The organism is Nocardia sp. NPDC058633 (assembly GCF_042717045.1).
Taxonomy (GTDB): Bacteria; Actinomycetota; Actinomycetes; order Mycobacteriales; family Mycobacteriaceae; genus Nocardia.
Genome location: NZ_JBHXRA010000004.1, coordinates 1 through 115,343 on the forward strand (window position 1 = coordinate 1; position 115,343 = coordinate 115,343).

Below are 115,343 nucleotides of genomic sequence, written 5' to 3' on the forward strand. Positions count from 1 at the left end.
TGGTGCCCGCGCTTTTGCCCCGCCGTGAGCGCACACAACCCCCCGTATCGTTCGATTTTCCGACTGGACCGGCGGGTTTGTGTGCGCTCAGCGCGCCCTGCCCACACCGGACCGGGTGTCCTCTCGCACCGACACCCGATTACGGTCGAGGCATGAGGATCGCGGTCGTCGGTGGCGGAATCAGCGGGCTCGTCGCGGCCTATCGGTTGCGGCAGCGACTGGGGGACAGCGCCGACATCGTCGTGCTCGAGCAGGGCGGACGAGTCGGTGGAGTGCTGCACACCCGCGAATTGGCCGGGGAGCCAGTCGATCTCGGGGCCGAGGCGTTCGTGGGGCGCAGGCCCGAGGTGATCGAGTTGATGAGCGAACTCGGCCTGGACGACCAGCTGGTGCGGCCCGCGGGAAAGCGCCCGCTGATCTGGGCGCGAGGATCGGCGCATCCGCTACCGGGCCGCACCCTGATGGGCATCCCGTCCGATGCCGAGTCGCTGCGCGGACTGGTCGACGACGCGACGCTGGATCGGGTCGCGACCGAGCCGCGGCGCCCGCTGCGGTGGGAGCCGGGCTCCGATGTCGACGTACAGACCCTGGTGGGTGACCGTTTCGGCACGCAGGTCGTGGAGCGGAGCGTCGATCCCTTGCTGGGAGGGGTGTACGCGGGGGTCAGCGCGTCCATCGGCATCCGCGCCGCGCTACCCACTCTTGCCGAAGCGCTCGACAACGGGGCGGCGAGCCTGACCGAGGCGATCCGTGCGGCGATGCCCGCCCCCAGCTCGGCCCCGGTATTCGGTGGACTGCGCGACGGCTACGGCGCCCTGCTCGCCGCGCTGACCGCGGCTTCGCGAGCCCGTCTGGTGACGACCACAGCCGCGACGCGGATAGCGCACGCACCCGGTGGCTGGGTGGTCGACCCACTCGGGGCCGTCGACGCCGTTGTCGTCGCGACGCCCGCCCCCGTCGCCGCCCGCCTCCTGCACTACGTGGCGCCCGCGGCGGCGCGGGCGGCCGCCGGGATCGAGCTGTCCTCCTCGGCGCTCGTCGCCATGGCACTCCCGCGCGAGACCGCATTGCCGGACAACTCGGGCATCCTCGTCGCCACCGGAGAACCCTTGCGCGCCAAGGCCTTCACGCTGTCCAGTCGCAAATGGCCCCACCTGGCCGCGCGCGAGGTCGCCCTCGTCCGCGCCTCCTTCGGCCGCCTCGGCGACGACACACCGCTCTCCTGGACCGACGACGACCTCATCGCGGCCGCGGTCGCCGACCTGGCCACCGTCACCGGCATCCCGATCACCCCACTCGAAGCCGTCGTCCAGCGCTGGCCCGGCGGCCTCCCGCAATACGCCCCCGGCCACACCGAACGCATCGCCACCCTCGAATCCGCCGTCGCCTCGCTCGACGGACTCGCGGTGGCGGGCGCCTACCTACACGGCGTCGGCGTGCCCGCCTGCGTTGCCTCGGGCACCGCGGCGGCAGGCCGGATCTCGGCGGACCTGGCGTCGGCCGACCACGGGTAACGGCGGTCCGGTCTCCTTCCGTCCGGGCGGCGTGTCACCGCCGCCAGTCGATAGCGATGTTGCATGATCGCCCGCTGTGACCACCACCGATGCGCAGCACACTGCACCGACATTGATCCTCGATCCCGATCTCGGGCCGGTCGAACTTCACCACGGTGAGGCGAGGACGGTGACGTCGATGTTCGGGAGCGAGGAATCGTCGCCGTGGCGGGCGAGCAGGCCGGTGGTGGACCCAGCCCCGGCGGTGGGTGAAAACCCCGCAGTGGCACCATAGATCCATGGCGCGACTCGACTACCAGGCTCTCAACTCCTCCATTCGCTACCTGATGTTCTCGGTGTTCCAGGTACAGCCGGGCGTGCTCGGTGAGGATCGGGCCGAGGCGATCAAGCAAGCCCAAGCTTTCTTCGACGGCTTGGCCGACAAGGGTGTGGTGCTGCGCGGGATCTACGACGTGGCGGGGCTGCGGGCCGACGCCGACTTCATGCTGTGGACCCACGCCGAGCGGGTCGAGGATCTGCAGGCCGCGTACGCCGATTTCCGCCGGACGACCGACCTCGGCCGCGCGAGTGCTCCGGTCTGGAGCAACGTCGCGGTGCACCGCCCCGCGGAGTTCAACAAGAGCCACATTCCGGCGTTTCTGGCGGGGGAGGACGCGGGGAACTACATCTGCGTCTACCCGTTCGTGCGGTCCTACGAGTGGTACCTGCTCCCCGACGAGGAGCGGCGCAAGATGCTCGCCGACCACGGCAAGGCCGCGCGCGGGTACCCGGATGTGCGGGCCAACACCGTGAGCTCGATGGCGCTGGGCGACTACGAGTGGATTCTCGCGTTCGAGGCGCCCGAACTGCACCGGATCGTGGATCTGATGCGTGACCTGCGGGCGACCGAGGCGCGGCGCCACGTCCGCGAGGAAGTGCCGTTCTTCACCGGGCCGCGTGTCGAGGTCGAACAGCTGGTCAGCGCACTGCCGTAGCGGTCGAGTCCCACACTGCCGTCGAGGCCCGGTCGACAGACCGGGCCTCGCGCGTTATTCGGCTGCGGGCTTCAGGCGCAGCGAGATCGAGTTGATGCAGTAGCGCTGGTCGGTGGGTGTCGGGTACCCCTCGCCCTCGAAGACGTGTCCGAGGTGGCTGTGGCAGTTGGCGCACACCACCTCGACCCGGCGCATGCCCATCGTGTCGTCGGGCTTGAGGATCACCGCGTCGGAATCGGCGGGATCGAAGAACGACGGCCACCCGCAGTGGGACTCGAATTTCTCTGTGCTGCGGAACAATTCGGCGTCACAGGCCCGGCAGGTGTAGACACCTTCGGTCTTGGTGTCGGTGTATTCGCCGATGAACGGGCGCTCGGTGGCGGCCTCGCGCAGGACGGCGTATTCCTCGGGATCCAGTTTCGCCCGCCATTGCTGCGGCGTCAGCTGGATGCGCGGCGTGGGCAACGAAGTATCGGAACTCATGGCTCCACGCTAATGGTTTCGGCCGGTGCGCGCCGTGAGCGGTGCGTCACCGGCCGAGAACTACTTGAGTACGGGTTCGCGATCGTCGACCGGCGCCACCGGATCATCGCGGTGCGGATCGGTGGCCGGGGCGGCGGTCGCGGATTTCCCGCCGTGACGCGAATCGGGTGCGCTCGCCATCCACGTCGGATCGATCCCGAACTGCAGCCTGCCCTCACGACGCGCGGCCAGGTACCGGTCGCCGAGCACGCAGAACACGACGATGAGCAGCAGCCCCCAGCCGAAGGTCACCCGCAGGTACTCGAGGTTGCGGCCGACGCCCTGCCAGCGATCCGAGAGCCACTTGTCGTAGGTCATGAACCCGAAGATCGCCAGCCACGCCGGCCAGTTGCGCAGCACGGAATTGCGCAGCACCACCGTCATCAGGAACGGGAACAGCATCATCGAGTAGTACATCTGGCCCAGTGAGGGCAGCAGGAACGACGCGGTGAGCAGCACCCCGGAGAACGTGGTGACGAAGAACAGTTCGTCGTGGCGGTAGTAGCGCCACAGCAGCCACAGCGATACCGCGACCACACCGGCCATCGCGACCTGGATCAGCAGGATCAGCCAGTGCGGCAGCCCGTAGTAGGCTCCGTTGCCGCCCACCGAGCTGTTGAAGTAGTCACGCGTCTGCGCCAGATACGGCAGGACACGGGTGAAGAACTTTTGCGGGTCCACCGACAACGGCCACGCGATCGCGGTGAGCGCCAACGGCACACCACACGCGGTGATGAAGACCTTCCACTGCCCACGCACGGCCGCGACCAGCAGCAACGGTGCCAGTGTCGGTTTCACGGCGATGCTCAGACCGAGGATCGCGCCGGCCCAGAGATCCCGGCGCGCCAGCAGCAGGTGGATGAACAGCAGTTCGGCCAGCAGCAGGCAGCCGTTGACATTGGTGAAGACCAGCGTGTTGATGACGGTCTCGGAACTGAACATGGCCAGCAGCAGGGCGGGCGCGGCGACAGAGCCGATGCCGAATTTGAACAGGCGAAGCAGCAGGTACCAGGCGATGAGGATCGCGACCGCGTTGAGCGCGATGAACAGCCACCGCGACAGTTCGTAATCGATGATCGCGACCGGTGCGATGATCAACGTGCCGCTCGGCGGATACAGGTAGTGCGGGTCCACCGACGAGAAGTCGGCGGTGTACACGGGCCTGCGGTTCAGGAACTCGAACGAGGCGTTGTACACAGGCCGGTAGTCGTCGGTGATGAAACCGTTGATCGCCTTGATGAAGACGCGGTTCAGCACCATCATGACCGCGAAGGGCCAGAGCGCGAACTTGATCACCTCGGCGGAGGTGCGAGCGGTACGGGGCTCGAGCTGTCGGAACAACACTGGGGCACGGTACACCGAATCGGGTAGCGATGGTGTCGCCGGACCCGGGGGACGCGCCGGAACCGGGCTGTTGCCCCGACCGGATCAGGCCGGGCAGGCACCACCGTCGGCGGGGAGTTGCGCCTGCGCGAGGTAGTCGGTGACGGCCTTCTGCGCGCACCCGGAGTGGGGGACGACCGGATGCCCCCAGCCCTGCCAGGTCATGGTGGCGTGCCGGGCGCCCGCCGAGCCGAGCGCGCCGGTCACCGAGGCGGCGGTCCCGCCGACGATCGGGTCGGCGGCACCGGCGAACACCAGCACCGGCAGTTCGAGTTCGGTCGGCAGCGGCGCCGCGGTGGAGACCGGCCAGGCCGAGCAGATCATCAGGCCGATGGCGGCGTTGCGCCCGAATACCGGATATTTGCTCGCCCAGGTGTCGGCGAGTTCCCGGGCCTTGTCCGCGGTCGGGGGCTGCTGGCTGTCGGTGCACCGGTTGACGAACTCGCCGTCGGAAGTGGTCGCGGCGGCCTCGCGCACGATCATCGCCGACAGTGGTCCCCGATCGCCACGATCGGCGGCGGCCAGGACGTCGGCCAGTGCGGTGACCCGGTCGGCCTGGTCACCGCGCGGACTGGACAGGAAACCGAGGAGCGCGGTGGACAGGTCCGCGGCCGAGATGTCGCCGAGTTCGCCGCTGCTCGCCTTGTTCATCAGCGCGGCGACCGCCGCTCGCGGATCGGCTCCGAGTGCGCAGTCGGCGGCCTTGCAGCGCTGCGCGAACGCGGTGAGGGCCGCTTCGGCGCCGGTGACGCGCGCCTCGGCCATGGTGGTGGCGTCGGCGCCGACCGGCTCGGGCGCGTCGAGCACGAGTCGGGCCAGGTGGTCGCCGTAGCGGCGGGCGTAGCTCAGGGCCACCTTGGCACCGTTACCCGCGCCGAGCAGGTTGATCTTGTCGACCTGCCACTGCTTGCGCAGTTGTTCGATGTCGTCGGCGGCGTGCGGTGCGTCGAAGGTGCCCTCGTAGGGCTGCAGGAAATCGCGGCAGGCGATGGTGGCGTCCTGGCTGAAGCCCGCCACCGCGCCGACCTGGTCGGCGCTGCCGACACCGGTCTGGCCGAGATCGGTCATCACCGCGCGCAGCTGCGGGGGAATGCAGTCGATGGGCTGTGAGGCGCCGATGCCACGCCGATCCACCGCGACGATCGGGTGCGCGGCCAGCAACGCGCTGTTGGGCCCGATCGCCAGCCCGGCCAGCGTCGAGGCCGACGAACGGTCCGACCCGGAGGTGAGCACCAGCGGGGCCGCGTCGGCGGGCGTCTGCGGCAGCCGGGCGCGCAGGGCCCCCGCACGGAAGGTGCCGATCACGGTGCCCGCGGTGTCGATCGGGGTGGAGAACTCGGCGCAGTCGAGAACCAGCCCCGCGGGGGCGGCGCCGAAGTCGAGCGAACTCAGTGTGGCCGCGGTGCAATCACGCCAGGCGAGATCGGTTTCGGGCACCTCGGCCTTCGCCAGCTCCTGCGTCGTCGGCGTTTCGGTCTGGGCGCCACCGCCGCCCGGCCGCTCGACGGCGACGACAGGCCGATCCGACGGTCCGGCCCCACAGCCCGCGAGCATGATCGACAGTGTCGCGGCCGTCGCCGCGGCCCGAGTCCAACGCATGCGCTACACACTGCCAGGTTCGGCGCCAGGTTTCATCGACGGGCCCAGCGGGCCAGGACGGTGCCGTCTTCGGCGAGCACCAGCTGTTTGCGCGCCATCGGCAGGTCGAATGTGCTCGCCGACAGTGATATTCGTCCGCCCGCACCGCCGACCAGCATCGGGGCGGTGGTCAGGCACAGCTCGTCGACCAGGCCCGCCTCGGCCAGCTGTCCGAACAGGTGCGGTCCGCCTTCACACAGCACCCGGTGCAGGCCCCGCTCGGCGAACACGCGCAGCAGCGCGGCAGGCATGATCGCGGCCTCTCCGGCGACCACCACCTGGGCGCCCGCGTCCTCGAGTGCGCTGACCTGCGCCGCGGCCGCGTGCCGGGTGGTGATGATCAGCGGTGGTACCTCGGCGTCGGTGAAGAACTTCGCCCCGGGATCGAGCTTCGCGGTGGCGGTGACCACCGCGATCGGTGGTGCGGTGCCGTCGGGATGACCGCCGATTCCGTGCCGGTGGTGCGCGATGCGCCGCTGCGGGTCGGTGTGCGCGCCGCCGTAGTTCTCCGCGCGCACGGTGCCCGCGCCGACGACGACCACGTCGGCCAGTTCGCGCAGGAGCGTGAACACTGTTTTGTCCGCCTCGGTGCCCAATCCTTCGGACACGCCGTCGACGGTGAACGCACCGTCGATGCTGTTGACGAAGTTGGCTCGCACCCAGGGCTGGTCCAGATGCCGCGGGTAGGCATAGCACCTGGCCAGTGCGTCGGGGTCGAGGTCTGCGAGCTGGGTCACATTGTGGATACGCTGCATAGGGAACGATGCAACCACGTCCGTACCATTTGGACATGCAAGAACGCCTTGTCGATCGCCATCCGGAGGTCCCAGCCGACCAACTCGTCGCGCAGATGGTGCCCCCGCCCATGTTCGACGAGGTCAGCTTCGCCTCCTACATCCCCGACCCCACAGAGCCCAGCCAAGCGGCCGCGGTCGCCAAGGCCGAGGAATTCGCAGCTCAGGTGGCCAAGATTCACAAGGCCGCTTCGAAGAAGAGCCTCTTCGGCAAGAAGAAGCCCGTCACCGGCGCGGGCTTGTACCTCGACGGCGGCTTCGGTGTGGGCAAGACCCACCTGCTCGCCTCGATCTTCCACAGCTCGCCGGCGCCCAAGTCGTTCGGCACCTTCGGCGAGGTCACCAACCTGGTCGGCGCGCTGGGCTTCAACAACGCCGTCGAGCGGCTCTCGGCCAACAGCGTGCTGTGCATCGACGAGTTCGAACTCGACGATCCGGGCGACACGATGCTGGTCTCGCGACTGCTCACCGAGCTGTCGGCCCGCGGCGTGTCCATCGTGGCAACGTCGAACACGCTGCCCGGTCAGCTGGGCGAAGGCCGTTTCGCGGCATCGGATTTCCTGCGCGAGATCAAGAAGCTCGGCTCGATCTTCGATCCGGTGCGGGTCGACGGGCCCGACTACCGTCACCGCGATCTGCCGCCCGCCCCGGAACCCACCTCCACCGAGCTGCTCGTCGAGCGCGCGGCGGCCACTCCCGGTTCCACACTCGACGAATTCGATGTGCTGCTGAAGCATCTGAGCACACTGCACCCGTCCAAGTACGGTGCCCTGATCCACGGCGTGGCATCGGTGTTCGTCTCCGATGTGCACACCGTGACCGATCAGGCCGTCGCGCTGCGCGTGGTCGTGCTGGCCGACCGTCTCTACGACGCGAGCATCCCGGTGACGGTCTCGGGCGTCAAGCTCGACGAGATCTTCTCGAAGGAGATGCTCGACGGCGGCTACCGCAAGAAGTACCTGCGCGCGATCTCGCGTCTACTGGCGCTGTCGCGCTTCGAGGCGGCTGTGTAATTGGCGGCTGGTGCCGCGGTTCTCGGCCCTGTTCCCCGCCTCTTCCCTCCCTCCGGGTACTCCTTCGTCGCACCCTCCACTCAGTCCAGAGTCGGGCGGGCCGAGAACGTCGTGGCGGGCCGAGAACGTCGTGGCCGGGCCGAGAACGTCGTCGCGGGCTCTAGAGCGCGCGTTCGAAGACGTAATCGGCGTGCAGTTGGTTGCCGACCGTGAAGGTCTTGGTCCCCACCTGTCGAAAACCGTGCTTGGCGTAGAACTTCTGCGCGCGCTCGTTGGCCTGGTTGACCCCGAGCCACAGCGTGTCGGCGCCCGCGGTGCGCGCGGTATCGACGACGGCCTCCATCAGCGCCGTGGCGACCCCGCTGCCGTGATGGCCGGGCAGCACGTACATCTTGCTCAGTTCGATCACCTCGCCCGCGCTCAGCCGCGCGGCGACCTCGGGGTCGCTGGGCCTGCCCGCGATGAGCATGGCGTAACCGACGATCTCGTCGCCCTCGACGGCCTTGAGCACGGTTCTGGCCGGGTCGGACAGGTATTCGCCGAAGCGTTCGCCCGAGAGCACCTGCTCGAGGAAGATCTCGATGTCGCTCGCGGTGGCCTCGGGCGGGCAGGCCAGCGGGAAAGTCGCGGCGGCCACATCGCTGAGCGCCTCGGCGTCCCAGAGTCCGGCCCGGTCGACGACGACAGAACTGTTGGTCATCCTTCCAGTACAGCACGGGTCGGTCCGGCCGCGGCGCGACTGCGCGCGACGACAGCGTGGCGGGCCGAGCACATTCCAGTGGAGTGTGGGCCGGTCGGCGCTGTGGCGCTGTGGCCGCCGGTCCGAGTGATCTCCTGTCGCTGAGAGCCTTCACTGCGCGGTGGCACCAGACCTCTCTGTCCGAGTAGTCTCCGTCGCATGACGAGCGGTAGCCGCATCGGGATCGTCGGTGCGGGAGTGGCGGGTTTGGCCTGCGCGAAGGTATTGAGTCAGGCGGGGTTCCCGGTCGAAGTCTTCGACCGGGCCCCCGACGTCGGCGGTGTGTGGAGTGCCACCCGCCGGTATCCGGGACTTCGCGCGCAGAACAGCAAGTCCACGTACGCCTTCAGCGATCACCCGATGCCAGAGGATTTCCCCCGCTGGCCCGACGGCCAGCAGATGCAGGCCTACCTGGCCGGATACGTGCAGGAGTTCGGCCTCGGCCAGCACCTGCGCCTCGGCACCGAGGTGGTGGCGGCCGACCCGGTCGACAGCGGCTGGTTGCTCGAGATCCGCGACCGGATGGGCGTGCACCGCACCACCTGCGATCACCTGATCGTCGCCAACGGTGTCTACAGCGACCCGGTCGTGCCCGACCTGCCGGGAGCCGCGGCATTCCGGGCCGCGGGCGGACGACTGTGCCATGTCTCGCAATTCCACGACGTCGAGCAGGCGCGTGATCAGTCGGTGGTCGTGCTCGGCTACGGCAAGTCCGCGTGTGATGTCGCCGAGGCCGTCAGCCATATCGCCGACGAGACCACCATGGTGGCGCGCAGACTCACCTGGAAGATGCCGCGCACACTCGGCTTCGGCGCCGATTACGAGCGCCTGCTGCTCACCCGCGCGGGCGAGGCGCACTTCCCCTCCCGCTTCCCGCACCGCGCCGAACGACTGCTCGACCGCCTCGCGCTGCGCCAGTCGAACATGGACCTGCTGCAGGAGCGGGTCACGCGCAAGCTGCGCCTGCGTGAGCTCGACCTGGTGCCGACGGGCCCGATCTCCGAGATCGGCACCAGCAGCGCGAGCCTGGCCACCGAAGGCTTCGCCGAGCAGGTCGAGGCGGGCCGGATCAGCGTGCATCGCGACACCGAGATCACCGAACTGATCGGTGGGTCACACGGACCCGCGGTGCGCCTGGCCGACGGCAGTCTGAAACTGGCCGACGTCGTTGTGTGCGCGACCGGATACCGGCAGGAGGTGCCCTTCCTCACCCCGTTCGTCCGGCGCGCCCTCACCGACGAAATGGGCGATTTCCGGCTCTACCGCCACATCCTGCCGGTGGAGATCCCCAACCTGAGCTTCGCCGGCTACAACAGCTCCAACGTGAGCACCCTGAGCGCCGAAGTAGGCGCGCACTGGATCGCCGGGTTGCTCACGGGCAGGTTCGTGCCACCGATGGCCGAGCTGATGAACAACGAGATCGATGCGCGCCTGGAGTGGTCGCGGGAACGCAGCGGCGGCAGTCACGCGCACGGCGCCTCGGTGCTCCCGTTCTCGCTGGCCAATATCGACGAGATGCTCGAAGATCTCGGCACGCCGCTGCCGGTGATGTCGCGGCTGGCACAGTGGGTGCGACCCGTGCGACCCGCGTCCTACCGGGGCCTGCTGCGCAACCGCGCGGTGGCCGCACCCGTGGCGCCCACCCCGGCGCCCGTAGCGGAGCGGTAGCCGACACGCCGGATCGCCGTCGGCAACGCCGACGGCGCTCGGTGCGTTGGTGATAATCCTCGCGTGGATGCGCTGGATCTGAACCTGCTGCTCGCTCTCGACGCGCTGCTCGACACCAACAGCGTGACCGAGGCGGCCCGGCGGCTGCACACCTCGACCTCGGCGATGAGTCGCACTCTCACCCGGCTGCGCGAGGTGCTCGGCGATCCGCTGCTCGTTCGCTCCGGCAGACAGATGGTGCCGACGCCGCGGGCGCTGGAACTGCGCCACGACGTGGCGAGCCTGGTCGACCAGGGACGGTCGCTGCTCACCGCCCGCGACGGCCACGGGCCCGGCAGGCATCGCGATTTCGTTGTCCGTGTCGGTGATTCGGTGGGCGCACGGCTGTCGGGTCCACTGCTGGCCGCCGTCCACGCCCAGCTACCCGGGGTGACGGTACGACTGCTCGCCGCCGACGCCGCCGACGGCGCGGTCGCGTTGCGCGACGGCCGAGTCGACGTCGAAGTCGGCATGATCGGGCAGACCGATCCGGAAACGGTGGTCAAGCGCCTGTTCACCGACCGCTGGATCGGCGTCGCCGCCTCCGATCACCCGTTCGCCACCGACCGTCCCACCGTCGCCGCCTACGCCTCGGCCCGGCATCTGGAAGTGTCGCCCACCGGACGCACCCGGGGCCCGATCGACGACCGCCTCGCCCTGCACGGCCGCACTCGCCGGGTGGTCGCCACCGTCCCCGACCTGCCCACCGCGCTGCTCACTCTCGCGTCGACCGAAATGATCTGCCCCGCACCGGAACTGCTGTCCCGTGCCGCTCGTGCCGCGCTCGGCCTGGCGATGTTCGAGATCCCGCTGCCGCTGCCCGCCCCTGTCGTCGCCATGGCGTGGCATCCTCGCAACACCGCCGACGCCGGTCACCGCGCGCTGCGTGACCTCATCGGTACTGTGCTGCACGAACCCCCCGAAGCCGGATGTCGACCCGGGCTTCGTCCCGCTGGCGACGCCCGCCTGACCGACGCGGCGCTCGCGCGGGGCGAAGAAGACGCAGGTGCTGCCTAGCCGAGTTCCGGGGTCGGTGGCCCGAACACGTCGCGGCGCCCCGGCGGCAGTCCCGCCGAGCGCTTCAGCTCGTCGAGCATCGCCTGCAGTTTGTCGACGTGGGCGCGTTCGATGTCGAAGGCGCGGTAGGTGCCGGTGACGGTGATTCCGGCCGAGTCGGTGGCAGTGGGTGGAACCGGGTCGGAGACAGGGCGTTCGAGGGGGTCGGGCGTACTCGTCGGCAGGCCACGGCCGGTCGGCAAGCCCATGGTCGGGGCACCGGAGCCGCCGAAGTCGTCGGCCCGGTGATCATGGTCGGTGAGCGCTGTGTGGTGGGTGAGCGGCGCGTGCACCGACCGGCTGTTGGTGTCGGGCAGTTCGCCGGTGTTCGCCGGCAGGCGCGGGGGCGCCGGGCTGTCGCCGAATTCGGCTGCGCCGTCGACATGCGATGAGCCGCTCAGGCGGGTCGGATCCGCCGGGGCGTGGTTCGGCTGGGCGGTGAGTCCGCTCGGTGGGGTGAGCCGTGCCGGCGGGGCGGTCGGCGGCTCCGGAGTTTCGCCGGTGGTCAGGCGCTCACGGGGGGTGAAATCGTCGAACAGGGACTCGGCGCGTTGCATGGAGTCGGTGGTGAAGCCGTTGCGGGCGTGCCCGTTTCGTTCCGGGGGCGCCGGATCCTCGGAGAACGACCAGTGGATGCCGTTGGTGGTATTCGTCGATGTGTCGGACCGGGCGGGGAATGCGGGGGAGTGCGGGTCGAATCCGTTGAGCGGCTGACCGTTCGGGACCGAAAGGGATCGGTCGTTGGTCGTGAAGCCCGAGGCGGGGTGGTCATGGGCGGAGTCGGACCGTACGACACCGTTGTTGGACAGCACATCCGGCGACGGTGTCCCGAGTCCGACACCTGCGGCGGCAGCGTCCTCCGTCGGCTTCTTGGCCGGGCGGGCCCGCTCGATTCCGGCATCCGGGCCGGTTCCCGCCGTCGATAGACCTTCGGCCCCCCGCTCGGGCGGCACCGACCGGCCTTCGTCCGGGGAACGCGAAACATGTCGCATCGCGTCGGTACCGGGCGCGAACCCGTTGACGCCCGCGATCGGCACGTCTCCGTCGCGCACGACGGTGCTCACGTCCGCACTCCCCGGTAAGGCTGCGCTCGCGACGGCTTCCGATGCCGACACCGCGTCACTGTCCGTGCCATGGTGACCTGATGTGGGCGTGCGGTTCTCCGATAGCGACGCGCCGTTCGTCGTCGTCGGCGCACTCTTCTCCGACCGCGGGTCGAGCGCGGGCGCCGTCAACACCGTTCCGATCACCGCGGGCACCGGAGTGCCGTTTCGCGGGGCCGTGGTGTCACCGGCCACACCACGCGCGGTGCCGTTGATCGCCGCGCTCCCGTTCGTCGAGGCCGTGGACGGCGAAACCCCGTTGCCTGCCGCAGCGGCGGCGTTGCCGGTCGATGCGGCCCCACTGAGTCGCGCGGGCGCGGGCCGCCGACCCGGTGTCGGCGGTTCGCCACTGCCACCGGCGACGAACGCGTCGCTGTCGAAGGCGATCGGTTGGCCGAAGGGCGCCGCCGCTTCGGTCGGCGCGGTGCGCGGAATCGGCGTCGCGGCCAGGGCGGTGGGGTCGCCGAGATGGTCGGTGGTCGGGCGGGCCGGGGAGTTGCGGCGTTCGAGCGGGGGCCGGGAGCCCTCGGCATCGCGGTTCCGGTGGGACGGTAAGGGATCGGCAGTCGGTTGACGGTCATCTAGTCCGTCGGCGGCCCGTTCGGCGGCCTCCGCGGCTTCGCGGACCTCGCGGCGGCTTCGCGTGCCCCGCGCCGGACGGTCGGAATCGGGCTCACCGTCGTGGTCGAGAGCGTCCAGGCGCGAACTCAGGCGTGAAATATCCTGTGACGCGTGGAATGCCCAGGATTCCAGCTGCCTGATCCTGGTGTGGTCGGGCAGATCCTCGTCGACGGGGAAGGTGGGCACGTCGAACTGGACCCGCGCGGCGACGATATCGAGCTTGTCGCTGACTTCACGCAGCGCCGCGGCGATACTCGCCAGCATCGACCCGATGGATTCGTCGTGCTCAGCGTGGTTCATGGACACCCTACTTCCCGTGGTCGCCCGAGCCTGCCCGCCTCGGCCGCAGCGATCATATCCACCGGGGCAACAGCACGTGTTGTCGTGACTGCCTACGCGACGCGCCGAACCGATTCGCAATCAGGATGAAATGGACACGTTACAGGGCTGGTCTGTGTATCGAAATGATCAAGATCTGGGCGTCTTCGTGCGACGTTGGCGCAACGAAATGGCTTGATATACAAGCGGAGTCGCGGTTGTGATGTCGATCACCGGATGGTGACGCACCCGAACGCGGGTCAAGGGGGCTGGCGCCGTTTCGGTGGCTGCGGGAACCTGATGTTCAGGACGTGGGCGTGAGCGTACGGCAGGTCCCTTGGTGAGGGAGTGATGGTGAGGACGACGCGGCTGAGCGAGACCCAGGTGGCGTGTGGACGACGAGCGCTGCTCGACGAACTGGGTATTTCCGAGGGCAGCCGCCGCGCCGTCACCGAGCGGACCGGGTACGGCTGCGGATGCCCCGAATGCGCGGCGACACAATGGAATACGCAGCGCCTCGAACATTGGATCTGCGGCAGGCTCACGGCCGCGGGCGCCGACGAGGCGCAGGTCGACGCACGGGTGGGCGACATTCCCGTCGATATCTACTGGCGCCGCGGCGATCGGCGCTGCGTGGTCGAGGTGCACAGCGGCCCGCTCGATATCACCGCGGCACGCGCACATCGGAAACGACTGCAGGCGGCCGGAATCGACGATGTGCTGTGGGTGTGCCCGCAGGGTTTCTGGGTGCCGCTGGTGCCCGCGGTGGGCATCGCCGATTTCGCGCCGGCGGCCGCCGACTACCGCATCGACCAGGGCATGCTCACCGCCGATGACACGGGTTTCGCCGCTCCGGTTCGCGGCAGTACGCAGATGCGCGACTTCCTCGAGGGCTGGGTGTCCGGTGACATCGACTGGGCGCACGCGGATCTCACGACAGGAGGGTGGGCCGAAGTGGGCACCTGGGAACGGCATACCGCGGCACAGGCCGCGATGATCGAGCGCCAGCGCACGGAGTTGCGTGACCAGCGGGTGCAGCTGGCGGTCTCGCGCCAGCGGGTGCGCGACAAGCAGCGGCTGGTCGGCCGGCTGCACAACCGGATCGAGCGGGCCGGTGTGAACGCCGACGCCGAAGCCATCACGATGGCGGGGCTGCGCAGCGAGCTCGTCGCCCAGCAGCGCGTCGCGGCGAGCCTGCGCGCGAGTATCGGGCGGATGGATCGCACCCTGGATCAGTGGCAGTGGCTCACCTGCTGCGCGATGCTGTTGGTCCTCACCGTGCTGGTCGGCGCGATCGTGATGCGCTGAGCCGCATCGGCACCCGGTCCCACTGCCACTCGTTGCGCAGCACGAGTCCGGCCAGGTCGAGCAGATCCAGGCCGGTCTCCGCGCTGACCGTGGCCAGGGCCTGCCGGTCGTAGGGCCCCTGCTCGAGGTCGGCGGCGAGGCGTTGCTCGATCGAGGGGGCGACCGGGCGGGCCTCGAGTTGGGTCGTTCCGAGCGCGCTGCCGGTCCAGGCGAGCCAGCCCCAGCCGTGCTCGCGCGCGTAGGCGCGGCCGAGTTCGCTCTGGATCCGGTTGTGGTGGAAGGCGATGCGGCCCAACGGGACCACATCGACGAGCACCGTGCGGCCGTCGGTGAGTTGCGCGGCGACCGCCGGATAGTGCACCCGGTCCTCGTCGGCGAAGCGGTAGGTCAGCGCGGTCGGTTCCTCCTGAAACGCCGCGACTGCCGGATCGGCGTCGAGCGTTCGGAGCAATCGGGCCGCCATCGCCGAGTCGTAGGCGACGTCGCGGCCTGCCTTCGCCAGGTAGAACCGCCCGCGTCCGTCGTCGTCACCGTCGGCCACGCGCGCCGACTCGGTGGGTAGCGGGGTGGCTCGGCCGGTCGACCACTCGACCTCACCCCACAGCGCCCGCAGATCGTCGGCTCCGTCCTCGGGCACATGCAGCTTGGCCAGGATGCTGGCAGTCTTCTTCTGCCAGCCCAGGATCCGCTGCATCACATAGCCCGCCACCCGCTTGGCGTCGCCCTGTTCGTGTCCGGCCAGCCGCAGCTTCAGATACGACCATTCCATGGCCACCAGGTCGGTGTCGGTCGCGTAGGTCTCGGCCAGCAGCATGCGAACCAGGCGCAGATCGCCCGCCTCGACCGGATAGCGGTGGGCGAACACCCGCGCCGACCGGTGTCCCGAGCGCGCGGCTTCGCGCACGATGCGCCCGACCGCTTTGGTGTAGAGCTGGCGGACGCGGTCGCGGGCCAGGTCGTAGCGGGCACCGATGCGCGTCAGGGTTTCCGGGCGCTGTCCTCCGATCCCCAGCCGCAATGCGACGATCCGCGCATCGCGAGCCGCGCGTTCGGCATATTCGGTGAGCAGCTCGCCGACCAGTTCGTCGAGTTCCTCGAGCTCGAACGAGACGTCGGCGGCGATATCGTGATCGGGCGGCGTGACGATCTCGGTACTCACAGCGGCGACCTCCCTGGCTCGGTCGGGTCAGCGTAGCCGCAGGCCCCGACAACTAGAGCGAGGTCAGGTATTCGCTGTAGAACAGGCACAGTCCCGTCGCCGACGCGATCCCGGCCAGCACCCAGAACCGGATGATCACCGCGGTCTCGGGCCAGTTGTTCAGTTCGAAGTGGTGATGGAACGGCGCCATCCGGAACAGCCGGGTATGGGTCGTGCGAAACACCACGATCTGCAGCACCACCGACATGACCTCGGCGACGAACAGTGCCCCGATCACCACCGCGAGCAGTTCGGTGCGGCTGGTGATCGACAGGCCCGCCAGCAGTCCACCCAGGCCGAGCGAGCCGGTATCGCCCATGAAGATCTTGGCCGGGGCCGCGTTCCACCACAGGAAACCGATGCACGCCGCCGCGCCCGCCGCGCTGACCATCGCCAGGTCGAGGGGGTCACGCACCGTGTAGCAACCGCGGCCCGGGGTGATCTCGCACGAGTTGTCGTACTGCCACAGCGTGATCACCACGTACGCGCCGAGCGTGAGACTCATCGACCCCGCCGCCAGCCCGTCGAGCCCGTCGGTGATGTTCACCGCGTTGGACCAGGCGACCACCAGCAGCACGATGAACGCGATGAAGAACAGTGAGGCGAAGGTGATGGTGCTGATGTCGCGAACAAAGGACAGGTTGCGCCCGGCGGGCGTCAGGCCCGTGGCGCCCGGGAAGCGCAGCACCAGCACGGCGAACACCACCGCCGCGCCGATCTGCCCGATGTACTTGCCCGCCGCGGTCAACCCGAGATTGCGATGCTTGCGCAGCTTGATCGAGTCGTCGAGGAACCCCACCATGCCCAGCGCCGAGGCCAGCAGCAGCACCAGAATCCCCGACGCGCTCGGCCCCGGCGCGTCCCACAGCATCCCGATCAGGTGCGACCCCAGATAGCCGGCCCACACCCCCGCGCCGATCGCCAAACCGCCCATCGTCGGTGTCCCGCGCTTGGCCTGATGGCTGGCGGGCCCATCGATCCGGATCTCCTGGCCGAACCCGCGCCGCGCGAAGACCCGGATCAATCCCGGCGTGAGCGTGATGGTGACGATCAGGGCGATCCCCGCCGACAACAGGATCTGCCTCACTCGATTGCCCCTCCATGCTGCCGGTTCCGCACCGGACCCGCCCGGCGACGCCGTGTGCAGATACTAGGGGAGCTCACTGGAAAACCGTGCCCAGAGTGATCTGGGTTACATGGCCGGTGTGACCACAACGCAAACAAGTCAGGCCCCCTCGAAAGGGGGCCTGACTCGGTACGGTGGTGCGCGATACTGGGATTGAACCAGTGACCTCTTCCGTGTCAGGGAAGCGCTCTCCCGCTGAGCTAATCGCGCGAGGTGGAGACGGGAATCGAACCCGTGTGCACGGCTTTGCAGGCCGTTGCCTCACCACTCGGCCACTCCACCGTACAAAGGAGGATGGGGCTAGTGCCTTACCTACCTCTCGAGCGGATGACGAGATTCGAACTCGCGACCCTCACCTTGGCAAGGTGATGCGCTACCACTGCGCCACATCCGCATTTACTTCACACTTAGGGGAGCGGCTCGGCCTGTCGGCTCTGCTGCTCTCTGCGGTGCGATGAGAACATTAGCCGACGTTCGACGCAGACTACAAATCGCCTGGTTAACAGGCCAAAATACGAATTACACGCATGTCATCCACGCCCACTTGTCGAACCGCGAACCACTTCCTACATCATGAAACGTAGACATGCGCATCTATCTATGGACCTGACCAGGCTAGCCGGTTCGGAGTTTCGATCCCCCGTGCGCCCACCCGCGCGCAAGCGCGAGCGTCGACCGCGGTGAGCTCGTCTCCGAAACCACTCTTCACAAGCCGATTTGGTGTCATCCCGGCCCACCGTGCTAATGTTCCATCTCGTTCGAGCGGCTCAAAACCCGCCCGAACGCAGTGCTAGGTCCCATAGCTCAGCGGGAGAGCGTCCGCCTCACACGCGGAAGGTCGCTGGTTCGAAACCAGCTGGGACCACCATGAAAGTGCAGGTCAGAGCCTTTCTGGTGACGGCCTGCACTTTTCGTGCAATATACGTGCAATAGAGTTCAGTGTTCGGGAGTTGGACGCTGCCGGGCGGGGGTACCGGGTGTGCTCGACATTCTCCGCTGATGCGTGATGTCCGTCACAATCGCTATCGACTGCCCGCTCCTCGCGGTGCATCGATGCTGGGCAACTTCAGCCGACGAACTGGCGTAATCAGCGCGACCGAGTGACAAACTCCGTTGTGTCCCAACATATCCGGCGGATCGGCCACATCGCTGCGTTAATGTCTTCGATTGCGATCCGGATCTGCTCTCAGAACCTTCCGTTGTGCGTCGGCACCCCGACTCAACGTGCTGGCCGCGGGCCCTCCTGGGGTCTGCTGGCTTGAAACCAGCTGGGACCACCGGAAAGCGCAGGTCAGAGCCTTTTTGGTGATGACCGTGCAATATGCGTGCAATAGCGTCGGCGTTTAGACGCTGACGTGCGGGGCCCGGAGAGCGCTTGACGGCCCGGTGATGTGTGGTGCTCGTCACAATAGCTGCCGGCTGCCCGCTCCTGGTGGTGTGTCGATGGTGGGCAACTTCAGCCGACGAACGGCGCAGCTCAGCGCGAGTGAGTGACGAATTATATTGTGTCCCAATATATTTCGTCGGATCTGCCACATTGCTGCGTTGATGTCTTCGATTGCTATGCGGATCTGTTGTCGGAATCCTGCGTCAGGTGTCGGCGAGCTGCCTCGACGTGCTGGCCGCAAGCCGTCGTGGGCTCTGCTGGCTTGAAACCAGCTGGGACCATGTGTCATGGCTGGTTGGGCACGTCTTTCGTGTTGGCCAGCCGATTTCGTGCAATACGAGCAGGATCGTCGCCCGCGGACCGGCGGTCTCCAGGATTTGGTAGGCGATATGGAACCGCACGGTATGTGATTGCGGTCAAGCCAGCTTGGTGTCTGATCTGCGGTGTCGTCGAGCGGAGTGAGGTAGATCGAACGGGCCATCAGCACGCGGTGACATTCCGGCTCCCCAGGAGCGACGGCCACCGACCATTTCCCTGGTCGCCGCAACTAATTTTCCCGGAGAACTCTGCTCTAGCAGTCGTTTTTAAACCTATGTGTCCGATAGCTGAGTACCAAGATCTACCTTGCCGTCGACGGCCGTGGCCTACTGATGCGAGTGGTACTCACCCCCGTGCAAGCCGGTGACAACCCGAAGATCGCCTGCCGTTGCTCGACGGGATCAGCGGTGCCCGCACCGGACCCGGCAGGCCACGGACACGGCCGCAGGCCGTGCTGCAGGCAAAGCGTATGCACATCGATCGACCCGGCCATCGCTGCGCCGACGGCGAATCGGGTTCGTCAGCCAACGAGACGACCAGATCGCCCGCCCCCACCCTCGCGTAGCGTGAACAGGATGGCAGGGACACCCAAGTACACCGGGTCATCAGCGGAGGCCCGGCAGCTGGCGGTCGAATGTCGAGCTGAAGTGCCTGCACTGACCCGGCGGCTGATGTCGGCGATCTTCACCGATATTCCCGAGTGGACCGATTACTCGCCGGTGAGTCGGAACGACTTGCGCGCTGGATGTCGCAGCTATCTGGCCAGAGTGCTCGACCTGCTGGCCGGTGACGTGGTCGCGGCGGATCGTGATGATGTCGCCACCGCGATCGGTCGCACTCGCGCGGCCCAGGGCGTGCCTTTGGAAGTCATGTCGCGGACTTTCCGGCTCGGGGGCCAGGTTGTCTGGGAGGCACTCCTGGACCGGGCCGGCGAACTGACTTCTGCCGAGGTTCGGACAATCGGTGCAGCGATGTGGGCGGCGATCGACGGAATGTCGTCGGCGCTGGTCTCCTCTTATCGGAGCGCCGAACTGGAGCAGGTGCGGCGCGACGAGCGGCGTCGTCACGGGTTGATCGAAGAACTGCTTGTGGGCCGTGCGCACGACGCGAACGTCGCCGCGCGGGCGGCACGTGAGCTGAACCTGCCTACCCACGGTGGCTATGTGGCGGTCGCGGTGCGTGGCGAACGGCCGAACATCGAGCTGGGCACCGAGACGGCGTTGGCCGCATTGGGCATTCGTTCGGCATGGCACGATCGGGTCGACGTCATGGTCGGACTCGTTTCGTTGGAGCAGCGCGAGAGTTCGGTGGTGCTCGATCAGGTCAGGAAGATGATTCGGGGTCTGGCTGCGGCCTCGCCCGTCGTTGCCGGGCTGTCTCAGATCGGTACCGCGCATGCGCTGGCAGTCCTTGCGCTGGAGACCCTGCCCACCTCAGCGCGGGGCCTGGTTTCGCTGGAAGATCGTTTTCCGGAGGCGCTGCTACTGCGTTCCCCTGATGTGACCGAGTTGATGATCACTCGCACGCTCGGTCCGGTTCTCGAACTGCACTCCAAGGAACGCGAGATCCTGTTGTCCACACTGGCTATCTGGCTGGCGGAGAACTGCTCGGCGGCCCACGCCGCCCCGCGATTGCATTGCCATCGAAACACGGTGATCAATCGGTTGCAGCGGATCTCCTCTTTGTTGGGGCGACGGTTGGAGGGGCAGCGGTCCTACCTGGAGCTTTCGCTGGCCTTGGCGGCGTTGGAGATGGGCTCCAGCACCTCTGACTGAACGCCGATCACGGTTCCCGAATTGGGCTCTGCGCCCACTCTCAGGCCATGAAGTCTGGGCTGGCTGTCCGTTGATTGGGCAATCCTGGACCGTAAGACTCGACGAACAGCCCGCACTGCGACCGCGGATGGGGTTGATCCTTCGAGCTGAGGAGCACCACGAGTGCTGGAATTCGACCTACTGGTCATCGGTGGTGGACCGGGCGGATACGTGGCCGCCGTCCGGGCCGCGCAACGCGGCCTGCAGGTCTGCGTTGTGGAAAAGGAGCGCCCCGGCGGCGTGTGCCTGAACTGGGGCTGCATTCCCACCAAAGCGATGCTGCGCTCCGCGGAAGTATTCCACACCCTCACCACCGCGGCCGAATTCGGAGTCATCGCCGACAACGTGCGCTTCGACTTCGCCGCGGTGCGGCAACGTAGGGACGCCATCGTCAAAGAGCTGACCAACGGTGTCGGGGGCCTGCTGAAGGTCAACGGGGTCACGCTGATCGAGGGTCATGCCCGGTTCGTCGAGCCGACCGTAGTCGAGGTCCATGAGGTCGGCGCCTCACCGATCTTCGACGGCGGGCCCCGCTATGCCGCCGCCGCTGGTCCGGCGGTGCGCCAGGTGCGCGCGCGTGACGTGATCGTCGCGACCGGTTCGGTGCCCGCGGGGCTGCAGGTCCCGGGCGCGGGACTGCCCGGTGTCGTCACCTCTGATGGCGCGTTCGGGTTGACCGAGGTGCCGCGCCGGTTGGTGATCATCGGCGGCAGCGCGGTCGGTGCCGAATGGGCCAGCCTGTTCGCCACGTTCGGCAGCCAGGTCACGGTCGTCGAGATGCAAGACCGCCTGGTTCCGTTGGAGGACAAGGAGATCGGTGACGCACTCGGCCGATCGTTCCGCGAACGCGGCATCACCGTCCTCGCCGGCGCCACCGTCACGGCGATCACCGAGGGCGACCCGCTGCGAGTGACGGTCGGCGGTCCGGCGGCACAGGAACTCGACGCCGATGTCGTACTCGTCGGAGTCGGCCGACGCCCCAACACTGCGGAACTCGGTCTCGACGTGGCCGGAATCGCCACGGACGCACGTGGTTTCATCGACGTCGATGATCGACTGCGGACCGGGGTCGCGCACGTGTACGCCATCGGCGACGTGACCGGGCGGGCGTTGCTCGCCCACGTCGCCTCACACCAGGGCATCACCGCGGCCGAGGTGATCGCCGGGCACGACGCCCACATCGATTACTCGGTCATCCCGGCCGCGACGTTCACCCACCCAGAGATCGCGAGCGTCGGTCTCACCGAAGATGCCGCCCGCGCAGCCGGTCACGAGGTGATCACCGCCAAGTTCCCGTTCGCGGCACTCGGCCGGGCCAAGACCTTCGGCGAGACCGAGGGATTCGTCAAGATCATTGCCGGCCGAGTGCATCAGGAAGTGCTCGGCGTGCACATCATCGGTCCGTCCGCCAGCGATCTGATTGCCGAGGGCGCACTCGCGATGTCGCTGGAGGCCACGCTCGACGAGCTGGCCGACACCATCCACGCCCACCCCACACTCGGCGAAATCGGCATGGAGGCGGCCATGGCCGGTCTCGGACTGCCGGTACACATCGCGCCACGCAAGAAGCGTTGAGGAGCCCGACATGACCACGACCACCGCGCGGCGAAAGCCTGTCCGCAAGCCGGCGAAAACCGATTCAGCGCCTGCTGTCCTGTCAGGCCTCGAAGCCGCTGTCGCGGCGGAAGACCCGGAGACCCTGTGCGGGCTCTACCGCGACATGCTGTTCATCCGCCGCTTCGAGGAGCGCACCGCGCAGAGCTACCAGCAGGCCAAGATCGGCGGCTACTGCCACCTCAATCTCGGCGAAGAAGCCACCGTCGTCGGCCTCGGTGCCGCGATGCGCCCCACCGACTACCTGTTCACCAACTATCGCGAACACGGCTACGCGCTCGCCAAGGGCATCGAACCGGGGCGGGTGATGGCTGAGCTCTACGGTCGCTCGACTGGTACGTCCAAAGGCTGGGGCGGCTCGATGCACATGTACGACACCGCGACCCGGCTGCTCGGCGGCTACGCCATCGTCGGCGGACAGGTTCCCCTGGCGATCGGTGCGGCGCTGGCGATCGACTACCGCGACGGTGACGACGTCGTGGTGTGCCAGATGGGGGAGGGCACCACCAATATCGGCGCCTTCCACGAGTCGCTCAACATCGCGGCGCTGTGGCGACTGCCTGTGGTGTTCCTGGTGATCAACAACCAAACCGGCATGGGCACCACGGTCGAAAAGTCTTCTAGCGAACCCGACCTGTGGAAACGCGCCGCCGCCTATCGAATGCGTGGCGAAAGGGTCGACGGCACCGATGTGCTGGCTGTGCGCGACATGGCCAGCGAGCTCATCGAAGACGCTCGTCGCGACGGCAAACCCGCACTGCTCGAAGCGGTGAGCTACCGGCTCAAGGGTCACTCGGTGGTCGACCCGGCCAAGTACCGCAGCACCGAAACAGTGGCAACGGCTCGTGAGCACGATCCGATCGTGCTGTGGCAGCAGCGATTGCGCGACGCCGGGGTGCTGAACGACCAGGCGCTGGCCGATCTCGACCGCGAGGTGGCCGAGGGTGTCGCCGCCGCTGTCGAATTCGCCGACGCGAGCCCGCACCCGGAGCCGTCGAGCCTGTTCGACTACACCTACGCCACCCCCGTGCCCGGCGACTCCCGCCGTTTGCCCGCCGATCCGCTCTTCACCCACTGAGGACTCCACTGTGCCTGTCATGACCTATCGCGAAGCGCTGCGCGAAACCCTGCGCGAAGAGATGCGACGCAACGACGACGTCTTCTTGATCGGTGAGGAGATCGGCGTCTTCGAAGGCTCCTACAAGATCACCGCGGGTCTGCTCGAGGAGTTCGGCGAGAAACGGGTACGCGACACTCCTATCGCCGAGGAGGGTTTCGTCGGTGCGGCGATCGGTGCCGCGATGCTCGGTTTGCGCCCGGTCGTGGAGATCATGACGATCAACTTCTCGCTGCTGGCACTGGACCAGATCGTCAACCACGCCGCGAAGATCTACGGCATGTTCGGCGGTCAGACCAGCGTGCCCATCGTCATCCGGACGCCCGGTGGCGGCGGCCAGCAACTCGGGGCGACGCATTCGCAGAATATCGAGCTGTACTACGCGTTCGTGCCCGGCCTGAAAGTCGTGGCGCCGAGCACGCCCGCCGACGCGCGAGCACTGCTCGAGGCCGCGATCTCCGACGACGATCCGGTGCTGTTCCTGGAGAACCTGTCGCTCTACAACACCAAAGGTGAAGTGCCGGATGACCTTCCGCCAGCCCGAATCGGCAAAGCCGCGGTCACTCGGGAAGGCACGGACATCACCCTGATCGGCTACTCCCGCATGGCCACCGTCGCCACCCAGGTCGCCGAACAGCTTGCCGGTGAAGGAATTTCGGTCGAGGTGATCGACTTGCGGAGTCTGCGTCCGCTGGACCGAGACACCATTATCGCCTCCGTGCGCAAGACCGGCTGCGCGGTCATCGGTGAGGACGACTGGCTCACCTACGGTATCGGCGCGGAAATCGCGGCATCGATCTCCGACGGCGCGTTCGACTATCTCGACGCACCGGTTCGCCGCGTCGCGATGGCGGAAGTCCCGCTGCCATATGCCAAACCGCTGGAGAAGCTCGCCCTGCCGTCCTCGGAATCGCTCTACACCGCGGTGAAGGAAACCCTCGCCGCCGTCGGTAAGGACACACGCAATGCCTGACATCATCATGCCCCGTTTGTCGGACACCATGGAAGACGGCGTCGTCGCGGCTTGGCTCAAAAGCGTGGGCGACCAGATCACCCGTGGCGAGATCGTCGCCGAAATCGAGACCGACAAGGCCCTGATGGAACTCGAGGCCTATGACGACGGCGTCCTGGAAAAGATTCTCGCCGAGCCCGGCGCACGGGTACCGATCGGCGAGCCGATCGCAATCGTCGGGGATGGCACCGGCACGAGCGGACATTCCGCTGGACACTCCGCCATGGCGACCCCATCGAACGATGCGTCGTCAGACGAAGGATCGGCGGTCGTCGGTGCTGCGCCACAGTGTATTTCAGGCAGTGCTCCTGTTTCGACCCGGACCGATGTCGTCAAGTCTTCGCCGCTCGCTCGCAAGATCGCGCGCGAGTTGCGGGTCGACATGGACGCTGTTGTGGGGACCGGCCCGGGTGGGCGGGTGACCAAGCGCGACGTGGAGGCTGCCCACAACGCTGCCGCGCCCACTGCCGTCCCGGCCCCTGCTGACGTGAAAGCAGCTGCTGTGCAGGAGCTTCCGGCGTCAGGGCTGTTCGACGAGGTCGCGCTGAGCGTTGTTCAGCGCGTCTCCGCGGCCAGGCTCACCGAGAGCAAGCAGCAGGCTCCGCACTTCTACCTGACCAGTGCGATCGACGTGACCGAGTTGTTCGCCTTCCGTGCGCGGATCAACGCGGTGCAGGACGCGGCGGGTGACAGCAAGGTCAGTGTGAACGACTTGCTCGTCAAGGCGGTGGCTGTCGCCCTGCGCGTGGACAGCTCGGTCAACGTCAGTTATGCGGGGGACAAGCTGCTGCGGCACAAAGGTGTCCACATCGGCATCGCCGTCGCGACGCCGGCGGGGCTGCTCGTTCCGGTCATCCGTGACGCGGACCGCAAGCGTGTGTCCGAGATCGCCGTCGAGAGTCGTGTCCAGGCGGTCCGCGCCCGCGACCGCAAGCTTCGCGCGGAAGAGATGACGGGGGGCACCTTCACGGTCTCCAACCTCGGGATGTTCGGCATCGAGCAATTCACCGCGGTCATCAACGCACCGGAGTCCGCCATCCTCGCAGTCGGGGCGGCCGCCGACGAATTGCGCCTCGAGAACGACGAAGTGGTTGCCCGCAAGATCCTTCGGGTGACCCTGTCGGCAGACCATCGAGCCATAGACGGCGCGGTCGCGGCGCAGTTCATGGCGACCCTCGCGGCACTGATCGAAAACCCACTGCGGATCGTCACCTGACTGCCGCAGTCAATCCACGGACTCTCCGCGATCCCGCGTCGCGACGCCGCTCCTGCCTCGAGAGGTTAACGATGCCAACAAGTTCGAGAGCGATCGCACCGAGTGGTGTGCGAGTCGACAGCAGCGCCGAGGTCGACTCGACACGCTGGTACCTGCGCCAGATCGGCCGTGTGGCATTGCTGACCGCCGAGCAAGAAGTGGATCTGGCGATCCGGGTGGAAGCCGGGTTGATCGCTGCCGCGAAGTTGCAGGAGATTTCAGACGGCGTGGAGCGTCGCAGTGCCGGCCGGCGACGAGACCTGATGTGGATCGCCCGAGACGGTCGCAAGGCCAAAGCTCACCTACTCGAGGCGAACTTACGGCTGGTTGTTTCGATCGCCAAGAAGTACAGCGGGCGTGGCCTCGACTTCCTCGACCTTGTGCAGGAAGGAAACCTCGGTCTCGTCCGTGCGATCGAGAAGTTCGACTACAAGAAGGGCTTCAAGCTCTCGACGTACGCGACGTGGTGGATACGCCAGGCCATCAGCCGTGCGATTGCCGACCAAGCTCGCATGATCCGCATCCCGGTGCACGGAGTAGAAGCGATCAACCGCGTCGGTAGCGTGCAACGCGCTCTTGTCGTGGAACTGGGTCGCGCGCCGACGGCACAAGAAGTCGCTGCGGTGATGGGTATCGAGTCTGCCAAAGTCGACGAACTCCGGAGATTGGCGGTCGAGCCGATCTCGTTGGACCAATCCGTCGGTGACGACGGCGACGCGCGTCTGGGCGATCTGGTGGAGGACTCCGAAGGTGTTGTCGCGGTCGAGGCCGCGTCGTTCGCTCTCATGCGGCGGCAGGTGATGTCGATACTTGATTCTCTGACCGAGCGAGAGGCCGCCGTCATCAGAATGCGATTCGGGCTGAACGACGGTAATGCGCGAACTCTGCACGAGGTCGGGCACGTGTTCGGTCTGACGGGTGAACGGATTCGGCAGATCGAGGCGAAGACGATGTCGAAACTGTGTCATCCGGCACGTTCGTATCCGCTGCTCGGTTACCTCGACTGAACTCTTCGGTGAAGTCCTGTGCTGCAGGACGTTGTTACCGGAACTCGGGACACATACGGAGATTTGTCCATCGGGTGTGCGCACCGTCGCCGCATCTCTTTCGAGAACCGACGACTTCTATGATCACGCTGAACGACCTTGACCCCCGAACCCCATTCATGGGGCAACTCGCCGAAGAAGGGGGTCAGCCGGTGATGATTGTCAATACGTTTGTCGCGCCACCCGACGGCGTCGATGCGATGATCGATGTGTGGCGCAGGGATTCGGACGTAATGAAGGCGCACTCCGGGTTTGTTTCCGCGCAACTCTATCGGGGTACCGGTGGGAGTCGAGTGCTGACGAATGTCGCGGTGTGGGAATCGGCGGAACACCTCCGACATGCCTTCGGTAGTAAGGAATTCCAGCAGCTTCTTCCGGAATATCCGAGTGGGTCCGCCTCGTATCCGCAGCTGGTTCGGCCGGTTGCCGTGTCGGGAGTCTGTGCGGGTGCGCCGTGGGGGTATTCGTTCGATGCGGCGACCGAATTCGCTGCCGCCGGTGAGCCGACGATCGATTTCTTCGAACTCTGTGCGGAAGCAACGTTCGAATCGCAACTCGAGGCAACCACGGGGCCGTTCACGCTGCTCGATATCGTTGTCACCCCGGAAGACGGCGTTGACACCGCCATCGCCGCGTGGCGCGAGACCACGCAGTTCATGCGCCAGCGCGCTGGGCTGCTCCGTGCCGACCTCTACCGCGGCACCCGCGACAGCACTGTGTTGATCAATCTGGCGGTGTGGGAGTCTGCCGCCGCTCTGCTCGAGGCGGTGCAGGATCCTGGGTTCGCCGAGGTGACAGGTGGCTATCCGGCGGGGTGCACCTGCACTCGCCAGGCGATGAAACCTGTGGCCGTAGCCGGAGTCTGCGTGTCCTGACATCTGTGATGGGCGGCCAACGGGGCACATCGGTCGCGTGCCGAGTTGGCCGCCCTTCGGATGCGTCGAATGTCAACGCGCGCGGCGCATTACCGCGTTGTAATCCTGCGAGCCGGTGATCTCGCGTCCGTCTTCGCTGAATTCGAGGAGAACGCGCCACAGCATGCGGACCTGATGATCGGCCCACAGCGCTTTGGTCGGTGTGATGCGGTAAAAGACCTGTTGGCCCTGGTCGGGCAGTTGATGTTGTTGTACATCGACGTGTCGGCGAGCCAGGGGAACTGGGCGAAGCTCAATCGCACGGCATGCTGGATCTCGTCGGCATCGGTCACCAATGTCGCGTGGCCCTGCATTTGCACCGAGCGGGTCAGGCGGCGCCCCGCGTACCTGTCGTCGGGCAAGTCGTTCACGACGTAGCTGACATTCGGATCGGCCTGCAAGGAGGCGTGCTTATTGTTGTATTGAAAGGTGTGAATGTAGGCGATGAGCCCGTCACCGGCGATGTGCATGGCCGCGGCCGAGGGGAATCCGTCGGTGTCGATCGTGGCCAGGGTGGTGAGCTCCTCCGTGCGCAGCAGCTCGGCGATCGAGTCCCGGATCTGTTCGAGGGTCGGTCCGGCTTTCATACGACGAGAACTCCCGCCGCGTCGGGACAGGACAGCCGGCCCCCGTGGTCGAATTCGTGCAACGCAATCATCCAGGTCTCCTCTTCGATGGGCTGACTGATGCGCCTATCGTAGAAATCACTTCCTGGATATCGGTACGTAGTTCCTGATATTCAGGAGTCGCGAAGTTCGAGCTGGCGTGAGATCTCTGCAGCCGCGCTCTTCACCGCGGTCTCCACATCGCGCAGCCGACTGCGGGGGACCCGGGGGGCGAGGGCGGCGACGCTGACAGCGGCGCAGACCGAACCCGCGGCATTTCGTACCGGTCCGGCCACGCCGAGGATGTGGGGGTCGAGTTCGCCCTGCGACACCGCGATTCCGGCTTTGCGGATACGAGACAACCGCGTGCGCAGCGCAACGGGATCGGTGAGGGTCTTGGGGGTGAACCGTTCGAGCGGGGCATGTTCCAGTATCGAGGTGACCTCGTCGGGGTCGGCCCAGGCCAGTAGGACTTCGGCTGCCGCGCCCGCGTTGATCGGCAGCACCTGGCCGCGCTCGTAGGACAGCCGAACAGCGTGCTTGGCTTCGACGAGATCGAGGCAGACCACCGAGCGGCCGGAGCGGCGGGTCAGCAGCACCGTTTCGTCGACGTGCGCGGCCAGCGTTCGCATCACCGGCAGGGCGGCCTCGGAAAGTCCGAGGCCGACACGGGCGAGGCGCGCGAGTTGAAATATCCGGGGCCCCAGTCGAAATCCGCCCGGAGTCTCCTCGATGAACCCGTTGCTGGACAGGCTCTGCAGGTATCGGTAGCCGGTCGAGCGGGCGACACCGAGCCCGGCGGCGACCTCGGTGCCGGTCCACACCGGCTTGTCGGCGGAGAACAACAGCAGGATGTCGAGGGCGCGATCGGCTGTGGAGTTGCGTTCCCGGTAGGTGCTCGGCGCGGCGTTCCGTTCGGTCATACGCACACGCTAATCACCAGCTGAGGTCCTGTAAAGCAGGATGCATGTGCTGTTATATAGGATTCTGTGCGCCGAGCACTTCGGCCAGCGCGCGCAGATCCGGCAGGGCCGCCGCGATGCGGGCCCGGGACTGCTCGCTCAGCGTCGCCAACGCGTCGGAAACTCCGGCGTCGAGGCGGTCGGCGAGTTCTGTGCTCGCGGCGCGCATCTTGGCGGTGGGATGGAGTTGGATCACCCGGCCGTCGGTCGGGTCGGCGCGCCGGTCGAGAAATCCGTCCTTGGTCAGGTGCGAGACCAGCGTGCTGACATTGTTGGGCTGCATGCGCAGCGCCTCGGCGATCTCGCGGACGGTGATGCCTGGGCGGCTGTCGACGAGTTTGAGGACCTCCACCTGGGCTAACGGTCGTGGATTCTCGCCACGGGGCGTTCCCTGGCTCTGTCGGAGCGCTCGATGCAGCGTCCAACTGGTTCGGGTGATCTCGGCCGGCAGGTCGCCGTGGTCGGTGGGAGGCACGCCTCAGTTTAGCTCTAGCGGTAGATCTTCTTGGGATGCTGTGTGTCCTGGATTACAGGATGGTGCTTTTGTAATGCAGGACACAATCGTAGCGTGGCGGTTATGCCGATCGATTCCCTCGCCGCTGTGGCCCGTGCGGCCGCGGACAACTTCTCCTGGGAGAACGTCATCCTCGACGACCCCGGCCCGGGCGAGGTGCTGGTCCGCCTGGTCGCCGCCGGGGTCTGCCACACCGATCTCTCGGTCCTCGCAGGCCGGTTGCCGACGCCACTGCCCGCCGTTCTCGGACACGAAGGCGCCGGTGTGGTCGAAGCGGTGGGCGCTGGTGTCACCACCGCGGCGGTCGGTGACCGTGTGGTGTTGTCGTTCGCATCCTGCGGCGCGTGCGCGCGCTGTCGGACCGGGCGTCCCACTCAGTGCCCCACCTACTTTCCGCTCAATTTCGGAGCCCGCAGGCCTGATGGGACGACGCCGCTGCGGGATCGGTCGGGGCAGCCGATCGGCGGATTGTTCTTCGGTCAGTCGTCGCTGGCGCAGTACGCGGTGGCGGCACAGCACAGTGTCGTGCCGGTGGTCGTCGAGGACGACAACGAACTGGCGATGCTCGCCCCGATCGGATGCGGAATCCAAACGGGTGCGGGCGCAGTGCTCAATCTCCTTCGCCCGCAGCCGGGGTCGCGTGTCGCTGTAGTCGGGGCCGGGGCGGTCGGCCTGTCGGCGGTGATGGCCGCGCGGCTGTGCGGTGCGAGCGAGATCGTGGCCGTGGACCGGATTCCCGTGCGGCTCGGCCTGGCGCGCGAGCTCGGCGCCACCGCGACGACGACGGACGCGGGTGAACTGCGCGACTTCGACTTCATCATCGAGACAACCGGGGTCGCGAGCTTGCTCGAAGGAGCGCTCGAACAGATCCGGGCGGGCGGCACTGTCGCCATCATCGGCGCGCCCGCGGCGGGAACTCGCATCGCTGTCGACGTCAACGCCATGATCGACGGCCGGACCCTGCTCGGTGTCACCGAGGGCGGCAGCGATCGGATCACCTTCATCCCGGCACTGATCGCGCTGTATCGGGGCGGACGGCTGCCGCTGGATCGGCTCGTGCGCTTCTACCCACCGACCGAACTGCAACGCGCTGTCGAGGACACGCGCTCCGGTATCACCGTCAAACCCGTCATCCGATTCGAGGCCCCATGACACTCCCACACGCCCGCAACCTCATCGACGGCCAATGGCGCGACGGCCACGCCGTCGGCACCAGCCTCGACCCGGCCACCGGCCGGGCGTTGGGCACCTTCGCCGACGCGGGTGCGGTCACCGCCCGGGCGGCGATCGACGCCGCCCGGCGGGTATTCGACACCACGACGTGGTCGCAGGACCGGCACGCCCGGGCGACGGCGCTGTTCGCGCTCGCCGACGCGATGACGCTTCGCCGCGACGAACTCGTCGAGCTGCTGTCGCGGGAGAACGGGAAGAAGCTCGCCGATGCCGCCATGGAGGTCGACGCCACCATCCCCAAGCTGCGCTACAACGCCGCCCTCGCCCTGACCGACAGCGGCAGGGCCGTGCAGCTGGCGCCGGGGATGTATTCGATGGCACTGCCCCAGCCCATCGGTGTCGCCGCGGTGATCGTGCCGTGGAATTCGCCGATCATCCTGGCGGTGCGCTCGTTCGCGCCCGCGCTGGCCGCGGGGTGCACCGTGGCGATGAAGATGCCCGCGCAGACGGCACTGACCAACGGGCTGTTCTACGAACTCATCGCCGAGGCGCTGCCGCCCGGTGTCGTCAACGCGTTCACCGAGTCGGGCAATACCGGTGCGCCGGTACTGGTTTCGGACCCGAACTCCGATGTGATCAGCTACACCGGCTCCACCGTGGTGGGGCGCGCCATCATGGCCGCCGCGGCGCCCGGCCTCAAACCGGTCTCCCTCGAACTCGGTGGCAAGTCGCCGATGATCGTGTTCGACGACGCCGACCTCGCAGTGGTCGTGCCGACGCTGACCGCCGCGATCACCACCTTCAGCGGCCAATTCTGTATGGCCGGTAGCCGAATTCTGGCGCAGCGCGGGATCGCCGACGAACTGCGTGAGTTGATGGCCGAGGCGTTGACCCTGGTGAGAGTCGGTCCCGGCACCGATCCCGAGACCGACATGGGTCCGCTGGTCGACCGGGCCGCCGCCGAGCGCGTGGACCGGCTGGTCGACGAGGCCGCCGGATACGCGAAGGTGCTGGTCCGTGGCGGACTGGTCGAGCCGACCGGAGCGAGCGCCTTCCTTCGCCCCGCCCTGATCGAAGTAGTCGACGTGACTTCGCCGGTGGTGCAGGACGAGATCTTCGGCCCCGTAGCGACTTTCGAGATCTTCGATACCGAACTCGACGCGATCGAGCGCGCGAACGCCACCCAATACGGGCTGGCCGCCTCGATCTGGACGCGGGATGTCGACCGCCCCCTGCGGGTCGGACGCCGGATCGACGCGGGCACCGTGTGGACCAATACCTGGGGTGTCGTCCACGACCAGATGGAGGAAGGCGGCTTCAAGCACAGCGGTGTGGGCAGGCTCAACGGCCGCCGTGCGATCGAGGAGTTCCAAGAGATCAAACACCTTGTCCACCAGGGCAACTGAGAATCATTCAAGCGAGGAAAAATGCGCAATCCAGATCACGACGTGGTGATCGTCGGCGCGGGACCGGTCGGGCTGGCCACCGCGCGCATGCTCGGGCTCCGCGGCCATGATGTGGTCGTCGTAGAGCGCTGGCCGCAACCGTATCCGCTGCCACGCGCCGTGCACTTCGACGACGAGATCGGCCGGGCATTCGGATCGATGGAGCTGGCCCGGCAGATCCGGGCCATTTCCGACCCGGTGCCCGACCATTACGAATGGCGTAACGCAGCCGGTCAGGCCTTGCTGCGCATCGACTGGTCGGGCACCGGACCCAACGGGTGGCCCACGGCCAACTTCTTCTCGCAGCCCCAACTCGAACAGGTGTTGGCCAACGCCGTCGAGGCGATGCCCACCGTCACGCTGATCCGGGGAACCGAGGTCCGCACCGTCGACGAGCAGCTCGGCCACGTGGTGGTCGGCGTGGCCGACACCGTGCATGCCGCGCCCGCCTCGACCGTCGACCGGACCATGACCGCCCGCTATGTCATCGGCTGCGACGGAGCCAACAGCCTCGTACGCCAACGGATGGGCGCGACGATGCACGATCAGGGCTTCTTCTTCGACTGGCTGATCATCGACACGATCCCGACCGACGACATCGTCTGGTCGCCGCAGAACTGGCAACTGTGCGATCCCACCCGCCCGACCACGATCGTTTCCGGTGGGCCGGGTCGGCGCCGCTGGGAATTCATGCGGCTACCCGGTGAGGACCCCGCCGAGCTCGGCACCGTCGAACGGGCCTGGGAGTTGTTGTCGTCGTGGGGGAGAACCCCGGCGAATACTCGACTGGAACGGCACGCGATCTACACCTTCGCCGCCCGCTGGGCCGACCGCTGGCGGGTCGGGCGCATGATGATCGCCGGCGACGCGGCCCATCAGATGCCACCGTTCGCCGGCCAAGGGATGTGCTCGGGGCTGCGCGACGCGGCAAATCTGGCCTGGAAGCTGGATCGAGTCCTGCGCGGGGTGTCGTCGCCGGATCTGCTCGACACCTATACCAGCGAGCGCAGCGTGCACCTGCAGCACGCGGTCGCGATGTCGGTGGAGCTGGGAAAGGTGATCTGCGTGCTCGATCCGGAAGAGGCGGCACGTCGCGACGCCCGCATGATCGCCGGAAACGCCGACCCCGCAGTGGTATTGCCCGTCACCGCCCGCCCCGTGCTCGGGTCCGGAGCGGTACGGGCGAGCGGGGAATTGTCGGGGACGATGAGTCCGCAATTGCCCGTCGAAGCCGACGGCACCGCCGTCCTGCTGGATGGCACCACCGGGTACGGGGCGCTGCTGATCCTCGCCGCGCAACGACCGGCCGCCGGCCTGCTCGACGAGTCGCTGCTCGCGTCGCTGACCGAGGCCGAGGTGACGGCGCTGTCGCTGGCTGACAGCGGCAACCCCGACCTGCGTGATCACAACGGAGCCTGGACGGCATGGCTGACTGCCAATTCCGTTGCCGCCGTGCTGATAAGGCCCGACCACTACGTGTTCGGCACGGCCGAGACCATCGACGGCGCCGCGACCCTGGCGGCCGACTATCTCGCCTGCCTGACGACCAGCGTCTCCTGACGCACCCACATCACAGAGGAGAACAACTGTCATGCGAATTGCGAACCTGCAGGGCCGCGCGGTCATCGTGGCTGGCGAACCAGGACAAGAGCGTGCCGTCGACATCGCCACGGCTTCGGCGGGCCGATTCGGTGGGGACTTCGCCGAGCTGTACGCCGAGTGGGGCACAGTGCGGGAATGGGTGGCCGAGCTGCCATCCGACGAGGTCGAGCGGCACTATGTCGCCCTCGACCGCTCCGAGCTGGGCGCACCCTCGCCCGTTCCGCGGCAGGTCTTCGCGGTCGGGCTGAACTACCGGGCCCATGCGGCGGAATCGGGATTCGATGCGCCCGAACATCTTCCGCCGGTCTTCACCAAATACGTTTCCAGTTTCAGCGGCCCCGACACCACGGTGACCATCCCCGCAGCGGGAAATGTGGACTGGGAGGTCGAACTCGTGGTGGTGATCGGGCAGACATTGCGGTGCGTCGAGGCTGCACAGGTATGGGCCGGAGTGGCGGGCTTGACCGTAGGCCAGGACATCTCGGAACGCGTTTCCCAATTACGTGGGCCCGCACCGCAGTTCGGGCTCGCCAAGTCCTTTCCAGGGTTCTCGCCGCAGGGCCCGTGGCTGGTGACACCGGATGAGTTCGCCGATCCCGACGACCTCGAGCTCGGGTGCTCCGTCGACGGCGAAGAAGTGCAGAAGGGCCGCACCAGGGACCTCATCTTCCCGGTCCCGTCCCTGATCGCCGCCCTGTCGCAGACGGTCACGTTGTTCCCCGGCGACGTGATCTTCACCGGCACGCCGGCCGGAGTCGGTGTCGGCCGGGAGCCGAAACGGTTTCTGCGGCCCGGCGAACGTCTCGATTCCTGGATCGAAGGCATCGGCACGTTGCAGCAGACCTTCGTCGCGACGCGGTAGGGGCCGACATGGCACTGCACGGACTGGGCAAGGTCATCATCGGGGTTCCCAACCCGGCCGAAACCATCGGCTACTACACCGATTTCGGGCTCGACCACCTCGGTGAGGGGCGATTCGCCACCCGCGACGGCGGTGAACAACTTCAGGTGGTGCACGCACCGTTACGTAAGCTCCTCGACCTCACCGTCGCCGCCGACGACAGCGACGACATCGCCTCGGTGGCCGCCCGGCTCGCGGCGATCGGGGTGTCGAGCGACAGCAATCCGCTGTCGGTGCGTGCCGTCGAACCGGTCACCGGCACCGTGGTGCGGGTATTGGTGCGACCGCGCATCGTCACCGAGCCGGCCGTAGCGCCGACGCCGTACAACGGCCCCGGCCGCATCGACCGGTGGGGCCGTGCACCGTTTCTGTCGCGCACCGAACCGGTCCGGCCACGCAAGCTCGGACACGCGGTGCTCGGCAGTACCGACCTTGCCGCCACCATGCGCTTTTTCGTCGAGGGCTTGGGTTTCCAGGTCAGCGACTACATGGGCGACAAGGCCGCCTTCTTGCGTTGCTCGGTCGAGCACCACAATGTGCTGGTGCTGGCCGCGCCGGTCAATTTCATGCATCACACCAGTTGGCAGGTCGACGACGTCGACGAGGTCGGTCGGGGTGCGCAGGCGATGCTCGAAGGTCATCCCGAACGTCATATCTGGGGTCTGGGCCGCCATTTCGCCGGCGCCAACTTCTTCTGGTACCTCAAGGATCCCGCGGGCAACTTCTCCGAGTACTACTCCGATATGGACACGGTGCCCGAAGACGAGCTCTGGAGCCCCGCGGTACTGGAAGGCCTGCAGGGGCTGTACGCCTGGGGGCCGCCGCCCCCGCCGTCGTTCCTGAAACCCGACGACCTGGCCGCACTGATGACCGGCTCGCACTCCACCCGAGGGTGACATCCGCCCGCTGATACACGTCGCCGAGCCCTTCGGCAGAGGGCTCGGCGACGTGAGTCAGGAGACGGGTGTTGTGGCCGGTTGGCTGCCCGACGCCTCGGGTGCGGTCGGATCCTTGTGCTGGGGCACGCGGTGCAGAAACTCCTGAATGTGCGCGATGGCCTTCGGATGAATTCGGTGCAGACCGCGCCGGTCGTAGAACAGGTTGCCCAGCAGACCGAGCGCGAGCCCGGCGAACAGACCGATCACCAGCAGTACGAGTGCGCGGTCAAGGCCCGCGTCGGCATGCGCGTCGAAGTAGATGATGGCGCGGACGCCGTCGGCGACGGCTCGCATCGGCTCGAACGAACCGAGGAAGCGCCAGAAGGGCGGCATGGCCTGTTGCGGAATCGCCCCGCCCGACACCGGAATCGACCAGCCGATGAAGAACACCATGCTCACCACGATGCCGATCGGGCCCAACAGGGTGACCACCGCGAGCGTGCCCGCCCCGATCGCGTTGATCGCGAGCAGACTGAACAGCCACAGCACGCCGCAGTGCGGCAGGTCCAGATCGAGCACGAACACGCTCGCGGCCAGGATCGCGGTGGCCGCGGGTACCGAGGCGATCGCCAAGGTGAGGCATTTGGTCACGTAGGTGCCGAGGCGGGTGATCCGGCGCGGCGCCAACATGCGCCGCTTGGGTCCGATCTCGGTCGGTCCGAAACCCAGTTCGGCATCGACGAGACCGTTGACCACATTGGCGCCCAAGAAGCCGACCATCATCAGCAGCAGCGCGTAGAAGAAAGCGGTCATGCCGTTGCCGGTGCGGTCGCCGAAGGGTAATGCCTGATGATGGACGACGGTGACCGGGTCGGCGAGCAGCACAGCGTTGGCGGGGCTGATCGCACCCGGCGCGTGCGCGAGCAGCTGTCCGGCGGCCGCCGCCGATCCGCCGCGCGCCGCCGCTTCGGCGATCTGGTTGCCGATCTCGGCGGCCATGGTGCCCGCACCGGGATTGGTCAACACCGTGATCTCGGGTCGTTGTGGGTCCGGACCGAGCAGTGAGCCGAGCTTGGCGGTGTAGTCCTCGGGAAGGACGATCGCCGCGAACAGCTCGTTGACCGCGATCGCCGCGGTGGCTGCTTCGACGGTGTCGAATCGCTGCCAGCTCACCGCCTCGCTCGGCTGCTGTGGCCGGTCCACGATGCCGGCCATCACACGGTCACCGATGTCTCCCTTGTCCGAGGTGACCACGCCGATCGGGGCGTGGCGCAGATCGGCCGCCGGGTCCGCGACGCTACCGGTGAAGATCACGGTGATCACGAACAGGGCAGCGGTCAGGACGACGCTGGGAATCAGCCAGTTCTTGGGATGCCGGAAGTAGCTCAGCACCGGCATCGGCGGCGGTTCGTGGCCGAGGGGAATTCGGGACATTATTTAACTCTAACCCTATATGTATAGAGCTAGAGTAATATTGTTAGTGTGAGCGTGCTCATGTGCATGCGGACGCTCACCAGGAGTGTCCTGGTATACAGGACAGCACTTTTGTAATGCAGGACACCGTGTCAGGGTTGGGCTATCGAGTTCGTACCGACAGCGGGAGAAGGTGAGGTGATGGCGCCGGTGAAGTCGCCAGACGAAACCGAGGTGGTGATCTGCGGTGCCGGGCCGGTCGGTCTCACAGCCGCGGCCCTGCTCGCCGCACGGGGTGTCGACGTGGTCGTGGTCGAACAGAATCACTCGACCAGCGACGAGCCCAAGGCCATCAGTATCGACGACGAATCGCTGCGGGTGTATCAGCGCGCGGGCATCGTCGACGAAGTGCTGCCGATCGTGGTGCCGGGCACGGGCACTCGCTACTACGACCGTCACGGCGCGCCGCTGTTCCAGGCGCGTGGACCGCGGCCGTTCCGACTGGGGTATCCGTTCAAGAACCCCTTCGCACAGCCAGATCTCGAGCGGGTGCTGGTCAAAGCGCTGGGGCAGATGCCGAATGTGGCACTGCGGTTCGGTGTCGAAGTGACCGGGTTCGGACAATCGGCCGACTCCGTGCGAGTCCACGCGCACACCGACAGCGGTCCGGTGGCCCTCGACGCTGCCTACGTCCTCGGCTGTGACGGAGGTCGATCGGTGACCCGGCTCGGCCAGGGTATCGAGATGACCGGACGCAGTTACCCCGATGTGTGGTTGGTCGTCGACACCCTCGACGATCCGCACACCGAACGCTTCGCCATGCATCACAGCGATCCGGCCCGCCCGCATGTCATCGTGCCCGGGCTCGACGGCCGCTGCCGGTATGAGTTCCGGCTCTTCGACGGTGAGGGCACGCCCGATCATGCACCGTCGTTCGAGCTGATCCGCGCACTGGTCGCGCCCTATCGTGACCTGACGCCGACGCAGATCGAACGTGCGGTGAATTACCGGTTCAACGCGGTCGTCGCCGACGAGTGGATGTTGGGGCGTTCCTTCCTGCTCGGCGACGCGGCGCACATGATGCCGCCCTTCGCCGGCCAGGGACTCAACTCCGGCATTCGGGACGCCGCGAACCTGACCTGGAAGATCGCCGACGTCCTCGCCGGCCGACTCGCCCCGTCGGTGCTGACCAGCTATCAGCGTGAACGCGCCGCCCATGCGCAGTCCACGGTCCGGATGTCGGAACGCCTTGGGCGTGTCGTGATGACCACCTCGGCGCGACTGGCCGAGCGCCGCGACGCAGTGATCGAGCGAGCATTGGGCACCGAGGAGGGTCGCGCCTACCTCGAGCAGATGCGGTACCGACCTGCCCAGCGCTTCACTGAAGGATTGGTTCTCGATGCCGACAGACACGACGGTGTCGGAGTCGCACTGGGGCAGCCGCTGGTCTTCGACACCGCTCACCACAGCGTCGCCCGGCTCGACGACGTGCTGGGCATGGATTGGGCGTTGATCGGCGTCGATGTCGACGAGCAGGCTTGGGAGGCAACCGAGCCGGTCGTCCGGCAACTCGGAACGACCACGGCGCTGCTCGCACTGGGGGAGTACCTCCCACGTACTCGACGTCGGGTCCTGATCGACGTCGACGGGGCCGCCGCCCGCGAATTCGAACCTTATGCCGGGCAATTCATGCTTCTCCGCCCGGACCGGGTGGTCGCGGCCGCCTGGTGCCCCGACCGGACCACCGACACGGTGACCGCCATCTCGACCTGGACAGAAAGGGCTTTGAGCCATGGATAAACCACAGCGGATCGTCTTGCGGGAACGCGCGGCAGCAGGCACCCTGACCCGTACTGCCGTGTCCCACATCGGATTCCGCGTACCCGACGTCGCGGCGTCTGCCGCGTTCTACGGCCGGGTGCTCGGATTGCAGGTGCACGAGCAGCTGCCCGAGGGCGGACTGCGCCTGGGCTGGGGCACCGGGCATCACGTCATCGATCTCCTCGAAGGCGAGAAGGGGCTGCACCACTACGGTTTCGAGGTCCGCGACCTCGACGGTGTCGAGGGCATCGCGAAACGGCTGACCGCCGCCGGTCACTCCGTCTCGCCACTGGACCCGGCCCATCTCGACGCCGGACTCGGCACCGCCACCGGCATCGTGACCACCGACCCGCACGGCACACCCGTCCACTTCCACACCGCCGTGGCACGCGAGGGCGAGAATGCCGCCGACACCGGTCGCCGACCGATCAAATATCAGCACATCACCGTGGCCACCGACGACGTGGTGCCGATGGTGGAGTTCTTCGTCGACACCGTCGGATTCCGCATCTCCGATCAGCTCGAGGACGGCCGATTCGCGTGGCTGCGCAGCGACCGCGACCACCACACCCTGGCCGTGGTCAACGTCGGTATGGGCGGCGACATCGACCACTACTCCTTCGACCTGGCCGAATGGGAGGATTTCAAGGCCTGGTGTGACCGGCTGACCGACGAGAACGTCGATGTCACCTGGGGTCCCGGGCGCCACGGCCCGGGCAACAACCTTTTCGTCTTCTTCGACGACCCGGCGGGCAACCACATCGAACTGTCCGCCGAGATGGAGAAGTTCCACGACGACCGCGTGACCTATGTGCCGCGTCGATGGAAGCCGATTCCCAATTCCGTGAACCTGTGGGGCGGCCAGCTCGCCTCCTGGCGCAAGACGAGCGAAGGGCACTGACATGGCGTACATGACCTACGAACATCGCGGCGTGCGCCGCGTCGGCGAAGTGCGGGGTTCGGACCTGGTCCCGCTGGACGGTCTCACCGAGATCGGTGCCGGGACCACCTCGCAAGCGTTGGCCGACGCCGCACGTGATCCCAGCGGCCGAGTCGAGATCGATGCGGTGCGGCTGCTGCCGGTGGTGCCCAACCCGTCGAAGGTGTTCTGTGTCGGGTTGAACTATCGCGAGCACGTCACCGAGACCAAACGCGAGCTGCCGACCTATCCGGTGCTGTTCCCCAAGTTCGCCGACAGTCTCATCGGTGCCTACGACGACATCGTGTTGCCGCCGGAGTCGACCCAGGTGGATTACGAAGGTGAACTGGCCGTCATCATCGGCAGGCCCGGCCGCCGCATCGCCGAAGCCGACGCGGGCGAACATATTCTCGGCTACAGCACGGCCAACGACATCACCATGCGTGACTTCCAGTACAAGACCCACCAGTGGATGCAGGGAAAGGCTTGGCAGGCGAGTACGCCGCTCGGCCCGTCACTGGTGACGCCGGCCGAGGTCGACCTGTCGACGGCGGGTATCCGGACCGTACTCAACGGCGAGAAGGTCCAGGAATCGGACTTGTCGATGCTGATCTTCTCCATCCCCCGGTTGATCGCCGAGATCTCGACCTTCACCACCCTCGCCCCCGGTGACGTCATCTTGACCGGCACCCCCGGTGGCGTCGGCTATCGCCGTGACCCACAGCTGTTCCTGCGTGATGGTGACCAGGTCAGTGTCGAGATCGATGGCGTCGGAGTGGTCCGCAACCTGGTGCGCGGCGAGGTGATCGCGGCATGAGCCCTCGGCCCGCCGAACCCCGCATCGACCGATCGCTGCGACTGCAACTGCAAGGTGATTGGGGCACCGCCAATCTGCACCGGGTGTGTGGCTGGATCTCGCAGGAACTCACCGACCGGGCAGGCTCACATACGCGAGTCGGCATCTGGAACGGCCGCGGATTCTCCGACAACGTGCGCGCGGTGGGGCGCGGTGAAGTCGATATCGCACTGACCACTCCCGCCGCGTTCACCGCGGTCGCGCTCGACGGTCGCGGCACCTACCGTGACGAGCACTATCCCGATCTGCGCGCGCTCGGCGTTGTGCCCCAACGTGATCGGCTGGTCTTCGCCGTACACGCCGATCTCGGGGTCAGCACGTTCGCCGAGCTACGCGAGCTGAAACCGGTACTGCGGGTGGCGACTTCGGTCGACGACGGGGTCAACGCCGTCGGCCTGGCCGCCCACGAGTTGCTCGCACGGTCAGGCGTCGATGTCGAGGGCTGGGGTGGACAGTTCCTCGGCGACGAACGGCCCTTCGAGTCGCTCGACCACGTCCTCGCCGGCCGCGCCAACGCCATCGTGCACGAGGCCGTCATGCTGCCGCACTGGCAGCGGTTCGGCGCCGACTACCGCTTCCTCGAAGTCGAACCCGAGGTCCTCGCCTCCTTCGACCGGGACTTCGGGTGGCCCGCCGCCACGGTGACCGACGAATTCTTCCCCGGCCGCAGCGCGTTCCAAACGCTGGACTTCTCCGATTTCCTGGTCGTGGCCCGCGCGGACATGGCCGACGACCTGGCCTATGCCGTCGCCTGGATTCTCGGGGAGACCCGACACCTCCTGGAGGCTCAATACCAGCACCTGCCGCCCGAACGCAGTCCCGTCACCTACCCGCTCGACCCGCCGACCATGGGCATCACCCCGATTCCGCTGCACCCCGGCGCTGCGGCCTACTACCAGACACTGCCTGCCGCCGAATTCGTTTCCTGACGAGACAAAGAGGTCTCCGCAATGAGTGTTGTCATCGAAGACATCGTGACCATGACGTCCGGGGTGCCGCTGCGCAGCATCCGCCGCGACGAACGGCATCTGCTCTCCCCACCACACCCGGGCAAGATGCCGATGAAGCTGTGGCGCGATCATCCGCCACTGACGGTGGTCCACTTCCCCCAGCAGTACCAGGCACAGCCGTTCGCCCCACCGCGCGGGGTCTACGAGAACGACCAGATCCGCATCGAATGGCAGACGATGGACAATCGCCAGCCCTTCTATCACCGCAATTGCGACGTCGACGAGATCTCCTACCAGATCGACGGCGAACGCACCCTGATGACCGAACTCGGCACCATCGAACACCGGCCGGGCGAGTTCTCCCGCATTCCGCGCGGTGTCGCGCACGACAACTACGGGCGCACCGAAAGCCATCTGCTGTTCTACATTCCGGCGCCGGTCACCGAAACAGGTACTGCGGTGCGCACATCATCGGCAGCGCTACCGCCGTTTCCCGGATGGCAGCCGGGACAGCTCAACGAGGCCGTCACACAGTGCATGGGATCACCGGGCCACGACATCACCGTGTTCGGCATCGACGAGCACGAACTGCTCGACCGTGTCACCGACGAATCCGACCGGATCTCGGTATTCGCTGTCGGCCCGGGTTCGAATCCGCTCTACGCGGTCGACCAATTCAGTTTGGGCACAGAAACATTCACGGCTGAGCCGGCAGATGTGCGGCGCTACACCCGGACCCTGGACGCCGACGAGATCCAGTACCAGGTCCGTGGCTCGCGCACGCTGGTGACCCAGCGCGGGATCGTCGAACTCGGTCCGGGCGACTTCGTCCGGATCCCGCTCGGCATCGCCCACACCAGCGTCGGCCATGAGGACGGCGCCTACCTCAGCGTGCTCTCCCATCGCGAACTGCCCCAGGTTGCCGAGACCTCACGCACCGCACAGCCCTGCACACCCGAATACCTCGATGCCCTCGCCGGGGAAAGAAGCTCGCGATGACCATGCTCGCCGCCCGCGCCACCGAAGGCGCGCACACCCTGACCCTCGAACAGATCCCGATTCCGCAGCCAGGACCACTCGACGTCGTGGTCAAGGTCGTCTCCGCCGGGCTGGCACCCGGCATGATCGCGCTGCTGAAAATGGGTGCCTTCAAACACCTTCCGACGACACTCGGGCACGAAGCCGCAGGCACAGTAGCCGCGGTGGGCGAGCAGGTCACCGATCTGGCAGTCGGCGATCGGGTAAGGGTGCACCCCAACCTCAACTGCCGCAACTGCGACTACTGCCGCACCGACCGCGACATGATGTGCCTCCAGCAGGCGATGATCGGGCACGCGGGCTTCGGCACGATGCCGATGCCGCTCTACGAGCGCTACCACGACGGTGGCCTCGCCGAATACATCCGGGTACCGCACTGGCTGATCGACCAGCTCCCGGGCAACGTCAGCTTCGACGTCGCCGCCAAGGTACACGACCTGGCGAATGTCGTACGGATCTTGAAATGCACCCAGCTGCCGCTCGGCTCGACGGTGGTCACCACCGCCGCCACCGGGACGATGGGCACCGCGACGATCAAACTGGCCGAGCACTTCGGCATCGCCCGGTTGCTGCTGGTCGGCCGCTCCGCCGAACGGCTCGCCGCGGTCACCCCGCTGGCCGGCAACGTGGCGGTCGACACCATCGCACTGGACGAGTTGCCGACCGACTGGGAGAGCACCGGCGGTCTCACCCGCCGGCTGCGCGAGCTGGCCCCGGCCGGCGTCCACGCCGTCGCCGACTACATCCCGGCCGGTGCGGCCACCAGCCAGGCGATGGCTGCCCTGCGCACCGGCGGCACCATCGCGCATATGGGCGGCAACACCACGCCGTTGTCGCTGCCGCCGCTGGCCTTGATGGTGAACTGCTGGCGTTTCGTCGGCACTCGCGCCTGCACCAGGTCCGACGCCGAACAGGTCCTCGCCCTGCTCGGATCGGGCGCGCTGAACGTGGACGAACTGATCACCCAGCGATTCCCCCTCGCCGATGCCGATACCGCGGTCGAGGCGATGGTGAACCGCAAGGAGCCGATGTGGATGACCGTGGTCAACCCCTGAACACCCCACCGGAAGGCGAAAAGCTATGAACATCACCCACTTCGGGCACGCCTGCGTTCTCGTGGAGATCCCGGGCACGGCCGCCTCGACGCGAATCCTGTTCGACCCGGGTACCTACTCGCAGGGGTTCGAGGACTTGGCCGACCTCGACCTGATCCTGATCACCCATGCCCACCCCGACCACCTCGACGGTCCGCGGCTCGCGGCGCTGATGGCGGCCAACCCCGCCGCCCAGCTGATCGTCGGCGAGGGCACACTCGTGGCACTGGACAGCCCCGACTATCCCGAAAACATGCGGCGGCCCGCGCACGTGGCGCAGCCGGGCCAGAAGCTCTCGGTGCTCGGCCACGACATCGTGATCACCGGCGGTGAGCACGCGTGCGTCCATTCGGCGTTGCCCACCTCGGACAACGTCGGCTATCTGATCGACGACGCCGTCTTCCACCCGGGCGATGCTTTCGACGAGATCGCTACGCCTGTCGATGTCTTGTTGCTGCCGATCGGCGGGCCGTGGATGAAGATCGGCGAGGGTATCGACTACCTGCGGTCGATCGCTCCGCGCGTCGTAGTGCCGATTCACCAGGCAGGTCTGGCGCCCGCACACCAGAACATGCACTGCCAGTTGCTGAAGAACCTCGCGCCCGAGATCACCGAAGTACTGGTTCTCGACCACGCGACCTCGCACCCGATCTCGCCCTAGCGGTGCCCTGAACGTTCGGCAGGATTGGTCTTGCTCGGCACTTCCGCCACCGGATCCCGTCGACGTCTATCGCGGCTGCATCGACCACCAGCGTCCCCGGCGCCGACCGCGTTGTCCTCGATTCTGCTGGCGCCCGATCCCATTGAAACCCCAGGAGACACCGTGACCGACCCACGAACTCATGTTGTGCAGGCGAGCCGGGCTCTCGCCGTCGCAGGTTTGGGCGACATGGTGTGGGGACACGCCTCGGTCCGCGACCCCGAGGGCCGTGGCGTCTGGATGAAGGCATCCGGGTGGGGATTCGAGGAAATCGACGACGACAAGGTCGTCCTCGTCTCACCCGCGGGCGTCGTTCTCGACGGAACAGGTCGACGCCATCTCGAATACCCCATCCACACCGCTATCATGGCGGTGCGACCCGACGTCGGCAGCGTCGTACACACCCACGCACCAGCACTGTCGGCGTTCGCGTCACTGAATTGCGAAATCCGGCCGATCTCCCACGACGGGGTGCTGTTCGCGTACTCGCGACTGCCACGTTTCACCGAAACCGGAGCCCTGATCGACACCAACAGCCTGGGCGACGCGTTGGCCACCACACTCGGCGACAGTGCCGCGGTCCTCATCCCGAATCACGGCGCGGTCACTGTCGGCCCCGACGCGGCGACTGCCGTCATGTATTCCGTACTGCTCGAACGCGCGTGCCGCACCCAGCTCATGTCCCTGTCGGCGGGTGAACCGAAAACCTGGTCGAGCGAGTCCGAGACTCAATACAAGCGCAGCCAGGTCTGGAACCCGACGCAAATCCAGGCCGGCTTCGACTACCTGCTCCGCAGCGCGGAACGTGGATCCGACGTTCCGTGCTCGGGTGAGACCGGTGCGGGCCCACGATGAGCGACGACCAGCCAGTGCCACAGTGGTCGCCCACTCCGGAAGACATCGCCCAGGCCCAGCTCACCGCGTTCACCGACTTCGTCACAACCCGTACCGGGATCGCCTTCCCCGACTATGCGGCGTTGTGGCGCTGGTCGATCAGCGACGTGCCCGACTTCTGGCGCGCCGTGTGGGACTGGTTCGACCTCGGCAAAGCGCGAGGAGCAGTGCTCACCGAGCAACCTATGCCCGACGCACGCTGGTTCCCCGGAACCCGGCTCAACTATGTCGCTCAAGTGGTGCGCAACGCCCGCACGGATAAAGCCGCCATCCTGGCACCCACTGAAGACGGCGGCCTCCGCGAGATCAGCTGGGACGAATTGCTCACCCGCACCGCCACACTGGCGCGATCACTACGCTCGATGGGTGTCGATCCAGGCGATCGCGTGGTCGGGTACCTACCGAACATTCCCGAGGCGGTGATCGCGTTTCTGGCCACCGCCAGTCTCGGCGCGATCTGGAGCGCGTGCGGACAGGACTACTCGGCCCACGCGGCGCTCGACCGACTCGGTCAACTAGAGCCGCTGGTGCTGATCACCTGCGACGGATACCGCTACGGCGGCAAGATCCACGACAAACGCGACGCCATCACCACGCTGCGCGACCGAATTCCCAGTTTGCGCGCGACGATCGCCGTGCCCCACCTCGGGCTCACCGTACTCGAGTCGCTGAGCTGGGATGACGTCGCGAACTACGACGCAGGCACCACCGGGATCGACACGGTCGCAGTCACTTTCGATCATCCGCTGTGGGTCCTCTACTCCTCGGGCACGACCGGCACCCCGAAGGGAATCGTGCACGGACACGGCGGCGTCCTCCTCGAACATCTCAAAGCGCTTGCCCTGCAATCCGATATCGGCGCCGACGACACCTTCTTCTGGTTCACCAGCCCCTCCTGGATGATGTGGAACTACCAGGTAGCCGGCCTACTCGTCGGAGCGACCATCGTCTGCTACGACGGCAGCCCTTCCTACCCAGCTCCAGACACGTTGTGGGACTTGGTCGCCCGGACCGAGGCAACCGTGTTGGGTACCAGCCCCGCCTATCTGCTGGCATGCGCGAAGGCCGGAATCGAACCGCGCCGCGAGCACAACCTGACGGCGCTGCGCACAGTCGGCGTCACCGGCGCGGCACTACCGGCTTCGACGTCACTGTGGGTTCGCGACCGAGTCGGTCGGCAGGTTGCGGTGTCCTCGATCAGCGGCGGCACCGATGTAGTCACGGCCTTCGCCGGGGGCGTGCGCACCGTGCCGGTATGGCCGGGGGAGCTGTCGGCACCGTATCTGGGTGTCGCACTGGACGCGTGGGACGAGCGAGGGCACCCGGTGCGCGGCGGGGTCGGCGAACTGGTTGTCACCCAACCGATGCCGTCCATGCCGGTGATGTTCTGGAACGATCCCGAGGGGGAGCGCTACCGCGAAGCCTATTTCGACACTTACCCCGGTACGTGGCGACACGGTGACTGGATCACACTCACCAGCCGCGGCAGCGTGATCGTGCACGGCCGATCCGACTCCACCCTCAATCGCCACGGCGTCCGGATGGGCAGTGCCGACATCTATCATGTGGTCGACTCCCTGCCGGAAATCGAGGACACTCTGGTGCTGGGCATCGAGCAACCCGACGGCGGGTATTGGATGCCGATGTTCGTCGTCCTCACCGAGGGCACCGAACTGACCGAGCCACTGCGCCGACGAATCAACCAGATCATCCGCGACAAAGTCTCACCTCGCCACGTTCCGGACGACATCATCGTCGCGCCGGGGATCCCGCACACCAAGACCGGCAAGAAACTCGAAGTCCCGTTGAAGAAGGTACTTCAGGGCGGCGATCCCAGCGGGGTTGTCTCACCTTCGGCAGTCGACGACCCTGGATTGATCGACTGGTTCGCTACACTACGCCGCCCACGAAATTGACCTCGATACAAATCAGTAGGGCCACCGAGGCGCTGGCGCAACTGCGAGACACCCATGTAGGCGAGCGGATTACGGAGATGGCGGGCGTTGTGTGGCAGGACTCGCGGGGCAGTTATCCATCAGTGCTATTAATGCTTTCATCAGGTGGAGCTTCTACACGGGGCTCGTTGGCGCCGCTCGCCGTGCAATATACGTGCAACAGTGCGGCCCAATGTTGCCTATCGGTGCGTACACCTGCGCGATCGCGATGGCAGCCAAAGTTCCTGGTAGATGCCGATTATTCGAGGTAGGAGCGGGTTTCGGTCTCCTGGCATATGCCGGTTCGAAACCAGCTGGGACCACCATAAAGTGCAGGTCAGGGCCTTTTTAGTGATGACCGTGCAATATACGTGCAATAGTGTTCAGCGTCGGGGGCTTGAACCCCTGATGGTCAGGGTCGCCGAACGTGCTCTACGGGCCTGTTGATGCGTGATGCCCGTCACAATCGCTATCGGCTTCCCCCTCGTCGCGGTGCATCGATTCTGGGCAACTTCAGCCGACAAACTGACGCAACTCAACGCGGCCTTGTGGCGAAGTATGTTGTATCCCAACGTATTCGTCGGATCGGCCGCATCGCTGCGTCATATCGTCGATTGCTATCCGGATCTCTGCTCTCGGAACCCTCCGTCGAGCCTCGGCACGCCGCCGCAACGTGCCAGCCGCAAGCCTTCCTAGGGTCTACTGGCTTGAAACCAGCTGGGACTACGCATCATGGCTGGTCGGGCATGTTTTTCGTGGTGGCCAACCGTTTTCGTGCAATACGAGAAGGATCCCTGCCCGCGGACTCGCGGTGTCCATAATTTGGTAGGCGATATGGAACCGCACGGTATGTGATTGCAGTCATGCCACCTGAGTTGCTGTGACCCCGGAACCTTCCCAGCGCGCGCGGGTCGGCGGCTCGGTTCTGGAGGAGGCTCGGCGTCGAGGTGGAGGAGTTGGTCGGAGGCTCTGAGCTCCGGTAAGCGGGGCCTTCCGGTGGTCAGTGTGACATTGTCTGTACCGCGCGCCGACCTTGCTGTCTGCTGGGTCGGTGGGGACGGATCGAGGGCGTCCTGAGTGTCTGACGATGCTTCGGCCTGGTGATGCCGCGTTCATTCAATACGTGCAGCAACAGCGTTCATTGCGGTCGTGGCCTTGTCGTGCAGATCTTGAACACGCCGTCCAAGTCTGATCCGAGGCTGCGCCGCGCGGTTTGCGCGGGAACGCCGTGCAGCGTCGGCGGCCGGGTGCATTCCGCTGAGCGAAGGACGCTGATCCGCGCTTCCGGCGGCTTGCTCGTATGGGCATCCGGGAAGTTGCTGGATTTGTAGGTGTTCGAGAGTGTGGGTCGACAGGGAGTATCGCAGGGGGTCTGAGATTCCACGACCGCCAGGCGCGACGATCAGACTGACAAATTGTCCAAGCATAGATGCGGTGACCGATGGCGCTAGCAGCGATACGTTTTCCCGGGAAGGCGCCTTCAATCCTGCTGCCTTGATGTAGTTCTCATCCCCTAGAAGACCAGCGCGGTCACGCGCGACCTGGGCCCCGTCGATCTGTCCGTTGCACTGCAGGCATGCAGTCTGAGGTGTGATGACGTGAGCTCGCCAGGTCGCGTTACGCATGCCGCTGTCGGGGAACTTATCGATCGCTAGGCCACCGTCGATGACAGGGATGAAGTCGCTGTAGGGGAGTTGATTGAGTACGGCGCGTGCCCATGGTCTGTCGACGCTGCTGAAGATCACGTCGTGGTCCAGTGCGCTGCGTAGGCCGACTTCTTCGCAGACGCTGTATTCGTAACCGCTCAATCTCGGATCCGAAGCCGTGGCGGCGCTTCGCATGGCACGCAGTGCGATATGGATCTTGCTGCGGGCCAGTGTGGCATCGAGGCGTGTAGCGGTGAGCAGCCGATCGAGGTTAACTTCCTCGACGGTGTCGAAGTCCATTACCGAGACTGATTGCACGCCTGCTTGAACAAGGCGAAGGGCGAGGTCGATGCCTACGGTTCCGGCACCGACAACGAGAACGTTCAGCCGAGCGAGGCCGCCTTGGACGGTCGGACCCCACGCGGAGACCGTGCGTACCTGTTCAGCTGTTACACGGGGAGCTGGGCAGAGTGTGTCATTCCAGTCGACATGGAGGGTGGTGCCGAGTGCGCGGACGCTTTCAGCGTCGGTCCAGTCGTGTTCGCGGTTCCAGAATCGAGCAGACCATGTGGTATCTCCAGCCAGGGTCATGCCAAGTAGCGGATGGCCGGTAATCGTTTGTGCCACAAGGCTATAAGATTGTTCGGCCTGTCGGTCGAGGGGGCTCATGTGTTGCCAGCCGTAGCCGTCAGGGTGGGAGTGGGCAATAGCTATGCCGCAACCGCGGGCGGCGGCATAGCTGGCGGCACGCACAACGTAGGCCCCTGAGAAGGACACATTGCCGTGCACGGTTCGTTCACCGGCCAATGGGTGGATGATCTCGTTCAACACCGCGGTGGTGCGAAGGACGCCGGTGGATGGGCTGTAGGTCGCCAGGCAAAGGTCTTCTTGTCCGTCCAGTCTGAGCAGATGCTGTCTGGCCTGGGCGTCGAGTTCGGCGGTCATCGCTACCGAAAATCTCGTCATATCGCCGCCCCGAGAACTCCTCGGACGTGGGCAAGCCAGGCTGCGATCGGAAGCGCGGCGGTACCCCAGCCGTGAATATCGCGGGAGTGCGCGACCCATCCAGGCCTGGGGGATCCGCCGATATTGCTCTCACTCAGGGTGATTTCTGCGGGTAGGTGGATCCAGTGCGGTGGCACCATGGGCCATGGTGCCACTTCGTCTAGGCCGACTCCGGTCCGAACCGTGGTGCCAGCCAGGACGCCTGCAGGCGGAACGACAGCGTAGGTGATGAGACCGGTCATGACGGTGGGGGCGGCTCCGAATTCGTTGAGCGAGGCCAAGAACGCCTCGACGCCCGCTGCGACAGGTGCGCTCACGCGACGGTGGCTTGCTGGTGGACGCTAACGAAGATGTCGCCATTTTTGACGTTGACCTTCTGCGTGTCGCGAAAGGTCTCAACCTTGCCGTGTTTGCCCACGCGGGTGAGGTCGTAGCCGGTGGCGGGCAGCCCCGCTAGCGTCAGCAGCTCCCCCGCAATGTGGTGGCGTTCCTCGACTGTGAAGGCGCGGCCGTCGATTGTGATCTCGATACGATCGGGGCGTTTGGATGTGGTGGCAACTTCAGTTGTCATGGGGGACTCCATGTCCGGTCGGGAGCTCTCGATATTTGCTCGTTTTCCTGTTGTCGTTGGACCTAGGACGTAGCATCGAGCCGAACTGTCCGGCGGTGAATTCTGACCAGCGGCAACATCATCATTTGGGCGAGCCGTGATCAGTAGCGGACAAGTGGCTGAGGTGCAACGTCCTTGGGGACCGAAGGGCCGAGGAGGCCGCGTCCGTACGAGAAGAGACGAGGGACATGCCCGACCTCGGTGATCGGTCTCATGCCTTGTTAGCGCGAAAGGGACCGCCGGGCGAGCCTTTCCTGCCGATACTTGGTGAGCTCTACCGGGTGGCTACCACGATCTACTGGAGCTCCGACCCTGCCGCAGCGCGCCCGGTCGTCGTGCTCTGCGTTCCACCACCTCATGTGAAGCATGCCGTCATCCAGTTCGTCACCCGTACATCGAAACCAGTGCCGGGCGTCGAGCACCCCGCCGACCCCTCGCTGTGCCTCGATCGAGATGGTGTCTTTTCGACCTTGGGATCCGCCGAACCGCAGCTGTGGACACCTCACAACGTCGAACGTCTGGGCCTACTGCCAGAGCCGTATTTGACCCGAGTGTTGGATCGGTTCTCATGAGTAGCCCGCGTGACGAGCTGTTTATCAGCCGACGCTTGGGCCTCGCGGGCGTGGAACTGCTGTATGCGACCGTGAAGTCGGTGGCGATCAGCCGAAACTTTCCCCCACCGCCGGATGCGTCAATGTGGGATGAGACGGCTGTGGCCGAGACCGCGCACGACTTCGTCGTGGGCGAACGCGGCAACAAAAGACTGCTGGATCTTGCGCTCCGCTCAGTGGACGACCGCTCGTTCGCGCGTCTACTCGAGGCTGCGGTGGTGAACTTTCTCCGCGATATCGCTCGACGCACGGACCTTGGCAAACTCATCGTCCGGGTGAAAGAACTGTTGCGCGATGAGCAGGACTTCATAGCGGTGTCCGGTTCCGCCGACAGGTGGGCTTTAGCCGATGGGCCAGAGTCCCCCAGCACAGTGCCGACCAGCGATGCGGAGGCGGCCATCAGCACGATGGCGGTTGTGGTACCGAAGTGGTCCAGCCAACGACGTGACGCGCCGTTGGCTGATCGCGAATCGATGCTTGGGCTGATCAAGACGGTGCTAATAGCCGCTGCCGGCAGCCTCTCCGCCGCTGAAATCGCTCACATCCTGTCCACTCGACTCGACCATCGGCGAACACCGCTCACGATGTCGCTGGATGTGTGTGAACAAATATCCGAACCTGCTCACCCGGGTCCCGACCCTGCTACGTGGACTGTTGCCGCACTCCATGCCCATGACATCTTCAACACTCTCAGCGATCGAGAGCGAATCATCGTCGCGTCGATGGATAAGGGCGTCCGAGATCTCGGTCAACTCATCGATGCCGGTAAGACTCAAGCTGCGCTGCTACGGCAACGACTTCTCGATCGGCTCCACCGCGAACTCGCCGATGACGACCATGCCAGAAGCACTGCCGCCGCCCTCTGTGAGCTTTGCGACGATTGGACTGTAAACCGGACAACACCGACCGATGCCACGTCTAACAACAGTGCGCTCAACGAAAGGGGTGACCGCGAATGAGGGATGATGTCCACCCCCTGTCCACCGAACTACTGGCGATTTCACAGGATCCCACCAGCGTAGGAGCGTCCACGCTTGACCACATCCAACGCTGTGTAGCCTGCCGAGTCCGCCTATCACGCATCCAGCGCGAGCAGGGAGTCCCGGCCGCCAGCCATGACAGCATTCAACGCATCATCGACGCGTCCACACCACTGCCCGCGGTTCTGGCCGACCTGGTCTCGACCGAATACGACGCGGATCCTCAACCGAACGAAATCTGGCGTGTAGGCACAACAGAGGCACTACTGGTGTGGGTCAGAAGGACCTTCGATGACGGCATCGCCGATGTCGTGCCAGTTGTCCTCGACTCCGAGCTCGCCGACCAATACAGTCTCATCCTGGACGAGGCCTCGACACCACTGTCTGTAGAGATGGCAGCGATTGTGCCATTGCGCACCCATCTACCAACGCGGGTGTTTCTCAATCGGATCGCTACTGTTGGCATCGGGAACTCGATTGCCGAGGTCATGACCGCGATGCGCGAAGGGCGTCGACCCAGCGGTGTGCATGTGGGGTCGCCGATCTACGACGACGGCGATCAGCGTGTGGAGTTCCGCCAAGCTTTGCGAGATCTGTTGGCTGACCTCTCACCGAGCGCTGCGCCGTCGACGCCCGAGTCCGGGAAAGATGAGGTCGTCTCACGATCGGCGATGGAGAGGTCAGCACGCGAGGAGCCGCCGGATGATTTGCACGCTGTGAGAGCTGAGCTCGAGGACCGATTGACGGGTGTCCGTATTGCTCCGCTCAGTGGCATCAGCGCGTCGATCGGTTCAAGTATCTCTGTGAGATCCGTATTAAAGGTCCAGTACCTCGACACAGCGGTCATAGTTCTCGTTCTATCCCCTCCAGGGTTGACATGCTGGCCGGACTACACCGATCTGGCTGCGGCAGCCCAGAAAATCGTGCTCAGCGAACCCGATGCTGCAGCAGTGGCGATAATGCGCAATACCGAGGCGCTGCTGTTCACCTCGGCGAGCATGCGCACTGCGGTCGGGATCCCCAATGGCAACCCGGTCGGGCCGGTCCCCACGCTGAGTGGTCTGACATTGGTCGATACACTCTGTAAACATCTTGATGGCTCGGTGACCGTTTGGGATGTCACCGACGACTCAACCGATTCGGGCGCACGCACAGACTTTGCCGCCATCACATCCAGACATGCCGCGGTCGCGATGGCAGAAGTCGCCCGCCAGGGTGGTCGTGCGCTACAGCCCGCCAAGAAACTGGCGTGGCAGTCGCTTGACGAGAACTTCGAGCAAAAGGCTGCCGAATTCGTGACGTCGATTCTCGGCGACGGCGATATCGACGCCGCCTTAACGCGACTCGGGCTGGAGGGCGACAATGATTAGAAGTCTCACGTTGAAGAACTGGCGAAGCTATGCAGACGCAACCTTCAAGTTCGAGCCGGGAACCACATTCGTCGTAGCGCCGAATGGCATCGGAAAGACCTCGCTAGTTGAGGCGGCGCGGTGGGGTCTGTTCGGCATATCAACCGCTGATGGGCGCACTGCAGTAAGGGCTGGCGAAGATTCCGCGACGGTGACGGTGGAACTAGATCTGCCTGGTCAGCGGATACTGGAAATCGAGAGAAAGTTGTCCGGCAAGAATCGGGCTGCCAATTTCGAGCCAAACGTACGTTTGAATGGCGACGATCTGCCACCAGAGAAGCTGAATGTACTGTTGTGTAGCCTGTACAGCGCCGACCCAGAATTTCTGGCTGGTCTTACCATGCCGTCACGAATGCAGGGCCAACCCAACCCAATAGATGGTGATCTAGAGGAGCATCTCGGCCACTACTATGGGATCGATACACTACGCTCTGCGTTGGCCCGTCTGAATGGTATGAATAAAACTGTCGCAAGCAAAGTGCGAGGCATCAAAGCCGCGAACGCGAGCACGGCCAAGCAGTTGTTGGAACTGCAAAGCGAAGTCGACGTAGCCGCGCAGCGGATCGTTGCTTGCACCACCCGATACGAGACGCTGCAAGCGCGGGTAGAGGTCGCACGATCTCAGCAACGCTACGACATCGAGACGCACGTGTGGCGCGAGAGAAAAGACAATTGGACCACTGCGTTCGAGAGCATCACCGCAGCAATTTACGCTGAACTCGGGCGACCGGTCACAGTCGACAGCGTCGAGGCGACGCTTGAGGAAGAACTTGCCAAGTTACGCGATCGCGCCCAATGCATGCAGGTAGACCTCGCTGTATGTCGCGAGAAGTCGAACACGCTTGCGTTGAACCAGCAGCGACTGGATTCGGCGCACAACGACTGCCCTGTCTGCCGGCGGCCACTTGACGACACCACTGTCGAGACCGCTCACCAGACCAACCAACACGACATCGATGAACTTCAGCGCAGAATCGGATCTCTCGAAGCGTCCCAAACTGACACTGCGAACCGGCTTGAAATCGTGGTCGACCTTCAGCGACAGCTGAAACAAATCCCCCATCCGGGTCTACCGCCAATCGCGCGACCGCAGGAACAAGAAGATACTCCGCTCGCGGAGCTGACCAGCTTGACCGAAGACGCGCTCCACTCGTCGATGGATGCGCACTCGGACCATCAACACGCCAAACGTCGATTCGACGACGCACGTACCGCAGATCAAGCGATGCGCGAATTGGAATCGCTGTTCACCCGAGAAGCCAAGATTAAGATCGCCATCGAGACGACCAGGGCGACCCTCACCGAACTGCTCGATGACACCATCCGCCCACTTGCCGCAGAGATCAACCAGCGCTGGCAAAAGCTATTGCCCGATCGAGGACGGATAGACACCCACTCGGACGGCAGTCTCACCCGGACCGTCAACGGTCAGATTATTCCTTTCGAGGCCTTCAGTACAGGAGAAGGAATGACCGCGACCATTTTGGTGCGCCTACTCGTAGCGCAACTCGTCACCACCACTGACTTCTGCTGGTTTGATGAACCGCTCGAACACCTTGACCCTGACGTGCGACGAAATGTTGCCAGCATTCTTTCGCGGGCCGCATCTGGGCAGGGATCTCTCAAGCAAGTCGTCGTCACCACCTACGAAGAACGTCTCGCTCGAAGTCTCATTGCCCGAGACGGGCAGTATGTGCATATTGTCGACGTACGCAGGGCATGACGCCGAATGCCGTGGTGCGGTCTGTCGCCAGACGGAAGCAGTCCGCAGCAAGCGACGGCGGCGGGGTCTCTGGTCCGACTTCCACAGGTAAGCCGCAGCTCAACATCCGAGCGCGTTATTGCGGGCACACCGTTTCGGGCACTGAGACCGCCATCACGATAAATCCGTCACTGTTCGCAGCCTGTGCCAGCTGCGTCTGCTGCTGCTGGCCGAGGACCATTCCGCGGAACTCGATCCGGTTGCAGGGCTATTCCGCGAGGTAGGTGTGAGTTCACCTGCTGCTCAGCATTATGCGGTCAGTAGGCGGCTGCGAAAGATCGAGGTATCGAGGATGCGTGCTTGCCGCGACTGCTGGGGACCGGCGCCGTCGTCGGCGAGTCTCGAGATGTTTGCCGCAAGAGTGTGTGCGCGTCCGGGGCGCGACTTCCACCGCATGGCGGCCTGAGGGATCTTGTGGCGAAGTCGTTCCATGATCTCGGGTAGCGTGCCGCCGGCTTGTGCGGCAACGGTGCCGCCGGTACGGCGTTGATCGCTGGGCCGGAAATCCGGCCGCCCGATTTCGGCACACGGGTGGTTAACGATATGGCGGAGATCCACTCGCGCATGGTTTCGCCAGTGTCGGGGTCGGGGAACAGCAACGCTTCTGGTTGAGGGTCGACGTAGTTGTCGAGGTGGCCGCTGGATCTCGTTCGAGCGGGTGGCCGGGCGGGTTCCGCCCGATGTGGTCGTTCGACATCCACACAGTTGATCGCCGTCGGGACGTAACGGAACCTGTTTGCGAGCTATCACCGTGATGGAACCTCAACGGCTACAATCTCTTTCGAGTCCAAGGGGCGTGCGGGATGGCGCTATCAGTGATCTGTGTTCATGGAATGGGGAGTCGTGTACTCAGCGGAGATCAACCGTAAGCAGCCGGCGTTGTTGATGTTGCTGGTGGATCAGTCGTTCTCGATGTCGGAGCCCGCCGGGCAGGGGCAGGGCACGAAGGCTGATGTGCTGGCGCAGGCGGTGAACAACTTGCTCGGCAACGCCGTGCTGTTGTGCAGTCGTGGCGGCGAGCGGATCTACAACTACTTCGAGGTCGGGGTGGTGGGATATGGCGCGAAGATCGGGCCGATCTTGCATGGCGCCGATGCCGACCGGCGGGTATTGCCGGTCAAGGAACTGGCCGAGAATCCGCGCCGTGTCGACGCGGTGACCCGGCGAGTGCCCGACGGCGCGGGTGGCGTCGTCGCGGTGAGCCAGCAGATGCCGGTATGGGTGGATCCGCTGTCGGACGGCGCTACACCCATGGTGTCGGCATTGGCCTATGCCGAACCGGTGATCGAGTCGTGGTGCGCGGAGCATCCGTCGAGTTTCCCGCCGATCGTGATCAATGTCACCGACGGTGCCAGTACCGATGGCGACCCGCGCGACGCGGCCGACCGAATCCGTGGCCTGTCCACCGACGATGGTGCGGCCCTGGTGTTCAACCTCCATTTGTCGGCCTTCGGCGGGCAGGCGGTGACCTTCCCAGACTCCGCGGCGGGTTTGAGTGACCCGAACGCTCAACGTCTCTTCGAAGCTTCGAGTATCTTGCCACCGTCGATGCTGGAAGCGTCCGCTTCAGTGGGTTATCCGGTGCGTGCGGGATCACGCGGATTCCTCTACAACGCTGACGCCACGATGGTGATCGACTTCCTCGACATCGGCACTCGAGCGGTCACTCCGACCGGGCTGAAGGATCTCATGAACCCGACCGCCGATGACGCGGCTTCGGATGACGGTGACGATGCGGCCGATGATGACCACGACGGGAGTGCCCGCGCTGACGGCGATGAGCCGACCTGGTGATCGACCCGGAAACCCATTCGGGCACAGAGGACACGACAACAAGCTCTCCAGTGGCGCGCCTGGCTACATGGCACAAGGAAGGGCGTGACCCGGACGAGAACGATGATCGCGCGGTCGGCGGCACCGGATCGCGTTTTGCGCTCGCCGACGGCGCGTCGACCACTGCGCGCGCTGAGGAATGGGCGGAGCTGCTCGTCGCCGCCTACGCGATCAATGGCCTGGACATCTTGGAGCTCTGCGTGCTGGACGCGCTCAGGTCGCAGTGGCGGGAACGGGTCGACACGGCGGGCCTTCCCTGGTACGCGCGGGAGAAGTTGCGGCTCGGTGGCGCGGCGACATTCGTCGGGGTGGATATCGACGTGGCGCACCAGCGGTACCGAGCCATCGGGATCGGCGACGCGTGTCTGCTGCACCTGCGTGACAGGGAGGTGATCACAGCGGGTCCTCTCGATCATCCACGCCAGTTCGGTCGCACCCCGGCCCTGATCACCACACACACCGCGGACGCCTCCCACCGGGCGGCGCTCTGGGAACACGGCGACGGCTACGAGGATGGTGATCACATCGTGCTCGCCTCCGACGGTCTGGCCAAGTACCTGCTGGAACGGCATCGCAATGGCGCGCCCATCGACGTGGCCACGATCCCCGGTGACGACGACGAATTCCGGACATGGGTGGCGCACGCGCGCCGAGCGGGCATGGACAACGATGACACGACGATCTGCGCGGTGCGACTATGAGATTGCCGAGCCTGCTGAGCTACCAAGGCGCCGTAGCCAATCCACCGATCGCTTTCCGTAACGTCGACCTGCTCCGAACCGGTGAGCCCGTGCGCAACGCGCAGGGCATGCCGTCGGTTGCCTCGGGTGGGTTCGCGGCGACGTTCGCCATCGACAGCGCTTCGAAGCAACGCTTCGCGGTGCGCTGCTTCCACAAGCAAGGCCATGATGAGCGCCGACTGCGCGACCGCTACGAGCACATTCACCGGTTCGTCGCCGGCCATCCCGATCTGACGTTCCTGATCGACGCGGTGTACCAGGCCGACGGGGTCATGGTGAACGGCACCGGGTTTCCGACCGTGCGCATGCGGTGGTCGACCGGCGAAATGCTCGGCGTGTGGGTGGAGGACTGGATCGAGGGCGACCAGAATCCCGTCGCCATCGAGAAGGTGCGGGTCGCGATCGCGGACGCGGTCGCCGCATTGCGCGCCGCGGGCGCAGCACACGGCGACCTCCAGCACGGGAACATCCTTGTCGGCCAAGACCTTTCGATCACCTTGATCGACTACGACGGTATGTACATCGACACGTTCGCGGGCACCGGGTTACCGGCTATCGAACAGGGGCACCGCAACTATCAGCATCCCGGTCGTGGTGGCCGTTTCGACAGCGGCATCGATACCTTCGCGGCCGCGGTCATCGATGTGTCGCTGCGCGCGATGCGGTACCAGCCATCGCTGTGGGATGACTTCGGCGGTACCGGTGAGAACCTGATCTTCACCGCGCGGGACTTCGTCGACCCGGAGAACTCACCAGTGTTCGCGGCACTCGCCGGCATCGGTGAGGTCGCCGATGCTGCCGCTCGGCTGCAGCGGGCGTGTCGAACCGACTACGACTATGTCGAAGCCGTCTTGGCGGGGACCGGCGCGGGCGCACCGACTGCGGGTGATTTCGCACTGGCCCTCGGTCAGATCGTGGCAGGCGGGGAACGCGATGAGCTGCTGCGTCGCGCGGGTGAGACCATCACGGTCTACGGGAGAATCCAGTTCGGCATTGTCAACAAGGGGTTCGAGGGCCGCGATGTGGCGTTGCTCAACCTCGGTGACTATCGGCGGGGCGATTTCACTATCGTCGCCCACGACGACGTCGCAGGTCAGCTCTTCGACAAGTACGGCGAGTTCAGCAAGTATGGGAAACGACTCCTGTCGGACCTGAAAGGCTGGCAGGTCGCGATCACCGGCACCGTCGTGACCTACGTGAACAAGGGCGTGTATGTCCCTCAGATCGAACTCGTGCGGGTCGGCTTACTCCGAAATCTCACGGATCAACAGATCGCCGCGCTGAAATCCCCGCCACCGGCCGTTGCACCGGCACTACCCAGGCCTGCCAGGCCGACGAAAACCGCAGTCGTGCGGCCGAATTCGTCATCGGCGCAAGCCGCAACGGTCGTGCCGCCCACGGATCGTTCAGCGGCGCAGACACGCATGCAGGCCGAGTTGAGCAGGTTGTACGAGAACCCGGCCATGAGGGCGCGTCCCCCGGCGGCTCCGGTGCGAAGGACCTCTCCGTCGGATGCTCCGCCGAGGACGCGCAAACCGGACACCCCACCACCACAGCCACGGGCGTCGCGGCCCGTGCGCCCAGTCCACGCCACTCCGCCTGGACGGTCGGCGCCCGCCACACCGTCGGCGAACGCCCCGGATCGTCCTACGCCACACCATCGACCAGCTTTTCCGCCGCCGCCTCCCCGGCCACCACAGCCACGGTTACCTGCTCTGTGGCCCCCGCCGGTGAACTACCCGGCACGCCGGAGATCGTCGGTGCGTTGGGATTGGGTGGTGTTCGGGCTGGCGTTCCTCGGCCTGCTGACCCTGCTGATCCTGGTGGTCTAGGTGACGATCAACGCACGTGAATTCGCGGTGATCGTCCGCGAGCGGGACGGGAGTTCCGTCAAGAACAAGACCGCCGAGATCGCTGGCTATCAGATCGAGGGTCATCTGGTTCGTGTCAGTTACGCACGCGGGGGCACCTATCGCTACGGCAGGGACCGGGTCCACCTCGCGGGCCGCCCGCGACAACTGCCACCGGACCCGCGGACCGAGATCCTCGTCGACGGCCTGATCTGCGACAGTTCCGGTGGCGCTTACCATTTCGATACTCCCGACGGTGGCTGGTGGCACATCTTCAGCCAGGCTGGGGCCTTGCTTGCCTGCCCGACCAGCGAGGTCGAGATCATTCGCAACGGCGCGGCGAATCCGGAATCGGCTGCAGTACTGCATTACTGGCGCGAACTTGCGGGACTACTGCCCGCGGAGGGACGACTGCTGCGGGAAGGGCTCGAAAAGCTCACTTTCCTCCACCCGGACAGTGTGCTGCATCGGTTTCTCACCGGTGCCCGCGTGGACCAGCGCAAAGACGAGCCCGAGCCGCGCATCTACCCGTTCCACACCAATCTCAGTCAGCGGGAGGCAATCGACAAGGCGCTGCGATTCCCGATCTCGGCGGTCGACGGCCCGCCCGGTACCGGCAAGACGCAGACCATCCTCAACTTGACTGCCAATATTCTGCTCGACGAGTCGAAGACCGTGGCGGTCGTGTCCTCGAACAACGCCGCAGTCGAGAACGTGCGGGAGAAGCTCGATGACGTCGGGATCGGCTATGTCGCAGCCAATCTGGGCCGGTCGGATAAGCGGCGAGAGTTCCTCAGCGCAGCGTCGCAGGCAAACCGGAGCAGCCTCGTCGCGCGACTTGTGGCGACCGACGGGGTCGAGGTCGGCTCAGCCGCCGAGATCGCCACCCTTGATCGGCGGTTGCGCCGCCTCCAAGCCACACAGGGTGAGCTCGCCCAACGGCGAACCGAACGCGACGGCTACGTGCTCGAACGCCAACACTTCATGACCCATTTCGATCGGCAGTCGCTGCCAGATCCGCGGTTGTTGCCGGTGTTGCGATGGCCCGCGGACAAAATCCTGGACTACATTGCTGACACCGATCCCGAGTTGGCCCTGCCGGGCGCGTTACCCGAAGTCCTCGACAGGATCACCCATTGGATCAGGTACCGGTCGATGCGGGCGGTCGATGCCAGCGACGTCGAAGTCGTCCTTCGGCTGCAACAACTCTACTTCGACAAGAAGATCGCCGACCTCGACGCCGAGATCACCCGGCTTGCAGCCACATTGAGCTCGGCGAAGTTCGATGAGTTGACCGATCAGCACCGTGAGTTATCTCTGCTGTGGCTCACCGACCGCTTACGGCGCCGCTACGCCCAGCCCCGGCCGAGCACTTACAACCACAACTATGTGCGCGAGTGGAAGACGTTCAGCCGCGACTATCCGGTGATCCTCAGTACATGTCATTCCCTGCAGCGCAGCATCGGGACCGGCAGGATGCTCGACTACCTCATCATCGACGAAGCCTCGCAGGTGAATTTGCTCGAGGCCGCGAACGTGCTCGCCTGCTGCAAGAACGTGATTGTGGTGGGGGATTTGAAGCAGCTGGCCCATATTCCTGGTCTTGAGGCCAAGGATTGTCCGCCGCCACCGCACCCGGTGTACGACTTCCACCGGCACAGCATCTTATCCGCGTTCATCGAGCTGTACGGAGAAGCGCTGCCGCGCACCATGCTTCGCGAGCACTACCGCTGTGACCCCGACATCATCGGATTCTGCAACAGTAAGTTCTACAACGACGAGCTGATCACCTTCACCACCAGAGTTTCCGGCTGGGAATCGATGATCGTCGCGCGGACCGTCGAAGGCAATCACATGCGCCGCCACGTGGCCGGAAGCCGGTCCAACCAGCGAGAAATCGATGTGATCGAACGCGAGATCCTCCCTAAGTACTGTGAGGGCTTCGCGGCAACGGGCATCGGCGTCACCACGCCCTACCGCAAGCAAGTCAGCAAGGTGACCGACGCGCTGGTCGACGCGGTCGAGGCCGACACGATCCACCGGTTCCAAGGACGGGAGAAGGACGTGATCGTGATGACCACGGTGCTAGACGAGACGTCGTCGGACCCCGATGACAAGTACGGGCTCGGGTTCCTCGACGACCCGCAGAAGGTCAATGTAGCCGTCTCCCGGGCGAAAAAGCGCTTCGTGCTCGTCACCAACCATGACATGCTTCCAAGCAGCAGCAATCTGCGCGACCTCATTGGCTACATCGGCTACCGGAACCCGAGCAGCCCGGTTTTCGACAGCTCGATCGTCTCGGTGTTCGATCTGCTCTACCGGGACTACTCCGCGCGACTGCGTCCGCTCATATCCCGAATCCGGCGACGTTCCCGATTCCTGTCCCAAGACATAATCGCAACGGTGCTGGAAGAGCTTGTGCAGGAAGAGAATTACCTGGGTCTGGGCATCCGTGCAGAAGTGCTGGTCCGAAATCTGCTACCCGACACTACCAAGCTGACAGCCGCCGGGGCGCGGTACGTGAACAATCGGGCGAGCTTCGATTTCGTCGTGTTCAACCGTGTCACCCGCCGATGGGTCTGTGCGATCGAGGTCGATGGGTTCGAATACCACGAGAACGACCCGGTTCAGCTGGCCCGCGACGCGTTGAAGAACAGAATATGCGTCAAGTACAGAATCCCGCTGCTGCGTCTACCCACCACCGGTAGCGCCGAGATTCCCCGCATTCGAGCCGCTCTCGACAGGGTGCTCACACCCGGGTTCAACACTGGTGGGTTGCTGTGATGCCAGATTGTGCGCTGGTGCTGCTGATCGCCGCTAATCGCACATGCGGGCAGTAGTTTCGGCGATGACGAAGAAGCCGTCGAATGGGGGAGTGTCGGTCAAGGCTGTGGACGCGGGTTGGCGTACGAAGGCGCGGTTTCATCTGGGCTCGTTGCTCTGGTCGGCGGCTCTTCCTTGCCCACTGTAGGGCTGCTCGCCGGGGAGCGGTCGAGCTAAGAGAGCGCCCCGCGGAAGATTAATTCCAAATAGCTATGAAAATTTCTTGGGGGCGAGGTCTGGGCGTGGGTCATATCGGCGTCCGTCGGCGTGCAATATACATGCAATAGTCGTGCAATATACATGCAATAGTGCAGCCCGAAGTTGCCCATCGGAGCGTACTTCTGCTTGGTGGCTGCGGTGGGAAAAGTGCTGGTCAAGTGCCGATTGTTCGAGGTATAGGCCGGTTTTGGTGCGATGGTGTGTGCCGGTTCGAAACCAGCTGGGACCACACATAGTGGCTGGTCAGACATGGTTTTCATGTTGGCTAGCCATTTTCGTGCAATATACGTGCAGAAGCGCTACCCGCGAACCCGAGGCTTCCGGAGTTCGGTAGGCGATATGGAATCGAACGGTATGTGATTGCAGTCACATTAACTGTTTTTGCGGCGACGCTGAAACCTTCCTTGCACTCGGGGCCCGGCGTCTGTGTATCGGGTCGGGAAGAGAGCGATTGGTAGACCGAAATATGCCCGCTAGGCATCGGTGGGAGGCTCTGAGCTCCGCTAAGCAGCACTTACCGGAGGCCAGAAGGGGTGCCGAACCGAAGCCGGCACCGGAGGTTGCTGGCCTGGGCGCGTGAAAGTCCAACGAGGTCAGTCACTCACTGCCGCGACCGCCGGAATAATCAGCGGCACAAGTGCTTTCGATCTCGACGCCACGATCGCCACGTTCTGCCGCCGCGAAGGTCACGGGATCGCTCTGAGCGTCGACGAACGAGCCTGATAAGCCACCGTCAATGTTTGGCGAAGTCAATGCGCCCAGGCAGCGCCATCATCAGATCCTTTTTGAGTTCGACCTTGCGTTTCGGTGCTCGGATGACTCGGGTCCCGGTGACGAGGTCGTGGATGGTTCGCCTGCTGTTGGCGGGGGCAAGCGCGAGAACGCAGCTCGCCAGGAAGGTGCCGAACGCGGTCATCGCCACGATGTCGAGTGCGGTGGACTCGGGGTTGGAGCCGGAGACCGAAATGAAGAAGAACGGCAGAAAGATGATCAGCATGCGGACAGTGGCAGGACGCAGATCAAGGCGCGGGCGTGCCCAGGGATCAGCCGGGATGACACGCACGCCGAGTAGTCCTTTGCCGATGGTTTGGCCGTCGCGGCGTAGCAGCATGAACACTTCGAGCCCGATATAGGCAGTGAAGTAGCACGCCCACGCCGCGACGTCGAAGAGAGTGTCCTCGTACTCGGTGCCTATGACAGCCTCGGCGATCAAGACCGGAGGTGTCGCTGGAACAGCGAGCAGGAAGGTGAGCGCCAAGCAAACCGCCAAGTCGATCAGTCGGGCCGCGAGTCGGCGCCAGAACGGTGCGCTGAGATATGGCATCCACCCTCATCACATGAAACATCGATTATGTTGGCCAACGGACGTTTTCGACGAGCTGCCGTCCGACGCTAGCAAACTATCGACGAGCCGAAGACTGCTTTGGGTGGTACCCGTCAGTAGGTCGACGCGGGCTGTGTGGGCTGTCAGCTATTCGACAGACACCCTTGCCGGTTGCGTTGGCCTGGCCTCGATTTGTTTGACCGGCGGTCGTGCCGGGTACGTCTTCTGGTTTCTCGTCGTACCGACGGGCGGGCTGTTGGCGGTTGAGCTAGCTGGGCGGCGATGGGTAGTCCTTGAGACTGGGGTCAAACCAGTCGTTGGTTCTCGCCACGAACAAGCAACGGTTGAATGTTGCTGCTTCACGGTTGATTTGGGCTAATGGCTTCGAGTGGATACCGCAAGCTATCGCGTCTGTCGAGCATGAGTTCGATGAGCGGATCGACCAGGTCGTGACCGCGTCGGGTTTAGGAACGATGTTGGCCAGCCCACGAACGGGACGTCGGGTGATCGAGATCGTCACCGCGCGTGCGGTTGTCGAGGCTCCGTACCTGGCGATCTGGGAAGCGTTGGCAGCGAAGACCTTTCGGAGGAGACACTCGGGCACGCCCTCGGAGCTGCGCAGCGGGAGCTGGGGCGCTGGCGCGCGACTCGGCCAAGCCCGCTGATTTGGGATGTGAATCTGCCGTACACGCAAGTGTGCGCCTTCACCAGTCGGCCAGCGGTCGGCGTTGTCAGCGAAGGTACGGCCAAGGCGTGAACCCACTATCCGGCCATCGCGGGAGTCGAGCGCCTGTGGGCCGACTCGTCGAAGGCACGGCGCGCGTTGGTGACTCGACTCCACGCCGCGGTGGACACCGACGCCGAGCGTGTCGTGATTGATCGGGCTGTGGTGAGTACGGCCGATCTTGAGCGTGGCGACGGCGTGGCCAACAACGGGTGGATCGCGGTGTTGCAGGACAGCCAAGAGTGGTACCTGAAGCAAATGATCGTGTTCTTCGCTCGCGTGCTTGATCCAGCGACGACGGGCAGCCAGCCACGACCTTCTGTCGGCTTCCGGTACACGCGCTTCGGCGCATGCGCCGAGGACCTCATTTACGGTCGAAGTGAGGCCGTCCGGGGGAGCGAGTTCGGCGCGTGGCAGTTCGAGGCGAGCAGCGGCACGTACTGCGTTGGCGCGGGTCGCGAGTACGAAGCCTGTGGTCGAGTCGAGTGCCTCGAGGAGGTCGGAGAGCTGCTGAGCCATCCATGGGGCACGAGCGCCGCATTCGTCAAGGCCATCGCAGAGGAGTATGGCTTGTCCACAGTCGACAGCCCCGGCCATATGCTCCATGAGCGCTGCCCGCCGATCGGTGTCGATGAAGTCGGTGATCGCTACTTCGATCAGTTGGGCGATGGTGATCTGTTCGGGTCGCTTGTCGAGTAGGCGGGGCAACGTGACTCGGATAGGAATCGGTGCATGGGGATGCGTCAAGCAATGCGCGGTGATCTCCCGAAGTGCGACAGATTTGCCAGCGCCGGGTTGGCCTACAAGCAGCCCCAGGCATCCACCCGCGAGGTAGATCTCCTCCGTAGCGTGCTCCCGGGCCATGCTCCCGATGCTATGGAGCCGCGGCGACGCGATCGACGCGGAGGGCACCTTGTCGGTACCCACCGCTACTCTCGACGCAGCGAGGAGGAAACGTGACTGACCGTGAGGACCTCACCGTCCAGGAGCATGACTTTCAACGACGATGGCACCGAGTGCACATCGACCGGTTCGACGCCGAGAACGACCCGTCTGCCGGATCGTGGCGGGAGCGCCGGCTGACGCCGCACGCGGACGAGGCCCGGGCGTTCCTCGACGCCCTGGCGCGGTCACGCGATCTGAGCGCGTTCCAGGCCGGCACCGACCGCTGGATCCGGAGCTTCGAATCCGGATACGGCGGCACCGCCGGGCAGATGATCATCAACCAGATCAACAAGATGTCCCCGGATCCCGACGCCGCAGCGACCGTCTTGATCGACGCCCTATCGACTCCGGCCGACCTGGACGACGCCGTCGGGAAGATCCGGCGACTCGCGGACCATCTGCAAGAGATCCGCGTCGGTGCGCACCCGAGCCCGAAACGCGCACCCTTCGTCGCCTCCTACTACTGGGGCCTGGCGGCACCGCATCGGTGGCCCGTGGCCTGGCCGAAGACGGCGGAGTACCTGGGGTATCTCACCGGCAGGCCGGAGTTCGACGACCAGGGCGACCGATACGCCGAGCTCTATCGCTGCGCCACCGAGATCGACGGGTCGCCCGAGCGTTTCGAGCAGGTCGCCGCGTGGTGGTCGGACGAGCGACCCGCGGTCCTCGACGGTGTCCTGTGCGACCGCATCGCGTACCGCGAGGGCGCCAAGGAGCAGAACGACGAGCCCGCGCTGTACCGCGACAACGCATCCGCGCTGGTGGCCGTGGCCAGACATCTCGGCGAGTCCCTCGAGACTGCAGTGTCGGAGGCGGCCGGACGCACCCTCAAGGCGCACAAGCCGCCGGTGATGTGGGACTCGACCTGGCCGCGCGGCGATCTTTGGGCCGAGTGGCGGGTGCCGGACACCTACGGCCTGAGCGTGCGGGTCTGGCTCAACGCTCACGGACTCGCCATCGGACTGCGCCCCTATGCCGACGCCGAGACCGGCTCGACCGAGCGCGCCGTCGACACGATCGACCGGCATCCGATCGCCTGCTACGAGGTTCTCGGCGGCGGTCGGTCGCGAGAGGGCCGCGACGTCGGCTTCGTCGGCGGCGGAACCGGCGAGGTGATCTACGGACGCTGGTTCGGTCGCGTGGACCTCGACTCCCTGGATCTGTCCGCCGAGGTACACCGGACAGCGCGCGAGGTCGCGCCGCTGATGGCCGAGCTCAACGGCGACCTGGTCACGACCGATGAGGACGACACCGAACTCCCTTCGCTGGTGGCGGAGTTCAAAGCGAAGACCGGTTATCCGACGCCCGGCCACGAGCAGGACCGGGCCGACCGTCGCGACTTCGCGAAGCTGCTCGACCCCGAAGAGCTCCCGATCGTCGACCCCGCGGAACTGCGCCTGATCTGGAACACCCAGCGGTATGGCGGCACCGGTCCGATGTCGGTGCTCAACACCAGCATCCGAGACGCCGACGAGCAGGAGTACCAGCGGATCCTGAACACCTTCGAATACGTGTGCTGGGGCGACGATCCCCCGGCCGCGCGCATCAACCATGTGCTGGAGGAACCGTCGTTGCGGGTCAAGGGCTTCGGCGAATCGGTGATGATGAAGATGCTGGCGATCACCCACCCCGACCGGTTCATCACGGTGTATCCGTACACCGGCCCGCAGGGGAAGCTCCGGATGTCGAAGCTCCTCGGAATCGCGGCACCGGAGTCGTCCGGGCGCGGCGAGCGGCAGGTGGAATCGAACGACGCCCTGCGTGCACGCCTTGACCGTTACTTCCCCGGCGACCCGCTCGGCATGGGCCAGTTCCTCTACTGGTACGCCGAGCGGGAGCAAGAGCCCGTCGTCGAACCGTCGGTGGACCCGCTCGACGAACTCGCCGAGGAACTGCTCGTCGACCGCGCTTTCCTCGACGACGTGGTCGCCCTCCTCAAGGACAAGAGGCAGGTCGTGTTCTACGGTCCGCCCGGCACCGGGAAGACGTACTTCGCCCGCAAGCTCGCCGAGAAACTCGTTCCCGACGCCGCACGGCGCCCCATCGTCCAGTTCCACCCGTCCACCTCGTACGAGGACTTCTTCGAGGGGTACCGCCCCGAGACCGACGTGAACGGGGTGATGTCGTATCGCCTGCAGAAGGGCCCGCTGGCAGAACTCGCGGCCCGCGCGAGCAGTGCACCGGGACGCCGGCACCTGATGATCATCGACGAGATCAACCGGGCGAATCTGCCGAAGGTGCTCGGCGAGTTGCTGTTCCTGTTCGAGTACCGGGACACTCCGGTCCGCACCCTGTACCGCCCCGACGACCCGTTCGAACTGTCGCAGGACATCTGGTTCATCGGAACGATGAACACCGCCGATCGGTCGATCGCGCTGGTCGACGCGGCGCTGCGACGACGATTCCACTTCGTGCCGTTCTTTCCCGGCCACGGCCCCATGGCGGGCCTACTGGATCGGTGGCTGGAACGCGAAGGCGAACCGAAGTGGGTCGGCGAACTCGTCGCGCAGGTGAACGACGAGCTTGAAAGGGAACTCGGCGGACCGCACCTGCAGCTCGGCCCGAGCCACTTCATGAAACACGGGCTCACCGAGGATTCGTTACGGCGGATCTGGGAGTACGACATCGAGCCGTTCATCGAAGACCAGTTCTTCGGCGATGCCGGCCGCATCGCCCGGTTCCGGTTCGACCAGGTGTGGAAACACTTCAACGATTTGGCGCCCGAATCGGTCGTCGAGGGCAACACTCAGACGGTCTGAGGCCGACGATGATTCTGCGGGAGTACGAGTCGCGTGAAGTCGGACTGACGCGCGCTCAGGCCGAGTCGCTCCAGAACACCGGGTTCGTCGGCGTGGCACCGGCAGGCTCGGACCGGTGGCGCATCACCACCTCGTCGTACGTCGGAACGCTCGTCGTCGACGACGTCGAACTGCTGATCCGTCCGAAGATCAACCCGGAGAACCTCTTTCTGCTCCTCGAGCCCGGCTTGCCCTCGCGCGCCTGGCGGAGCGAGGCATTCGCGTACGACGCCACGTCCGATCTGCTGACCTCCATGGTGGCCTTCTACGCGCGCACGCTCGAGACCACGCTCGCGAGGGGCGTCTTGCGGTCGTACCGCACCACGCACGACCGCCACGTCGCACTGCGCGGGCGTATCGACTTGGCCGGCCAGTTCCGGCAGGCCGGACTCCTGACCCCGGTCGCCTGTACGTACGACGACTTCACGGAGGACGTCCTGGAGAACCGGGTGCTTCGCGCCGCGGCGCGTCGAGCGCTGCGGGTGCCGCGGCTCGACCCGAGCGACCGTCAGCGGCTGCAGCGACAGCTCGGAGCGCTGGCCGAGGTCGCCGACGTACCCGTCACGGCCGCGACCGCGGACGCGATTCATCTCACCCGGCTGAACGAGCACTACGCCCCGGCGCTCGGGCTGGCGCGCCTCGTCCTCGGGAATCTCACCCTCACCGATGCCGCGGGGGCGTCGTCCGCATCGTCGTTCATGGTCGACATGAACGATCTGTTCCAGCGCTTCGTCGGCGAACGACTCCGCCGGGAATTGCGCGGCCACCTGGAGGTGCTGGACGAGCCGACGATGTATCTGGGAAAGAGTAGCCAGGTCTCGATGCGCCCGGACCTCGTCTTCCGCGCCCTGCGGGAACGACGCGCGGTCTATGTCGGGGACATCAAGTACAAGATGACCGACAACGGGCGGGGACGGAGCAGCGACTACTACCAGTTGCTCGCGTACACCACGGCCATGGATCTCCCCGAAGGGATCCTGATCTACTGTCGGCACACCGACAACGAGACCGAACGGCGCACCGTCGTCGTGCGCAACGCGGGAACCAGACTGGTGGTGCGGGGCATCGATCTGAGCGGATCCGCCGAGAGCGTCGAACGGGAGATTGCAGCTCTCGCAGGCGAGATCAGGGCATCGCTCAGTCGTTGACACCGATCAGCTGTCGAGACCGGTGGACGTGGCAAGATCGAAAAAGCGGATGTCGCGGAGAACTGTGCCGCGTCCCCGACGAGGAGAGTCCCGTGTCTCACGTCATATCGAATGACGAAACGCCGATCGGTTACGGCAGGATCGGCGGGGACGGGCCAGTTGGACGCGGTTCTCGCCGGCTTCGAAGCCGAGGTCGGCGAGTTCATCGGCGATGAACCGGTATCCGAACTCGGGGTCGTCGGCGTGGATATCGAGCGCGGCGTTGATCAGGTGCGCGTCATCCCAATCACGTTGGGAAACCGGGTCTTTCATCCATTTGTAGAACGCTTGTTTCGAAATCTCTAATACCCGGCAGGTCACCGCGACCGGGATTCGGTCAGCGGCAAGATCGAGGACCATCGGATAGCTCATTTTGGGGGCAGCTCCCTGGCGAAGAGCGCCGCCGCTCGACGCAGGATCTCGTTTTCCTGCTCGAGGAGCTTGGTTCGTTTACGCAGCTCGCGGAGCTCTTCGGTCTCGGCTGTGGTCAGTCCTGGCCGGTCGCCGTCGGTGATGTCGGCTTTCTTGAGCCAGCCCGCGAGGCAGCTTTCCGAGATGCCGAAATCCTTCGCGATCTGTTTCAGCGGCGCTTGCCCTTGCGGGCGACGGCGATGACGTCACGACGGAATTCTTCGGGGTAGGGCTTGGGCACGGTGGTTCATCCTCTCACTGAGGAGACCCGCCGGTCTCCTCAGGTTAGGAGTCAACCAAACCCGGGGCAGTCCCGGCAGGATTGTGCCCCGAGCCCGACTCCTTGGCCGCGGTCTAGTGGCGGTCAAGCGCCGACTGGTCTGTCGCCTTGGCTGCGTACCTGTAGTGGTGGATTCGGAGAGTGTGAGCACGAAATGCTCACTCGCAGTGAGTGGCTTGCTGTGACTGGGATCACCTTGCCCTGTTGGAACCACTTTGAGTTCTGCCGCGTCCAATCTCTATGTAAGGCAAGAGATTCCGCTTCGCGGCCGTGCTGATTCGGCCGTGTGTTCGGTTCGATTCGATGGTTCGAATGACCCTGGTGAGACTTGCGTTTGACCAGGAAACGGGGAGGTTTCTATGTTGGTTGATCCTGATCGTCTGCGGTTGCTATCGAAGTCGATGGACACGATCGCTGTTGTGGCAGAAGGTCTTTCGATTGCCGATTCTCTGGTGTCGTTTTCGGCTTCTGCCGAGTCTGGGAACCCTGAGTCCCTGGTTTCGGAGGTGCTGGGTTCTGGGCTTTCGGTGTGTGAGGACGTCTGGTCGGGATTCGGGTCGCGGTGCCGACAGGTGTCGGCCGCCTCGCGTGGTGGCGCTTCGGACTTCGAGGTAACTGATGCCGAATTCAGTGATGCACTCAGGGCCGTGGCAGGTGCGTTGTGAGATCACGTGGACCGGGGGCGTCGAATGGTGCGGGGACTCCGACGTTGAGTCAGGTGCGCGATGAGTGGAAGCCGTGGGAGGTCGTCGACCTGGGGCAGCGGTTGCGGGAACGGAATACCGAGTTCGTCGAAGCTGCCGATTCTGCGGTTCAGAGCATCAGATCGGCGGGTTCGGAGTGGTCTGGTGACTCGTATCTGGCCGCGTACGACCGTATTGCAGGCGATCGGGATCTGGGGGTCCGGGCAGCCGGGGCCGTTGATGGCTTGGCGCAGCAGCTAATCGATGGTGGTGGCTCGTTGACCAGCTATCGGCAGGTGCTGCTGAGGCGGGTGGACGATGCGGTCGAGGCGGGCGCGAATATCAGCGAGGACTGGTCGGTCACCGGAACCGATCTGGCAGCAGGGGATTTGGAGTTTCATAGGTCGGGGATCAGTACTGGTCTGGCGGACTTGTTGACATCCCGATCGACTGTCTCGGAGGGTGCCTCGACGCTGGTCTCTGAGATCCAAACGCAGGCAGCCACCCTTACCGTCGGTGGTGGTGATGCCAGTTCAGGTAGTTCGGCGTTGTTGAACGGCCAGGCGATCGACCCCGATACCGTTGCAGCGGGTTCCCTGGGTGCTATCTCGTCCAGTGCTCTGCAGGGCACCCCGACGAACACCCAGAACTTGGCTACTGCTCAACAGCCGGGCCAGACCGCGGTTGCACCGACCGTGTCCGGGACCCTGATCTCCGCCGACGCGGGGAAATCAGTAAAAGCCACCGACGACGGCGCTAGCAAACCGGCAGATACCGGCGGCGGTTCGGGCAAACCGGCCGACACCGGCGCGGGCTCGGGCAAGGGCACCGATACCGGAGCTTCTAAAGGTGCTGGCGGGAATTCGACTTCAGGTGGTTCCTCGAGTTCTGCGTTCGACCCGAGCACATGGACAACCTCTGATTTGGTTTCGGTGCTGGGAGCGGTCAAGGGGTTCACTGGTGATTTGCCATCGCTTGTTACCAGTCTGTCCGGGCTAGACGACGACCTCGACGACATCATCAAGGCTTCAGCAGACGCGGCAGTGAAACTGGGCTTCGTAGACGGTACGACGGATTCGAGAAGCGCAACCGATAAGCCAACCGATACAAGCGCTGGTGACAAACCGGCCAGCGATAAGCCGGGCGCCGCGAAGTTGGTCAGCGATGCGCTGGCGAATGGGACACCGATCAGCGGGGCTACCGGGAGCGAAGGTAGCGGCTCTCAGTCCGGCGGTGCCAGCACCGAGCCCAGAAACGACGCCGCCGCAGATGGTAGCGGCCCAACCAAGACCGATAACGGCAATCGTCTCACCGCGCAATCCGGCAACAGTGGTTCATCTCAGACGGCGACGACCGGCAGTCTCGTCGGGTTGCCGTCAATCGGACGCCGTAGCAAAGATGACTCACGCCAAACCGCGCCGTCCATCATTGCGTCACCCGCTGACGAGGAGAACTCCTCTTTCGCCAATGATGAATTCTGGGCATCGTCGCGATAATAAAACACATGTCTATGTGGCGTGATCCTGGCTGTTGCGCCGGGCGAATTATATTAAACCGCCTCGATAATGAAGTAGCGGGAAGGCTTCGGCATGCACCCAGCTACGGAAAATTGGTCAATGTTTGGAGAATCCATGACTCCTCGCGAATCGCTACGCGATGACGACCTTAAAGACTTGCGAACTCGACTCTGTTCGGCTCACGAACCGATAGCGATTGACAAACTGAAACTTGCTAGTTCGCCGAGAGTACATGGCGTTGACATTCGGCACGTTCGAGAGTTGGTAGAGGTCGGAGCCGGTCTGCCGCCAATTATCGTCAACCGAGAAACTATGGAAGTGGTAGACGGGGCTCACCGGATAATGGCGGCGCGGCAGCGTGGCGAATCTGAAATCGATGTCTCGTTTTTCCGTGGCTCTGAAACTGATGCCTTCGTGCTTGCTGTCCATGTGAATGCCGAGCAAGGTCTGCCGCTGTCCCGCGAAGATCGCTTGTCGGCAACACGTCGAATACTTGATATTCATGCGATGTGGTCCGATCGAATGATTGCGGAGCTGGTGGGGCTGTCAACAAAGACTGTCGCGTTGATCCGGGCTTGTTCAACTGAGGCCGAGCCTCAGTTGAACAAGCGGTTAGGTCGGGACGGCAAGATGCGGCCAGTCGACAGTACAAATGCCAGGCTGCGTGCAGCAGAGCTATTCAAGTCAAAACCCAATTCGTCTTTGCGGGAAGTAGCCAGAGCGGTGGGGCTATCGCCAGCGACTGTCAAAGACGTAAAGAATCAACTAACGCACGATGGGCCGCCCCTTACTACCAAGCAGGGGTCCAGTCTTGATAGCGACACAGCGTCTGTCGCGATGGTCGATGTTTTGCTGAACAGTCTTCGCCGGGATCCGTCGATTAGATCGAACGAAGATGGTCGGGCGCTACTTCGACTGTTCGTGGGCACAGTCGAACATCGATACGGCAGTCGATCAATTCAGGCTATTCCGGCACATCAAGTATCGGCCGTGGTTCAGGTCGCGAAGGTATGCGCCATTATGTGGCAGGATTTTGCCACTCAACTTGCAACCCGTGACTCGCGATCGTAACGTCCTTGGGTTAGGCATTCTCAGGCCGTGGATGTGGTCGCCATGTTCAGCGTTGAGGATCTTGCGATCGCACAGGTCCGAGTCGGCTTGGGGGCCAAATCTTGAAGACAGTCTTCCCTCGGACGTTGTCGAACGGGACAGTGCCCTGCAGGTCGTCGCCGACGTGGGCCCTCGAGTCTCGCGACTCGTTGCGGTTATCGCCCATCATCCACATGTGACCTGCTGGCACGGTCACTGGTCCGAATACTCGACCGGCCGGGTAGACGGTGTTGGGCCGGTCGGTGTACCAGGGGTGGTCCTTCTTGATGTAGGGCTCATCAAGTGGCTTGCCATCGACCATTACCCGGCCCTGGGCGTCGCAGCACTGTACGGTCTGTCCGCCGACGGCGATGACCCGTTTCACCAAATCATTCTCGTCGGGCGGGACTAAACCAAAGTAGGAGAGAAAGTTCTGCATACCGCGGACGACTGAATTATCGGAACGCACCGATTGGTAGTGATCGTTCCATGACGGCGGACCTACAAAAACCACGACGTCGCCCGGCTTGGGATCGCTGCCGTAGTAGGTGATTTTCTGCACGTAGATGCGGTCGCCAATGAGCAGCGTGTTCTCCATCGACTGTGATGGGATCACGTACGGCCTGCCGACGAATGTCACCATCAGCGCCGCGATCACCGCCGCGATCACGACCAGCATCGGCAGTTCCTGCCAGAACGGGCGTTGCTTCTTGTCGCCGCGCTTTTTGCGGCGGACCTTGCCTTCGTCATCCGAATCGGACACCGACGCCGACCTGCTTTCGTCTGTCACGACGAACAGCGTAGCCCGGTCGCAGGCTTTGAGCCAATTCTGAGATGGGCTGTGGCTGTGGAAGCTCGCCGGTCGCGATATCGAGCATGGCCATCGCTGATTGGGGTGAACCGAGCCGACCGCGGTTGGGTCTGATCTATGCCGTGACCATGAGCAGGTTGGTGCGGAATCAAGACGGGAGTCAAAGGTCTCGCGGGTTGAGCATCCATTGATCAATCGAAGTGGCCCTGAAATAGTTGTTTGTGAGCGGACCGCTGAATGGTTGCTATTTAGGAAATTCAACCGTTTGTGGTGGTGCTGAAGAATGGCATCTATCCGCTCTGACGAAAAAGTGATCGATAGGGGAGAGAAATGATTCGGAAGCTTGGCGGTACCACTCTCGTGGCTGCTGCGATCGTTCTGGGCGCAACAGGGATTGCTTCGGCTGATTACAGCGCGCCGTACGATACCTGGGAGCAGTGCGACGCTGACCGACTGGTAGTCGCAGGCGAGATCAACGGAGTCGTTACCGACTGTCTCCGTGGTGATGTATTCGGTCTCGATGGTTCCAAGTTCTTCTTCAACAAGCTGTATCACTAGGCCGCAGATGCAGTAGCGTCACTGTCGGAATTTTCGTCATGGCGCGTCTCGGTGGCAATCCGGAGTATCTGTAGGCTGTGGTGCTGTCACCCAGCACGGTTTGCGCCGGGGCGATTCGTGTCCCGGCGCAAACCCAGCTTCGCTGCGGTTGCCCCCTTCTAGTCGTCAGCAGTTGGTTCGCCAATCTGAGGCCAAGCTGTCACTGCTCTGTGCGATCGACGCGCCATACTCATATATGGCGCCATCATCAATACTCTGCGCGGCGCGTATCGAATTCCGGGAATACGATAAGCGTGCTTGCGCTGCGCAACTGGAGGTTTACGAGCTTCCGCGAGTCGTCAGAACGGATGCACATCGCAGATGTCGGCGGATGTTGCCCTTAATGAGGTCGGTGTTGGTCGTCCGGCGAGTGCAGCCTGGATCTGCGGGTACGCTGCAGGTACGGCTACCGCTGTCATTTTCGATCAGTGCGAGATGATGCCCGAGGACGGGGTCGTCATGAACACCCCAGCCGGTGCAACCTGCGTCGCGCTCGACAACCCCAGCAACCGGGTTCCCTGCCCCGGTGAGGCACGTGTATACCCTGGAATGGCGTGAGCGGCTGCGGCCGGTAGACTTCAGTCACCCGTACCGAAATCGATTGGGACACAGTAGTGATTGTGGCTGAACGGCTGTCATTTTGGCTTGGGCTCATCGCTTGCTTGGCGCTGTTGGTTTCGGCGGTGGAGATTGTACGAAGCTCAGGTTCTGTTCTGGTACTGATTCTTGCCGTTGGATCGGCGACGCTGCTGGCGGTCAGCCTTTTCCGCCGGTCTCGGTTCTACCCGGGAGCCGAGTCGGCCAGTGTCCGTGGGAGTGGTAAGGACGCTCGATGAGCTAGGAGATCACCCAACTATGGTGATCTCGCCAGACGCCCAGTTTCGATGATGACGGACTTCCGTCACACGAAGCTGGGCGTTTTGCTCTCAGTCGAGTGACTGCCTGTCTCGGCAACACGACCCCGGTCCACAGGAGCGAGGGCTAACTGGGCGGATTCAACTGGTCGACGCAACGTTTCGTTGTTGAAGCGATTGTGGATGTTGCTCCATCGCCTCGGCCGGCGTGCGCCACCCGAGGACCTTCCGCGATCACGCTGCACCGCGACAGTCCAGCGCACGCGAAGGAATTCCTCACGACGGGCTCGCGATCGCTGGGCATGATGGTCACCGACTACGAGGCCACCCTGGCCGAGCTCGTCACCGACCTGCTCGCCGAACAAGTGCCCTGTGTCGACGCCGCGGAAACCGCGGCGATCCTGGTCGCCCTGACCTTCGGGCTCGAGTCCGGCATCACCGACCCCGACACCACTGTGGACCGGCTGCGCCGAGCGGTGCGCCTGATCATCGGCGGCCTGACCGTGCCCGGGCACTGAGACACCGCTCTGCGAGCCGGGGGCACCGGCCGACATCGGTGAAGCCTCGATCGCTGTCGGCACGCCGACCAGTCCGACACCCGGCGTCTGCGGAGTGAGGCTCAGATGTCGGTTGGGAATACAGATATTTCGCTGAGAGAAGCGCAAACTACTTGACCGACACGGACTGTGGGAAGTGGATTGCTAGCTTCTAGTAAAAGGTTTCCGGGTTTGAGGTCAAGTGCAACGATTCCGTCGTCGAAAATGGTTGTTACCGTACCGCAAACTATGAGTTGGCCATTCTTCAGGTAGATACCCTCTTTAGGTGCATTGGAATCGTAAACATGAGATTCTGAGAACTCGTCGCCCAGCTCGATCTCCACGTCGTACTGGACGCCCGCTACTCCGGGGTTCCGTCCGGCCCACACTGCGGGCCAATCGCCGCTGCGCGATCTGACCATTCCCGATGTGCCGGTCGGCATGTCGGTCAGCAGGGTTATCAACATCACCATGTTCCCTTCGGGAAGGGCACCCGGACAACTCGGTTGTCGAGGTGCCACGCGTTTGCGGACGGATTGTAGGTCCACGTTTCCTCGTGGTAGTGAAATTTGGTTGGCCCGCTGCCCATTTCGTGATTTCCGAGCCTGATGCTGCGGGTTCCGTCTTCGGAGACGATCCGGTTCGGGTCAGGGAGACCCGTGCGAGGGTGTAGGTTCGTGTGTTCACCGGGGCCGAGGAACTCATCCCACCCGGCAGGTACATCGACGGGCTTCACCGGTCTTGGATCGATGTGCTCCTGCTGCAGAACTGGTGCGTTCGCTTTGGCCTGGTCGGCCGCTTCACAGCCGTCCGGCATGAGGCCGAGCGGGTCGGTCCACCTTGTCGGGTTATGCGGCCACGCGCGCTCATGAACCGCGCGTACTCCTCGACACCGGTGAACGCGCACAACCACGCCAACCCGCCGGACTCCAGCGTGAACACCCGGTCCTCCGGGCCGACCAACGGCACCAACAGCGCCGACGACTCGAACGCCGCCGACAGCTCGCTCGACACCCCGAACCCGGCGTAGAACGCCGCGATCTCCGATCTCAACCGTGCGGAGTCGACATCAACCACAGACATGCCCGCTACCGCCCCTCCCCTCGGACACCATTCCGCAGCCACGGTAGCGAACCGGGAGGGGGATACCAAGGTCGAGAATGGTATGTCACATGACGCGGCGCACGTCGACGACGCGACGCGATCCGGCTCGACGACCACGGCTGGCCGCTGGCCCGAAGTGCTGACAGGGCTACGAGAGCATGGTGTGCCGACCCGCGACGCGTTTGTTGGGCGACCATCCTCAGCCTCGTGGTGGCCGTTCGGTCCTATGTGCGTGCGGACCGTTGTTCCTTCTAGTCCGGCCCGGCTTACCTCGGAAGTGCCGTGTCGGTCGAGGCCGCCGCGGCGAGGATGCGTGCGGTAACGCGCAATTTCGCCCGGGCTCTGTTGCCCTGGTCGTCGACTCTGCCCTGGTCAGGGTAGAGGTAGCTCAGCGGTGGCGGGCGAGTTGGAGGAGGGCTGCCGAAGGAACCATCCACTCTTGCTATGAAGGCTTTTGGATGTGGGAATTTCTACGTGCTTCCGGGTTGGCACCGTTCGACGTGCTGTATACGTGCAATAGTGCAGCCCAATGTTGCCTATCGGTGCGTACATCCGCGCGAATCGCGATGGCAGGCAAAGTTCCAGGTAGATGCCGGCTGTTCGAGGTGGGAGCGGGTTTCGGTCTCCGGGTGTCTGCCGGTTCGAAACCAGCTGGGACCATCGTGAAATTGCAGGTCATAGCCTTATAGGCGATGGCCTGCATGTTTCGTGCAATAGCTTCAGTATCCGGGTGTAAAGACATTGCCGGATGGGGTTGCCACGGGCGCTCTAACACCCCGCTGGCGCGTGAAACCGGTCATTCTTGCTATCGTCTGCCGCTGCCCGCCGCGGTCGCTGCCCGCCGCGGTATCGGAGCTTCCTCCTTCGAGTTTCTCCGTGGGTGCGCGCCTCGTAGGGGTGTTGCCGGCGGCTTCGGCCGGCAACGCACTTCCTCGACGCGCCGAGAAATCGAGGCGTAAACGATGCGCAACGGATCTAACGGGTGCCACAATCGAGCCGTCGACCGCAACCCGAGGTGATCGACCCCGGCGGCGCGACTGGACGCGCTGACCGGGACTTGCGCGACAGGTTTCCGGTACCGATGATCTCGGGATCGAAGAGTAGATGGATCGACTGTTTCACCGCTTGGACCACGTGTTGTTGACCGAGAGCTAGGTGACACGATGCAGCGCTGGCAGTACCTGATCGTCATGGGACTGTGTTGGGTGGGGACCCTGCCACTGGAGGCCTTCGGCGCGGGTGTGTATCGGCGCCCCGCCCGGGTCGTCCGTTGTGTACTGCCGGTCGCCGCCGTGTTCTTGATCTGGGATGCGATTGCCATCGCGGCCGGAGTCTGGACCTACAGCCCTAGTTATCTCACCGGATGGTTGCTGCCTTTCGCGATACCGGTCGAGGAGTTGGTCTTCTTCCTCGTCATACCGCTGTGCGCGCTGCTCACCTATAACGCGGTCGAAGCCATACTTCAACGATTCCGTCCCACCAGGGTTTCCTCGTCCTCTTCGGAGCGCGTCCGATGACCGGCCTCGGCTATACGTTGCCCGCGGTGACAGCGGTGGTGCTGGTGTGCGCATGGGAGATCGCGATCTTGCGGACCGGCTTGTTCCGACGGCCCGGATATTGGTTGTCGATGACCATCGTGCTCAGCTTTCAGATCGTGGTCGACGGCTGGCTGACCAAACTCAGCGCACCTCTGGTGCTGTACGACCCGGCACACATCACCGGGATCCGGTTCCCGTGGGACATCCCCGTGGAGGACTTCCTGTTCGGCTTCGCCATGGTCACCGCGGTGTTGTTGCTGTGGGAGCGCGAGCGAATCCGGGATCGAAAGGTTGGCTCATGAACGACTCTCGGATCAGTGCCACCGGACTACCACGCGAGGAGGTCCCGACCGCCTTCGACGCGGCCGCCGACGATTACGACCGCCTCGTCGCGGTGAACCCCGGCTATCACAAACACCTGCGCATCTCCGCGCGCCGAATGCAACTTCCCGACCGCGGGGCAGGTCTGCGATTGCTCGACGCCGGCTGCGGCACAGGTGCTTCCACCGCCGCGTTGTTGTCGGTCGCCCCGCACGCTGAGATCGTCGCTGTCGACGGATCAGCACAGATGCTCGCACGAGCGCGTGCGAAACCGTGGCCCGATTCGGTCCGGTTCGTGCACAGCCGCATCGAGCACATCGAGGCCGCAGGAGTTGTCGGTCCTTTCGACGGAATCTTCGCCGCCTATCTGATGCGCAATCTCGCCGACCCCGACACTCAGCTTCGCGCATTCGCCGCTCTGCTACGCCCAGGCGCCCCGTTGGGGGTGCACGAATACTCGGTGGCGGAATCGAGGTGGGCTCGCATCGTATGGAACACGGTGTGCCGCACCATCATCGTGCCCGCCGGCTGGATGCTCAGCCGAGACGCCACCCTGTACCGGCACCTGCAACGAAGCGTCGTCTCCTTCGACGGCACCTCTCGATTCCGAGAGCGGCTGCGCGACAACGGCTACACGGCCGTCTGCAGCGAGACCGTTCCGGGGTGGCAGCACGGCATCGTGCACACGTTCCTCGCGACTCCCCGACGATCTCACAATCCGGATGGGGATGAGCACTAGTGGACACCGCCATCGGCCGCGACCGGCGCATCGTCCACCATGTCGCCGCCCTCCCTTCCGGCAGTGAGCCGGGCACGCGCCCGTACGTGGTGGTTGTCGGTGCCGGTATCGCCGGGCTTGCCGCCGCTACCGGCCTCGCCGAACGCGGCGTCAGGGTGGAGGTGATCGAAGGCCAGGATTATCTCGGCGGTCGCGTCGGCGGTTGGACCGACTCCCTTCCCGACGGCACCCCGATCGCCATGAATCGGGGCTTCCATGCCTTCTTTCGGCAGTACTACAACTTGCGGCAGTTGTTGCGCCGCACCGATCCCATGTTGCAGCGCATGATGCGCGTCGACGACTACCCGCTGCTGGATGCCGAAGGCCGGCGCGACTCGTTCCGTGGCCTGCCGCTCACGCCGCCGTGGAACGCGCTGGCCTTCGCGGCGCGCAGTCGCACGTTTCCGCTGCACGAATTGCGCCGACTCGATGCCCGGGCCGCGGCACCGTTGGCGATGGTGTCGGTGCCCGCCATCTACGAGCAGTTGGATCATGTGGACGCGGAGACATTCCTGCGGAAGATCAAATTCCCGGTCGCCGCACGCCATCTCGCCTTCGAAGTGTTCTCCCGCAGCTTCTTCGCCCCGCCGACGCAGATGTCGGCCGCCGAATTGGCCGCCATGTTCCACATCTACTTCCTCGGCTCCAGTGAGGGTCTGCTCTTCGACGTGCCGACGTCGAACTACGACACCGCGCTGTGGTCGCCGCTGAGCGAGTACCTCGCGTCGCACGGAGCCCGAATCCGCACCGGTGCGACGGTCACCAGGGTGCAGGCGAGCGGAGAGCGAACCTTTCGGGTCCACGACGACGCGGGGGGCGTTGCCGATGCCGATGCGGTTGTGCTGGCGACCGACGTCGCCGGGCTGCGTCGTATCGTCGCCGACTCCCCGGATCTCGGCAATGCCGAGTGGCGCTCACGGATCCAGGCATTGCGCAGCGCCCCACCGTTTCTCGTCCATCGCCTGTGGTTGGATCGGCCGGTCACCCGAGAGCGACCGGCGTTTCTGGCCACCGGCGGCATGCCTCCGTTGGACAACATCAGCGTCTTGGACCGCTATGAGCAGCAGGCACGCTCCTGGGCCGAGCAGCACAACGGTGCGGTGCTCGAACTGCACGCCTACGCGCTACCCAGCGTTCGGACACCGGAGTTCGAGCGCGAGATCCGCACGCGGCTTCTCGCACAACTCCACCGTCTGTATCCGGAGACAGCCGACGCGCGGATCGTCGGTGAACAGGTGCAGTGGCGCCAGGATTGCCCCATGTTCGGAGTAGGCGACCACGCCCACCGCCCGGCCGTCCGGACACCACACGACACGCTGATGTTGGCCGGCGACGGCATCCGGATCGACCTGCCCGTGGCACTGATGGAACGCGCCGCCACGACCGGCTGGACCGCGGCGAATGCGCTGCTCGGGCAATGGGGCCTACCCGGCCACGACCTGTACACCGTACCCACCACCGGACGGCACGCCGTGCTGCGACGCCTCGCCGCGCGCACCATGGCGAAGACAGCACATCAGGAGGAATCTGTATGAGCGACAGGATCTTTCGGCGCTGGCCCACCGACTGGCCGGTGCAACCTGTCGATTCCGAGCGTTGGTCCACACAAAATCCCACCTACCGCGACGCCGATCCGACGGTCATCGCCGCCGCCCTCGAGCGGTCGCAGAATCGCCCGTCCGGCAACTGGTACGTCTTCGGTGCCAGCCGTGACGTTCGAAACGATCGGCCTTTCGGTGCCACGGTCGCCGGCGTAGAGCTCGTGGCTTGGCGCGACCAGCAGCAACGGCTGGTGGTCGGTCCCGGCGCGTGTCCTCATCTCGGTGCGCCATTGGCACAGGCGCGCATCGACTGCGGGGCGCTGGTATGCCGCTGGCACGGCCTACGGGTGAGCAGTGGCGGGGGACCGGGATGGACAGCGCTGCCGTGCCACGACGACGGCGTGCTGGCCTGGGTCCGACTCGACCACATCGGCGACGAACCGCCCTCGGACGCGCCGGTCATCGGTGCTCGTCCACCATCGAATCGCGCGATCTGGGCGGTCGCCACCGTGACCGGTGTGTGCGAGCCCGCCGACATCATCGCCAACCGGCTCGACCCCTGGCACGGATCCTGGTTCCACCCCTATTCGTTCACCCATCTCGAGGTGCTCGAATCCCCTGCGGCAGAACACGACACGGCCGACTCGGTGGAACGGTTCGTCGTCGCGGTCACCTTCCGGGTCGGCGGACGGCTCGGCGTCCCTGTACACGCCGAATTCACCAGCCCGGAACCGCGGACGCTGACGATGCGCATCATCGACGGCGAAGGAGCGGGCAGCGTCGTCGAAACACATGCCACTCCGCTGGGTGCCGGGCCGGACGGGCAGCCACGCACGGCAGTCATCGAAGCGGTGATCGCAGACAGTCCCCGGCGGGGGTTCCGCGTTGCCCGACATGCCGGGGCCGCGCTGAGGCCGCTGATGATCCACGCCGCGACCCGGTTGTGGCGTGATGACCTCGACTACGCAGAGCGCCGCTACCGCATGCGCACCCGCCATCGGCCTGGGTAGACGGCAGGCATGCATCAATTGTGCATCGTTTGTCCGATAGCGTCCGTTTCGCTCCTAGCATCACTGGGAGTGACAACCGGAAGCCGGTGACCACTCGACGAGTCTGTCAGCGGGTTCGGTGACAACCTGAGAATCGCCGATGCCGCTGTGATCTGCGGCGGTATCGATACCGCGAACGCCGCTGTCACTTCATCGACTCGGTTCCGATGCCGTAATGAAGATCGGCCGGATTTCTCGACGCCATACAGCGAACACCTCTAGAGGAGATCGAAATGAACGGTTACCACTACGGACGGGAGGCAGGGCTCGGGTTCGGCGCCGCCATCGCGGTTGCGGGTGCGATTGCGATGGCACCGACTGCCGCCGCAGCACCGGTCGAATGCCGCGCGCCCGGAGCGAGCACAATCCAGAATTCCTCCGACACCGCGCAGTGTTCGGCGTCGAGCGTCGACGGCAGTGCTGCCGCCGCGTTCGGGGTCGATGGATCCGCTGCTGCGTCGACGGGGTCGCAGGGGCTCGCGCTCGCGATCGCCCTCGGCGGCGGGACGGCGACTTCGCAAGCGCAGGGCTTGTCCGGGCCTGCGGCGATCGCGGTGGGTCCAGGTTCGATCGTCGACGCCACCGGTGTACGGCCCGGACTGGCACTGGGAATCGCCGGACCCGGTGCGACCGTCACCATCGACGGCGTCACCAGGCCGACCTGCACCGGTGGCCCGGCGCTGGCCGGAGACTTCCAGACATTGAACGGTTGCGTCTCCCTCGGATGACGTCGCACCCGATTCCCTGCTATTCGGCATCGGCTAGTGGAATCGGGCGGGCGGTCACGTCGGCGAGTGCATCGGCGATGGCGTCGAGTGGCGTCGCGGCGGCGAAATCCCGGCTCAACCGATGTGCTGCGATGCGGTAGCCGGGGTCGGACAGAATCTGCTCGACCGCGGTGACGATGTCGACCGGTGTCGGATGGGCGGTGCCGAGGTCGATTCCGGTACCGGTGTATGCGACACGCGCCGCGACTTCGGCTTTGTCCGCGGTTTCGCCAGCGACGATCACGGGGACGCCGTAGCGCAGCGCGTGCTGAACGCCGCCGTATCCACCGTTGGTGATCATGACATCGATGGTGGGCAGCAGTTGTTCATAGGGCAGGTAGTCCGTGACGAAGGCGTTCGCCGGTACGGGGCCGCGAAGAGTTCGGATCGGGCCGCCTCCGGTGGTGGCGATGACGAAACAGTCCTCCCTGTCGGCGAGCGCGCGCAGGGTGGCGCCGAGCAGCTGATCGAGGTCGGTGTTGTCCCAGGTCCCTTGGGTGACGTGGATGATCGTTCGACCGCCCGCCAACTGATCCGACCACGGCGCGGCACTGTGCTCGCCGGCTGAGTTCGGAAACAGCTGGCCGACAAAGCTGACATTTTCGGGCAGGTCGGCTCGCGGGTATTCGAAGCCGGGCACGGTCAGCTGCAGCATCTTGTCGGCCAGTCGAGGCCAATCGGTGAGGAACACCGGTGAGCGTCCGGCACCAACCCCGCGCAGGGCACGATCGAGCCGGTTTTGCGTGCGGGAGAACATGACACGATGAACGAACCGGGTCATGGTGGAGTAGTTCACCGAGGGCTGCGGTGGCCATCCCATCCCGAACGGTGGGGTCTGAGCGCTCGACAATGTCAGCGGGCCGACGCCGCACACCAGAATCGGCGGACGCCCGTGCGCTCCGAGCAGGCAGGCGAGCGCGCCGGTGAAGGCGAGGTCGACCAACACGGCATCGACCGGCTCGCGACGCAGGACTGCTTGCAGCGCGTGGAACTGCGCGGCCAGTGGCGCGATGAACACCGAGTCGAGTTCGGCCCGCCCGCGCAGATAGCGGCGGATCGTCGGCGCGAGCCTGCTCTGTCGCGCCGATTCCGAGGGCGGGATGTGGGCGTCGCGGGGCAGCACCGCCGAACGCATTCCGGCTCGGCGAACGCGGTCACTGTACTGGTCGCCGGTGAGCAGGCAAACGTCATGGCCTCGTCGCCGCAGGTCCGCGCCGATGCCCAGCATGGGCAGCACGTGGCCGGCGATGGGCGTTGCGGCAAGGAGATAGCGAGCCAAGGAGTTCCTCGAGGTGGTGGTCGAAGCTTCATCCCGACGAGGGCGTGCTGTCGGCGGCGGTGCGTTCGCCGGTGCTGGTGATGTTACGGATCATGCCGCCGAACACAGCGCTGTGAAACGGTGTGGCCGCCCTCCAATTCAGATGCGGGGCAAGTCCGCGCGGTGGAAAGACGTGCTGGTGTCGGACAGCGGATGGGCTCGTTCGGGCCGCTCTCCGTTGAGGGAAGCCGAGGCGGTGAGCACCGCGGTCGCTGTTTGAAACGCAAGTGCGGGGTAGTCGACACAGTGGTGCAGCGTTGCGCCTCCCTGACGTCGACATCGAAGGAAAGACTTCATGAGCACACGCAACACCGCTACGACCCTGCTCGCGCAACTGCGCGTTATCCGCGAATTGACCGATACCGAGATCCGAATCGCCGAGACTCGAATCGCACAGGCTCGCACCGAGGCTGTGCGCCGCGAACTGGCCGAGAACGCCGACAACGCCCGCGCCCGCATAGAAGCCATCGAGGCCGCGATCCGTCAACTGGGTGGTGCGCCGGAGCGGATCGGCCCGTTCATCGGACGGGCTGCCGCCGCGGTCAAGGCGATCGGCGAACAAGCCCAACCGTTCGACGAAGCCCTGCTCGGCGACCTCGTCCTCGAACATCAGCTGCTCGACCGTGCCCGCTACGTCAAGGCACTCGCGACCACCGTGCACAACGCCGAGGTGGTAGCAGTGGCGCAGCGGTTGATCACCGCCCATACGGCCACCGTGGAATGGTTGACGACCGTACTCGCCGAGGACGCGCTCGGTGGGCCCGCGGCTTTGCGTCGAACACCGATTCAGGCAGTCACGGGGACCGCGGTGAAGCTGATCAATATCCCGGTTACGTGGTCTGCTCGCAGTATCGACCGCGCGTTGGACACATTCCGCGCCGCACCGCCGGCACTGGGCGAGTTGCTCGCCAGGGGTGCGCACGCGGGCGATGTCGCCGTGAAATCCCTCGTGGCCTCGCGCGATGCTGTTCTCGAAACCACCGAGCAGGTCTCGCGGCGTGAAGGCGCGGCCTCCACCGCAGGGGCGGTGCATTCACTGCGCACCACCACCGGCGTTCTCGACCCCAGCGAGCTGCCCATCGGTGGCTACGAGGACTTGAATGTCACCCAGGCGGTGGCCGCGATCAAGGAACTCACCGATCCCGCCGCAATCCGGACCATCCTTGCCTACGAGGAGGCGCACAAGGCGCGACAGGGTGTCGTTTCGGCCGCGCAGGCCCGTGTCTCGACGATCGCCCGGGAAGTGAGCGGGCTGAACTGAGAAGTCCGCTGACAACACCCCGTCGGTGCCGACCACAGCCGTGGCACCGACGGCCGGGGCTGTGGCCACCTCGCCGCGCATATCGGTCTATCTGATGCTTGCGAGATTATTGCGAGACCGCGAAAATGTGATGGATCCGATCCGCCTGTAGCGCCGAATGGATCGGTCATAGACCCAGTTTGGCTCGGGTATGGCCGCGCCATGCCGGTGGACCGGAGATCGGTTAGCTGAAAGTGTGCTGTATGTATCCTTTGCGCGTCCTGGTCGACAGAGACGAGCGGGTCTCCGTTCGCCTCACGAGGGTCGGAGGTTTGCGCACACATGGTTCGGCATCGCTCGGTCTCGCGTCCGGAGGTTCTCACGCCCGGCGCCGCAACATCGCATTTCCGTCCCGTGCTGCTCGATGCGTCGAGCCCGGAAGGACTGCGTGATCTGGAAGCGCTGGCAGCGTCGAGTTCTGTCGGTGCGGTGCACGACACGATCGAAGATCAGCTCGACGAACTGATCCGCTGCGAGGATCCTGCCCTCGTACATTCGGCGGGGTCGCTGGCAGCGTCCCGTCGGCGGATCTGTGGCGGGACCCCGTTGTGGCAGTGGGGAACGTGGGTGTTCTATCCGTGGAGCGGCCGGTTGGTGCATGTGCTGCCGCGCAACGGTTTTCAGCGGGTGCGCACAGATCGCAATCGCAACAAGATCGACCGGGCGCAGCAGCGAGACCTGCGCGAGCGGCGGATCGGTGTGATCGGGCTGTCGGTGGGCAACAGCGCGGCGGTGACCCTGGCGATGGAAGGGGTCGGCGGATCGTTCCGATTGGCCGACTTCGACACCCTCGGGCTGTCGAATCTGAACCGGCTGCGGGCAAGGGTGGGTGATCTCGGGGTTTCCAAGGCTGTGCTGGCGGCGCGTCAGATGTTCGAGATCGACCCCTATCTCGACATCGAGGTGTTCACGGACGGGTTGACCGAGGAGTCGATCGAGTCGTTCTTCGATGGAGTGGGCGGCACCCGACCGCTGGATCTGCTGGTGGAGGAATGCGACACGGTGTGGGCGAAAGTCGCTGCCCGTGAGTGCGCGCGGCGCCGACGGATCCCGGTGCTGATGGACGCCAACGATCGCGGCTTGCTGGATGTGGAGCGCTTCGATCTCGAACCCCATCGCCCGCTGTTCCACGGCCGCACCGGCGCGACGACCTCGTCCGACGTCGCGAGGATGGATCGGGGTGAGCTGCTGTCGTTTCTGCTGGCGGTGGTCGACGAACCGCGGCTGAGTCCGGCGATGCGAGACGCTGTCGGTGAGATCGGCCGCAGCCTGTCCAGCTGGCCGCAACTCGCCTCCGGGGTGATGCTCGGCGGCGCCTTGGTGGCCGACACGGCTCGCCGGATTCTGCTCGGTGAGCTGATCGGGTCGGGGCGGACCTATATCGACCTCGACGAGCTCATCCCCGCGGCAGGTCGACGGATTGCTCCGGTATTCGTGCGGGCGATGGAGGAAGTCCGTTGACGATCGACCTGCGCAACGTGGAACTGGTCGGCACGCGGCTGCGGTTGCGTGACCTGCGTGCCGGTGATCTGGGCGTCTATCAACGGATCTTCACCGACGCGCACCTGACCCGGTACATGGGCACCGACAGCATGGGAGTCCGGGCGGCCGCGGCGTCGTTCGATACCGCCCTGCGCTCGCGCGGTGAGAGTCCGCGGCGCAAGTACACCTTGGCGATCACGGCACCGGGGGAGGACACCATGGTCGGCACCATCGGCCTGCTGGTAGAGGATTTCGGCAGCAACGCGATGCTCGGCGGACTGGTCGTGGTTCCGGAAGGGGCGTTGCGCGCTGGTGGTATCGAGGCGGGGCGGCTCATGGCGGCATTCGCCTTCGGGCCGCTCGGGATTCACCGGGTATGGGCGGGGCACCGACACGATCATCCGGTGATGGACACGGTGATGGCGGGAGTGGGCTTGACGCCGGAGGCGCGGCTGCGGCAGCTGTACCGGACCCAGGGCCGGTGGCGCGACGTGTGCACCTACGCGGCTCTGCGGCCGGAATGGGCTGCCACGGCGACACCTGCCGAACGACGAATCCTGGCGTTACGGCCCACCACGGCAAGGGAACACGCCACCACGGGTCGGTGAGGAACCCTGCCGAAACGGGCCCCGGCCGCGCCACGGCGCGATAGCATCGCCGACTACAGGCCCGGGCAATCATCTTTGCCGATTGCCACCACCCGAAACGCGCAGCGGCCGGCGACGGGCGAGACACCGTCGCCGGCGCGAATCCGAAGTAGAGATCACAAATGGCAGTGCTGATCGACTCCGACTACTTCACGCCGGCGGACCGGCGGGAGGCGGTGACCGCAATTCTGCAGGAAGCCGATATCGGGGCGAACCTGCAGATGTGGGATTCGCCGGCCGAAGTGGTGAGCCGCCACCAGGCCTGGATGCTGGGTCCGATCGCGCTCACCCGCTCGGAGGTCTCCGGCCACCAGGTCTGCCGAACCAGTCGGCATGAGCGATCCACGCCCAGCGACACCCTGACGGTGACCGTGCAGAACGGACAGGTCCGCAGGCACGAACAGTTCGGTGCGCAAACGCTGATCGAACCCGGCGCCTGCGAAGTGATCGACCTGGCCACCACGTTCGCCTCCGGCTGGCACGGTCTCGGCGGAACGCTGTGCCTGCAGCTGTCCAGGGAGCGCCTCGGCATTTCCGCGGAAACGATCGTCGCGGCCCACGGGCGACTGGCGGCCTCGCCGCTGTATCCGATGGTCACGGCGCAGATCCAGCATCTCGTCAGGATCGCCGACCAGCTCGAAACCGACCCGGCCGCCGCCTCTGTGGGTGAGTCGTGCCTGGAAATGGTTCGGGCGCTACTGATCTCGGCGGCCGGTCGCGGGCCGGGCGACGGCGCCGCCATTCCGGAGCAACTGCTGATCGAGCAGATCCTCGGGTATGTGCGGACACACCTGTCCGATTCGGCGTTGAAGATCCCCGGTATCGCCGCCGCCAACAACATCTCCGTTCGGCACCTGTACAAGGTCTGCGCACAGTCGGGTATCAGCCTCGAGCAATGGATCATCGAACAACGCCTGGTCCGGGCCCGCGACATGCTGATCGACATGGGCTACGCTCACCGGTCCATCGCGTCGGTGGCCGGTGCTGTGGGTTTCCGCGACGCCGCCCACTTCGCCCGGCGATTTCGCGAAGCATTCGGCATGACGCCACGGGACTGGCGCCGCAGTGCGACCGATGCGGACACCCCACCGAAGTAGCCGAAGACTCCGCGCCCGGCTGCAAGCACGTTTGTGCGTGCAGAGTCAGTTGCCGTGCAGTCACAGACTCCTTCCGAGGCCGATTCACCGATATCTTTCGAATGTGGCTGCGCGAGACCGCATCAGGAGTACGAGGGTTGGCCGACGGGCACCCGCGCCGATGCAGTCCGTGCCGAGGGTATCGAGAGAGAGGGGAGACCATGTCCACGACGATCGGCAAAGCTATTCGGGCGGCAAGGATGGCCTCCGGATTCACCCAGGCGGAATTGGCCGACTGGATCGGAATCGCGGACGGAAATCAGGTCAGCCGTTGGGAACGCGATGTGGTGACACCCAGTGCCGACAATATGGGCGAGTTGTCGAGAGTTCTAGGGGTGCGTCTCGACAACTCGGCCAGGGGCGCGGTGTCGTGCTGATCTGAATGCTGTCGCGTCGGCTCGATCCAGATCGAGTCGACGCGACAGCGAGTGTTCGCCGGGCTCCGACGCGCTACGAAACGACTTGGGCGCTCAGGTAGTTCAGGAGGAGGCGGACATCGTCGCCGTAGTCGATGTGGGCGGCGGAGGCGTAGAAGTTGGCCATGTCCACGCCTTGGCGGGCCAGTTGGACGAGCTCATCGACGGTGGCGGGGTCGGTGATGCTGAGCAGGGTTCGGGTGGTCGCGTGGAGGTCGGATCGGAAGCCGGCGGCGACGGGGCCGAGGACGGAGCCGGTGAGGTCGGCGCCGGTGGTGGCGAAGATCGCCAGCTCGGCGGCTGCGGCCAGGGGGTCGTTGCGATCGAGGGATTCGACTGCACGCCACAGGATTTCCTGCATGTGGCCTGCTCTTTCCGCGATGCTCAGAAGGTCGATGTGCAGGAGAGCGTCGGCGATGACGCTGACGCCCGCGGTCCAACCGGAGGGGTCGGAGGCGGCGGCTGCTCGGATGACCTGGGCGATCAGGACTCGGTCTACACCGGCGGCGGCCTCGACCAACGGGGCCAGAGCAACGTTGAGGGCAGTGGCGGTCCGGTGCGCACCCCGAATGTCACCCGCCGCGACGAACTCCGGGAGGCGGGTGAGGTAGTCGGCAATGGCAGGCAGATTCGCCGCGGTGGCGGTCCAGCCGGCGCCCATCGTGACGGCTTGCGCGATCAGGCTGCTGGGATCGACCGTGGCGGGGACGACGTTCGCGATCGGGGTGGGATCACCGCTCAGGACCCGGCCCAACGCGGCCAGGAACGGGGAGGTGGCGGCATCGAGGGAGCAGTACAGGTCGCCGTCGGAACACAAGGTGCGAACCCGCTCGGTCAACGCACCGAAATCCCGGCTCCGCGAACCGGCTATGCCGTGGCCGGGCTGCGGATTGCCCAGGGAGAGTGTGGTATTCGGATCCCGATGCGGATCGGCCAGTAGCCCGACACCGACCACACGATCGGCACCGATGGGGCCGTCGCCGTTGCCGATCGCGGTCGCGAGATCGCCGATGCCGTCCGCACCCTGGCTGTAGCCGGCGAGCACGACCCGCGTCGAGCTACACAGGCCACGCATCATGTGGAGCAAGCGGGATTCCAGGGTGCTCAGCGACTGCGCGTAACTCAGGCCCAGATCGAAAGCGCTCGCGGCGTACGGGACATAGAGCACCGTGATGTCACGGCCGAATTGCCGTTGCAGGCCATCGCCGACGGGCCGGAGCATGCCGACGGGCACGTCGGGGTCGGCGTCAGGCGTGGTCTCCCAGGTCCCCGGCGCGAGAATTGCCGTGTACGGGGTGCAGGGCTGCGCGCCGGGTGATTCCGCTCGCGCGCCGCCGCCCGCCGCCGTCCCGACCGCGACGACAGCGGCAACCAACGTGGCGGCGGTGGATCTCGACAACCAACTCATCGTCAATTCCTCTGTTGCCGAAGGAGATTCACGACGGTGCGACAAGGTCTGAACCGCGCCGAACCGTCATGGCCAATTGTCGCCACTCGCCGTCGGTTTCGTCGACACTTTCAGACACATTTTCATTTCAGATCCAGTGCGGGGTCCACCGGGCCGCACGGCGTCGCGCGTGATCGTCGACCGCCCGACCTTGTCGCGGAAGCCGGACGAGATGTTCATCGCCTCGGCAGACCCGCTGAACGCCGATCAGGGTTGAACGTCAGCTGTACTGCCGCCGAGCGGCATGGCGGGCAGACCGAGTTTGCGGTGGTCCCAGGAGCGGATCCGTGTCGGCTCGACGCGAACGACGATGCGTTTGTGCATCATGGACTCGACCAGTAGACGAGCCTGCGGAGTGTAGGGACCGACGTAGCGCCGGAAGACGTCGATTCCGGCGTTCCAGTACTCCTCGTCCGCGGGATCCTCGATCAGATGCCCTGTTCCTTCGATCGACACGCCGCGCAACTGGTCGTAGGTGTCGCCCGCCTCGGCCATGCAGGTGAGGGTCGGGTTGCGGCGCAGGTTGGCCGCCTTCTGCGACTTCGCCTTGGTCTCGAAGTAGATCTTGCCGTCGATGTGCCCGAACCACATCGCTGTCAGATGCGGTTTCCCCTCGGCGTCGAGGGTGGCCAAGGTGAGCACCCTGCTGCGGTCGAGGAACCGCGCGATCTCGTCCGCGCTCATCTGCACCGTTGCCCGCTGGTTGAGTCCCATGTTCACCTCCGGTTCGATCTTTGTGCCGACCCTATCGAGCGACCGCGCTCGGCGATCCCGAACGCGAGTATTTCGCTGGTCGGTACGGCTGTGGGCCGATCGCGCCGCGCTGTCCTCGACCAGCTCAAGGTTCGGCTTGTCGGATCCGCCGCATTAGTGCTGAGTCGAGCATTCGTGCTGAGCCGAATTGAATCCTGGATTGTGTGTGGACGAAAGCAGGCGGGCGTCGATGCGAAATATCGAGTGCTGAAATGAACACATCGAGCCGGTCGCGGTCGGCGGTTCTTCCCGGCGATCGCCGACGACCGCTTCGGGTGTGGGAGATAATGCGAGGGTGAGTACCGAGAGCATGTCGACCAACGCTCGCCCGAAGCGCCGCAACGGGCCCCGACTTCCGCCGGATGAGCGTAGAACGCAGCTGCTCGACGCCGCACTGCGTGTCGTCGGGGATGCCGGGCTCGTGAATTTGACCATGCAGGCGGTTGCCAGGGAAGCCGGCGTGGCCAAGCCGGTGCTGTATGCGATGTATCCCACCGCGCCGGAGTTGGTGGCGCACCTGCTGCACCGGGAACATTCACGCGGAATGGGGCAGGTTTTCGCGGCCATGCCACGTGACCTGCAAGAATCCGATCCCGATCGCGAGTACGTCGCAGCGGTGATGGCCTTTCTCGAATCCGTCGCCGCGACACCGACGCGCTGGCGCCTGATCCTGCTGCACAGCGACGGTGCGCCGACCGATTATCGCGAGCTGCTCAGTGCTGCCCGTGACAAGCTCCTCGATCAGTGCGTCGAGCTGTTGACCGCGGGTTTCGCGGTGCGTGGTGGCCCGCACGAGGTCGACGTGGAATTGATCGCGCACGTCATGCTCGGTTTCACCGAAGTGCTGGGGCGGATGGTGTTGTCGGACCCGCAACGCTTTCCGCCCGAAAGGTTGCGTGCCACCGTCCGGTCGATGGTGCGAACGCTGCCCACCGAGTCCGGTGCGGTATCGGCGGGGACAGCCGACAGCAATTCCCTATCCGGCTGAGGTCGCGTCGAGCGATATCGGCAAAAATCCGCTCACCGTCATACGGTGAGCGGATTTCTGCTGATCGATCAACGCAGGTGGATATCGGCGATGATCAGTACGGGCCAGGCGACCACTTGGCCGATCGTGGAGAACAATCGGTCCAGCCCGTCCAATTCGCCCAAGTGGCTGTCGTGTGTGAACAACCAGATCAAGCCGATCGCGAAATAGGGGATGCCACCTGCTATTGCGAGGTACATCATCTGGCGGATACTGATCCGGCGTTCCAGTAGCTGTGTCAACACTGTCGCTTTCTGTTCGTCTCAGGCGATGTCGCCGAGGATCGGTTGCGATTCGATGAGCCCCTCGTCGGAGGGGGCGAGGCCGTCCATCAAGACCCGGTTGCGTTGCTTCTCGCGCAGGGCCTGATGGGCTTGTGCAGGAATGTCGTACCCGTACTTCTTCTGCGCCTGTCGAGGTGTCATCGTCACCGGATTCGTCGGCACTGTTGCGAGTAACATCGGTGCCGCCACCGGCACCGTGGTCGGGGAGATCAATTGCAGCAGCAGCAATTGCAGACGGGTGTTCAGGCTGACCACTGTCATTGCCGCGCTCAGCCAGGGCAGGACGAGGAGATCGAGAACGCGTCCGGTCGGTAATCCGGCCATCTCCCGCATCCATCGCGGCATGGTGGCCAGTGTTCCGCGGCGCAGAAATGCCGCCACGATCTTGAACAGTGGTCGCAGCACGAGCGGCATCGGTGGCAGCATCACCTCGGCGTCGAGAAGGTGATTCATCGCCTTCTTCGCGATATCGGAGCCGATGAGTTGCGGCCGCATGCGTTCGAAGTATTGCGCGACGCCGTCGCGGGTCCGGGGAACGTCTGCCGGGTCACAGGTTTGGAGTTCGGCGGCCCTGGCGCATTCGTGCCAGTATTGCGATTCGTCGTCGGCGCTGAGCCGCCCCGGCCCGAACTTCTCGTAGGCGATCAGCAGGGAATGCCACGCGGTGAGGTGAATCCACAACTGTGACTGCGGATCGTTCGCGTCGTAGTACTTCCCGGTCACGGGATCGATTCCCACGGCCTTGGAATGGATCTTGACCAGGATGTCGGCGGCGCTGGCCGTCGACCGGCTGTCGGCGAACATCACCATGGCGAAATAGCGCAAGGTGCGGTCGTAGCGGGTGCGGGGGCGGCTGTAGATCGCACTGGTCGTGTCCACCGCCGCGATCAGAGCGGGGTCGAGTTCCTCGATGACGACTGCTCGCTGGAATCCGATGGTCAATCCGGTCGGGTAACTCCACACCCGCCACGCGACAGAATCGGGCCCGAAGAATCCGTAGTCCTCGGCCGGCGTCACCTCCGGTAGCGACAACCATTCGCGTATTGCTGCCATGCGGTTCTCCCAAATTTCTTGCTGTCGGTCGCGAGCTGATCGAACCAATTACTACTCGCGTGTAATTTTCAAGTAAGACGATATCAGTGCGCACCGTCAGCCGCTACGGTTCGTGCGGTATTTTCAGCCGAAACTCGACCGAAAATGCCAGACGGACGCGCAATTTCGCTACCGGCGGGGGGCTTTCGGTCACCTGGCATCGCTGTCGATCAGCGAGAAAGCGTCGGCGTGCTGACTTCGCTGACCAGCCAGCGGTCGAGGTCCTTGCGCAGCGACATGCTCACCGAGAGCTGTCCGGGAGTGGGCTCGCCCTTGGTGCCGAGGCTGGTGATGGTCTGATCGATGACGGCCACCGCTGTCGCGGACGTCTCGTCGGCGGACTCGATGGCGCAGGTGACCTCGCCGACCGTGGAGACCACTTGCCCCTGGGTGAGCACCTCGCGCAGATCCCTGCTGGTGGCGTCGAATTCGGTCTTCCAACTGCCTGTGGCGCCCGCCAGCACCGCGGCGAAATAGGTGTCGAGGTCCTTGGCGTCGTAGCGAGCCAGCGTGGGGGCGTAGGTGCAGGCTGCCTGGAGTGCGGAGTCGCGCGCCTGTTCGCGGGCACGGATGTGGTGGTTGTCCACGGCGAGGACCGAAGCGACGGCGACGGCGGCGGTCGTGATGGTCGCCGCGGACGCAATCACCATGCGGTGCAGTGTGATTCGCCGAGTTCGGGTAGCCGGTTCGGTGGGTTCGGGGTGGATGTCGTCGGTGGTCATGGGTGTGTCCTCGGTGGGTAGGAGTCAGTTGGCGGGCAAGGGGACGGACAGTTCGTCGCCGGTGACGCCGGGTGGTGGGCCCGAGCCGTTGTCGGGTCCGGCGGGGCGCGGCGCGTTGGCAGATCCGCGGACCTGCAGCTCGGGATGGCTGGTGACGCAGTAGTTGTAGAGGCGGCCGCGGCCGTCGGAGACCTCGGCGGGGGAGACCGGGACGGTCTCGTACTCGCAGGTGGGGCGCGGCCAGATGTCTGCCATGGTGTGGAACGCGTTGTCGTGGGCCGGTACACCGAGGGCGACAACGCCGGCGCGCAGAGCGGGAAACAGGGCCGACATGGCGGGTGTACGCAAGCGGGCCGCTCGGGTGATGGCGACGAAATTGGTCACCAGACTGGTCAACGGGTCGCTGGTCTCGGTGAGAACGCCGCCGAGCGTGGTGAGCCTGCCCGGCCCGTCGTCGAGAAGTTCGCGCACTTCGTTGTCGGCGGCGTTCATCTGGTCGAACAGCGCGCTCGACCCGCGTACCAGGGTGGCGAGGTCGGGTTGGGCGTGCGCGGTGGTGTCGGCGATGACCTGCAGATTGCGGATCAGCTGGGTGGTCTGCGGGAGCAGCCCGGTGAGGCCGGTCATCGCCTGGCTGAGACCGCTGATCGCAGTGCGCAGCACATCGGGGCCGCCGCGCAGCGCGCGATCGAGTTCGTCGACGATCACCGTGAGCCGCTGCGGGTTCATCCCGGCGATGAGAGCACCGGTGTTGTCCAGGAACGAGTCGATCGTGACCGGGGTGCTCACCTGATCGGCAGCCACCGTCGCGCCATCGGCGAGGTAGGGGCCCTCGCCGGTGGACGGCCGGAAGTCCAGATACTGTTCGCCCGCCGCCGAAAGCCGCCCGATCGCGACCGGTGTGCCGACGGGAATCGCTGTGGCGCTGTCGATCTCGGCCTCGGCGAGAATGCCCGTACCGTCGAGCGCGATGGCACGGACCGCGCCGACCCGCACCCCGCGCACGGTGACGTTGCTGTGCGGGAGCAGGCCGCCGGAGCTGTCCAGCCGCACCTGCACGGTGTAGGTGGTGTGCAGTGGCCGCACGCCCACGACGTCGACGGCGATGTAGCCGGATCCGATGACGAGCAGCCCGATCATGCCGAGCATGGCCCCGGCTGTCTTGTGGCGCTCGGCCCAGCGTGCCAGCCGGACGATCAGGGTAGCGGCGCGCTCGATCACCGGTGGCCTCCCTGCAACCGGCCGAGCACCCGAGCCAGTACCTGGGCGAGGCTGCCGATGAACGCGGTCACGTCGGTGCCGTCGGGCAACCTGCTGCCCTCGGCGTCGGTGAGTGCGCCGATGTCCAGATACGAGATCCGCGCGGCGACCGCCAGACTCGACCCTTGCATCGACGTGCGCGCCATCGGGCCCAGTGTGTTCAGCCTGTCCAGCGTGGTGCCCAAGTTGTCCCCCATCCGCGTGAATCCGGTCATCAGTGCCTGCACGCTGTCGAACAGGCTGAGAAATGCGGGGCCGGTCGTCGAGGTGAAATCGCCCAGCGCGGCGGTCACCGTGGACACCTTCGTCGTGAGATCGGCGATGGCGCGGTTGTTCTCGGCGACCACGGCGATCAGATCGGGGAAGGTATCGGCGGCCTGACCGAGCTCGGCTTTGCGGGCGCGCAGGGTGGAGGTGAGTCCGTCGAGTCCGTGCAGGACCGAATCGATCTGACCGGTGCGCTGATTCAGCGCGCTCAGCGTCGCGGTGAGCTCGGTGAGCAGGTGCGACAGCTGGGGGCCGCGTCCGCCGACGATCGCGTTCAGTTCCGAGGTGATCCGGGCGACCTGGTTCATCGCTCCGCCGTCGAGCAGCATCGACATCGCCATCATCAACTCCTCGACCGAGGCGCCCGCCGAGGTGTGTTCGCGGTCGATGACATCGCCGTCGGTGAGCAACGGGGTGCCGGGGCGGTGTTGGGGCAGCACGATGGCGATGTGGATGTCGCCCAAGGGGGTCGGCTGCCGCAGTTCGGTACGGGTGCCCTGCGGTAGCGCGATGTCGCGGCGCACCTCGAGCTCGACATCGGCCAGGAAGTTCGTCGTGTCGATCTTGGTGACGACTCCCACATCGGTGCCACCGATCTTGACCCTGGCTCGTTCGGGCAGGTTGAGTGCGTTGTCGAACACCGCGTGCAGGCGGTAGGAGGGTCCGTCGACACCGGGGCGTGGCAGCGGGACGTTGTCGACGGTGACCGTGCACGAGCTGACGCTGAGCGCGGCCAGCGCGGTGACGGTGAGTCGGGTGGCTCTGCTCATTCCGACAGTCCCAGCAGTGCGGCGGTCAGACCGAAGTCCGGTCCGAAGTCCATGAGTTTGCCCGTGCGGCACCCGTCGGCGCGCAGGGCGGCCCGCTCGCACAGCAGCGATAGAGTTTCGTTGTCCAGCAACGATTTATCGGTGAGCAGATGTAGCCGCAGCGCCCGCTGGTCGGTGCTGACCGCGCGGGCGAAGTTGTCGGCCATCAGGGGCGTCACGTCGACGATCTCGGTGAGGCCGCGGGCATTGTCGCGCATCTGGCCGGTGATGGTGACCAGGCGGTTCACCGCGTCGGTGAGCGGTGCGCGGTTCTCGGCCAGCACCGTCGAGGTGTTGGCGACGAAGTCGTTCACCTGGGTGAGGACCGCCGCCAGGCCCGGCGCCTGTTCGGCGAGCAGCGCGACGAGTTCGGTCAGCCGACCGCTGAAGTCCCGCACGGTCTGGTCGTTTCCGGCGATCATCGTGGTGAGTTCGTTGAGTTCGACGATGGTGCGCGAGATCTGGTCGCGATTGGCCAGCGAGACCTCGAACGTCGTGGAGAGGGCGTCGAGGGTCTCGCGGATTCGGTCTCCGTTGCCGTCGAGCATCGGGAACAGCACCCGGCTGGCCATCGGGCCGTCCGCGTTGTCGCCCTTCAACGCTTCGCCGAGTTGTTCGAAGTTGCGCAGGATCCGGTCGAGCTCGACCGGAGTCCTGGTGCGCGCCAGCGGTATATGGGCGCCGTCGGCGAGGGTGGGCCCCTCGCCGGTGTAGGCGGGGGTCAATTCGACGTGACGGTTGGTGATGAGCTGGGGGGAGACCAGGGCGGCCATGGCGTCCGCGGGCAGCTCGATGCCCGGCTCGATGGTCATCCTGACCTCGACGAAGGCTCCCTTGGGTTCGATCGCGTCGACCCGCCCGATCGCAACCCCGAGGACCGAGACGTCATTGCCGACGAACAGGCCCGCGGCACCCTCGAAGTCCGCGGTGAGGTGGACGGCATCGGGGCGCAGCGATACCGGGATCGCCGAACAGCCCGTGCCGATGCCGATGGTGATCACCAACGCGAGGCATTGGAGCAATCTGCGCATCATTTGCACCCTTCTACCGCGTCGGCCAGGCACAGCCAGTTGTCCGGGAACAGCCACGGCATGTAGATGTCGCCGTAGGGCCCCTGCGCGAACGAGTTGTTGAATTGGCGGACCGCCACCGGCATCACCTGATACAGCGCGTCGAGGTGTTCGCGGTTCTTTTCCAGGCCTTGCGACATCGTGTTCAGGTTGTGGATGAGCGGGCCGAGCCTGCCGCCGTCGTCGACGCCCATGTCCTGCAGGATCTTCGAGGCGGCGGCGATGTTGTCGAGCAGCTCTCTGATCAGATCGCGGCGCGCGACGACCGCGTCGCCGATCGCCTGGCCATTGGTCAGCAGCACCAGCACACTGTTCTGGTTGTCGGCGATCAGACCGGAGACCTGATCCATGCTGCCCAGCAACTGGTCCACCTCGTCGCGCCGGGCGGCGATCACCTTGGCCAGCGCGCCGACACTGTCGAGCGCCTGCGCGGTGAGCTGCGGTGAATCGCCCAGTTGCGTGCTCACCGCGTCCAAGCCGGCGCGCAGCGCGTTCGGATCGAGTCGCTCGAGATGCTCGAAGGAATTGCGATACTTCGGATCGTTCACGACTTTGGCCAGGCTGTAGGGAACGGTGGTGGCCGACAACGGGATACGGGCACCGACGAGCTGCCCATCGGTGCCCGGATCGAGCTCGACGTGCATCTTGCCGAGGATGGTCGACATCTTGATCGCCGCTTTCGCGTCGTGGCCCACATCGAGGTCGGGCCGCACGCTCATCGTCACCAGGACGCGGTCACGTTCGAGCCGCACCGAGGTGACCGTGCCGACTTCGATTCCGGCCACGTCGACGCTGTTGCCGGTGCGCAGGCCTGCGGCCTGGGCGAACTCCGCGTGGACGGTGTCCTCGCCGAGGTGGGCGCGCGCGAGTATCCCGGATCCGATGATGAGCAGGAGCACCGTGACCCCCGCCGCGATCCCGAGGGTGAAGTTCCGGTTGCCGAACGCATCGCGCAGGGTCGTGCGGACAAGGGTGAACAGGTATTTGATCATCGGCAGACCTCCGAGTGTTCGTTGCCGCCGACCTGGGAGAACAGTCCGCGGGGAAACAGCACGCCCCACAGCGAGACGTCCAGGCTGCAGACATAGGTATTGACGTAGGTGCCGTTGCCGCTGATCCGGGCGAGCCCGGCCAGGATCAGCGGTAGTTCGATCGCCGACTGGTCCAGGCGCGCACCGTTGGACAGCAGCAGGTCCACGCCCTCGCTCGCCTGGTGCTGCGCCTGCGCCATACCCGGTGCGACCCTGGTGATGAGGTCGGTGAGTTTCGTTGTCGACTCGGCGATCCCGGTGACCGAGCCTTTGAGCACCTCGCCTTGTTCGTACAGCCCGCTGACCAGCGCGCGGGACTGGGTGATCAGGGTTTCGAGCTCGCCGCTGCGGTGTGCCAGGCTGGTGATGACATCGCTGAGGTTGGTGATCACCGCGCCGAGGATCTCGTCGCGTTCGGAGAAGGTTGTGGCCAGCGCGGCGGCCTGAGTGATCAAGGCCGACAACGACACTCCGTCACCCTGTAGCGCCTGCACCAGGGTTTCCGACAGCGAATTCACCTCGTCGGGTTGCAGCAGGCTGAACAGTGGTTCGAAGCCCGACAGCATGGTGGAGACGTCGAAGGAGGATTCCGTGCGCTCCAGGGGTATCGAGCCGCCCGCGGGGAGTGGATCACCCGCCGACTCGCCCACGGCCAGCGCGACATAGCGTTGGCCGATCAGGTTCTGATAGCGGATCAGCGCTTTCGTGGTGGTACTCAGGTGCTGGCGCGACTGCACCGACAGCGTCACCTCGGCATGGCGACGATCGACCAGGTCGATCGCGTCGACCCGGCCGACTCGCACTCCGGCGATCCGCACGTCGTCGCCGGTGCGCAGGCCGAGCACGTCGGTGAAGGTGGCGCTGTAGCGATGGGTGTCGCCCGGCACCGAACGTTGCAGGGTCGACCAGATCGTGTACGTCGCGATCACGGCCAGCGTGACGAAGACGGCGAGCCCGAAATGAATGGTGCGGGTGCGCATCTCAGTGACCTCCCGGAGACGGGGGCGCGACCGTCACGGTCGCACCGGTGAGGACGGAGCCGAGCAGGAGCTGCTGGGTGGTGTTCGGACGCTTGCCCAGGAACGCGGCCACCGCGGCGGGCCCCGTCAGCGACACCGGTCCGGCGCGGTGGCCGGGCTGTTGCGCGGTGGAACTCGCCGGTGCGGTGATGCCGGGGATCACCAGACCGGGTAGCGAGAGGCCGGGGATGTTCGGCAGCGCCGCGATATCGGGCAGGGTGGGCAGAGCGGGGACGGTGGGAATCGGCGCGGGCCCCGCCGACGCGAGCCAGCCGGGGATCAGCTGCGTCGGATAGGCCTGTGGCGCCGGGGAATCCGGGATGCTGCCGGTATCGCACCGTGGTCCGGCCTGGGTGCCGTACCGCGGACAGTCGGCCGCGGTGTACTGGCGAAACGGTGTGAACGAGACTGTGACGTCCCACTGCATCTGCTTGCTGGGTCCCCAGTTGAACACGGTGGCAAGGCGGCTCAGGGAATCGCCGAGCGCGGTAACGGTCTCGGTCAGCGCCGACGGATCCGCGGCGAGCGCACCGAATGTCTCGTCCAGTCCGACGACGAGTTCCTTGCCCGCGTCGGGGTTGCGGGCGAACAGTGCCTGGGTCGCATCGGTGGCCGCGCCCGCCGAGGTGAGCAGTGCGATCACTTGGTTGCGGCGAACGGTGATCGTGTGCGCCGTCTGCACCGATTTGCCGAGCGCATCGGCCAGCTCGGGTGCCGACTGGTTCACCGCCGCGGTGGCCGCGCCGAGATCGCCGAGCAGTTCGCCGATTCCGGGCAGCGCGCGGACCTCGGTGATCCACTGGTCGAGACGTTCGATCGTGGAGCCGGGCAGCCGGGCGTCCCCGTCGAGCGCCTCGGCCAGCGTGGCCAGCACTCGGGCGAGCTTGGCGGGCTGGATGCGGTCGAGGACGTCGCGCAACGTGGTCAGCGTGGTCTGCAGGGCCACGGTGGCGCGGCTGGTGTCCTGCTCGACGACGGCACCCGCGCGCAACGGTGTCGGGGCCGGGCCGTTGTCCACGAGTTCGACGGAGGTGACTCCGAAGATGTTGGCCGGCACGACACGAGCGGTCACCGTAGCCGGAATGGCCGCGGCGGCAGCGGGTTCCAGGTCGAGGGCCACCCGCTGGCTCAGGCCTTTCTCGGCGATCTCCACCTCCGACACCGCGCCGACCAGCAGCCCGCGAAAGCGCACGTCGGCGCGAGCGGGCAGCCCGTCGCCGGTGCTGGTCATCCGTGCCGTCACCGCGACGGTTTGCTCGAAATGGCCCGCGTAGCGCAGCCCGAGCAGCGCGACGACACCGGACATGCTCAGCACCATCGCGGCGCCGGCTACGCTGAGCCGCCCGCGCGACCAGCCGCGTCCACTGGGATCCGGATACATGACAGTCCCCCTATCCGGAGATCCGGATGCCGGAGTCGACGCCCCAGATCGCGAGTGTGAGAAGCAGATTGAGGAAGACGACGACGATGATCGTCATCTTGATCGCGCGCCCGGCCGCGACCCCGACGCCTTCGGGCCCGCCCGCGGCGATATAGCCGAAGTGGCATTGGATGAAGGTGGCGACGAGCACGAACGCGACCGCCTTGAGGACCGAGTAAACGATGTCGCCCGGATCGAGGAACTGGTGGAAGTAGTGGTCGTAGGTGCCGATGCCGTTGCCGCCCAGGAAGTACGCGGTGATCTTGGTGGCGAGGTAGGCGGTGGCCATACCGACGCTGTAGAGCGGCAGGATGGCGACCGCGGCGGCCAGCATGCGGGTGGTGATCAGGTAGGGCAGCGGGCGGATCGCCATCGACTCGAGCGCGTCGATCTCCTCGGCGATCCGCATCGAGCCGATCTGGGCGGTGAACCGGCAGCCTGCCTGCGCGGCGAAGGCGATGGTGGCCAGCAGCGGGGCCAGCTCTCTAGTGGTGGCGAATCCGGAGATCGCGCCGGTGAGCGGGCTCATCGTGAGCAGATCCAAGGCGGAATGCGATTCCATGCCCACGGTGATGCCGCCGAACCCGCACAGGATCAAGATCACGCCGACCGTGCCGCCACCGACCACCAGTGCGCCGTTGCCCCAGGTGACGTCGATGATCAGCCGCACGACCTCTTTGCGGTAGTGGCGAAGCACGAACGGGATCGCGAGCAACGCCTGCACGAAGACGACGCCCTGGTGTCCCAATCGCGCGTTCGCCTCGGTGAGCGGGGTTGTCGCGACCTTGGCCGCGCGCATCGGGCGCAGCAGGGGCGGAAGGTAGTTCGCCATCTCAGAGCACCTTGGACGGGAACAGGGTGTTGTAGATCTGGGTGAGCGCGATATTGGCCGCGAACAACACGATCGCCGAGCTGACCACCGCGGAGTTCACCGCGTTCGCGACGCCTCCCGGGCCACCTTTGGTGTTCAGGCCGCAATCACAGGCGATGATCGCGGTGAGCGCGCCGAACACCGCCGCTTTCACCAGCGCGACCAGCAAATCGCTCGCGACGGCGAACGAGGCGAACGTGCTGATGTAGGAACCGGGTGTGCCGTCCTGAACGAAGATGTTGAACATGTAGCCGGTGGCGAACCCGATGAACACCACGAACCCGCACAGCAGAACGCTCACCAGCACCGCGGCGAGCAGGCGCGGCGCGACCAGCCTGCGGACCGGGTCGACACCCATCACGCGCATGGCATCGATCTCCTCGCGAATGGTGCGCGAACCGAGATCGGCGCAGATCGATGAGCCGACCGCGCCCGCGATCATCAAGGAGGTCACCAGCGGTGCGCCCTGGCGGATGATGCCGAGACCGTTGACCGCCCCGATGAAGGTGGTCGCGCCGACCTGGCTGACCAGCGAACCGATCTGGATCGACACGATGGCCGCGATCGGGATGGCGACCAGAAGCGTCGGAGTGGCTGAGACACCTGCCATGAACGAGCTCTGGCGCAGGAACTCCGACAGCGGGAAACGGCGGTGTGCCACTGCCCGGACCAGCTCTGCGGTGGCCTCCCACCCCATGGTGACCTGACGGCCCGCGGTTTCGACCGATTGTCGTGGGTGGTCGCGCCACCAGTCCAGGCAAAAGCGAACGATGAGCTCGAAATCAGTTGGTACGGTTGCCTTGTTGTCTATCGATACCATGTTGACCAACCCCGTGTTCACAGCGGTCACCGAGGTGCGCGACCGAATCTGACCCCTGATCTACACGGATGTTTACAACATATCTACGCACCCGTAGTCAGCTGTCTGGGACTGTAGCAAGAAGTTGTGTGCACCGTTTGCGATTTGACCCATGATCGGTCGATGGGGGTGTGATGTCGGAGCCTGATATCGATGCGGCGTCGCGCGGCCGGACAAGTGTCTGGGTTACTTGCCCCCGTTGGTTCATCGACTGTTCGCCAGAAGGCTCCTTGATTCAGTGTGACAATGAACGCAACATTGAAACGTCGACGGGCGGCGGTCATCGTCCGCCCGGAATCTCACGGGTCGGGGGCTCGTGGGGTGTCGGACGGGTGCTGGAATTCCGGCCCCCTCCGGCGGCACCGATCCCCGTTTCGATCACTGCTGACTCCGCGCCAGGGGCGCGGACCATCGAGGGAACACGTCACATGACTGCACGTATGTTCAAATACGCGGCCGCGCTCGCCGTCGGCGTCTCGTTCACTGTCGTCGCCGGTGCGCCGGCATCCGCGGGCGTTCTGTCCACTCTCGGCTCCGGAAGCTCCACCGCCGGCTCCGGAAGCGCTGCCCTCGGGTCGGGGAGTTCCACGGCCGGGACCCTGGCTGGAGCCCTCGGTTCCGGCAGTGCCGCCGCAGGCGCGCTCGCGGGCCTGTTTCCCGGCGCGGGCACTGCCTTGTCGACGCTCGGGACCGGCAGCGGTGCCGTGGGTTCGGCGGCGAAGTACTCCGGTAGTGCGGCCGGTTCAGCGGGGAGCATGGCCGAGAAGGGCGGGGCGGGCAGTTCGGGCGCGGGCGACTATGTCGACATCGAGCTCGGCACAAGGGCCGCGAACTGACCGTTCGACGGAGGAGCGACGGCTGAGGGCGAACTCTACGAGCCGCCCGATGTGCCTGCGAACCGCGTCCGATCATGACAAACGGACGTGGTTCGGCCGCGCGGGGGAGGGGCGGGCTAGGTCGGCGCTCGCCCCGACTCCGGGAACTCGGCATGGAATTCGCGCAGGGCGGTCGTGACGCCGACGAGCACGCGGTGGGCGGCCGTCAGGTCGGCATCGGGCAGGGCGGCGAGCGCGGCGCGGGTGCGGGCGCTGAGCGGACCGAAGAAGCCGGACGCGACCGACATGCCCTGCTCGGTATAGCTCAGATGGACCCGACGCCGGTCCGCCGGATCGGGTACGCGTTCGAGGTGCCCGGCTTCGATCATGCGCTCGACCAGGTAGGTGACCGCGGGCGCGGACACGCCCATCAACTTGCTCAACTGGCCCGCACTCACCGGCGAGCCCTCGGCGTCGGCCGTCGCGACATGCATCAGGGCCCGGAAATCGTTCGGGCGCAAGTTGTTCGACCGCGCGAAGACGTGGCCGATCTGTTCGGAGACAGCGGTCAATGCACGCAGATCCCGGGCGATATCGGTCTCCAGCGCTGCCCTGTCGGCGGCCGGGTCCGTGTCGGTGGTGTCCTCACCCACGCGCGGCCTCCTCTCTCTGTTCGACAGGGAGTTTAGCTGTCGGGACCGCAGACTTTGCCTATTGCTTAAGTTTCTGAAATAGTTTCCCCGTGATGCGAGTGAGCAACGGAAACGGCTGGGACCGGTTCGCAGGGCTGGTCACCGGCCGACGATCGTGGGCGATACTGCTCGTCGTGGTCGCCGCCGCGATGGCAGTGATGGCGCTGGCGGGCGGCAACGACAGCGCGGGCCAGGCGCCGGTGTCCTTGCCGCGATCGGCGGAATCCGCCGAGGCCGCCGAAGCCGCCGCGCGGTTTCCCGACGCCGGAACGGCCGCCGCGATCATGGTGGCCACGCGCACCGACGACGGCACACTGACACCAGCCGATCTCGCCGCTGTGGACGCGGCGCTGACCCGCGCCGGCGAGTCCTCGGTCGAGGGAGCCCGGGTCGTTGTCGCTCCCGACGGTCGCGCCGCGCTCGCCCAGATTCCGGTGTCCGCGGAGCTCAACGGCTTCGCGCTCACCGATCGGATCGACGAACTGCGTCTCGCCGTCACCACCGACCTCCCCGATACCCTGCGCGTGCAGATCACCGGCGGTCCGGCGTTCGGGGCCGACATCGCCGACTCCTTCTCCGGGGCGAACGCGCTGCTACTGATCGTCACCGCGCTCGTGGTGATGGTCCTGCTCATCGTCACCTACCGTTCGCCGGTGTTGTGGCTGGTGCCGTTGACGGTGGTCGGCCTCGCCGACCGGGTCGCCACCAGCGTCGGCACACTGCTGGCCGAGCTCACCGGGCTCTCGTTCGACGGTTCGACGTCCGGCATCACCAGCGTCCTGGTGTTCGGAGCGGGAACGAACTACGCGCTGCTGCTGGTGTCGCGCTACCGCGACGAACTGCATCGCCACACCGACCATCGAGAGGCCTTGCGCGCCGCGGTGCGTCGTGCCGCGCCCGCCATCGTCGCCAGCAATCTCACCGTGGTCCTCGCCCTGCTGACCCTGTTGCTCGCGATGCTGCCCAACACCCGCAGCCTCGGCGCGTTCGCCGCTGCCGGACTCGTGGTCGCGCTGGTCTTCGTGCTCGCCGCACTGCCGCCCGCCCTGGCGCTGTGCGGACGGCGGGTGTTCTGGCCGTTCGTGCCGCGAGCCGACGGTCGCGATGCGGCCGAGCAGGGCGTCTGGGCGGGCGTGGCGAAGCAGGTCGTGCGACGCCCGGCCGTCGTCGCCGGGGCCGCTTCGGCGGTTCTCATCGTCTTCGCGACCGGGCTCGCGACCACCGACATCGGGCTCTCGCAAACCGAGCAGTTCCGGGTCGAGGCCGAGTCGGTCGACGGGCTCGAGACGATGGCCGAACACTTCCCGTCCGGCTCGTCGGATCCAGCCGTGGTGATCGCGCGCAGCGCGAGCACCGCACCGATACAGTCCGCACTCGACGGCGTGCAGGGCGTTTCGCGCGCGACGGCCACCGGCACCTCCGAGGAGGGCACAACGCGGTGGTCGGTCGTCTTGGACGCGGCACCGGGCTCGTCCGAAGCGTTCACCACCATCGCGGCGATCAGAACGGCGGTCGGCGCGGTTCCCGACGCCCAGGCGCTGGTCGGCGGCGCCGACGCCGAAGCCCTCGACATCCGTGACGCCGCCCGCCGAGACCAGGCGCTGGTCATTCCGCTGATCCTGGCCGTCGTGCTGCTGGTGTTGCTGGCGCTGCTGCGCGCGGTGCCCGCCGCCGTGCTGCTCGTCGGTGTCACGGTGCTGAGCGCGCTCGCCGCGCTCGGTGCGGGCAGCTGGATCAGCGGCACGGTCTTCGGCTTCCCCGCACTGGACACCAACGTGCCGCTGTTCGGCTTCCTGTTCCTGGTCGCCTTGGGCGTGGACTACACGATCTTCCTGGTCACCAGGGCTCGCGAGGAAGCGGGCGCGCACGGCACCACCCGGGGAATGGTGCGCGCCGTCGCCTCGACCGGGGCCGTCATCACCAGCGCCGGCGTCGTGCTCGCCGCGGTGTTCTGCGTTCTCGGCGTGCTGCCGTTGATCACCCTGACCCAGCTGGGCATCGTGGTCGGTATCGGTATCCTGCTCGACACCTTCGTCGTGCGTACGCTGGTCGTTCCCGCACTGTTCGCGCTCCTGGGCGACAAGGTGTGGTGGCCGGGAACCCCTGCGAAAGCGCAAGGGGCGCAGCCTGTTACAGCTGATACCGCAGCCGTGGACTGATCGCCGCGCCGTCGCCGAGGTCGGCAACCCGCTGTGCGCCACACTGCGATCAGTTCTGGTCGGCCGGGCTGCCACCACCTGACTGCGGTGTCGTCGACGGGCACCGTCGGACCGGGGACAGTGTCGGTCCTCGGTGGCAGGATGCGGGGGTGGGTGATTTTTTCGAAAGGATCGTCGATCTCGAGGTGGCCGCGGACGACGCGGGCGCGGTGGCGCAGCGAATGGTCGACTGGATGGTGACGCGGGGCTGGCTGCTTCGGGAAACCTCGGGCGAGGCGATGTACAGCCTCCAGGTCGACGAAGGATATGTAGCGGGCCCCGAGTGGGCGGAGATAGTCCAGAACTGGGGCGAGGACTGGATCCCCGCCCCGGTCGCCGTGATCGTCGGCAGGAACGCCCACTACAGCGGTCAGGGCGCCGTCGAACCGGCCACCGCGATATGTCCACAGTGCCGAGCGGCCACCGTCATCATCGACTACCCGCGGGCATGGGAAGCCGATCCCGCGGTGTGGCAACCGTTTTCGGAGGCGATCGACGCATGGAAGGAATCCGGGCAAGGCGCGGTTTCCTGCGCCTCCTGCGCCACGGCGAGCCCGATTGTCACCTGGAAATGGGACGACGGCTTCGCCCTCGGCACCCTCGCCTTCGACTTCTGGGGCTGGCCACCCCTGACCGACGAGTTCATCGCCGAGTTCACCGACCGGCTGGGCCACCGAATCGAACATCACACGGGCAAGTTCTGAACCGACGCGCGCAGGGACGTGAGGTCGCACACCGGCTGATTCCGGCGCCGGTCCAGTGCGACGCCGATCTCACCGGTGGGGAGTGGGCCACGGTGAAAATTCCGCCCTCACTAGCATCGATGCAGCGGAAACATCGATGAACCAGAGGACGTGTGTTGACTACCGAACAACTTGATCGCTGGAACGCTCAGGAAGCTGCGGCGGAGGCGATGATTCCGATCATCGGGACGTTGTATCGCAGCAAGGGTGTGACGATTCTGCTGCACAGCCGGTCGCTGGTGAACAAGTCGGTGATCAGCATCCTGCGGACGCATCGGTTCGCCCGCCAGATCGGCGGCGAAGAGCTCTCGGTGGACGAGACGCTGCCGTTTCTGCAGGTGATCAGCCGGTTGGATCTGGGGCCGTGCAAGATCGACCTCGGTCAGCTCGTGATGGCCTATCACGCGCACGAGCGGGGACTGTCGGTCGAGGAATACACCACTTCGGTGCTGGCCGAGGTGAGTGACGGCAACAAGGCCGTCTCACAGGGGCCGCGTGATGTGGTGCTCTACGGGTTCGGGCGGATCGGGCGGCTGGTCACCCGGCTGCTGATCGAGAAGGCCGGGTCGGGCAACGGGCTGAGCCTGCGTGCGGTGGTCGTGCGCAAGGGCGGCGACGACGACCTGGCCAAGCGGGCGTCGCTGCTGCGCCGGGACTCGGTGCACGGGCACTTCAACGGCACGATCAAGGTCGACACCGACAACGACACGATCACCGCGAACGGCAATGTCATCAAGTTCATCTACAGCGATGATCCGACGACGATCGACTACACCGCCTACGGCATCGACAACGCGATCCTGATCGACAACACCGGTCGCTGGCGCGACCGTGATGGTCTGGAGCAGCACCTGCGCCCCGGCATCGCGAAGGTGGTGCTCACCGCACCGGGCAAGGGCGACGTGCCCAACATCGTGCACGGCGTCAACCACCGCGATCTCGACCTGTCACAGCAGATCTTCTCGTGTGCCTCCTGCACGACCAACGCGATCGTGCCGCCGCTCAAGGCCATGGACGACGAGTTCGGCATCGTGCGTGGGCACGTCGAGACGGTGCACTCCTTCACCAACGATCAGAACCTGCTCGACAACTATCACAAGGCCGACCGTCGCGGCCGGTCCGCGCCGTTCAACCTGGTGCTCACCGAAACCGGTGCCGCCTCCGCGGTGGCCAAGGCGATGCCCGACTTCAAGGCCAAGATCACCGGCAACTCGATCCGCGTTCCCACCCCGGACGTCTCGGTCGCGATCCTGAACCTGCAGCTGAAGCAGGACACGACCAAGGAAGACGTGCTCGCCTACCTGCGTCAGGTCTCGCTGGCGGGCCCGTTGAGCCGCAACCTCGACTACACCGCCGCCACCGACGCGGTCTCGAGCGACTTCATCGGCTCGCGCGCGGCCTCGATCATCGACGCCAACGCGACCATCGTCGAAGGCGATACCGCGATCCTCTACGTCTGGTACGACAACGAGTTCGGTTACTCGTGCCAGGTGGTGCGCACCGTGCAGTACATCTCGGGCATCGAATACCCGACCTACCCGCAACTCGGTGCGCAGTCCGACGCACGCGAGCTGACCGACGCGCGGTAGCGAGGCTCTGGCAGGGCGGGCATCTGGTCGCTGACCAGGGCCCGCCCGCTTCGTCGGCTCGGCGGCAGACCGCGCGACCCGACTCCACCGCTTGTCGGGTCGCGCGTTGTTGTGCATACTGGCGACATGACATCGAGTCGAAAGGGCGTTCTGCGCCCGGGCCGTTGAGCCCCGAGCCGGTCATCGAACCGGCTTCTCTCCCGCGTGAACGCGGGGAATTCACCGAAAGTCCGCAGTACTCCCGTGCGTCCTATGACGATTCGCGCCTGGCCCTCTGGCTGCGTGTGCGCGAACTCGCTGTGCCGCCCGGCATGATCGACCTCGCCACCGCGCGACGTCTCGTCGGCGATTGGTCCGGGGCGTGCGCCGCCGCGCGCGTCGATGTCGATATCGATCTGAGGTCCTTGGCGCGGACGCACGGGCGGGCACTGGCCGCACGGGTACGGGCAGACCTGCGGTCTCTGGCTCCGGATCTGTTGCGCTGGCACCTACCCAGAATCGCGCCCGACGGGTTCTTGCGGCCCGGGTTGACGGTAGCTCTGGCCGGCTACCACGCCGACGATATCGATTACCTCCGCAGCGCGGAGAGCGCAATGCCCTGTGCCGGTGAGCATTCCGTGTATCTGGTGGTCCGTACGCCACCGGCGTGGGCGGCTGCCGGTCAGCGGATAAGCCTCACAATGTGGGACGGCACGAGACTCGGAACCGGTGCGCGCATGCACCCACACCCTCGGCCCAACAGTCGCTACCGCCTCGACCTGCACCGTCATCTGTGGGACTCGCGCAGAACGGGGGAGCTGCGAACCCGTTCCGGAGCAGAAGAATTCGCGGCTTCGACAGCCCGCAGCGACGAACCCGACTACCAGGTGCCCGCGCCGATGACGGGCGGTGACGAACCCGATCTCGCGCTGTCCGGATCGGTGCCGCCTGGTTGTGCCGTCGGCCGGTGGGCGGACGAAGCGGGAATTCTGCTGCGCGCCGAGGGGTCTCGGTCCGGACTCGTTCTGGTGCGATGCGGTGCTCGGAAACGGGTGGTGTTGGACGTGCGCGCCGACGGGGACGGCGCTCCCGCAGTGCGGATTTCGGCGGCATACCCGCCCGGTGGAATCTCAGCCCTACCGGTGCTGCCCGACGCGGCGACCTGGGTGCTGCCCGATCTGGCGCTGTTGCGCGCGGACGCGATCACCGCCGACCGACTGCATCCGCTGGTCGGTTCAGCGCTGGGTTGCGACAGTACGGCGACAGAAGATTCCGGGATCGACACCGGCCGGCGGATCGTGCAGTGCCGGGGCGAACGCCATCGGATCGGGTTGGTGAACGGGGTGCTCGCCCCCCTGGATCACGACCCGGCCGAAATCCGGCGCGAGGAACTTCTGGCAGCGCTGACCGGCACCCCGATGCCCTGTTTGCAAGTCATCGACCTGGCGCTGCGCCAACCGGATTGGCTCGACGGCGTCTGCGAACGCCTGGACCACGGCGACATCGACGGCGCCCTGACCATCGTCGAGGCCCGGCTCGGTGCCGACGCGGTGCTGCGCGACGGCCCCCTGCGTGACGCGCTCGAGACCGCGGTGCGACAGCGCATTACCTACGGCCTGTTCCGGGCCGGTCTACCCGCACCGGGTCACGGCCACAATCCGCCCGCCCGGCGTACTCGTGGCGAATATCGCGCACGTCCCCGACACGCGGTTTTGCGCTGACTGTCTTACGTTGTCGCGCTGGCCAGCCGATCCACGTATCGGGTTGACCGACTCCGCTTCGACGCGACGACTTTCCCTACCGGCCGACCGGCGCACCCGCCGTCTCACCGGCACTTGTTGCATCCATCGAATTCCTCAGACCCCAAAGGTGATTCACACATGACTGTCTACTCACTCAGGACTCCGCTCCCGATTCCGGCTGCCGCCTCCCAGCTCGACGTTGCCGGAGAACTTCTCGCTTTGCTGCGCGAGGTGAAGACCGAGCCACGTCCCAACACCCAACTGGAAGCCCTGACCTTGGCCGTGGCCGCCGATCTGCCGGTGTTGCTGTGGGGCGAGCCGGGCATCGGTAAGACCGCGGCGCTGACGCAGCTCGCGGAATCGCTGGACCTGCCGCTGACCACGGTGATCGCGAGCGTGCACGAACCATCGGATTTCTCGGGTCTGCCCATCATCGGCGACGACCCCGCGACACAGGGTGTTCCGATGGCGCCGCCGGATTGGGCCGTGCGGCTCGTGCGGGCCGGACGCGGCTTGCTCTTTCTCGACGAACTGTCCACCGCACCTCCCGCCGTGCAGGCCGCGCTGCTGCGCGTGGTACTCGAAAGGCGGGTCGGCGCACTGGAACTGCCGCCGGGCGTGCGCATCATCGCCGCCGCCAACCCACGCTCCTCGGCTGCCGACGGTTGGGAGCTGAGTCCACCACTGGCGAACCGTTTCGTGCACCTGCAGTGGACCCACGACCATGACGTCGTCGTCCGAGGACTCGGCGGGACATGGCCACGCGCGACATTGCCTCACATCGCGCCCGAAAGGCTGTCGGACTCCGTTGCATTCGCTCGTCGCGCGGTGTGCACGCTGCTCGCGGCGCGGCCGAAACTCGTGCATCAGATTCCCACCACCGAAACCCGAAGAGGTGGTGCCTGGCCGTCGCCGCGAAGCTGGGAGATGACCTTGCGGTTGATCGCCTTCGCCACCGCGGCCGACGCCGGTCGCGATGTGGTGTCGCAGTTGATCCGCGGCACGGTCGGCGACGGAGCCGGCTTCGAACTGTTGACCAGCATCGATCGGATGGATCTGCCCGACCCGGAGGTGTTGCTGGCCGATCCGGCCGCCGCCGAGCTGCCCGAGCGGGGAGATCTGCGCCAGGCTGTGCTAGACGGTGTGGTGGCCGCGGTCCGCAAACGACCGGAGCGGTCTCGGTGGAACGCGGCGTGGTCGTTGCTGGTCAAGGCCGTGGAAACCGGAGCCCCGGACCTGGTGGTTGTGCCCGCGACCACCCTGGCCACGTTGCGCCGCGACGACTGGGAGGTGCCCGCGTCGATCGAACAGCTCGCCGCGGTGGTGTCGGTGTCGCAGAGTGCCGATCGTGCCGCCGCCCGGGTTGCGGTCAAGGCGGGCCGATGACAGCAGAGGTCGTCGGACTGGATTTCGCCAAGCTGTATGCCGCACGCCTGCAGGCGGTTTCGGCCCGTCCCTATTTGGCGACCGCGCTGTACGCGTTGCGAATCATCGACTCGCGAGCGGTGCCGACGATGGGCGTGGACAAGTACTGGCGGTGCTATGCGTCGACCGGGTTCGTCGCCGGCACACCCGTGGAAGAATTGGCTTCGATACTGGTGCACGAGGTTTCGCACCTGCTGCGCGATCATCACGCGCGCAGCGACCGCTACGCCCACGCCCACGACCTGACAGGTCCCGGGGAGCGACTGCGGATGAATATCGCCGCGGACGCCGAAATCAACGACGACGCATTCGGTGACGGTCTGGTCCGGCCGAGCGGAGCTGTCATGCCCGCGACGTTGGGACTCGACGAAGGACAGCTCATGGAGGACTACCTCGGTCAGTTTCGCCTCGGGCCGTTGATCGAAGGCATGGCATGGCTCGATTGCGGCAGCGGCGCGGACGGATCGGACCGCGCGTGGGACGTGGGCCCCGACGGTGCGGACGGACTCAGCGAACAGCAACGTGACGGCGTCCGATTCCTGGTCGCGCAGGGCATCGTCGGTCGTCCGGGTAACGCGCCACAGGGCTGGCGGCGCTGGGCGAACGAGGCCTTGCACCCGTCTCAACCGTGGCGCGATCTGCTGGGCGCCGCGCTGCGCGCGGCAACCTCTGCCCCCGGCGTCGGGGAGGACTACACCTATCGGCGCCCGGCCCGCCGCTCGACGGCACTTCCCGGCGTAGTGCTGCCGAGCCTGCGCCGCAGCCCACCTCGGGTCAGCGTGGTCATCGACACCTCGGGTTCGGTCAGCGACGACGAACTGGGCAGCGCCCTGCTCGAAGTGGCTGCCATCGTCCGCGCCGTCGGCGGCCGCCGAGACCTGGTCACCGTGTTCTCCTGCGACGCCGCGGCACGCATCGCCCACCCGTTGTGCCAGGCCGAGGGGATGTCACTCATCGGCGGCGGCGGCACCGACCTGCGCACCGGTTTCACCAAGGCCCTGCGCACTCGCCCGGATGTGCTCGTGGCCCTGACGGACGGTCAAACGCCCTGGCCGTCACAGCAACCGGCCTGCCGAACCGTGGTCGGCCTCTTCCGCCGGGGGCGTGCATGGCAGGAGAACAATCCCGATTACGTTCCGGACCGACCACCCGCGTGGGCGCGGGTGGTCGACATCGGCTGAATCCGCGGTCGGCTATCCGCCGGAGGCAGTCCGCCGCGCCCGTAGTAGTGGCGACACCAGCATGACCGACCCCGACAGCAAGAGCCCGGCGAGTGGAATCAACGGCAGATACGACACCCACACCACCGGCTCTTGCTGCGCCAATGCGATGACAGTGGCCACAACGGCGACGACGAACACGACCGCCGACCAACGATGCACCTGACGAACGCGCCCGCCGGCCGCCCGGCCCGCTCGTGAGCCGCGGTAGAACAGCACATACATCACCGAACCGGACAGGAACAGTCCGGCGAGTGGGATCAGCGGCAGGTAGACAACCCATTCCGGTCCGCTCAACGACAACCCGATCACCGTGATCAGTATTGCCGCGAGAAAGCCGATGGCGAGCCATCGATGAGCTCGCCGAACTCCGATGATGTTCATCGAAAACCCTTCCGTCGATCCGTGGAAAAACAATGCTGCCACGGCACCGACCTCGGAACTTCTTGATTCCTGACCGTTTCTTCCCGCTGCCGACCGATCGCTGGTCGCTCGTTTTCGATCCGGCAATTCGTTGAAAGTCTCAATCCCCTCGGGCCGCCGAAGCCCTGCCGGACTCGTCGTGTGATCAGCGCGATTGTGCGAATTCGGTCCATCACCTACGAATCAGAGGGCGTGCTGTCCTTTGTGCTCACCGACCCCGGTGGCGCGCCACTGCCGCCGTGGACACCGGGTGCGCACGTGGATGTCGTCCTACCCGACGGAGTCGTTCGTCAGTACTCGCTGTGTGGCGATCTCGCGAATCGGGACAGCTATCGCATCGCGGTGCTGCTCGAGGAGCAGGGGCCGGGGCGGACGTGCTGTGGTCGTGCCGGGAAGGAACGTGCGCGACCTGCGAGACCACGGTGCTCGAAGGTGGAGTCGAGCACCGTGATTCGGTTCTCACACCGGCTGAACAAGAGTCGGGCAAACCATGATGATCTGCGTCTCCCGAGCGCGCACGGACCGCGTCGGCTCCCTGGACACTGACGGCTACCGGCAGCGGCGGGACGAGGCCGTGGAGCCGATCGTCTTGCGCGCCCCGAGACCCAGAACCGGATCCGGGCAGCGAACCAGGAGCTGTTCGGGATGGTCCGTGAACTGATCCGCTGGAAACGCGCAGCCCCCCGCGACGATCTGCTCACGGCACTGATCGGCGCCGAGGACAACGGCGACATGCTCACACCCCGGTGCACCTG

94 protein-coding genes, 4 tRNA genes and 2 pseudogenes are annotated in these 115,343 nt (G+C 65.6%); 63 read left to right on the forward strand and 37 right to left on the reverse strand.

Translation table 11 applies throughout. From position 1 onward, the window contains the following. Positions 1 to 152 precede the first annotated feature (152 nt). Together ACFWUR_RS05875 and hemQ are read left to right on the forward strand one after the other, a co-directional pair. The gene (locus ACFWUR_RS05875; protein ID WP_378902536.1) at positions 153 to 1,514 is read left to right on the forward strand and encodes a protoporphyrinogen oxidase; all 1,362 of its coding nucleotides are present in this window, start codon (positions 153 to 155) and stop codon (positions 1,512 to 1,514) included. 278 nt (positions 1,515 to 1,792) lie between these two features. After that, complete coding sequence (gene hemQ, locus ACFWUR_RS05880) at positions 1,793 to 2,488, forward strand: hydrogen peroxide-dependent heme synthase (protein ID WP_378902539.1); 696 nt, start codon at positions 1,793 to 1,795, stop codon at positions 2,486 to 2,488. Positions 2,489 to 2,542: 54 nt separating this feature from the next. On the opposite strand, the gene msrB is transcribed toward hemQ, so the two are convergent. The 4 genes from msrB to ACFWUR_RS05900 form a co-directional block, all read right to left on the reverse strand. Beyond that, positions 2,543 to 2,971 carry a peptide-methionine (R)-S-oxide reductase MsrB gene (gene msrB, locus ACFWUR_RS05885; protein ID WP_378902542.1) on the reverse strand — a complete coding sequence of 143 codons (429 nt, stop codon included), beginning with the start codon at positions 2,969 to 2,971 and terminating at the stop codon, positions 2,543 to 2,545. 60 nt (positions 2,972 to 3,031) lie between these two features. Further along, complete coding sequence (locus ACFWUR_RS05890) at positions 3,032 to 4,354, reverse strand: glycosyltransferase family 87 protein (protein WP_378902545.1); 1,323 nt, start codon at positions 4,352 to 4,354, stop codon at positions 3,032 to 3,034. Positions 4,355 to 4,438: 84 nt separating this feature from the next. After that, complete coding sequence (locus ACFWUR_RS05895) at positions 4,439 to 5,992, reverse strand: alpha/beta hydrolase (protein WP_378902548.1); 1,554 nt, start codon at positions 5,990 to 5,992, stop codon at positions 4,439 to 4,441. A 32-nt stretch (positions 5,993 to 6,024) separates the two neighbouring features. Next, on the reverse strand, positions 6,025 to 6,786 hold the full coding sequence (locus ACFWUR_RS05900) for a pyrimidine reductase family protein (RefSeq protein WP_378902551.1): 762 nt from the start codon (positions 6,784 to 6,786) through the stop codon (positions 6,025 to 6,027). Positions 6,787 to 6,821: 35 nt separating this feature from the next. Here ACFWUR_RS05900 and zapE point away from each other — a divergent pair, with 35 nt between their 5' ends. Beyond that, the gene (gene zapE, locus ACFWUR_RS05905) at positions 6,822 to 7,838 is read left to right on the forward strand and encodes a cell division protein ZapE (protein ID WP_378902554.1); all 1,017 of its coding nucleotides are present in this window, start codon (positions 6,822 to 6,824) and stop codon (positions 7,836 to 7,838) included. A 160-nt stretch (positions 7,839 to 7,998) separates the two neighbouring features. Here zapE and ACFWUR_RS05910 read toward each other — a convergent pair whose 3' ends face one another. Then, positions 7,999 to 8,538: a GNAT family N-acetyltransferase gene (locus ACFWUR_RS05910; RefSeq protein ID WP_378902557.1), complete on the reverse strand. Its 540-nt coding sequence runs from the start codon at positions 8,536 to 8,538 to the stop codon at positions 7,999 to 8,001. A 198-nt stretch (positions 8,539 to 8,736) separates the two neighbouring features. Between ACFWUR_RS05910 and ACFWUR_RS05915 the strand changes: the two genes are divergently transcribed. Both ACFWUR_RS05915 and ACFWUR_RS05920 read left to right on the forward strand, forming a co-directional pair. Next, positions 8,737 to 10,245, forward strand: a complete 1,509-nt coding sequence (locus ACFWUR_RS05915; RefSeq protein ID WP_378902560.1) for a flavin-containing monooxygenase — start codon at positions 8,737 to 8,739, stop codon at positions 10,243 to 10,245. A gap of 63 nt (positions 10,246 to 10,308) precedes the next feature. Beyond that, positions 10,309 to 11,301: a LysR family transcriptional regulator gene (locus ACFWUR_RS05920; protein ID WP_378902563.1), complete on the forward strand. Its 993-nt coding sequence runs from the start codon at positions 10,309 to 10,311 to the stop codon at positions 11,299 to 11,301. Here ACFWUR_RS05920 and ACFWUR_RS05925 read toward each other — a convergent pair. Further along, the gene (locus ACFWUR_RS05925) at positions 11,298 to 13,364 is read right to left on the reverse strand and encodes a hypothetical protein (RefSeq protein WP_378902566.1); all 2,067 of its coding nucleotides are present in this window, start codon (positions 13,362 to 13,364) and stop codon (positions 11,298 to 11,300) included. The two genes, ACFWUR_RS05920 and ACFWUR_RS05925, sit on opposite strands and share 4 nt — an antisense overlap. Positions 13,365 to 13,736: 372 nt before the next feature. Here ACFWUR_RS05925 and ACFWUR_RS05930 point away from each other — a divergent pair, with 372 nt between their 5' ends. Further along, entirely contained in the window at positions 13,737 to 14,690 is a 954-nt protein-coding gene (locus tag ACFWUR_RS05930; RefSeq protein WP_378902569.1) for a hypothetical protein, read from the forward strand. On the opposite strand, the gene ACFWUR_RS05935 is transcribed toward ACFWUR_RS05930, so the two are convergent. The 5 genes from ACFWUR_RS05935 to ACFWUR_RS05955 form a co-directional block, all read right to left on the reverse strand. Continuing rightward, entirely contained in the window at positions 14,656 to 15,849 is a 1,194-nt protein-coding gene (locus ACFWUR_RS05935; protein WP_378902572.1) for a hypothetical protein, read from the reverse strand. The two genes, ACFWUR_RS05930 and ACFWUR_RS05935, sit on opposite strands and share 35 nt — an antisense overlap. 52 nt (positions 15,850 to 15,901) lie before the next feature. After that, positions 15,902 to 16,975 carry a phospho-N-acetylmuramoyl-pentapeptide-transferase gene (gene mraY / locus ACFWUR_RS05940; RefSeq protein WP_378902575.1) on the reverse strand — a complete coding sequence of 358 codons (1,074 nt, stop codon included), beginning with the start codon at positions 16,973 to 16,975 and terminating at the stop codon, positions 15,902 to 15,904. Between the two features lie 174 nt (positions 16,976 to 17,149). After that, positions 17,150 to 17,224, reverse strand: a tRNA-Val gene (locus ACFWUR_RS05945). A 1-nt stretch (position 17,225) separates the two neighbouring features. Continuing rightward, positions 17,226 to 17,296 (reverse strand) — tRNA-Cys (locus ACFWUR_RS05950). A gap of 40 nt (positions 17,297 to 17,336) precedes the next feature. Beyond that, positions 17,337 to 17,408, reverse strand: a tRNA-Gly gene (locus tag ACFWUR_RS05955). Between the two features lie 399 nt (positions 17,409 to 17,807). Between ACFWUR_RS05955 and ACFWUR_RS05960 the strand changes: the two genes are divergently transcribed. From ACFWUR_RS05960 to ACFWUR_RS05995, 8 genes are all read left to right on the forward strand, one after another. Then, a tRNA-Val gene (locus ACFWUR_RS05960) sits at positions 17,808 to 17,882 on the forward strand. A gap of 1,484 nt (positions 17,883 to 19,366) precedes the next feature. Next, a complete protein-coding gene (locus ACFWUR_RS05965) occupies positions 19,367 to 20,494 on the forward strand; it encodes a PucR family transcriptional regulator (protein ID WP_378902578.1) in 1,128 nt (375 codons plus the stop codon). A 162-nt stretch (positions 20,495 to 20,656) separates the two neighbouring features. Next, positions 20,657 to 22,108, forward strand: a complete 1,452-nt coding sequence (gene lpdA, locus ACFWUR_RS05970; RefSeq protein ID WP_378902581.1) for a dihydrolipoyl dehydrogenase — start codon at positions 20,657 to 20,659, stop codon at positions 22,106 to 22,108. A 10-nt stretch (positions 22,109 to 22,118) separates the two neighbouring features. Continuing rightward, positions 22,119 to 23,225 carry a pyruvate dehydrogenase (acetyl-transferring) E1 component subunit alpha gene (pdhA, locus tag ACFWUR_RS05975; protein WP_378902584.1) on the forward strand — a complete coding sequence of 369 codons (1,107 nt, stop codon included), beginning with the start codon at positions 22,119 to 22,121 and terminating at the stop codon, positions 23,223 to 23,225. Between the two features lie 19 nt (positions 23,226 to 23,244). After that, a complete protein-coding gene (locus ACFWUR_RS05980) occupies positions 23,245 to 24,237 on the forward strand; it encodes an alpha-ketoacid dehydrogenase subunit beta (protein WP_378902587.1) in 993 nt (330 codons plus the stop codon). Further along, positions 24,230 to 25,492, forward strand: a complete 1,263-nt coding sequence (locus ACFWUR_RS05985) for a dihydrolipoamide acetyltransferase family protein (protein ID WP_378902590.1) — start codon at positions 24,230 to 24,232, stop codon at positions 25,490 to 25,492. Before ACFWUR_RS05980 ends, ACFWUR_RS05985 begins: the two co-directional genes overlap by 8 nt. Positions 25,493 to 25,563: 71 nt before the next feature. Next, complete coding sequence (locus ACFWUR_RS05990) at positions 25,564 to 26,538, forward strand: RNA polymerase sigma factor (RefSeq protein ID WP_378902593.1); 975 nt, start codon at positions 25,564 to 25,566, stop codon at positions 26,536 to 26,538. Positions 26,539 to 26,657: 119 nt separating this feature from the next. Beyond that, a complete protein-coding gene (locus ACFWUR_RS05995) occupies positions 26,658 to 27,452 on the forward strand; it encodes an antibiotic biosynthesis monooxygenase (RefSeq protein ID WP_378902596.1) in 795 nt (264 codons plus the stop codon). Positions 27,453 to 27,541: 89 nt separating this feature from the next. Here ACFWUR_RS05995 and ACFWUR_RS06000 read toward each other — a convergent pair whose 3' ends face one another. The 3 genes from ACFWUR_RS06000 to ACFWUR_RS06010 all read right to left on the reverse strand — a co-directional run bounded on the left by ACFWUR_RS06000 (position 27,542) and on the right by ACFWUR_RS06010 (position 29,410). Further along, entirely contained in the window at positions 27,542 to 28,078 is a 537-nt protein-coding gene (locus ACFWUR_RS06000) for a pyridoxamine 5'-phosphate oxidase family protein (protein ID WP_378902599.1), read from the reverse strand. Positions 28,079 to 28,230: 152 nt separating this feature from the next. Then, positions 28,231 to 29,019, reverse strand: a complete 789-nt coding sequence (locus tag ACFWUR_RS06005; RefSeq protein ID WP_378902602.1) for an IclR family transcriptional regulator — start codon at positions 29,017 to 29,019, stop codon at positions 28,231 to 28,233. Between the two features lie 52 nt (positions 29,020 to 29,071). Then, a complete protein-coding gene (locus ACFWUR_RS06010) occupies positions 29,072 to 29,410 on the reverse strand; it encodes a MarR family winged helix-turn-helix transcriptional regulator (RefSeq protein WP_378902605.1) in 339 nt (112 codons plus the stop codon). Between the two features lie 225 nt (positions 29,411 to 29,635). Here ACFWUR_RS06010 and ACFWUR_RS06015 point away from each other — a divergent pair, with 225 nt between their 5' ends. Genes ACFWUR_RS06015 through ACFWUR_RS06035 form a run of 5 tightly spaced genes read left to right on the forward strand, consistent with a single transcriptional unit; the run spans position 29,636 to position 35,589 of the window. Beyond that, on the forward strand, positions 29,636 to 30,724 hold the full coding sequence (locus ACFWUR_RS06015; RefSeq protein ID WP_378902608.1) for an NAD(P)-dependent alcohol dehydrogenase: 1,089 nt from the start codon (positions 29,636 to 29,638) through the stop codon (positions 30,722 to 30,724). Then, complete coding sequence (locus ACFWUR_RS06020) at positions 30,721 to 32,151, forward strand: aldehyde dehydrogenase family protein (protein ID WP_378902611.1); 1,431 nt, start codon at positions 30,721 to 30,723, stop codon at positions 32,149 to 32,151. Before ACFWUR_RS06015 ends, ACFWUR_RS06020 begins: the two co-directional genes overlap by 4 nt. A 21-nt stretch (positions 32,152 to 32,172) precedes the next feature. Next, positions 32,173 to 33,750, forward strand: a complete 1,578-nt coding sequence (locus tag ACFWUR_RS06025) for a bifunctional 3-(3-hydroxy-phenyl)propionate/3-hydroxycinnamic acid hydroxylase (protein ID WP_378902614.1) — start codon at positions 32,173 to 32,175, stop codon at positions 33,748 to 33,750. Between the two features lie 31 nt (positions 33,751 to 33,781). Beyond that, the gene (locus ACFWUR_RS06030) at positions 33,782 to 34,654 is read left to right on the forward strand and encodes a fumarylacetoacetate hydrolase family protein (RefSeq protein WP_378902617.1); all 873 of its coding nucleotides are present in this window, start codon (positions 33,782 to 33,784) and stop codon (positions 34,652 to 34,654) included. Positions 34,655 to 34,662: 8 nt separating this feature from the next. Continuing rightward, positions 34,663 to 35,589, forward strand: coding sequence for a VOC family protein (locus tag ACFWUR_RS06035; RefSeq protein WP_378902620.1), 927 nt, complete (start codon positions 34,663 to 34,665; stop codon positions 35,587 to 35,589). Positions 35,590 to 35,646: 57 nt separating this feature from the next. Here the strand turns inward: ACFWUR_RS06035 and ACFWUR_RS06040 are convergent, their stop codons facing one another. Then, entirely contained in the window at positions 35,647 to 37,005 is a 1,359-nt protein-coding gene (locus ACFWUR_RS06040; RefSeq protein ID WP_378902623.1) for a DUF3533 domain-containing protein, read from the reverse strand. Positions 37,006 to 37,185: 180 nt separating this feature from the next. On the opposite strand from ACFWUR_RS06040, the gene ACFWUR_RS06045 reads away from it, so the two are divergent. The 9 genes from ACFWUR_RS06045 (at position 37,186) to ACFWUR_RS06085 (ending at position 47,172) form a co-directional block, all read left to right on the forward strand. Next, a complete protein-coding gene (locus ACFWUR_RS06045; RefSeq protein WP_378902626.1) occupies positions 37,186 to 38,784 on the forward strand; it encodes a bifunctional 3-(3-hydroxy-phenyl)propionate/3-hydroxycinnamic acid hydroxylase in 1,599 nt (532 codons plus the stop codon). Further along, positions 38,777 to 39,706 carry a VOC family protein gene (locus ACFWUR_RS06050; protein WP_378902629.1) on the forward strand — a complete coding sequence of 310 codons (930 nt, stop codon included), beginning with the start codon at positions 38,777 to 38,779 and terminating at the stop codon, positions 39,704 to 39,706. The genes ACFWUR_RS06045 and ACFWUR_RS06050 overlap by 8 nt, the downstream gene beginning before the upstream one ends. Before the next feature lie 10 nt (positions 39,707 to 39,716). Next, entirely contained in the window at positions 39,717 to 40,541 is an 825-nt protein-coding gene (locus ACFWUR_RS06055) for a fumarylacetoacetate hydrolase family protein (protein ID WP_378902632.1), read from the forward strand. Next, on the forward strand, positions 40,538 to 41,509 hold the full coding sequence (locus ACFWUR_RS06060; protein ID WP_378902635.1) for a TAXI family TRAP transporter solute-binding subunit: 972 nt from the start codon (positions 40,538 to 40,540) through the stop codon (positions 41,507 to 41,509). Before ACFWUR_RS06055 ends, ACFWUR_RS06060 begins: the two co-directional genes overlap by 4 nt. A 21-nt stretch (positions 41,510 to 41,530) precedes the next feature. After that, positions 41,531 to 42,529: a hypothetical protein gene (locus tag ACFWUR_RS06065; RefSeq protein ID WP_378902638.1), complete on the forward strand. Its 999-nt coding sequence runs from the start codon at positions 41,531 to 41,533 to the stop codon at positions 42,527 to 42,529. Next, positions 42,526 to 43,623 (forward strand): alcohol dehydrogenase catalytic domain-containing protein, encoded by a 1,098-nt coding sequence (locus ACFWUR_RS06070; protein WP_378902641.1) that lies wholly within the window; start codon positions 42,526 to 42,528, stop codon positions 43,621 to 43,623. The genes ACFWUR_RS06065 and ACFWUR_RS06070 overlap by 4 nt, the downstream gene beginning before the upstream one ends. 25 nt (positions 43,624 to 43,648) lie before the next feature. Further along, on the forward strand, positions 43,649 to 44,323 hold the full coding sequence (locus ACFWUR_RS06075) for an MBL fold metallo-hydrolase (protein WP_378902644.1): 675 nt from the start codon (positions 43,649 to 43,651) through the stop codon (positions 44,321 to 44,323). Between the two features lie 162 nt (positions 44,324 to 44,485). Next, a complete protein-coding gene (locus tag ACFWUR_RS06080) occupies positions 44,486 to 45,217 on the forward strand; it encodes a class II aldolase/adducin family protein (protein WP_378902647.1) in 732 nt (243 codons plus the stop codon). Beyond that, positions 45,214 to 47,172, forward strand: a complete 1,959-nt coding sequence (locus ACFWUR_RS06085) for an acetoacetate--CoA ligase (protein ID WP_378902650.1) — start codon at positions 45,214 to 45,216, stop codon at positions 47,170 to 47,172. The genes ACFWUR_RS06080 and ACFWUR_RS06085 overlap by 4 nt, the downstream gene beginning before the upstream one ends. 1,130 nt (positions 47,173 to 48,302) lie before the next feature. Here the strand turns inward: ACFWUR_RS06085 and ACFWUR_RS06090 are convergent. Beyond that, on the reverse strand, positions 48,303 to 49,781 hold the full coding sequence (locus ACFWUR_RS06090; RefSeq protein ID WP_378902653.1) for a ThiF family adenylyltransferase: 1,479 nt from the start codon (positions 49,779 to 49,781) through the stop codon (positions 48,303 to 48,305). 373 nt (positions 49,782 to 50,154) lie between these two features. Then, complete coding sequence (locus ACFWUR_RS06095) at positions 50,155 to 50,412, reverse strand: hypothetical protein (RefSeq protein ID WP_378902656.1); 258 nt, start codon at positions 50,410 to 50,412, stop codon at positions 50,155 to 50,157. Positions 50,413 to 51,019: 607 nt separating this feature from the next. On the opposite strand from ACFWUR_RS06095, the gene ACFWUR_RS06100 reads away from it, so the two are divergent. The 7 genes from ACFWUR_RS06100 (at position 51,020) to ACFWUR_RS06130 (ending at position 62,420) form a co-directional block, all read left to right on the forward strand. Beyond that, complete coding sequence (locus tag ACFWUR_RS06100) at positions 51,020 to 52,021, forward strand: hypothetical protein (protein ID WP_378902659.1); 1,002 nt, start codon at positions 51,020 to 51,022, stop codon at positions 52,019 to 52,021. Further along, on the forward strand, positions 52,018 to 53,412 hold the full coding sequence (locus ACFWUR_RS06105; RefSeq protein ID WP_378902662.1) for a hypothetical protein: 1,395 nt from the start codon (positions 52,018 to 52,020) through the stop codon (positions 53,410 to 53,412). Before ACFWUR_RS06100 ends, ACFWUR_RS06105 begins: the two co-directional genes overlap by 4 nt. A gap of 10 nt (positions 53,413 to 53,422) precedes the next feature. Continuing rightward, positions 53,423 to 55,174, forward strand: a complete 1,752-nt coding sequence (locus ACFWUR_RS06110; protein ID WP_378902665.1) for an AAA family ATPase — start codon at positions 53,423 to 53,425, stop codon at positions 55,172 to 55,174. 867 nt (positions 55,175 to 56,041) lie between these two features. Further along, the gene (locus tag ACFWUR_RS06115; protein WP_378902668.1) at positions 56,042 to 57,007 is read left to right on the forward strand and encodes a VWA domain-containing protein; all 966 of its coding nucleotides are present in this window, start codon (positions 56,042 to 56,044) and stop codon (positions 57,005 to 57,007) included. Between the two features lie 50 nt (positions 57,008 to 57,057). Next, entirely contained in the window at positions 57,058 to 57,747 is a 690-nt protein-coding gene (locus tag ACFWUR_RS06120) for a protein phosphatase 2C domain-containing protein (RefSeq protein ID WP_378902671.1), read from the forward strand. Further along, entirely contained in the window at positions 57,744 to 59,618 is a 1,875-nt protein-coding gene (locus ACFWUR_RS06125) for a hypothetical protein (protein WP_378902674.1), read from the forward strand. Before ACFWUR_RS06120 ends, ACFWUR_RS06125 begins: the two co-directional genes overlap by 4 nt. Then, positions 59,619 to 62,420, forward strand: a complete 2,802-nt coding sequence (locus tag ACFWUR_RS06130) for an AAA domain-containing protein (RefSeq protein ID WP_378902676.1) — start codon at positions 59,619 to 59,621, stop codon at positions 62,418 to 62,420. Between the two features lie 991 nt (positions 62,421 to 63,411). Here the strand turns inward: ACFWUR_RS06130 and ACFWUR_RS06135 are convergent. Beyond that, complete coding sequence (locus ACFWUR_RS06135) at positions 63,412 to 64,002, reverse strand: RDD family protein (protein WP_378902679.1); 591 nt, start codon at positions 64,000 to 64,002, stop codon at positions 63,412 to 63,414. An 847-nt stretch (positions 64,003 to 64,849) separates the two neighbouring features. On the opposite strand from ACFWUR_RS06135, the gene ACFWUR_RS06140 reads away from it, so the two are divergent. The 3 genes from ACFWUR_RS06140 (at position 64,850) to ACFWUR_RS06150 (ending at position 69,617) form a co-directional block, all read left to right on the forward strand. Beyond that, positions 64,850 to 65,425, forward strand: coding sequence for a hypothetical protein (locus tag ACFWUR_RS06140; protein ID WP_378902681.1), 576 nt, complete (start codon positions 64,850 to 64,852; stop codon positions 65,423 to 65,425). 257 nt (positions 65,426 to 65,682) lie between these two features. Beyond that, complete coding sequence (locus tag ACFWUR_RS06145) at positions 65,683 to 68,430, forward strand: AAA family ATPase (protein WP_378902683.1); 2,748 nt, start codon at positions 65,683 to 65,685, stop codon at positions 68,428 to 68,430. 8 nt (positions 68,431 to 68,438) lie between these two features. Beyond that, a complete protein-coding gene (locus tag ACFWUR_RS06150; RefSeq protein WP_378902686.1) occupies positions 68,439 to 69,617 on the forward strand; it encodes an McrC family protein in 1,179 nt (392 codons plus the stop codon). A 162-nt stretch (positions 69,618 to 69,779) separates the two neighbouring features. On the opposite strand, the pseudogene ACFWUR_RS06155 reads toward ACFWUR_RS06150, so the two are convergent. Beyond that, positions 69,780 to 70,308 (reverse strand): annotated as a pseudogene (locus tag ACFWUR_RS06155) (transposase); the annotation flags it as partial. A 398-nt stretch (positions 70,309 to 70,706) separates the two neighbouring features. Between ACFWUR_RS06155 and ACFWUR_RS06160 the strand changes: the two are divergent. From ACFWUR_RS06160 to ACFWUR_RS06170, 3 genes are all read left to right on the forward strand, one after another. Further along, a complete protein-coding gene (locus ACFWUR_RS06160; protein ID WP_378902689.1) occupies positions 70,707 to 71,012 on the forward strand; it encodes a hypothetical protein in 306 nt (101 codons plus the stop codon). A 44-nt stretch (positions 71,013 to 71,056) separates the two neighbouring features. Then, positions 71,057 to 72,526: a hypothetical protein gene (locus ACFWUR_RS06165; RefSeq protein ID WP_378902692.1), complete on the forward strand. Its 1,470-nt coding sequence runs from the start codon at positions 71,057 to 71,059 to the stop codon at positions 72,524 to 72,526. Between the two features lie 135 nt (positions 72,527 to 72,661). Next, on the forward strand, positions 72,662 to 73,618 hold the full coding sequence (locus ACFWUR_RS06170) for a hypothetical protein (RefSeq protein WP_378902695.1): 957 nt from the start codon (positions 72,662 to 72,664) through the stop codon (positions 73,616 to 73,618). 46 nt (positions 73,619 to 73,664) lie between these two features. On the opposite strand, the gene lepB is transcribed toward ACFWUR_RS06170, so the two are convergent. After that, the gene (lepB, locus tag ACFWUR_RS06175; protein WP_378902698.1) at positions 73,665 to 74,426 is read right to left on the reverse strand and encodes a signal peptidase I; all 762 of its coding nucleotides are present in this window, start codon (positions 74,424 to 74,426) and stop codon (positions 73,665 to 73,667) included. Between the two features lie 1,774 nt (positions 74,427 to 76,200). Between lepB and ACFWUR_RS06180 the strand changes: the two genes are divergently transcribed. Further along, positions 76,201 to 76,416 (forward strand): hypothetical protein, encoded by a 216-nt coding sequence (locus ACFWUR_RS06180; RefSeq protein ID WP_378902701.1) that lies wholly within the window; start codon positions 76,201 to 76,203, stop codon positions 76,414 to 76,416. 101 nt (positions 76,417 to 76,517) lie between these two features. Here ACFWUR_RS06180 and ACFWUR_RS06185 read toward each other — a convergent pair whose 3' ends face one another. Continuing rightward, positions 76,518 to 76,901 (reverse strand): hypothetical protein, encoded by a 384-nt coding sequence (locus tag ACFWUR_RS06185; protein WP_378902704.1) that lies wholly within the window; start codon positions 76,899 to 76,901, stop codon positions 76,518 to 76,520. A gap of 383 nt (positions 76,902 to 77,284) precedes the next feature. Here ACFWUR_RS06185 and ACFWUR_RS06190 point away from each other — a divergent pair, with 383 nt between their 5' ends. The 7 genes from ACFWUR_RS06190 (at position 77,285) to ACFWUR_RS06220 (ending at position 83,493) form a co-directional block, all read left to right on the forward strand. Then, positions 77,285 to 77,464: a hypothetical protein gene (locus tag ACFWUR_RS06190; RefSeq protein ID WP_378902707.1), complete on the forward strand. Its 180-nt coding sequence runs from the start codon at positions 77,285 to 77,287 to the stop codon at positions 77,462 to 77,464. A gap of 1,237 nt (positions 77,465 to 78,701) precedes the next feature. Then, a complete protein-coding gene (locus ACFWUR_RS06195; RefSeq protein WP_378902710.1) occupies positions 78,702 to 79,055 on the forward strand; it encodes a lycopene cyclase domain-containing protein in 354 nt (117 codons plus the stop codon). After that, entirely contained in the window at positions 79,052 to 79,378 is a 327-nt protein-coding gene (locus tag ACFWUR_RS06200) for a lycopene cyclase domain-containing protein (RefSeq protein ID WP_378902713.1), read from the forward strand. Before ACFWUR_RS06195 ends, ACFWUR_RS06200 begins: the two co-directional genes overlap by 4 nt. After that, positions 79,375 to 80,136: a class I SAM-dependent methyltransferase gene (locus ACFWUR_RS06205; RefSeq protein ID WP_378902716.1), complete on the forward strand. Its 762-nt coding sequence runs from the start codon at positions 79,375 to 79,377 to the stop codon at positions 80,134 to 80,136. The genes ACFWUR_RS06200 and ACFWUR_RS06205 overlap by 4 nt, the downstream gene beginning before the upstream one ends. Continuing rightward, a complete protein-coding gene (locus ACFWUR_RS06210) occupies positions 80,136 to 81,710 on the forward strand; it encodes an FAD-dependent oxidoreductase (RefSeq protein ID WP_378902719.1) in 1,575 nt (524 codons plus the stop codon). Before ACFWUR_RS06205 ends, ACFWUR_RS06210 begins: the two co-directional genes overlap by 1 nt. After that, a complete protein-coding gene (locus tag ACFWUR_RS06215) occupies positions 81,707 to 82,726 on the forward strand; it encodes a DUF5914 domain-containing protein (protein WP_378902722.1) in 1,020 nt (339 codons plus the stop codon). The genes ACFWUR_RS06210 and ACFWUR_RS06215 overlap by 4 nt, the downstream gene beginning before the upstream one ends. 272 nt (positions 82,727 to 82,998) lie before the next feature. Further along, complete coding sequence (locus ACFWUR_RS06220) at positions 82,999 to 83,493, forward strand: DUF6764 family protein (protein ID WP_378902725.1); 495 nt, start codon at positions 82,999 to 83,001, stop codon at positions 83,491 to 83,493. A 19-nt stretch (positions 83,494 to 83,512) separates the two neighbouring features. On the opposite strand, the gene ACFWUR_RS06225 is transcribed toward ACFWUR_RS06220, so the two are convergent. Then, positions 83,513 to 84,811: a glycosyltransferase gene (locus tag ACFWUR_RS06225; RefSeq protein ID WP_378902728.1), complete on the reverse strand. Its 1,299-nt coding sequence runs from the start codon at positions 84,809 to 84,811 to the stop codon at positions 83,513 to 83,515. Between the two features lie 334 nt (positions 84,812 to 85,145). On the opposite strand from ACFWUR_RS06225, the gene ACFWUR_RS06230 reads away from it, so the two are divergent. The 5 genes from ACFWUR_RS06230 (at position 85,146) to ACFWUR_RS06250 (ending at position 89,792) form a co-directional block, all read left to right on the forward strand. Next, positions 85,146 to 86,111 (forward strand): ferritin-like domain-containing protein, encoded by a 966-nt coding sequence (locus ACFWUR_RS06230; protein ID WP_378902731.1) that lies wholly within the window; start codon positions 85,146 to 85,148, stop codon positions 86,109 to 86,111. 321 nt (positions 86,112 to 86,432) lie between these two features. Then, complete coding sequence (locus ACFWUR_RS06235) at positions 86,433 to 87,611, forward strand: ThiF family adenylyltransferase (RefSeq protein ID WP_378902734.1); 1,179 nt, start codon at positions 86,433 to 86,435, stop codon at positions 87,609 to 87,611. Further along, entirely contained in the window at positions 87,608 to 88,240 is a 633-nt protein-coding gene (locus tag ACFWUR_RS06240) for a GNAT family N-acetyltransferase (protein ID WP_378902737.1), read from the forward strand. Before ACFWUR_RS06235 ends, ACFWUR_RS06240 begins: the two co-directional genes overlap by 4 nt. Before the next feature lie 161 nt (positions 88,241 to 88,401). Beyond that, complete coding sequence (locus tag ACFWUR_RS06245; RefSeq protein WP_378902740.1) at positions 88,402 to 89,376, forward strand: helix-turn-helix domain-containing protein; 975 nt, start codon at positions 88,402 to 88,404, stop codon at positions 89,374 to 89,376. Between the two features lie 200 nt (positions 89,377 to 89,576). Continuing rightward, positions 89,577 to 89,792: a helix-turn-helix transcriptional regulator gene (locus ACFWUR_RS06250; RefSeq protein ID WP_378902743.1), complete on the forward strand. Its 216-nt coding sequence runs from the start codon at positions 89,577 to 89,579 to the stop codon at positions 89,790 to 89,792. A 73-nt stretch (positions 89,793 to 89,865) separates the two neighbouring features. Here the strand turns inward: ACFWUR_RS06250 and ACFWUR_RS06255 are convergent, their stop codons facing one another. After that, positions 89,866 to 91,239 (reverse strand): cutinase family protein, encoded by a 1,374-nt coding sequence (locus ACFWUR_RS06255; protein WP_378902746.1) that lies wholly within the window; start codon positions 91,237 to 91,239, stop codon positions 89,866 to 89,868. Between the two features lie 246 nt (positions 91,240 to 91,485). Continuing rightward, positions 91,486 to 91,992 carry a pyridoxamine 5'-phosphate oxidase family protein gene (locus ACFWUR_RS06260; protein WP_378902749.1) on the reverse strand — a complete coding sequence of 169 codons (507 nt, stop codon included), beginning with the start codon at positions 91,990 to 91,992 and terminating at the stop codon, positions 91,486 to 91,488. A 334-nt stretch (positions 91,993 to 92,326) separates the two neighbouring features. Between ACFWUR_RS06260 and ACFWUR_RS06265 the strand changes: the two genes are divergently transcribed. Beyond that, complete coding sequence (locus ACFWUR_RS06265; protein ID WP_378902752.1) at positions 92,327 to 93,019, forward strand: TetR/AcrR family transcriptional regulator; 693 nt, start codon at positions 92,327 to 92,329, stop codon at positions 93,017 to 93,019. 68 nt (positions 93,020 to 93,087) lie between these two features. Here the strand turns inward: ACFWUR_RS06265 and ACFWUR_RS06270 are convergent, their stop codons facing one another. The 11 genes from ACFWUR_RS06270 to ACFWUR_RS06320 form a co-directional block, all read right to left on the reverse strand. Then, positions 93,088 to 93,303 carry a hypothetical protein gene (locus ACFWUR_RS06270; RefSeq protein ID WP_378902755.1) on the reverse strand — a complete coding sequence of 72 codons (216 nt, stop codon included), beginning with the start codon at positions 93,301 to 93,303 and terminating at the stop codon, positions 93,088 to 93,090. A gap of 18 nt (positions 93,304 to 93,321) precedes the next feature. Then, the gene (locus tag ACFWUR_RS06275; protein WP_378902758.1) at positions 93,322 to 94,395 is read right to left on the reverse strand and encodes an oxygenase MpaB family protein; all 1,074 of its coding nucleotides are present in this window, start codon (positions 94,393 to 94,395) and stop codon (positions 93,322 to 93,324) included. Between the two features lie 209 nt (positions 94,396 to 94,604). Then, complete coding sequence (locus ACFWUR_RS06280; protein ID WP_378902761.1) at positions 94,605 to 95,156, reverse strand: hypothetical protein; 552 nt, start codon at positions 95,154 to 95,156, stop codon at positions 94,605 to 94,607. 24 nt (positions 95,157 to 95,180) lie between these two features. Next, positions 95,181 to 96,377 (reverse strand): MCE family protein, encoded by a 1,197-nt coding sequence (locus tag ACFWUR_RS06285; RefSeq protein WP_378902763.1) that lies wholly within the window; start codon positions 96,375 to 96,377, stop codon positions 95,181 to 95,183. Further along, positions 96,374 to 97,453, reverse strand: coding sequence for an MCE family protein (locus ACFWUR_RS06290; protein WP_378902765.1), 1,080 nt, complete (start codon positions 97,451 to 97,453; stop codon positions 96,374 to 96,376). The genes ACFWUR_RS06285 and ACFWUR_RS06290 overlap by 4 nt, the downstream gene beginning before the upstream one ends. Then, positions 97,450 to 98,523, reverse strand: a complete 1,074-nt coding sequence (locus ACFWUR_RS06295; protein ID WP_378902767.1) for an MCE family protein — start codon at positions 98,521 to 98,523, stop codon at positions 97,450 to 97,452. The genes ACFWUR_RS06290 and ACFWUR_RS06295 overlap by 4 nt, the downstream gene beginning before the upstream one ends. Continuing rightward, a complete protein-coding gene (locus ACFWUR_RS06300; RefSeq protein ID WP_378902770.1) occupies positions 98,523 to 99,554 on the reverse strand; it encodes an MlaD family protein in 1,032 nt (343 codons plus the stop codon). The genes ACFWUR_RS06295 and ACFWUR_RS06300 overlap by 1 nt, the downstream gene beginning before the upstream one ends. Next, complete coding sequence (locus tag ACFWUR_RS06305; protein ID WP_378902772.1) at positions 99,551 to 100,573, reverse strand: MlaD family protein; 1,023 nt, start codon at positions 100,571 to 100,573, stop codon at positions 99,551 to 99,553. Before ACFWUR_RS06305 ends, ACFWUR_RS06300 begins: the two co-directional genes overlap by 4 nt. Before the next feature lies 1 nt (position 100,574). Next, positions 100,575 to 101,993, reverse strand: coding sequence for an MCE family protein (locus ACFWUR_RS06310; RefSeq protein ID WP_378902775.1), 1,419 nt, complete (start codon positions 101,991 to 101,993; stop codon positions 100,575 to 100,577). Between the two features lie 10 nt (positions 101,994 to 102,003). Further along, positions 102,004 to 102,864 (reverse strand): MlaE family ABC transporter permease, encoded by an 861-nt coding sequence (locus ACFWUR_RS06315; RefSeq protein ID WP_378902778.1) that lies wholly within the window; start codon positions 102,862 to 102,864, stop codon positions 102,004 to 102,006. Between the two features lies 1 nt (position 102,865). Beyond that, positions 102,866 to 103,723 carry an MlaE family ABC transporter permease gene (locus ACFWUR_RS06320; protein WP_378902781.1) on the reverse strand — a complete coding sequence of 286 codons (858 nt, stop codon included), beginning with the start codon at positions 103,721 to 103,723 and terminating at the stop codon, positions 102,866 to 102,868. Positions 103,724 to 104,190: 467 nt separating this feature from the next. On the opposite strand from ACFWUR_RS06320, the gene ACFWUR_RS06325 reads away from it, so the two are divergent. Continuing rightward, complete coding sequence (locus tag ACFWUR_RS06325; protein ID WP_378902784.1) at positions 104,191 to 104,598, forward strand: hypothetical protein; 408 nt, start codon at positions 104,191 to 104,193, stop codon at positions 104,596 to 104,598. 116 nt (positions 104,599 to 104,714) lie between these two features. Here the strand turns inward: ACFWUR_RS06325 and ACFWUR_RS06330 are convergent, their stop codons facing one another. Further along, the gene (locus ACFWUR_RS06330) at positions 104,715 to 105,230 is read right to left on the reverse strand and encodes a MarR family winged helix-turn-helix transcriptional regulator (protein WP_378902787.1); all 516 of its coding nucleotides are present in this window, start codon (positions 105,228 to 105,230) and stop codon (positions 104,715 to 104,717) included. Between the two features lie 92 nt (positions 105,231 to 105,322). Between ACFWUR_RS06330 and ACFWUR_RS06335 the strand changes: the two genes are divergently transcribed. The 6 genes from ACFWUR_RS06335 (at position 105,323) to ACFWUR_RS06360 (ending at position 114,126) form a co-directional block, all read left to right on the forward strand. Continuing rightward, positions 105,323 to 107,428 (forward strand): MMPL family transporter, encoded by a 2,106-nt coding sequence (locus ACFWUR_RS06335; RefSeq protein WP_378902790.1) that lies wholly within the window; start codon positions 105,323 to 105,325, stop codon positions 107,426 to 107,428. 149 nt (positions 107,429 to 107,577) lie between these two features. Continuing rightward, the gene (locus tag ACFWUR_RS06340; protein ID WP_378902793.1) at positions 107,578 to 108,171 is read left to right on the forward strand and encodes a hypothetical protein; all 594 of its coding nucleotides are present in this window, start codon (positions 107,578 to 107,580) and stop codon (positions 108,169 to 108,171) included. Between the two features lie 209 nt (positions 108,172 to 108,380). After that, entirely contained in the window at positions 108,381 to 109,799 is a 1,419-nt protein-coding gene (locus tag ACFWUR_RS06345; protein ID WP_378903440.1) for a glyceraldehyde-3-phosphate dehydrogenase, read from the forward strand. 164 nt (positions 109,800 to 109,963) lie between these two features. Then, positions 109,964 to 111,499 carry a hypothetical protein gene (locus ACFWUR_RS06350; RefSeq protein ID WP_378902796.1) on the forward strand — a complete coding sequence of 512 codons (1,536 nt, stop codon included), beginning with the start codon at positions 109,964 to 109,966 and terminating at the stop codon, positions 111,497 to 111,499. 159 nt (positions 111,500 to 111,658) lie between these two features. Continuing rightward, a complete protein-coding gene (locus tag ACFWUR_RS06355; protein WP_378902799.1) occupies positions 111,659 to 112,906 on the forward strand; it encodes an AAA family ATPase in 1,248 nt (415 codons plus the stop codon). After that, a complete protein-coding gene (locus ACFWUR_RS06360; RefSeq protein WP_378902802.1) occupies positions 112,903 to 114,126 on the forward strand; it encodes a VWA-like domain-containing protein in 1,224 nt (407 codons plus the stop codon). Before ACFWUR_RS06355 ends, ACFWUR_RS06360 begins: the two co-directional genes overlap by 4 nt. Positions 114,127 to 114,138: 12 nt before the next feature. Here the strand turns inward: ACFWUR_RS06360 and ACFWUR_RS06365 are convergent, their stop codons facing one another. Further along, positions 114,139 to 114,549, reverse strand: coding sequence for a hypothetical protein (locus ACFWUR_RS06365; protein WP_378902805.1), 411 nt, complete (start codon positions 114,547 to 114,549; stop codon positions 114,139 to 114,141). A 401-nt stretch (positions 114,550 to 114,950) separates the two neighbouring features. Between ACFWUR_RS06365 and ACFWUR_RS06370 the strand changes: the two are divergent. Beyond that, a pseudogene (locus tag ACFWUR_RS06370) lies at positions 114,951 to 115,117 on the forward strand (2Fe-2S iron-sulfur cluster-binding protein); the annotation flags it as partial. Between the last annotated feature and the right edge of the window lie 226 nt (positions 115,118 to 115,343).

Coding starts and splice junctions, on each gene's coding strand:
- ACFWUR_RS05875 (WP_378902536.1), top strand. CDS start 153: ATGAGGATCGCGGTCGTCGGTGGCGGAATCAGCGGGCTCGTCGCGGCC.
- hemQ (WP_378902539.1), top strand. CDS start 1,793: ATGGCGCGACTCGACTACCAGGCTCTCAACTCCTCCATTCGCTACCTG.
- msrB (WP_378902542.1), bottom strand. CDS start 2,971: ATGAGTTCCGATACTTCGTTGCCCACGCCGCGCATCCAGCTGACGCCG.
- ACFWUR_RS05895 (WP_378902548.1), bottom strand. CDS start 5,992: ATGCGTTGGACTCGGGCCGCGGCGACGGCCGCGACACTGTCGATCATG.
- ACFWUR_RS05900 (WP_378902551.1), bottom strand. CDS start 6,786: ATGCAGCGTATCCACAATGTGACCCAGCTCGCAGACCTCGACCCCGAC.
- zapE (WP_378902554.1), top strand. CDS start 6,822: ATGCAAGAACGCCTTGTCGATCGCCATCCGGAGGTCCCAGCCGACCAA.
- ACFWUR_RS05910 (WP_378902557.1), bottom strand. CDS start 8,538: ATGACCAACAGTTCTGTCGTCGTCGACCGGGCCGGACTCTGGGACGCC.
- ACFWUR_RS05915 (WP_378902560.1), top strand. CDS start 8,737: ATGACGAGCGGTAGCCGCATCGGGATCGTCGGTGCGGGAGTGGCGGGT.
- ACFWUR_RS05925 (WP_378902566.1), bottom strand. CDS start 13,364: ATGAACCACGCTGAGCACGACGAATCCATCGGGTCGATGCTGGCGAGT.
- pdhA (WP_378902584.1), top strand. CDS start 22,119: ATGACCACGACCACCGCGCGGCGAAAGCCTGTCCGCAAGCCGGCGAAA.
- ACFWUR_RS05980 (WP_378902587.1), top strand. CDS start 23,245: ATGACCTATCGCGAAGCGCTGCGCGAAACCCTGCGCGAAGAGATGCGA.
- ACFWUR_RS05985 (WP_378902590.1), top strand. CDS start 24,230: ATGCCTGACATCATCATGCCCCGTTTGTCGGACACCATGGAAGACGGC.
- ACFWUR_RS05990 (WP_378902593.1), top strand. CDS start 25,564: ATGCCAACAAGTTCGAGAGCGATCGCACCGAGTGGTGTGCGAGTCGAC.
- ACFWUR_RS05995 (WP_378902596.1), top strand. CDS start 26,658: ATGATCACGCTGAACGACCTTGACCCCCGAACCCCATTCATGGGGCAA.
- ACFWUR_RS06000 (WP_378902599.1), bottom strand. CDS start 28,078: ATGAAAGCCGGACCGACCCTCGAACAGATCCGGGACTCGATCGCCGAG.
- ACFWUR_RS06005 (WP_378902602.1), bottom strand. CDS start 29,019: ATGACCGAACGGAACGCCGCGCCGAGCACCTACCGGGAACGCAACTCC.
- ACFWUR_RS06015 (WP_378902608.1), top strand. CDS start 29,636: ATGCCGATCGATTCCCTCGCCGCTGTGGCCCGTGCGGCCGCGGACAAC.
- ACFWUR_RS06020 (WP_378902611.1), top strand. CDS start 30,721: ATGACACTCCCACACGCCCGCAACCTCATCGACGGCCAATGGCGCGAC.
- ACFWUR_RS06025 (WP_378902614.1), top strand. CDS start 32,173: ATGCGCAATCCAGATCACGACGTGGTGATCGTCGGCGCGGGACCGGTC.
- ACFWUR_RS06030 (WP_378902617.1), top strand. CDS start 33,782: ATGCGAATTGCGAACCTGCAGGGCCGCGCGGTCATCGTGGCTGGCGAA.
- ACFWUR_RS06035 (WP_378902620.1), top strand. CDS start 34,663: ATGGCACTGCACGGACTGGGCAAGGTCATCATCGGGGTTCCCAACCCG.
- ACFWUR_RS06040 (WP_378902623.1), bottom strand. CDS start 37,005: ATGTCCCGAATTCCCCTCGGCCACGAACCGCCGCCGATGCCGGTGCTG.
- ACFWUR_RS06045 (WP_378902626.1), top strand. CDS start 37,186: ATGGCGCCGGTGAAGTCGCCAGACGAAACCGAGGTGGTGATCTGCGGT.
- ACFWUR_RS06050 (WP_378902629.1), top strand. CDS start 38,777: ATGGATAAACCACAGCGGATCGTCTTGCGGGAACGCGCGGCAGCAGGC.
- ACFWUR_RS06055 (WP_378902632.1), top strand. CDS start 39,717: ATGACCTACGAACATCGCGGCGTGCGCCGCGTCGGCGAAGTGCGGGGT.
- ACFWUR_RS06060 (WP_378902635.1), top strand. CDS start 40,538: ATGAGCCCTCGGCCCGCCGAACCCCGCATCGACCGATCGCTGCGACTG.
- ACFWUR_RS06065 (WP_378902638.1), top strand. CDS start 41,531: ATGAGTGTTGTCATCGAAGACATCGTGACCATGACGTCCGGGGTGCCG.
- ACFWUR_RS06070 (WP_378902641.1), top strand. CDS start 42,526: ATGACCATGCTCGCCGCCCGCGCCACCGAAGGCGCGCACACCCTGACC.
- ACFWUR_RS06075 (WP_378902644.1), top strand. CDS start 43,649: ATGAACATCACCCACTTCGGGCACGCCTGCGTTCTCGTGGAGATCCCG.
- ACFWUR_RS06085 (WP_378902650.1), top strand. CDS start 45,214: ATGAGCGACGACCAGCCAGTGCCACAGTGGTCGCCCACTCCGGAAGAC.
- ACFWUR_RS06090 (WP_378902653.1), bottom strand. CDS start 49,781: ATGACCGCCGAACTCGACGCCCAGGCCAGACAGCATCTGCTCAGACTG.
- ACFWUR_RS06095 (WP_378902656.1), bottom strand. CDS start 50,412: ATGACAACTGAAGTTGCCACCACATCCAAACGCCCCGATCGTATCGAG.
- ACFWUR_RS06100 (WP_378902659.1), top strand. CDS start 51,020: ATGAGTAGCCCGCGTGACGAGCTGTTTATCAGCCGACGCTTGGGCCTC.
- ACFWUR_RS06105 (WP_378902662.1), top strand. CDS start 52,018: ATGAGGGATGATGTCCACCCCCTGTCCACCGAACTACTGGCGATTTCA.
- ACFWUR_RS06115 (WP_378902668.1), top strand. CDS start 56,042: ATGGAATGGGGAGTCGTGTACTCAGCGGAGATCAACCGTAAGCAGCCG.
- ACFWUR_RS06125 (WP_378902674.1), top strand. CDS start 57,744: ATGAGATTGCCGAGCCTGCTGAGCTACCAAGGCGCCGTAGCCAATCCA.
- ACFWUR_RS06135 (WP_378902679.1), bottom strand. CDS start 64,002: ATGCCATATCTCAGCGCACCGTTCTGGCGCCGACTCGCGGCCCGACTG.
- ACFWUR_RS06150 (WP_378902686.1), top strand. CDS start 68,439: ATGATTCTGCGGGAGTACGAGTCGCGTGAAGTCGGACTGACGCGCGCT.
- ACFWUR_RS06160 (WP_378902689.1), top strand. CDS start 70,707: ATGTTGGTTGATCCTGATCGTCTGCGGTTGCTATCGAAGTCGATGGAC.
- ACFWUR_RS06170 (WP_378902695.1), top strand. CDS start 72,662: ATGACTCCTCGCGAATCGCTACGCGATGACGACCTTAAAGACTTGCGA.
- ACFWUR_RS06180 (WP_378902701.1), top strand. CDS start 76,201: ATGATGGTCACCGACTACGAGGCCACCCTGGCCGAGCTCGTCACCGAC.
- ACFWUR_RS06185 (WP_378902704.1), bottom strand. CDS start 76,901: ATGTTGATAACCCTGCTGACCGACATGCCGACCGGCACATCGGGAATG.
- ACFWUR_RS06190 (WP_378902707.1), top strand. CDS start 77,285: ATGCGGCCACGCGCGCTCATGAACCGCGCGTACTCCTCGACACCGGTG.
- ACFWUR_RS06195 (WP_378902710.1), top strand. CDS start 78,702: ATGCAGCGCTGGCAGTACCTGATCGTCATGGGACTGTGTTGGGTGGGG.
- ACFWUR_RS06200 (WP_378902713.1), top strand. CDS start 79,052: ATGACCGGCCTCGGCTATACGTTGCCCGCGGTGACAGCGGTGGTGCTG.
- ACFWUR_RS06205 (WP_378902716.1), top strand. CDS start 79,375: ATGAACGACTCTCGGATCAGTGCCACCGGACTACCACGCGAGGAGGTC.
- ACFWUR_RS06215 (WP_378902722.1), top strand. CDS start 81,707: ATGAGCGACAGGATCTTTCGGCGCTGGCCCACCGACTGGCCGGTGCAA.
- ACFWUR_RS06220 (WP_378902725.1), top strand. CDS start 82,999: ATGAACGGTTACCACTACGGACGGGAGGCAGGGCTCGGGTTCGGCGCC.
- ACFWUR_RS06230 (WP_378902731.1), top strand. CDS start 85,146: ATGAGCACACGCAACACCGCTACGACCCTGCTCGCGCAACTGCGCGTT.
- ACFWUR_RS06235 (WP_378902734.1), top strand. CDS start 86,433: ATGGTTCGGCATCGCTCGGTCTCGCGTCCGGAGGTTCTCACGCCCGGC.
- ACFWUR_RS06245 (WP_378902740.1), top strand. CDS start 88,402: ATGGCAGTGCTGATCGACTCCGACTACTTCACGCCGGCGGACCGGCGG.
- ACFWUR_RS06250 (WP_378902743.1), top strand. CDS start 89,577: ATGTCCACGACGATCGGCAAAGCTATTCGGGCGGCAAGGATGGCCTCC.
- ACFWUR_RS06255 (WP_378902746.1), bottom strand. CDS start 91,239: ATGAGTTGGTTGTCGAGATCCACCGCCGCCACGTTGGTTGCCGCTGTC.
- ACFWUR_RS06260 (WP_378902749.1), bottom strand. CDS start 91,992: ATGGGACTCAACCAGCGGGCAACGGTGCAGATGAGCGCGGACGAGATC.
- ACFWUR_RS06275 (WP_378902758.1), bottom strand. CDS start 94,395: ATGGCAGCAATACGCGAATGGTTGTCGCTACCGGAGGTGACGCCGGCC.
- ACFWUR_RS06280 (WP_378902761.1), bottom strand. CDS start 95,156: ATGACCACCGACGACATCCACCCCGAACCCACCGAACCGGCTACCCGA.
- ACFWUR_RS06290 (WP_378902765.1), bottom strand. CDS start 97,453: ATGAGCAGAGCCACCCGACTCACCGTCACCGCGCTGGCCGCGCTCAGC.
- ACFWUR_RS06295 (WP_378902767.1), bottom strand. CDS start 98,523: ATGCGCAGATTGCTCCAATGCCTCGCGTTGGTGATCACCATCGGCATC.
- ACFWUR_RS06300 (WP_378902770.1), bottom strand. CDS start 99,554: ATGATCAAATACCTGTTCACCCTTGTCCGCACGACCCTGCGCGATGCG.
- ACFWUR_RS06305 (WP_378902772.1), bottom strand. CDS start 100,573: ATGCGCACCCGCACCATTCATTTCGGGCTCGCCGTCTTCGTCACGCTG.
- ACFWUR_RS06310 (WP_378902775.1), bottom strand. CDS start 101,993: ATGTATCCGGATCCCAGTGGACGCGGCTGGTCGCGCGGGCGGCTCAGC.
- ACFWUR_RS06315 (WP_378902778.1), bottom strand. CDS start 102,864: ATGGCGAACTACCTTCCGCCCCTGCTGCGCCCGATGCGCGCGGCCAAG.
- ACFWUR_RS06320 (WP_378902781.1), bottom strand. CDS start 103,723: ATGGTATCGATAGACAACAAGGCAACCGTACCAACTGATTTCGAGCTC.
- ACFWUR_RS06325 (WP_378902784.1), top strand. CDS start 104,191: ATGACTGCACGTATGTTCAAATACGCGGCCGCGCTCGCCGTCGGCGTC.
- ACFWUR_RS06335 (WP_378902790.1), top strand. CDS start 105,323: ATGCGAGTGAGCAACGGAAACGGCTGGGACCGGTTCGCAGGGCTGGTC.
- ACFWUR_RS06345 (WP_378903440.1), top strand. CDS start 108,381: ATGATTCCGATCATCGGGACGTTGTATCGCAGCAAGGGTGTGACGATT.
- ACFWUR_RS06355 (WP_378902799.1), top strand. CDS start 111,659: ATGACTGTCTACTCACTCAGGACTCCGCTCCCGATTCCGGCTGCCGCC.
- ACFWUR_RS06360 (WP_378902802.1), top strand. CDS start 112,903: ATGACAGCAGAGGTCGTCGGACTGGATTTCGCCAAGCTGTATGCCGCA.
- ACFWUR_RS06365 (WP_378902805.1), bottom strand. CDS start 114,549: ATGAACATCATCGGAGTTCGGCGAGCTCATCGATGGCTCGCCATCGGC.